Origin of the sequence: Streptomyces viridochromogenes DSM 40736 (assembly GCF_000158955.1) — a bacterium.
GTDB classification, from domain to species: domain Bacteria; phylum Actinomycetota; class Actinomycetes; order Streptomycetales; family Streptomycetaceae; genus Streptomyces; species Streptomyces venetus.
Genome location: NZ_GG657757.1, coordinates 3,147,537 through 3,261,776, shown reverse-complemented (window position 1 = coordinate 3,261,776; position 114,240 = coordinate 3,147,537). Strand labels below are relative to the sequence as shown.

General features: G+C 71.2%; 96 protein-coding genes, 2 tRNA genes and 4 pseudogenes (2 of these 102 running past the window's edge). 42 read left to right on the top strand and 60 right to left on the bottom strand.

Features of this window, described 5'->3' with window-relative positions:
- On the top strand, positions 1–458 hold the 3' portion of the coding sequence (locus SSQG_RS14245; protein ID WP_003990474.1) for a DUF3830 family protein. Its footprint begins 37 nt before the window's first position; the window shows 458 of its 495 coding nt (coding positions 38–495); its start codon lies beyond the left edge, outside the window; it ends in the stop codon at positions 456–458.
- Here SSQG_RS14245 and SSQG_RS14240 read toward each other — a convergent pair.
- Both SSQG_RS14240 and SSQG_RS14235 read right to left on the bottom strand, forming a co-directional pair.
- On the bottom strand, positions 445–1,848 hold the full coding sequence (locus SSQG_RS14240; RefSeq protein ID WP_003990473.1) for an amidase: 1,404 nt from the start codon (positions 1,846–1,848) through the stop codon (positions 445–447). The genes SSQG_RS14245 and SSQG_RS14240 overlap by 14 nt on opposite strands.
- 17 nt (positions 1,849–1,865) lie before the next feature.
- The gene (locus SSQG_RS14235) at positions 1,866–2,813 is read right to left on the bottom strand and encodes a D-2-hydroxyacid dehydrogenase (RefSeq protein WP_039932684.1); all 948 of its coding nucleotides are present in this window, start codon (positions 2,811–2,813) and stop codon (positions 1,866–1,868) included.
- Positions 2,814–3,011: 198 nt separating this feature from the next.
- On the opposite strand from SSQG_RS14235, the gene SSQG_RS14230 reads away from it, so the two are divergent.
- The 4 genes from SSQG_RS14230 (at position 3,012) to SSQG_RS14215 (ending at position 6,360) form a co-directional block, all read left to right on the top strand.
- Positions 3,012–3,827 (top strand): maleate cis-trans isomerase family protein, encoded by an 816-nt coding sequence (locus tag SSQG_RS14230; protein ID WP_039932682.1) that lies wholly within the window; start codon positions 3,012–3,014, stop codon positions 3,825–3,827.
- A complete protein-coding gene (locus tag SSQG_RS14225; RefSeq protein ID WP_003990470.1) occupies positions 3,824–4,555 on the top strand; it encodes a maleate cis-trans isomerase family protein in 732 nt (243 codons plus the stop codon). Before SSQG_RS14230 ends, SSQG_RS14225 begins: the two co-directional genes overlap by 4 nt.
- A gap of 352 nt (positions 4,556–4,907) precedes the next feature.
- Positions 4,908–5,177 (top strand): hypothetical protein, encoded by a 270-nt coding sequence (locus SSQG_RS14220; RefSeq protein WP_003990469.1) that lies wholly within the window; start codon positions 4,908–4,910, stop codon positions 5,175–5,177.
- Between the two features lie 85 nt (positions 5,178–5,262).
- The gene (locus SSQG_RS14215; protein ID WP_003990468.1) at positions 5,263–6,360 is read left to right on the top strand and encodes an LLM class flavin-dependent oxidoreductase; all 1,098 of its coding nucleotides are present in this window, start codon (positions 5,263–5,265) and stop codon (positions 6,358–6,360) included.
- Here the strand turns inward: SSQG_RS14215 and SSQG_RS14210 are convergent.
- Complete coding sequence (locus SSQG_RS14210) at positions 6,330–8,195, bottom strand: putative bifunctional diguanylate cyclase/phosphodiesterase (RefSeq protein WP_039932680.1); 1,866 nt, start codon at positions 8,193–8,195, stop codon at positions 6,330–6,332. The genes SSQG_RS14215 and SSQG_RS14210 overlap by 31 nt on opposite strands.
- Positions 8,196–8,503: 308 nt before the next feature.
- On the opposite strand from SSQG_RS14210, the gene SSQG_RS14205 reads away from it, so the two are divergent.
- Complete coding sequence (locus tag SSQG_RS14205) at positions 8,504–9,769, top strand: M6 family metalloprotease domain-containing protein (protein WP_003990466.1); 1,266 nt, start codon at positions 8,504–8,506, stop codon at positions 9,767–9,769.
- An 84-nt stretch (positions 9,770–9,853) separates the two neighbouring features.
- Here the strand turns inward: SSQG_RS14205 and SSQG_RS14200 are convergent.
- The 7 genes from SSQG_RS14200 to SSQG_RS14175 all read right to left on the bottom strand — a co-directional run bounded on the left by SSQG_RS14200 (position 9,854) and on the right by SSQG_RS14175 (position 16,294).
- Positions 9,854–9,927: transfer RNA gene (locus tag SSQG_RS14200), tRNA-Lys, on the bottom strand.
- Positions 9,918–10,505 (bottom strand): bifunctional DNA primase/polymerase, encoded by a 588-nt coding sequence (locus tag SSQG_RS38510; protein WP_063749161.1) that lies wholly within the window; start codon positions 10,503–10,505, stop codon positions 9,918–9,920. Before SSQG_RS38510 ends, SSQG_RS14200 begins: the two co-directional genes overlap by 10 nt.
- Positions 10,506–10,640: 135 nt before the next feature.
- Positions 10,641–11,009 (bottom strand): hypothetical protein, encoded by a 369-nt coding sequence (locus tag SSQG_RS14195; RefSeq protein WP_003990464.1) that lies wholly within the window; start codon positions 11,007–11,009, stop codon positions 10,641–10,643.
- A 342-nt stretch (positions 11,010–11,351) separates the two neighbouring features.
- A complete protein-coding gene (locus tag SSQG_RS14190) occupies positions 11,352–12,686 on the bottom strand; it encodes an AAA family ATPase (protein WP_003990463.1) in 1,335 nt (444 codons plus the stop codon).
- Positions 12,683–14,275, bottom strand: a complete 1,593-nt coding sequence (locus SSQG_RS14185) for a hypothetical protein (RefSeq protein ID WP_003990462.1) — start codon at positions 14,273–14,275, stop codon at positions 12,683–12,685. The genes SSQG_RS14190 and SSQG_RS14185 overlap by 4 nt, the downstream gene beginning before the upstream one ends.
- On the bottom strand, positions 14,266–15,387 hold the full coding sequence (locus SSQG_RS14180) for a hypothetical protein (protein WP_039932678.1): 1,122 nt from the start codon (positions 15,385–15,387) through the stop codon (positions 14,266–14,268). Before SSQG_RS14180 ends, SSQG_RS14185 begins: the two co-directional genes overlap by 10 nt.
- Positions 15,338–16,294 carry a phosphatase PAP2 family protein gene (locus SSQG_RS14175; protein WP_003990460.1) on the bottom strand — a complete coding sequence of 319 codons (957 nt, stop codon included), beginning with the start codon at positions 16,292–16,294 and terminating at the stop codon, positions 15,338–15,340. The genes SSQG_RS14180 and SSQG_RS14175 overlap by 50 nt, the downstream gene beginning before the upstream one ends.
- Positions 16,295–16,485: 191 nt before the next feature.
- On the opposite strand from SSQG_RS14175, the gene SSQG_RS14170 reads away from it, so the two are divergent.
- Positions 16,486–17,079: a histidine phosphatase family protein gene (locus tag SSQG_RS14170; RefSeq protein WP_003990459.1), complete on the top strand. Its 594-nt coding sequence runs from the start codon at positions 16,486–16,488 to the stop codon at positions 17,077–17,079.
- A 101-nt stretch (positions 17,080–17,180) separates the two neighbouring features.
- Here SSQG_RS14170 and SSQG_RS14165 read toward each other — a convergent pair.
- Positions 17,181–18,625 (bottom strand): annotated as a pseudogene (locus SSQG_RS14165) (hypothetical protein).
- Between the two features lie 296 nt (positions 18,626–18,921).
- Between SSQG_RS14165 and SSQG_RS14160 the strand changes: the two are divergent.
- Positions 18,922–19,323 carry a hypothetical protein gene (locus SSQG_RS14160; protein WP_208865645.1) on the top strand — a complete coding sequence of 134 codons (402 nt, stop codon included), beginning with the start codon at positions 18,922–18,924 and terminating at the stop codon, positions 19,321–19,323.
- A 106-nt stretch (positions 19,324–19,429) separates the two neighbouring features.
- Entirely contained in the window at positions 19,430–20,299 is an 870-nt protein-coding gene (locus tag SSQG_RS14155; RefSeq protein ID WP_003990456.1) for a spermidine synthase, read from the top strand.
- A 6-nt stretch (positions 20,300–20,305) separates the two neighbouring features.
- Here the strand turns inward: SSQG_RS14155 and SSQG_RS14150 are convergent, their stop codons facing one another.
- The gene (locus SSQG_RS14150) at positions 20,306–20,812 is read right to left on the bottom strand and encodes a hypothetical protein (protein WP_003990455.1); all 507 of its coding nucleotides are present in this window, start codon (positions 20,810–20,812) and stop codon (positions 20,306–20,308) included.
- A gap of 132 nt (positions 20,813–20,944) precedes the next feature.
- On the opposite strand from SSQG_RS14150, the pseudogene SSQG_RS14145 reads away from it, so the two are divergent.
- From SSQG_RS14145 to SSQG_RS14125, 5 genes and pseudogenes are all read left to right on the top strand, one after another.
- Positions 20,945–21,651, top strand: a pseudogene (locus SSQG_RS14145) (response regulator transcription factor).
- A complete protein-coding gene (locus SSQG_RS14140) occupies positions 21,648–23,036 on the top strand; it encodes a sensor histidine kinase (protein ID WP_003990453.1) in 1,389 nt (462 codons plus the stop codon). Before SSQG_RS14145 ends, SSQG_RS14140 begins: the two are co-directional and overlap by 4 nt.
- Before the next feature lie 177 nt (positions 23,037–23,213).
- A complete protein-coding gene (locus SSQG_RS14135; protein ID WP_003990452.1) occupies positions 23,214–24,527 on the top strand; it encodes an ABC transporter substrate-binding protein in 1,314 nt (437 codons plus the stop codon).
- On the top strand, positions 24,524–25,504 hold the full coding sequence (locus SSQG_RS14130; protein ID WP_003990451.1) for a carbohydrate ABC transporter permease: 981 nt from the start codon (positions 24,524–24,526) through the stop codon (positions 25,502–25,504). The genes SSQG_RS14135 and SSQG_RS14130 overlap by 4 nt, the downstream gene beginning before the upstream one ends.
- Entirely contained in the window at positions 25,501–26,385 is an 885-nt protein-coding gene (locus SSQG_RS14125) for a carbohydrate ABC transporter permease (protein ID WP_003990450.1), read from the top strand. The genes SSQG_RS14130 and SSQG_RS14125 overlap by 4 nt, the downstream gene beginning before the upstream one ends.
- Positions 26,386–26,498: 113 nt before the next feature.
- Here the strand turns inward: SSQG_RS14125 and SSQG_RS14120 are convergent, their stop codons facing one another.
- The 4 genes from SSQG_RS14120 to SSQG_RS14105 all read right to left on the bottom strand — a co-directional run bounded on the left by SSQG_RS14120 (position 26,499) and on the right by SSQG_RS14105 (position 31,296).
- On the bottom strand, positions 26,499–27,935 hold the full coding sequence (locus SSQG_RS14120; RefSeq protein WP_003990449.1) for a GH1 family beta-glucosidase: 1,437 nt from the start codon (positions 27,933–27,935) through the stop codon (positions 26,499–26,501).
- 98 nt (positions 27,936–28,033) lie between these two features.
- Complete coding sequence (locus SSQG_RS14115; protein ID WP_039935050.1) at positions 28,034–28,939, bottom strand: carbohydrate ABC transporter permease; 906 nt, start codon at positions 28,937–28,939, stop codon at positions 28,034–28,036.
- A 12-nt stretch (positions 28,940–28,951) separates the two neighbouring features.
- On the bottom strand, positions 28,952–29,965 hold the full coding sequence (locus SSQG_RS14110; RefSeq protein ID WP_003990447.1) for a carbohydrate ABC transporter permease: 1,014 nt from the start codon (positions 29,963–29,965) through the stop codon (positions 28,952–28,954).
- A 5-nt stretch (positions 29,966–29,970) separates the two neighbouring features.
- A complete protein-coding gene (locus SSQG_RS14105) occupies positions 29,971–31,296 on the bottom strand; it encodes an ABC transporter substrate-binding protein (RefSeq protein ID WP_003990446.1) in 1,326 nt (441 codons plus the stop codon).
- A 397-nt stretch (positions 31,297–31,693) separates the two neighbouring features.
- Between SSQG_RS14105 and SSQG_RS14100 the strand changes: the two genes are divergently transcribed.
- Complete coding sequence (locus tag SSQG_RS14100; protein ID WP_003990445.1) at positions 31,694–32,749, top strand: LacI family DNA-binding transcriptional regulator; 1,056 nt, start codon at positions 31,694–31,696, stop codon at positions 32,747–32,749.
- 90 nt (positions 32,750–32,839) lie between these two features.
- Here the strand turns inward: SSQG_RS14100 and SSQG_RS14095 are convergent, their stop codons facing one another.
- From SSQG_RS14095 to SSQG_RS14075, 5 genes are all read right to left on the bottom strand, one after another.
- Positions 32,840–34,030: an MFS transporter gene (locus tag SSQG_RS14095; protein ID WP_039932676.1), complete on the bottom strand. Its 1,191-nt coding sequence runs from the start codon at positions 34,028–34,030 to the stop codon at positions 32,840–32,842.
- A gap of 97 nt (positions 34,031–34,127) precedes the next feature.
- A tRNA-His gene (locus SSQG_RS14090) sits at positions 34,128–34,200 on the bottom strand.
- A gap of 115 nt (positions 34,201–34,315) precedes the next feature.
- Entirely contained in the window at positions 34,316–34,918 is a 603-nt protein-coding gene (gene orn / locus SSQG_RS14085; RefSeq protein WP_003990443.1) for an oligoribonuclease, read from the bottom strand.
- A 131-nt stretch (positions 34,919–35,049) separates the two neighbouring features.
- Positions 35,050–36,336, bottom strand: coding sequence for a helix-turn-helix domain-containing protein (locus SSQG_RS14080; protein ID WP_039932674.1), 1,287 nt, complete (start codon positions 36,334–36,336; stop codon positions 35,050–35,052).
- Between the two features lie 377 nt (positions 36,337–36,713).
- Complete coding sequence (locus SSQG_RS14075; protein ID WP_003990441.1) at positions 36,714–37,046, bottom strand: hypothetical protein; 333 nt, start codon at positions 37,044–37,046, stop codon at positions 36,714–36,716.
- A 360-nt stretch (positions 37,047–37,406) separates the two neighbouring features.
- Between SSQG_RS14075 and SSQG_RS14070 the strand changes: the two genes are divergently transcribed.
- Positions 37,407–37,934, top strand: coding sequence for a universal stress protein (locus SSQG_RS14070; protein ID WP_003990440.1), 528 nt, complete (start codon positions 37,407–37,409; stop codon positions 37,932–37,934).
- Positions 37,935–38,096: 162 nt separating this feature from the next.
- Here SSQG_RS14070 and glmS read toward each other — a convergent pair whose 3' ends face one another.
- A complete protein-coding gene (gene glmS, locus SSQG_RS14065; protein WP_003990439.1) occupies positions 38,097–39,914 on the bottom strand; it encodes a glutamine--fructose-6-phosphate transaminase (isomerizing) in 1,818 nt (605 codons plus the stop codon).
- Positions 39,915–39,927: 13 nt separating this feature from the next.
- Positions 39,928–40,185, bottom strand: coding sequence for a hypothetical protein (locus tag SSQG_RS14060; protein WP_003990438.1), 258 nt, complete (start codon positions 40,183–40,185; stop codon positions 39,928–39,930).
- A 186-nt stretch (positions 40,186–40,371) separates the two neighbouring features.
- Between SSQG_RS14060 and SSQG_RS14055 the strand changes: the two genes are divergently transcribed.
- Together SSQG_RS14055 and SSQG_RS14050 are read left to right on the top strand one after the other, a co-directional pair.
- Positions 40,372–41,937, top strand: coding sequence for a purple acid phosphatase family protein (locus SSQG_RS14055; protein ID WP_039932673.1), 1,566 nt, complete (start codon positions 40,372–40,374; stop codon positions 41,935–41,937).
- A 156-nt stretch (positions 41,938–42,093) separates the two neighbouring features.
- Entirely contained in the window at positions 42,094–43,683 is a 1,590-nt protein-coding gene (locus SSQG_RS14050; RefSeq protein WP_003990436.1) for a beta-N-acetylhexosaminidase, read from the top strand.
- 212 nt (positions 43,684–43,895) lie between these two features.
- On the opposite strand, the gene SSQG_RS14045 is transcribed toward SSQG_RS14050, so the two are convergent.
- From SSQG_RS14045 to SSQG_RS14020, 6 genes are all read right to left on the bottom strand, one after another.
- Positions 43,896–45,668 carry an IucA/IucC family protein gene (locus SSQG_RS14045; RefSeq protein WP_003990435.1) on the bottom strand — a complete coding sequence of 591 codons (1,773 nt, stop codon included), beginning with the start codon at positions 45,666–45,668 and terminating at the stop codon, positions 43,896–43,898.
- Positions 45,665–46,219: a GNAT family N-acetyltransferase gene (locus SSQG_RS14040; RefSeq protein WP_003990434.1), complete on the bottom strand. Its 555-nt coding sequence runs from the start codon at positions 46,217–46,219 to the stop codon at positions 45,665–45,667. The genes SSQG_RS14045 and SSQG_RS14040 overlap by 4 nt, the downstream gene beginning before the upstream one ends.
- Complete coding sequence (locus tag SSQG_RS14035; protein WP_039932671.1) at positions 46,216–47,493, bottom strand: lysine N(6)-hydroxylase/L-ornithine N(5)-oxygenase family protein; 1,278 nt, start codon at positions 47,491–47,493, stop codon at positions 46,216–46,218. The genes SSQG_RS14040 and SSQG_RS14035 overlap by 4 nt, the downstream gene beginning before the upstream one ends.
- Entirely contained in the window at positions 47,477–48,919 is a 1,443-nt protein-coding gene (gene desA, locus SSQG_RS14030) for a lysine decarboxylase DesA (RefSeq protein ID WP_003990432.1), read from the bottom strand. The genes SSQG_RS14035 and desA overlap by 17 nt, the downstream gene beginning before the upstream one ends.
- Positions 48,920–49,074: 155 nt before the next feature.
- A complete protein-coding gene (locus SSQG_RS14025) occupies positions 49,075–49,932 on the bottom strand; it encodes a siderophore-interacting protein (RefSeq protein WP_003990431.1) in 858 nt (285 codons plus the stop codon).
- Positions 49,933–50,062: 130 nt separating this feature from the next.
- The gene (locus SSQG_RS14020; protein ID WP_003990430.1) at positions 50,063–51,106 is read right to left on the bottom strand and encodes an ABC transporter substrate-binding protein; all 1,044 of its coding nucleotides are present in this window, start codon (positions 51,104–51,106) and stop codon (positions 50,063–50,065) included.
- Positions 51,107–51,505: 399 nt separating this feature from the next.
- Between SSQG_RS14020 and SSQG_RS14015 the strand changes: the two genes are divergently transcribed.
- Positions 51,506–52,027, top strand: coding sequence for a hypothetical protein (locus tag SSQG_RS14015; RefSeq protein ID WP_039932669.1), 522 nt, complete (start codon positions 51,506–51,508; stop codon positions 52,025–52,027).
- A 67-nt stretch (positions 52,028–52,094) separates the two neighbouring features.
- Here the strand turns inward: SSQG_RS14015 and SSQG_RS14010 are convergent, their stop codons facing one another.
- From SSQG_RS14010 to SSQG_RS13990, 5 genes are all read right to left on the bottom strand, one after another.
- Positions 52,095–52,664, bottom strand: a complete 570-nt coding sequence (locus SSQG_RS14010) for a Uma2 family endonuclease (protein ID WP_039932667.1) — start codon at positions 52,662–52,664, stop codon at positions 52,095–52,097.
- Between the two features lie 68 nt (positions 52,665–52,732).
- Positions 52,733–53,893: an acyl-CoA dehydrogenase family protein gene (locus SSQG_RS14005; protein ID WP_003990427.1), complete on the bottom strand. Its 1,161-nt coding sequence runs from the start codon at positions 53,891–53,893 to the stop codon at positions 52,733–52,735.
- A gap of 5 nt (positions 53,894–53,898) precedes the next feature.
- On the bottom strand, positions 53,899–54,849 hold the full coding sequence (locus SSQG_RS14000) for a hydroxymethylglutaryl-CoA lyase (RefSeq protein ID WP_003990426.1): 951 nt from the start codon (positions 54,847–54,849) through the stop codon (positions 53,899–53,901).
- The gene (locus SSQG_RS13995) at positions 54,846–56,762 is read right to left on the bottom strand and encodes an acetyl/propionyl/methylcrotonyl-CoA carboxylase subunit alpha (RefSeq protein WP_039932664.1); all 1,917 of its coding nucleotides are present in this window, start codon (positions 56,760–56,762) and stop codon (positions 54,846–54,848) included. Before SSQG_RS13995 ends, SSQG_RS14000 begins: the two co-directional genes overlap by 4 nt.
- 14 nt (positions 56,763–56,776) lie before the next feature.
- Complete coding sequence (locus tag SSQG_RS13990) at positions 56,777–58,393, bottom strand: carboxyl transferase domain-containing protein (protein WP_003990424.1); 1,617 nt, start codon at positions 58,391–58,393, stop codon at positions 56,777–56,779.
- 86 nt (positions 58,394–58,479) lie between these two features.
- Here SSQG_RS13990 and SSQG_RS13985 point away from each other — a divergent pair.
- The 3 genes and pseudogenes from SSQG_RS13985 (at position 58,480) to SSQG_RS13975 (ending at position 61,583) form a co-directional block, all read left to right on the top strand.
- Positions 58,480–59,075, top strand: a pseudogene (locus SSQG_RS13985) (TetR/AcrR family transcriptional regulator).
- 433 nt (positions 59,076–59,508) lie between these two features.
- Positions 59,509–60,666, top strand: coding sequence for an acyl-CoA dehydrogenase family protein (locus SSQG_RS13980; protein WP_003990422.1), 1,158 nt, complete (start codon positions 59,509–59,511; stop codon positions 60,664–60,666).
- A gap of 35 nt (positions 60,667–60,701) precedes the next feature.
- Positions 60,702–61,583: an acyl-CoA thioesterase gene (locus SSQG_RS13975; RefSeq protein WP_003990421.1), complete on the top strand. Its 882-nt coding sequence runs from the start codon at positions 60,702–60,704 to the stop codon at positions 61,581–61,583.
- Here the strand turns inward: SSQG_RS13975 and SSQG_RS13970 are convergent.
- Both SSQG_RS13970 and SSQG_RS13965 read right to left on the bottom strand, forming a co-directional pair.
- Positions 61,580–62,368, bottom strand: coding sequence for a phosphatase (locus tag SSQG_RS13970; protein WP_003990420.1), 789 nt, complete (start codon positions 62,366–62,368; stop codon positions 61,580–61,582). The two genes, SSQG_RS13975 and SSQG_RS13970, sit on opposite strands and share 4 nt — an antisense overlap.
- Before the next feature lie 93 nt (positions 62,369–62,461).
- Complete coding sequence (locus SSQG_RS13965) at positions 62,462–63,982, bottom strand: helix-turn-helix domain-containing protein (protein ID WP_208865644.1); 1,521 nt, start codon at positions 63,980–63,982, stop codon at positions 62,462–62,464.
- A 132-nt stretch (positions 63,983–64,114) separates the two neighbouring features.
- On the opposite strand from SSQG_RS13965, the gene SSQG_RS13960 reads away from it, so the two are divergent.
- From SSQG_RS13960 to ppk2, 5 genes are all read left to right on the top strand, one after another.
- Positions 64,115–65,596, top strand: a complete 1,482-nt coding sequence (locus tag SSQG_RS13960) for a sodium:solute symporter (protein WP_003990418.1) — start codon at positions 64,115–64,117, stop codon at positions 65,594–65,596.
- 56 nt (positions 65,597–65,652) lie between these two features.
- Complete coding sequence (gene speB / locus SSQG_RS13955; protein ID WP_003990417.1) at positions 65,653–66,636, top strand: agmatinase; 984 nt, start codon at positions 65,653–65,655, stop codon at positions 66,634–66,636.
- On the top strand, positions 66,633–68,318 hold the full coding sequence (locus SSQG_RS13950) for a thiamine pyrophosphate-binding protein (protein ID WP_003990416.1): 1,686 nt from the start codon (positions 66,633–66,635) through the stop codon (positions 68,316–68,318). Before speB ends, SSQG_RS13950 begins: the two co-directional genes overlap by 4 nt.
- A gap of 107 nt (positions 68,319–68,425) precedes the next feature.
- The gene (locus SSQG_RS13945; RefSeq protein ID WP_003990415.1) at positions 68,426–68,668 is read left to right on the top strand and encodes a DUF6411 family protein; all 243 of its coding nucleotides are present in this window, start codon (positions 68,426–68,428) and stop codon (positions 68,666–68,668) included.
- 35 nt (positions 68,669–68,703) lie between these two features.
- Positions 68,704–69,660: a polyphosphate kinase 2 gene (ppk2, locus tag SSQG_RS13940; protein WP_052310278.1), complete on the top strand. Its 957-nt coding sequence runs from the start codon at positions 68,704–68,706 to the stop codon at positions 69,658–69,660.
- A gap of 61 nt (positions 69,661–69,721) precedes the next feature.
- On the opposite strand, the gene SSQG_RS13935 is transcribed toward ppk2, so the two are convergent.
- The 3 genes from SSQG_RS13935 to SSQG_RS13925 all read right to left on the bottom strand — a co-directional run bounded on the left by SSQG_RS13935 (position 69,722) and on the right by SSQG_RS13925 (position 73,326).
- A complete protein-coding gene (locus SSQG_RS13935) occupies positions 69,722–70,126 on the bottom strand; it encodes an ATP-binding protein (RefSeq protein WP_039932660.1) in 405 nt (134 codons plus the stop codon).
- A gap of 101 nt (positions 70,127–70,227) precedes the next feature.
- Complete coding sequence (locus SSQG_RS13930; RefSeq protein WP_039932658.1) at positions 70,228–70,854, bottom strand: hypothetical protein; 627 nt, start codon at positions 70,852–70,854, stop codon at positions 70,228–70,230.
- A 243-nt stretch (positions 70,855–71,097) separates the two neighbouring features.
- Positions 71,098–73,326, bottom strand: coding sequence for a glycosyltransferase family 39 protein (locus SSQG_RS13925; RefSeq protein WP_003990411.1), 2,229 nt, complete (start codon positions 73,324–73,326; stop codon positions 71,098–71,100).
- Between the two features lie 145 nt (positions 73,327–73,471).
- Between SSQG_RS13925 and SSQG_RS13920 the strand changes: the two genes are divergently transcribed.
- The 4 genes from SSQG_RS13920 (at position 73,472) to SSQG_RS13905 (ending at position 80,281) form a co-directional block, all read left to right on the top strand.
- Positions 73,472–74,323, top strand: a complete 852-nt coding sequence (locus SSQG_RS13920; protein ID WP_003990410.1) for a serine hydrolase — start codon at positions 73,472–73,474, stop codon at positions 74,321–74,323.
- Positions 74,324–74,507: 184 nt separating this feature from the next.
- On the top strand, positions 74,508–78,239 hold the full coding sequence (locus SSQG_RS13915; RefSeq protein ID WP_003990409.1) for an ABC transporter ATP-binding protein: 3,732 nt from the start codon (positions 74,508–74,510) through the stop codon (positions 78,237–78,239).
- Positions 78,240–78,347: 108 nt separating this feature from the next.
- Positions 78,348–78,740, top strand: a complete 393-nt coding sequence (locus tag SSQG_RS13910) for a hypothetical protein (protein WP_003990408.1) — start codon at positions 78,348–78,350, stop codon at positions 78,738–78,740.
- Positions 78,741–78,838: 98 nt separating this feature from the next.
- A complete protein-coding gene (locus tag SSQG_RS13905) occupies positions 78,839–80,281 on the top strand; it encodes a S28 family serine protease (RefSeq protein ID WP_003990407.1) in 1,443 nt (480 codons plus the stop codon).
- Between the two features lie 30 nt (positions 80,282–80,311).
- Here the strand turns inward: SSQG_RS13905 and SSQG_RS13900 are convergent, their stop codons facing one another.
- From SSQG_RS13900 to SSQG_RS13880, 5 genes are all read right to left on the bottom strand, one after another.
- Positions 80,312–80,971: a hypothetical protein gene (locus SSQG_RS13900; RefSeq protein WP_052310277.1), complete on the bottom strand. Its 660-nt coding sequence runs from the start codon at positions 80,969–80,971 to the stop codon at positions 80,312–80,314.
- Positions 80,972–81,083: 112 nt separating this feature from the next.
- Positions 81,084–82,919: a glycoside hydrolase family 3 protein gene (locus SSQG_RS13895; RefSeq protein ID WP_003990405.1), complete on the bottom strand. Its 1,836-nt coding sequence runs from the start codon at positions 82,917–82,919 to the stop codon at positions 81,084–81,086.
- 668 nt (positions 82,920–83,587) lie between these two features.
- A complete protein-coding gene (locus SSQG_RS13890; RefSeq protein WP_086025159.1) occupies positions 83,588–84,385 on the bottom strand; it encodes a sugar phosphate isomerase/epimerase family protein in 798 nt (265 codons plus the stop codon).
- A 35-nt stretch (positions 84,386–84,420) separates the two neighbouring features.
- Positions 84,421–85,590 carry a dihydrodipicolinate synthase family protein gene (locus tag SSQG_RS13885; protein ID WP_003990403.1) on the bottom strand — a complete coding sequence of 390 codons (1,170 nt, stop codon included), beginning with the start codon at positions 85,588–85,590 and terminating at the stop codon, positions 84,421–84,423.
- On the bottom strand, positions 85,587–86,738 hold the full coding sequence (locus SSQG_RS13880; protein WP_003990402.1) for a Gfo/Idh/MocA family protein: 1,152 nt from the start codon (positions 86,736–86,738) through the stop codon (positions 85,587–85,589). The genes SSQG_RS13885 and SSQG_RS13880 overlap by 4 nt, the downstream gene beginning before the upstream one ends.
- Before the next feature lie 388 nt (positions 86,739–87,126).
- Between SSQG_RS13880 and SSQG_RS13875 the strand changes: the two genes are divergently transcribed.
- On the top strand, positions 87,127–88,176 hold the full coding sequence (locus SSQG_RS13875) for a LacI family DNA-binding transcriptional regulator (protein ID WP_003990401.1): 1,050 nt from the start codon (positions 87,127–87,129) through the stop codon (positions 88,174–88,176).
- 158 nt (positions 88,177–88,334) lie between these two features.
- Here SSQG_RS13875 and SSQG_RS13870 read toward each other — a convergent pair whose 3' ends face one another.
- Positions 88,335–88,907, bottom strand: a complete 573-nt coding sequence (locus SSQG_RS13870) for a dihydrofolate reductase family protein (protein WP_003990400.1) — start codon at positions 88,905–88,907, stop codon at positions 88,335–88,337.
- Positions 88,908–89,076: 169 nt separating this feature from the next.
- Here SSQG_RS13870 and SSQG_RS13865 point away from each other — a divergent pair, with 169 nt between their 5' ends.
- The 3 genes from SSQG_RS13865 (at position 89,077) to SSQG_RS13855 (ending at position 91,589) form a co-directional block, all read left to right on the top strand.
- Positions 89,077–90,009 carry a bifunctional helix-turn-helix transcriptional regulator/GNAT family N-acetyltransferase gene (locus SSQG_RS13865; RefSeq protein WP_003990399.1) on the top strand — a complete coding sequence of 311 codons (933 nt, stop codon included), beginning with the start codon at positions 89,077–89,079 and terminating at the stop codon, positions 90,007–90,009.
- 43 nt (positions 90,010–90,052) lie between these two features.
- On the top strand, positions 90,053–90,856 hold the full coding sequence (locus SSQG_RS13860; RefSeq protein WP_003990398.1) for a sugar phosphate isomerase/epimerase family protein: 804 nt from the start codon (positions 90,053–90,055) through the stop codon (positions 90,854–90,856).
- Between the two features lie 166 nt (positions 90,857–91,022).
- Positions 91,023–91,589 (top strand): GNAT family N-acetyltransferase, encoded by a 567-nt coding sequence (locus SSQG_RS13855; RefSeq protein ID WP_039935049.1) that lies wholly within the window; start codon positions 91,023–91,025, stop codon positions 91,587–91,589.
- Between the two features lie 7 nt (positions 91,590–91,596).
- Here SSQG_RS13855 and SSQG_RS13850 read toward each other — a convergent pair whose 3' ends face one another.
- The 7 genes from SSQG_RS13850 to SSQG_RS13820 all read right to left on the bottom strand — a co-directional run bounded on the left by SSQG_RS13850 (position 91,597) and on the right by SSQG_RS13820 (position 100,941).
- Positions 91,597–91,908: a hypothetical protein gene (locus tag SSQG_RS13850; RefSeq protein WP_039932656.1), complete on the bottom strand. Its 312-nt coding sequence runs from the start codon at positions 91,906–91,908 to the stop codon at positions 91,597–91,599.
- 117 nt (positions 91,909–92,025) lie between these two features.
- Entirely contained in the window at positions 92,026–94,212 is a 2,187-nt protein-coding gene (locus SSQG_RS13845; RefSeq protein WP_003990395.1) for a bifunctional polysaccharide deacetylase/glycosyltransferase family 2 protein, read from the bottom strand.
- A gap of 885 nt (positions 94,213–95,097) precedes the next feature.
- Complete coding sequence (rbsD, locus tag SSQG_RS13840) at positions 95,098–95,487, bottom strand: D-ribose pyranase (protein WP_003990393.1); 390 nt, start codon at positions 95,485–95,487, stop codon at positions 95,098–95,100.
- On the bottom strand, positions 95,484–96,386 hold the full coding sequence (locus tag SSQG_RS13835) for a ribokinase (RefSeq protein WP_003990392.1): 903 nt from the start codon (positions 96,384–96,386) through the stop codon (positions 95,484–95,486). The genes rbsD and SSQG_RS13835 overlap by 4 nt, the downstream gene beginning before the upstream one ends.
- Before the next feature lie 76 nt (positions 96,387–96,462).
- A complete protein-coding gene (locus tag SSQG_RS13830) occupies positions 96,463–98,415 on the bottom strand; it encodes a substrate-binding domain-containing protein (protein ID WP_003990391.1) in 1,953 nt (650 codons plus the stop codon).
- Positions 98,405–99,925, bottom strand: coding sequence for a sugar ABC transporter ATP-binding protein (locus tag SSQG_RS13825; RefSeq protein ID WP_039932653.1), 1,521 nt, complete (start codon positions 99,923–99,925; stop codon positions 98,405–98,407). Before SSQG_RS13825 ends, SSQG_RS13830 begins: the two co-directional genes overlap by 11 nt.
- Positions 99,922–100,941 carry a LacI family DNA-binding transcriptional regulator gene (locus tag SSQG_RS13820; protein WP_003990389.1) on the bottom strand — a complete coding sequence of 340 codons (1,020 nt, stop codon included), beginning with the start codon at positions 100,939–100,941 and terminating at the stop codon, positions 99,922–99,924. Before SSQG_RS13820 ends, SSQG_RS13825 begins: the two co-directional genes overlap by 4 nt.
- 246 nt (positions 100,942–101,187) lie before the next feature.
- On the opposite strand from SSQG_RS13820, the gene SSQG_RS13815 reads away from it, so the two are divergent.
- Both SSQG_RS13815 and SSQG_RS13810 read left to right on the top strand, forming a co-directional pair.
- Positions 101,188–101,556, top strand: coding sequence for a hypothetical protein (locus SSQG_RS13815; RefSeq protein WP_003990388.1), 369 nt, complete (start codon positions 101,188–101,190; stop codon positions 101,554–101,556).
- Positions 101,557–101,641: 85 nt separating this feature from the next.
- The gene (locus SSQG_RS13810; RefSeq protein WP_003990387.1) at positions 101,642–102,289 is read left to right on the top strand and encodes a dihydrofolate reductase family protein; all 648 of its coding nucleotides are present in this window, start codon (positions 101,642–101,644) and stop codon (positions 102,287–102,289) included.
- Between the two features lie 9 nt (positions 102,290–102,298).
- On the opposite strand, the gene SSQG_RS13805 is transcribed toward SSQG_RS13810, so the two are convergent.
- From SSQG_RS13805 to SSQG_RS13790, 4 genes are read right to left on the bottom strand one after another with little or no spacing between them, the layout of a single operon-like run.
- Positions 102,299–102,709 carry a cytidine deaminase family protein gene (locus SSQG_RS13805; protein ID WP_003990386.1) on the bottom strand — a complete coding sequence of 137 codons (411 nt, stop codon included), beginning with the start codon at positions 102,707–102,709 and terminating at the stop codon, positions 102,299–102,301.
- A complete protein-coding gene (locus SSQG_RS13800) occupies positions 102,706–103,695 on the bottom strand; it encodes a hypothetical protein (protein ID WP_208865643.1) in 990 nt (329 codons plus the stop codon). The genes SSQG_RS13805 and SSQG_RS13800 overlap by 4 nt, the downstream gene beginning before the upstream one ends.
- Positions 103,696–103,697: 2 nt before the next feature.
- Positions 103,698–103,901, bottom strand: coding sequence for a hypothetical protein (locus SSQG_RS40320; protein WP_003990384.1), 204 nt, complete (start codon positions 103,899–103,901; stop codon positions 103,698–103,700).
- Positions 103,902–103,932: 31 nt separating this feature from the next.
- The gene (locus tag SSQG_RS13790) at positions 103,933–104,379 is read right to left on the bottom strand and encodes a MarR family winged helix-turn-helix transcriptional regulator (RefSeq protein WP_052310447.1); all 447 of its coding nucleotides are present in this window, start codon (positions 104,377–104,379) and stop codon (positions 103,933–103,935) included.
- A 109-nt stretch (positions 104,380–104,488) separates the two neighbouring features.
- Here SSQG_RS13790 and SSQG_RS13785 point away from each other — a divergent pair, with 109 nt between their 5' ends.
- Positions 104,489–105,349 carry an alpha/beta fold hydrolase gene (locus SSQG_RS13785; RefSeq protein ID WP_003990382.1) on the top strand — a complete coding sequence of 287 codons (861 nt, stop codon included), beginning with the start codon at positions 104,489–104,491 and terminating at the stop codon, positions 105,347–105,349.
- Here SSQG_RS13785 and SSQG_RS13780 read toward each other — a convergent pair.
- On the bottom strand, positions 105,330–105,614 hold the full coding sequence (locus SSQG_RS13780) for a hypothetical protein (protein WP_003990381.1): 285 nt from the start codon (positions 105,612–105,614) through the stop codon (positions 105,330–105,332). The two genes, SSQG_RS13785 and SSQG_RS13780, sit on opposite strands and share 20 nt — an antisense overlap.
- A 327-nt stretch (positions 105,615–105,941) precedes the next feature.
- Here SSQG_RS13780 and SSQG_RS13775 point away from each other — a divergent pair, with 327 nt between their 5' ends.
- The 4 genes from SSQG_RS13775 (at position 105,942) to SSQG_RS13760 (ending at position 110,738) form a co-directional block, all read left to right on the top strand.
- Positions 105,942–106,760 carry a helix-turn-helix domain-containing protein gene (locus SSQG_RS13775; protein WP_003990380.1) on the top strand — a complete coding sequence of 273 codons (819 nt, stop codon included), beginning with the start codon at positions 105,942–105,944 and terminating at the stop codon, positions 106,758–106,760.
- Positions 106,747–106,953, top strand: coding sequence for a DUF397 domain-containing protein (locus SSQG_RS13770; RefSeq protein ID WP_003990379.1), 207 nt, complete (start codon positions 106,747–106,749; stop codon positions 106,951–106,953). The genes SSQG_RS13775 and SSQG_RS13770 overlap by 14 nt, the downstream gene beginning before the upstream one ends.
- A gap of 34 nt (positions 106,954–106,987) precedes the next feature.
- Entirely contained in the window at positions 106,988–109,270 is a 2,283-nt protein-coding gene (gene recD2, locus SSQG_RS13765) for an SF1B family DNA helicase RecD2 (RefSeq protein ID WP_039932651.1), read from the top strand.
- 178 nt (positions 109,271–109,448) lie between these two features.
- Complete coding sequence (locus SSQG_RS13760) at positions 109,449–110,738, top strand: citrate synthase (RefSeq protein WP_003990377.1); 1,290 nt, start codon at positions 109,449–109,451, stop codon at positions 110,736–110,738.
- A gap of 647 nt (positions 110,739–111,385) precedes the next feature.
- On the opposite strand, the pseudogene SSQG_RS13755 reads toward SSQG_RS13760, so the two are convergent.
- The 3 genes and pseudogenes from SSQG_RS13755 to SSQG_RS13745 form a co-directional block, all read right to left on the bottom strand.
- Positions 111,386–113,624: pseudogene (locus SSQG_RS13755) on the bottom strand (heavy metal translocating P-type ATPase).
- A gap of 196 nt (positions 113,625–113,820) precedes the next feature.
- Positions 113,821–114,060: a heavy-metal-associated domain-containing protein gene (locus SSQG_RS13750; RefSeq protein ID WP_003990374.1), complete on the bottom strand. Its 240-nt coding sequence runs from the start codon at positions 114,058–114,060 to the stop codon at positions 113,821–113,823.
- 81 nt (positions 114,061–114,141) lie between these two features.
- On the bottom strand, positions 114,142–114,240 hold the final stretch of the coding sequence (locus SSQG_RS13745) for a TetR/AcrR family transcriptional regulator (RefSeq protein WP_003990373.1). It continues 576 nt past the right edge of the window; only the last 99 of its 675 coding nucleotides appear in the window; its start codon lies beyond the right edge, outside the window — the gene reads right to left on this strand; it ends in the stop codon at positions 114,142–114,144.

Below are 114,240 nucleotides of genomic sequence, written 5' to 3'. Positions count from 1 at the left end.
GCGACGTGACCTGCACGGCAAGACTGCTGGACGACCGTGCCCCGATCACCTGCGCGACCGTCTGGGACGCCCTTCCGCTGTCCAGTGACGTCTACCACGCGAAGTACGCACGTAATGAGATCTACGCACTTTTCCCGCCCTTCGCCGAAAAAGAGCCGCCCTTGGAAAATCCGACCGTAACTCCCATTCCGGGCGATCTGTGTTATTTCGCCTTCGCGGGGACGGAGTTGGGGACGAAGTCCTACGGCTACGACCGCGAGGTCCACGCCGGGACCACGCTCGTCGACCTGGCCCTGTTCTACGAGCGCAACAACCTGCTGCTGAACGGCGATGTCGGCTGGATCCCCGGCATCGTCTGGGGCCAGGTCGTCGACGGCCTGGATGCCATGGCCGAGGCGTGCAACGACCTGTGGCGGTCGGGAGCGGCGGGGGAGACGCTCAGCTTCAAGCGGGCGTAGGCCCGGCGCCGGACGCCACTCCGGCCTCGTACAGCGCGTGCGCCGCCCGCAGCACCAGATCGTCCCGGTGCCGGGCGGCCACGAGCTGGAGACCGATCGGCAGACCGCCCCCGTCGAAGCCCACCGGCACGCTCGCCGCGGGCTGCTGGGTCATGTTGAAGGGGTAGGTGAACGGGGTCCAGCCGGTCCACCGCCGGTGACCGGATCCCTTCGGTACCTCGGCGCCCGCCTCGAACGCCGTGATCGGCATGGTCGGGGTGACGAGCAGGTCGTAGGTGTCGTGGAAGCGGCCCATCCGCCGGCCGTGGTCCATCCGCACGTCCACCGCGGCCAGATAGTCCAGCGCCGAGTAGCGGGCGCCCTGCTCGCAGATCTCCCGCAGGCCCGGGTCCAGCAACGCACGCTGCTGCGGACCCAGATGCTGGGTCACCCGCGCCGCCCCGCTGAACCACAGGGTGTGGAAGGCCTCCACCGGGTCGGTGAAGTCCGGGTCGGCCTCCGTGACGTACGCGCCGAGGTCCGCCAGCCGCTCCACCGCCCGCCGCACCGCCCTCGCGACCTCCGGACGCACCGCCACCTGCCCGCCCAGCGACGGCGAATACGCCACCCGCAGCCCGTGCACCCCGCCGGTCAGGCCGTCCGTGTACGCGCCGGGCGGCGGGGCGAGCGCCGACCAGTCACGCGAGTCCGGATGGCCGATCACATCCATCAGCAGCGCCGCGTCCGCCGCGTCCCGGGTCATCGGCCCGACGTGCGCCAGCGTGCCGAAGGCGCTCGCCGGGTAGAGCGGCACCCGGCCGTACGTCGGCTTCAGCGCGAAGATCCCGCAGAACGACGCCGGGATGCGCACGCTGCCGCCGCCGTCCGTGCCCAGCGACAGCGGGCCCGCGCCGAGCGCCACGGCCGCCGCGCTGCCGCCGCTGGAACCGCCCGCGGTGCGCGCCCGGTCGTACGGGTTGCGGGTCACGCCGCTGAGCGGCGAGTCCGTCACGCCCTTCCAGCCGTACTCGGGGGTCGTCGTCTTGCCGATGAAGACGGCCCCGTGCTCGCGCAGTCGGGCCACCGAGGGCGCGTCCTCGTCCCAGCGACCCGCCGGGTTCACCGCCTTCGAGCCACGCAGGGTGGGCGCGCCGCGCAACAGCAGGATGTCCTTCACCGTGACGGGCACGCCGTCCAGCAGCCCGCACGGCTCACCGCGCCGCCATCGCTCCTCCGACTCCCGGGCCCGGGCCAGCGCGTCCTCGGCGGTGAGCCGGACGAAGGCGTTCACCTCCGGCTGGATCGCCTCGGCCCGCTCCAGCGCCGCACGGGTCGCCTCCACGGGACTCCACTCGCCCTTGCGGTAGCCCTCGAGGAGCCGTACGGCGGTCAGGTCGGTGAGCTCGGTCATCCACCCTCCAAGGAACGTCAGTGTCCGGGTACGTACCCACGCTGCTTGTCGACCACGTTCTTCAGGGGCTCCCCGGCCGCCCACAGCTCGTACAGCTCCACGAACTGAGTACCCAGTTCGTCCCGCCAGCCGACGATGTCGCCGCTCATGTGCGGGGACACGATCAGACCCGGGACCTGCCACAACGGGCTGCCCGGGGGCAGGGGCTCGGACTCGAAGACGTCCAGGGCGGCGCCCGCGATCCACTGCTTGGCCAGGGCCTCGGCCAGCGCGTCCTCGACGACCAGCTGGCCGCGGCCGATGTTGACGAACCGGGCGGACGGCTGCATCAGGCCGAAGCGGCGGGCGTCGAACATGCCCCGCGTCTGCTCCGTGAGCGGCGCCGCCGCGATCACCCAGTCGGCCCGCGTCAGCAGCCGGTCCAGGTCCTCCGGGCCGTGCACGCCGGCGCGCGGGGTGCGGCCGACGAGCGCCGTCGTGATGCCGAGCGCCCCCAGGGTGCCCGCGATCGCCCGGCCGATAGGCCCCGAGCCGACCACGACCGCCCGGCCACCGGCGACCTTCTGCGACTCCCGGTGCCGCCAGGTCCGCTCCCGCTGCAACTCCAGTGTGCGCGGCAGGTCCTTGGCCATCGCCAGCACGAGCGCGGCCACGTACTCGGCGATCGGCTGGTCGAAGATGCCGCGCGCGTTCGTCACCACCGTGTCGGACGCGGCGAGTTCCGGACACATCAGATGATCCACACCGGCGCTCGCCGTGTGCACCCAGCGTGGCCGCGGGCCCTCGCCCGGCCACGCGTCGCGCACGGCGTGCGAGGTGAAGTCCCACACCAGCAGGACATCCGCGCGCGGGAGGCGCTCGGCGAGGCCCTTCGCGTCGGTGTGTTCGACATGGGCGCGGCCGGTGAGGCGGCCGAGGCGGGGCAGGGGTTCGGCGTCCAGGACGAGCAGGGTGGGGGTGGGCATGAGCAGCCGTTTCTCCAGCCGTACGGCGGGGCGGCCGGGCCTCGGGGGTGCCGGCCGGGGACGACGAGTTAACCAGGTGTTGACCAGGAGGTGATCCGGGCGGATTGACCACGCTCGCACCCGAACCTACCGTCGTCAACACGGGCGTTTCCACGAACCGTTACACACCAGTTGCCCAGAGTGAGGCCGGTGCCAAGCATGGACGTCTCATTTCTCGGCGGGCCCAGCCCGCAGCGAGGGGTCGGCGTTGTCGCGCCCTTCGACTTCGCACTCGACCGCGAGCTCTGGCGGTGGGTGCCGGACGAGATATCCCTGCACATGACACGAACGCCCTTCGTGCCGGTCGAGGTCAGTCTCGACCTGGCACGCCTGGTCAGTGAGCACGAGACGCTCGGCGAGGCGGTGTGCACGCTCAACGCGATCGCACCCGAGGTCGTCGCCTACGCCTGTACGTCCGGCAGTTTCGTCGGCGGGGTCATGGGCGAGCGCGCGATGTGCGACGCGATGAGCCGGGCCGGAGCCGTACCGGCGATCACCACCTCGGGCGCGCTGCTGGAGGCCCTGGTGGAGCTGGACGTCCGGCGTGTGGCGCTCGTCACGCCGTACACGGTGTCGGTGACACAGTCGCTGGAGGCGTACGTCGCCCAGGCGGGCGTCACGATCTCCGGCCGCGCCTTCATGGGCCTGACCCGGCACATCTGGAAAGTCCCCTACCGGGAGGTGGTGGACATGGCGCGCCAGGCCGTGCGCGACGACGCCGACGCCCTGTTCATCAGCTGCACCAACCTGCCCACCTACGACGTCATCCCGCAGCTGGAGGCGGAGCTGCGCATCCCGGTGATCTCGGCCAACCAAGTGACGATGTGGGCGGCGCTGCGCCGACTGGGTACCCGTGCGGTGGGACCGTATCAAGCGCTGATCAATCCGGAGGCGCGGTCCGGTCTCGTACCGCCGGGGGCGGACCCCGGCCCCGTGGTGCCGGAAGAAGAGCAGCAGCAGGAAGGCTGGACATGACAGCACTGGGATTTCTCTACCCGGGACACTCCGCCGAGGACGACTATCCGCGCATAGAGCAGTTGCTGGGCAGCGACATCCGGGTGGACCTGGTGCACACGGACATCGGTGAGGACGCGCACCGGGTGGACGCGCTGCTCGAGATGGGCTCCGCCGGGCGGCTGGCGGCGGGTGTCCAGGAACTGCGGCACGCCGGTGCGGAGGCCGTGGTGTGGGCCTGCACCAGCGGCAGCTTCGTCTACGGCTGGGACGGCGCGCAGGAGCAGGTCCGCGCCCTGGCCCAGACGGCCGGCATGCCGGCGTCCTCGACGTCGTTCGCTTTCGTGCACGCGGTACGGGAGCTGGGGGCGCGGCGGGTCGCGATCGGCGCGACGTACCCGGAGGACGTGGCCCAGCTCTTCGCGGAGTTCCTGCGCGCGGACGGCGTGGAGGCCGTGTCCGTCAACAGCTCCGGCATCATCACGGCCGCCGAGGTCGGCACGTGGGGCGAGACGGAACTCCTCGCGCTGGCCCAGAACTCCGACCACCCCGACGCCGAGGCCCTCCTCCTGCCCGACACGGCCCTGCACACGGCGGCCCACATCCCTGCCCTGGAGAAGGCGATCGGCAAGCCGATCCTCACCGCCAACCAGGTCACGGTCTGGGAGGGCCTGCGCCTGGCGGACCGCCGCGTGAACGCGCCGGAACTGGGCGCCCTGTTCACGAGGGAGCCGATCGTCCAGGTGTGAGGCCGGGGGCCCGGTCCTCGTCGCCCAGCCGCCCCGTCGGCTGCCGGGGGCGAGGGGGCCGGGCCCATGACCGCGATCCGGAGCGCTGGAGTGCTGGGGCGCCTTGCTCACTTTCCTCTCCTCTTGCCGCAGCGGTGGCGACGCGGTTCACACGGGCCGGAATCGGTCCCACCTCTTCAGTGGTGCAGATGCGGGCATAGGTGTGCGAAACGTCGGCCAGGAGCTGAGGAATGCTCAACTCCACTGACACGTCCGGCGCTTGAGTTGACCGAAAGCGCGTTCCCCCTCCGGCGGCCACCCCGTGCACACTGGCCACGTCCGCAGCCACTCGCGCCGTGAAGGACGATCCCCGATGGCCGAAACGGGCCCGTTCAGATCCCATGTAAGCGCTGTCCAGCTCGCCGGGCGCCTGCTGTGCTGGAGCCTGGCCGCCGCCATGGCCACCGCCGCCGTGCGCGCCGTCGCCCATCCGCACGCCCGCTGGTGGAGTGCGGTGTGGTCCCTGCCGTGGTGGCTCTTCTGCGCGGCCGGCCTCGCGTGGGGTGTCCTCCGGCTCCGCGAGAAGGCCGCCAGGCGCCCTCCCCGAGGTGGAGTGCGGAGCGACTGGGGGCAGGCCGCCTGACCGACCCCGCCCGGGAATAACCGGAGACAGTCCCCTGTTATGGCCGGGACGACAGCACACGGCCCACAGCAGGAGGCACCCCACCGTGGCGGCAGACGAGATACGCGGCGCAGCGCAGGGCAGCGCCCCCGTCCCCCTCTCCGTACTGGACCTGGTCACCGTAGGGGCCGGCCGCACCGCCTCCGACGCGCTGCGCACCAGCGTCGACCTGGCCCGCCTCGCCGAGGCCCGCGGCTTCCACCGCTACTGGGTCGCCGAGCACCACTCCATGCCCGGCGTGGCCTCCTCGTCCCCCGCCGTGATCCTGGCCCACCTCGCCGCCCACACCGACCGCATCCGCCTCGGCTCGGGCGGAGTGATGCTGCCCAACCACGCCCCGCTCGTGATCGCCGAGCAGTTCGGGACGCTGGAGGCCATGGCACCGGGCCGGGTCGACCTCGGCCTCGGCCGCGCGCCGGGCACGGACGGCGCCACGGCCGCCGCCCTGCGCCGCACCGACCGGCTGAACGAGGGCGCCGACGACTTTCCGCAGCAACTCGCCGAGCTGACCCGGTTCCTCGACGACGACTTCCCCGACGGGCACCCCTACCGCCGTATCCACGCCGTACCGGGCCCGGTCCAGGCGACCAGCCCCGGCGGCGTGCAGTCCCCGCACCGCCCGCCCCTCTGGCTGCTCGGCTCCTCCGGCTTCAGCGCCCGGCTGGCCGGTGTCCTGGGCCTGCCGTTCGCCTTCGCCCACCACTTCTCGGCGCAGAACACCGTCCCGGCCCTGGACCTGTACCGGGAGTCCTTCCAGCCGTCCGCCGTGCTCGACGAGCCGTACGCCCTCATCGGTGTCTCCGCGCTCGCCGCCGACGAGGAGAAGGAGGCCCGCCGCCAGGTGCTGGCCGCCGCCCTCAGCATGGTCCGGCTGCGCACCGGACGCCCCGGCCTCGTGCCCAGCCCGGAGGAGGCGGAGGCCTACGAGTTCAGCCCCGTGGAGCGCGACTTCGTCGACTCCTGGAACGCCAACGTCATCCACGGCACCCCGGACGAGGTCCGCTCCGGCCTGGACGACCTCGCGGGGCGCACCGGCGCCGACGAGCTGATGATCACAGCCAACGCGCACGGCGGCGACATACGCCTGCGCTCCTACGAACTGATCGCCGACGCCTACGGGTTGCCGACGCCCGCCTCGGTCTGAACGTCCGGCGCGCCCAGCAGCTCGGAGATACGGTCCGGCGGCACCGGACGGGAGTAGAGCCAGCCCTGTCCGGTGTCGCAGCCGATGCTCCGCAGCCGGGTCGCCTGGGCCGAGGTCTCCACGCATTCGGCCGTGACGGTCAGCCCGAGCCGGTGGGCGAGCTGGATCATCGCCTCGACCACCACCTCGTCGGCCGGGTTCGGGCGTGCGGCCGTGTCCCGGTCGTCGTACTGGAAGCCCCGCACGAAGGAGCCGTCCAGCTTCAGGACCGACACCGGCAGGCGGCTCAGGTACGCCAGGTTCGAGTAGCCCGTGCCGAAGTCGTCGATGGCGATGCGTACACCCATGTCGCTCAGTGCCTTCAGGGCCTGCAGCGGGCGGCCCGCCGAGCCCATCACCGCCGACTCGGTGAGCTCCAGCTGGAGCAGGCCCGGCGCCAGGCCGGTCTCCGCGAGCGTCTCGGCCACGTCCGCCACCAGGTCGGAGTCCCACACCTGCCGGACCGCCACGTTGACGCTGACGAAGATCGGCGGATCGTCCGGGTGGTCGATCTGCCAGCGGCGGGCCTGCCGGCAGGCCGTGCGCAGCACCCAGCGGCCCAGCGGAACGATGGAACCGTCCTCTTCGGCCAGCCCGATGAACCGATTCGGCGTCAGTACGCCGAACTGGGGATGGTTCCAGCGGATGAGCGCCTCCACCCCGTGCAGCCGGTCGTCCTCCATGCCGACCAGCGGCTGGTACTCGAGCTGGAACTCACCCCGGTCGATGGCGGGCCGGAGCGTGGAGGCGAGGGCCTGGCGGGTCATGCGGTGGGCGTTGCGCTCCGGGTCGAACAGCGTCCAGCGGGATTTGCCGTCGGCCTTCGCCCAGTAGAGGGTCGTGTCGGCGTCCTGCACCAGCGCGGTCGCAGTGGTGCCCGCCGCGTGCCGCTCCACCACGCCGATCGACGCCGAGACCGACAGCCGCTGGCCGGAGATGTCGAACGGGTCCTGGATCGCCTCCAGCACCGACTCGGCGAGCTCGGCCAGCTGTTCGGTGCCGGTGGAGTCCTCGACGAGCAGCGCGAACTCGTCCCCGCCGAGCCGGGCCACCAGCGGGGCGGTGGTGCGTGACTGACCGGACGCGTCCGCGCAGCGCGTGAGGCGCTCGGCGACGGCGGCCAGCAGCCGGTCGCCCACCCGGTGGCCGAGGGTGTCGTTGATGGCCTTGAAGCCGTCCAGGTCCAGATAGCACAGCCCGATCCGGCCGGTGCCGCTCTGCTCGTAGGACTCGGCCTCCAGCGCGGCCGAGAGCCGTTCGAAGAACAGCGTGCGGTTGGGCAGCCGGGTCACCGGATCGTGCATCTGCAAGTGCCGCAGCCGGGCCTGGAGTTCGCGGCGGCCGCTGATGTCGGCGACCGACAGCAGCACGCCCCGGTCCTCGGCGGGCAGCGGCGCGACCGTCACCTGCACCCACAGCGAGTGCCCGTCGGGGTGCTTGAGGCGGCGCGTGCAGCGCAGCCGGGACTGCCGGCCGCGCAGCACCTCGCCGTAGGCGTGCCAGGTGCGGGTGTCGGAGGTGAGGTCGACCAGGTCGGCGGCGACGGACCCGTCGAGCTCGTCGGGGGAGGTGCCGAGCAGCGTGGCGAGCGCGTCGTTGGCGCTGACGACCGTCCCCTCGCGGTCGACGACGGCCATGGCGAGCGGAGCGGCCGTGAAGACGGAGCGGTACGGCGGCCGCGACGGAGGCTCGGTACGGGGGGACGTGTCGATCTCACTCTCTGTGACGACCGGCCGGTCGAGGTCTGCCGCGGGCGCCGGCCCTTCGAAGGTTCCGCTCACCGCTCGCTCCCGCATGTATTCGATCTCTGTCCGTGCAGGAAAGGTCAGGAAAGTGTGCCGATCATAGAGGCTGGCCCCAGGGCCTTCCAGCCGGTGTCCAGTGTCCCCGGTCAACCCGCACTTCTGCCAGATCGTTTCTGCTCACCCCTGGACGGCTTCTTCAGGCCCCCGACCAGTTGTGACGTTCTGTGAGTGATTCCGGGGTGTCGGCTTCCGCAAACTTTCGGCTCCTTCACCCGACTGGTGCAGGCAAACAGGGCGCGGTACGACAAATCGCCACAGGCTGGGTGCGGTGTCCCGCGAACCGTACCCGGAGGTGTTCCGTGCCGCGTCAGTTCTCGCGCGCCCGACTGCGCAGCACCGCGGCCGTGTTCACCACCATGTCGGCCCTCGCCGCGACCTCCCTCGGCACCGGGCACTCGGCCGCCGACCCCGGCTCGGCCGAACCCTGCGCCCTGGCCCGCACCGACGCCCACCACTCGGAGGGCCTGGACACCTGGAACGCCGCCTATCCGCGCCCCGCCCGGGCTCTCGACGCGGTGCTGGTCTTCCTGTCCTTCCCGGACGCCCACCCGCTGACCACACCGCAGGAGCTGGCCGCCGACCACTTCCCGGCCACCACCCGCTTCTTCGAACGCGCCTCCTACGGCCGCTTCACCCTGCGGCCGCACCCGTTGCGGAACTGGGTCCAGATGCCGAAGCCGTCCACGGCGTACGACATACAGCGCGACTGGAGCGCCACGCACCGGGCCGCGTACCTGCGGGACGCGCTGACCGCGGCCGACCCGCAGGTCGACTTCTCGCGCTACGACGTCGTGTACTTCGTCGCCGACCCGGACGCACCCGGCGTGGACTCCGACGCGACCAAGGTGGTGAACCTCACCGCCCCGCTGCGGGCCGACGGGGCCGATCTGCACCGGGTTGTGACGGTGTTCGAGCGGCATCCGCCGGACCGGCTGGTCCTCGCCCACGAGACCGGACACGTCTTCGACCTGCCCGATCTCTACCACCGTCCGGTGGACGGCAAGGGGGACTGGGACACGCACGTCGGCGACTGGGACCTGATGGGCAGCCAGTTCGGACTGGCGCCGGATCTGTTCGGCTGGCACAAGTGGAAGCTGGGCTGGCTGGACCAGCGGCAGGTGCGGTGCGTGCAGGACGCCGGGCCCGCCCGGCTGACTCTGGAGCCGCTGGCGGCGGGGCCCGGGGTGGCCGTGGCGGGCGCCGCGGGGGCGCCGGCCTTCGGGCTGGGGCGGGGCACCAAGCTCGCGGTGGTGCGCACGGGCCGCGACAGCGTGCTCGCCTTCGAGGCGCGCGGGCCGGTGGGCAACGACGCGAACGCGTGCCGGCAGGGGGTGCTGGTGTACCGGGTGCGGGGTGAGGCCCAGTCCGGCGGCGGGCCCATCGAGGTGATCGACGCCCATCCCCGCACCGAGGCATGCTGGGAGACCTCGGTCTACCCGCCCCTCGCGGACGCGCCGATCAGTGCCGGGGAGAGCTTCACGGTGCCGGGGGACGGGGTGCGGGTGGAGGTGGAGGGGCGAACGGCCTCGGGGGCCTGGACGGTGAAGATCACGGTCGGGCGGTGAGGGGCCGCGGGTCCGGCGCCGAGAGGGTGCGAGCCGAGGGCATGCGAAAGGCCCCTCGCTCACGCGAGAGGCCTTTGCTGTCTGTGCGCCGCCAGGGACTCGAACCCCGGACCCGCTGATTAAGAGTCAGCTGCTCTAACCAACTGAGCTAGCGGCGCCTGCTGACATCGTAGACCTTAGCACCCTGGTCGGCGGGAGGAAAAATCGATATCCGCACCGCCGAACGGGCCGCCCGGACGGCTGCCCAGAGCAGCACCTCGGGGCCGGGGAGCCAGGGCTGACGGGTGTCGGGGGCGACGAGCCAGCGGGTGGGGGAGGCCGTCTTTGCCGGGGGCGGGACGGTCACCGCGTCGCCCGTGCCGTGGCACAGCAGGGGCGGCACCGTGATCGCACGGCCGGTCTCCCGGACGTCCCTGCCCTGGGTGCCCCACTCCTCCCACTCCAGCAGCGCCGGCAGTCGCTGGGCGGTGCCCGGGGCGGCGAACAGCAGCATCCGGCCCCGGAACTCCGCGACCGGGCCCGAGCCGGGGCCGTCGTCCCACAGCCGGTCGAGCATCCGCCGCCCGAACATCGCGGGCGCGCTGACCACGTCGAACACCGAGCCGCAGGGCAGTACGACCGGGGCGTCCGGCCGCTCCTCCCAGAGGGCGAGCGTGCTCCGGGGATACGTTCCTGCCGAAGCGAGCCAGGCGGCTCCGTCGGGGGTGACGTGTGAGGCGTTCCATGCGCTGCTCATGTGCCCATGTCTACCGGGGGTGAGCACGCGGTCCCCGAGGGTTGCGGGAAATCGGGACAGGAGGGGGTGCGAGGGAGTATCTTGCCCGCCTGGCATATGCCACGTAGATCCGTAAGGGGCCGCAGCGGCCAGGTCTCACACCGGGTCGACGGGCCCCGGGCCCTCGCCGCCGCCGCGCAACAGGTCCCGACCGAACTCGACCATCTTCTTGGCATAGTCCTCGGTCCACTCGGCCCGCTCGGCGATGTCCGCCGCCGTCAGCCGGTCGAACCGCCGTGGATCGGCCAGCTGCGCCGCCGCCACCGCCTGGTACTCCACCGCCCGGTCCGCCGCGGCCCGGAACGCCAGCGTCAGCTCCGTCGCGCGGGCCAGCAGCGCGCGGGGGTCGTCGATCGACTCGAGGTCGAAGAAGTGCTCGGGGTCGGAGGCCGCCTCCGCGGGCTCGAAGAGCAGGGGCGCGGGGCGTAGCCGCGGTTCGTTCCGACGCGGCGTGGGCTCCGCCATGTCTTCTCCTCCTCGTACGTCGCGCTGACCCTCCCGGTGGAGTGGGCCACCGTCCATTGTCTCGCGGGCGCGCAAGTGGGCATCGCGGTAGTGGTACGTCTCTCCCACCACCCGGCGTTCGCCCACGAGCGGGTTACGGACGCCACACCAGTCGATGTTCGGCCAGATGCGGAGCGTCCCCGGAGCCGGCCGTATCAGGGCCGCCACACCACCCGGTGCTCCGCCAGATGCGCCAGCACCGCGTGGTTCGCCTCCCAGCCGTCAGGGCTGTGTTCGTCGGCCGTCTCCGGCGGCGTGCCGGCCTGCGGCCGGCGGTGGGGTGGGTGTGTTTGATGGGTGGGGTCATGGCCGCCAGGGGACCCGGTGCTCCGCCAGATGCGCCAGCACCGCGTGGTTCGCCTCCCAGCCGTCTGGGAACTTCACCACCGTCCCCAGCTGTACCGGTTCCGTCGACGGATAGTCGTCCAGGAGGTCGCTCACGCCTGCCCGGCAGACCACGATGCAGGCGTGCCGGTGGCGGGAGGCCAGGACGCAGAGGCGGCCCGTCTCCAGGTGGAAGGCGGTGGCGTCGGGGCGGCCGGAGAGGGGGTGGAGGACGACCGTGACGTCGTACTCGCGGCCCTGGAGCCGGTTCGCCGTGTCCACGACCACGTCGGTCACGCCGAGCTCGGACAGCGCCGCCCGTACCGCCGCCGCCTGGTCCCGGTGAGCCGTGCCCACGGCGACCCGGTCGGCGGTCAGGGGCGACGGGTCCGGCGAGCGTTCCGACGTCGCCGCGCCGCCCCGGTCCAGCAGGCGTCTCACCACCGTCGCCACCGCCCGTACCGCCTCCGGGTCCGTGCGCGGGGTGTGCCGCGCGGGCAGCTCCAGCAGGCCCCAGCCCGACACGGCCGCCTCGTCGATCACCCGGTCGGGGCCCGAGCCGTCCGACGGCACGGCGAAGGACAGGCCGCGGTCGCCGGGGCCGGTGCCGCTGCGGAACGGCGTGTACGGGTAGAACGCGTCCGAGACCAGGGGCGCCGCGGACGCCGGGAGCCGCCAGGAGACCGGCAGGCGGTGCTGCGGCAGGTCCGGGTTGTGCGCGAGCAGCGTCGTGACCGCCGAGGCCGACGGGTCGTACGCGAGGCCCGCCCACTGCTCGCTGCCCACGATCGAGAACGGGTCCAGCTGCCCCGGGTCGCCCACGAACAGCGCCCGCTCGAACAGCCCGGCCACCGCGAGCAGCGCGTCCGAGCGCATCTGGTACGCCTCGTCGACGATCGCGTGCCGCCACGGCTCGTCGACCTTGACGTGTCCCCACTTCGCCGCGGTCGAGATCACCACGGCCAGCCCGGCGAGGTCGGCCGCCTTCGCCGACTTGCGGACGTTCCCCAGATCGTCGAGCGCCTTGTCGTACGGGTCGGCGTCACTGCTGTGCAGCCGTCCCACCGGCAGCTCGGGGTTCTTCTCGGCGAGCCGCAGGACGAGGTCGTCGACCTGGGCGTTGGTCTGCGCGACCACCATCAACGGGTGGCCGGCCTCGGCCAGTTCCAGGGCGGCGCGGACGACGAGCGTGGACTTGCCGGCGCCGGGCGGTGAGTCCACGACGACACCGCGCGCCGTGCCGTGCAGCGTGTCGTGGAGGATCGCGTCGGTGGCCCGTCCCGCGGCGGCGGACGGATCGAAGACGGTCGTCACAGCAGGTCCTCCTCGGTCACCGGGTCGGCCGTCTCCAAGGTCGCCTCACCGGGCGGCCCGCCGTGCGTCCACGGCGTCTCCTCCGGGTCGGGCAGCTTCGCGCCGCCCCGCTGCTCGTGCTCGAAGAGCGTGAAGCAGACGCGGTCGCCCTTCTCCGGCACCGACCCCGGCTCGGGCTCCTTGCCGCGTCCCATCTTGTCGAGGACCCGCAGCACCACGTACGCGCCGTCCTCCTCGTCCGCGACGAACTCCGCCGACTGCGGCTTCCCGCCCAGCGACCGGTACACCTTCGTCCGCTCCCCGAGATGCGGCCGGTCGTCCGTGCGGATGGTGACCAGAGGGCGCGGGCTGGGCCGCTTGCCCTCGCTGTACGCCATCACGACGTCGGTGACCTCGCCCGCGAACGCCTCCCCGGACAGCCGCCGTCCCGCCATCACCAGCGGGTCGTCGAGAGCCTCCTGCGCCTCCAGCCGGGCCTGCTCGCGCTCGCGTGTGGCGAGCTTGTTCGCGGCAGTGACCGCGTCGTCGCGGCGCGGCTGCGGGGGCTCGCCGGCCAGGACCCGGTCGCGGTGGCCGGTGAAAGACCAGCGGTCGCGGGTCCACCGCTCCTCGACGTGCGCCCCCTCGGGCAGCTCCCGCAGCAGGTCCAGACCCCGCCAGACCGCGTCCCAGGTGGGCCGGGTGCGGCTGAGCACCAGGTCGCGGATCTCCCGCTCGGCGGCGGTCAGCACACCGAACCGGTCGTCGGCCTGCAGACCGTCCTCCGCCGAGGCGAGGGCCGTGCGGGCACGGTCGTAGCGCTCGATGGCCGGGGCGAGCAACTTGTTGTCGAACGCCGGGTCGGTGGCGGGCCCGGCCGGGGGACAGGTCAGCTGGCCCCGCTCGTCCCGCTCCAGCTCCGCCCGCAGCGCCGCCTCGGCGCCGGAGGCACCCTCCGGCGGATCGATCCAGGCGAGCAGCGCCCCGAGGTGCTGGTCCTCCAGCGTGGACTGCCCCGTCGCCCAGTGCCGGCCGAGGACGTCGGTCATGGCCAGCAGCAGCGAGGAGCCGGGCACCCGGGCCCGCTCCCCGAAGTGCGTCAACCACCGTCCGAGCAACGGCACCCGCGGCGGCGCCGGGTACGGGGCCTCCGGGTCCTGCTCGGCCGTACGCCGGAAGCGCGTGGAGCGCCCGAGCAGCCGCACCAGGTCGATGCCCGCCCTGCTCGGCACGATCAGCTGCGGGGCGTCCGCGCACAGGTCGACCTCGACCTTGACCCGCTTGCCCGTCTCCGGGTCGGTCTCGGTGCGCTCGGCGGCCTCCACGACCTCGGCGTGCGCGTCGACGTACGGCAGCACCACATCGGCCAGTTCGGCCAGGAACGCGAACCTGAGGTCGCGGTCGCGGGGCTGCGGGACGGCCAGCAGCCGCGGCGCGTCCGGGTCGGTGCCGACCAGCGCGCCGAGCGGCGCCCCGGCCTCACCGGCCGTGATCAGCGGCACGAACACCAGCGGGCGGCCGGAGAGATGCCGGTGCCGGACGGTGGCGGCGGGCTGGGCGCGGCCCGTGCTGACCGCCTCGAGCCGGGCCAGGGTGGAGATCAGCGACACGCCGCCTCCAGTGCCTCAGCACGCAGGGCCGCCGCCCGCCGCAGGGCCGCCACGGCGGGATCGGAGGGGTCCCCCGTCTCGCCCCGGGCGGCGGCGAGGACGTCCTCCACGGTCGACAGCCCGCCCAGCTCCGCCCGCACCGGGCGGCCCAGCGAGGTCACCGCCCCCGCCTCACGGGACCTGGTGCGGCAGTGGAAGGCCAGCTCGCACGTGGACAGGCACTCCGGCGCGTACGCCGCCGGCACCGACTCCACGGCGGCCGTGAGCTCCTCGCCGGGCAGCTCGGGGGAGAAGCACGTGCCCTCGGGGAGCTCCTCCGCGATGTCCTCGATGCGGGTGAGACGCGCCAGCTGACGGGCCGTCACCGCACGCTGCTTACGGATGTCGACGGCGGACGCCGCCGGCAGATTGGAGAAGTCCCGGGGGCAGACGAGCAGGATCCGGTGCCGCACGCGCGGGGAGGACTCCAGCCGGGCCGCGACCTCCTCCAGCGCCAGCACGTACACCGCCGCCTGCCGGGCCGCCGCCCCGACCTTCGCCGGGTCCGCCGAACCGTCCAGCAGCGGGAAGGACTTGATCTCGACCACGGTCCAGCTGCCGTCCGGATGCACCACCACCGCGTCCGGTTCGAGGAACGCCGGGGAGCCCGCGACGTCCAGCGCGAGCATCGGGTGGTCCAGCAGCGTCCACGCCCCCGAGCGCTCGGTGGCCTCCCGCAGCTCCAGCTCCGTACGGGCCGTACGCCCCTGGGGTCCGCTCGCCGTCAGGTCGGGCACGCGCGCCTCGGCGGGCGGCTCGGCCGCCCGGTCCAGCTTCTCGTGCACCAGCCGCAGCAGCTCCGCACCGCCGTCGGCCTTCACCTTCGCCTCGAACGCGTTGCCCCGCGTGAGCGCGAACTGCGACTGCCCGAAGACCGAAGGCGAGCCCAGCGCGCTCGCCAGGTCCGCCTTGTTCACCCCGGCGCCGTCGAGGATCGCGCGCCGCGCACAACCGGGGTTGGCGGCGAGAGCCGCCAGTGCGCGCGCGTCCAGTGCCTTCGCGGGTACGTCCGGGCCGCGCAGCTCAGCGAGCCGCTGCCGGAGCGCCGTCCCCCGCGTCCTTGGGAGAGGCACCCCCGGCCTCGGCTCCCGCTCCGAGCCGCGACTCACGCTGCCGTGGAATTCGCTCACCCGCGGAAGTCTGGCATCCGGCACTGACAATCGAGGAACCCGCGGCGGAAGAGCCCGCCGTGACCGGCGTGACAGGCGGCACGAACCGCGCCCTGACCCGGTCCGCCGCGCGCGTCACGAACGGTGCCAGCAGCAGCCCGGCGCCCATGACGGCCGCGCCCGCGACCGCGTCGAGGAAGTAGTGGTTGGCGGTGCCCATCACCACGATCGTGGTGATCAGCGGGTAGGCGACACCGGCCGCCTTCGCCGCCCGCGTGCCGCCGTAGCGCCACAGCATCACGCCGCACCACAGGGACCAGCCCACGTGCAGACTCGGCATGGCCGCGTACTGGTTGGTCATGTCCCCCATGCCCCGCGGGGCGCTCGCCGCGCCGCCCCACCAGCCGTACGAGCTGTACTGCGCCATCGTGTCCACGAAGCCGTGACTCGCGTCGAGGAGCCGGGGCGGACAGGTCGGCATCAGCGTGAAACCGACCAGGCCGATGAGGGTGGACGTCATCAGCCAGGTGCGCGCGGCGCGATAACGCACCGCGCGTGAACGGAAGAGCCAGACGAGGATCACCGGCGTGACGAGGTAGTGCAGCGACGCGTACCAGAAGTCCGCCGGTATGCCTATCCAGGCCTCGCGCGTGAAGAGACGGTTGAGCGGGTGCTCGAAGTTGAGGTACAGCGCCTTCTCGATGCGCAGGAGCGCCAGACCGTTGTCGACCGCGCCGGAGACGTCGCCCCGGGCGAGGAGCCGGCCCGCCGTGTAGAACGCGTACACCAGCAGGATCAGCGGCAGCTCGGTCCACCAGCGCAGCCGGGGCGCAGGGGCCGCCTCGGTGCCCGGTGTCTCGGTGTGCGGCATCCGATCGCCCTCCCCCTTGGTCTTCACGCGGCTCCCGCCTGGCCGGTCGTGCCACCTTACGGCGTATGTGCGCGCCCTGGGGGCGCCCTCCGGCCCTCAAAGACGCAGAGATCGCCCCCCGGGTTGCCCACGACCAGCGTGCGCGATGATGGAGGCGTTCCGCTTGCGTTTTTCTCCCGGAAAGGTTCCCCATGGCTCCGCGCATCCTGCTGGCCCGCCACGGCCAGACGGAGTGGTCGCTGTCCGGCAAGCACACCGGCAGGACCGATGTACCCCTCCTGGAGGAGGGCAGGCGCGGAGCCAAGCTGCTGGGCGAGCGCCTGCACCGGGCGCCCTACGACGGCCTGCCCGGCGTCGAGGTGCGGACCAGCCCGCTGGCACGCGCGCGTGAGACCTGCGAACTGGCCGGCTTCGGTGACCGCGCGCGCACCTGGGACGCGTTGCTGGAGTGGGACTACGGGGCGTACGAGGGCATGACCCCGGCGGACATCCAGGCCGTCCGGCCCGGCTGGCTCATCTGGCGCGACGGTGTCCCCGAGGGCGAGACCCTCGCGGAGGTCACGGCCCGTGCGGACGAGGTGGTCTCCTGGGCCCGCTCCGAGGACCGTGACGTCCTGGTCTTCGCCCACGGGCACGTCCTGCGCTCCCTGGGGGCGCGGTGGCTCGGCCTGCCGATCGACTTCGCGGCGCGGATACGGCTGAACCCGACGTCGTTGTCGGTCCTGGGATGGGCCTACGGCGAGCCGGCGATCGAGAGCTGGAACGACTTGGGGCACTTGGCGTAGCTGCTGAGCCGCCTAGCTGCGGGCAGTCGTGCCGCTAAGGGCGGCACGGGTGGGCGCAGCGGCACCCCGCAGCGCCGGGCTGCGCAACGCCCCACCCGGGCTCACGTCACCCGTGGCACGGACGCATGCCTCTCCAAGAACGCCGACACCCCCGACGCCCGCCGATGCGGCGCCAGCACCCGCACCGTGGTCGCCAGCATCGTCTGGATCCGGGACGACTGCACCTCCTCCAGCAGATCCAGCACCCGCATCCCCGCCACGGCCGCCTCGTCCGGCCGCCCACCTCGCGCGAGATCGTCCGCCAGCTCCGCCGTGTACAGCGCGATGTTCCGAGTGAAGTGCGGATCCTGCAGCTCCGCCGCCCGCCGCGCGTGCCGTGCCGCACGCCGCCAGTCGCCGAGCGTGGACCAGCACTGCGCCTCCAGCCCCTCCAGTTCGGCCTCACCGTAGAAGGACATCCACTCGGGATCGGCGTCCGAGGGGCCCCGTTCGAAGAGGGCCTGGGCCCGGGCCAGAGCCTGTTCGCAGCCGACGCGGTCGGCGAGGCCCGCCCAGCCGCCCGCCTCGCGCAGCGCGAGCAGCGACATCAGCCGGGCCGACCCCACCGGCCGGGCGACGCGCTGGGCGGCCTGGGCGGCCCGGACCGCCTCGCGCGGCCGGCCCGCGTCGCGCGCGAGGAACGCCGTGTTGCAGAAGGCGTGCGCCTCCAGGCCCGATCGCCGTCATCGGCGTCGCCAGCGCTCGCGTAATGGGAGCGGGCGTCGTCGATCGCCAGAGTCGTGGGCCAGCCAGCCCACGTGTTGATGGCCAGTTCACCGGCGCCCGAGTAGAGCCGGTCCGCCGTGGTCTGCCGGGTCGTGCCGGCGTCCAGCAGGGCGTAGGCGGCGCGCAGCGGGGCCGCCGCCCGGCGGTAGAGGCCGTCGGCGCCGTGCCGGTCGTCGAGCAGCCGGATGCGGCGGACGGCTTCTTCCAGGGCGCCCGCGTCACTCGCCCCGGCGCGGCGCACGGGGCGTTGCGCCGCCGAGGCGTCGCGGGCGAGGCCGACGGGCCCCAGCGAGGCGGCGGCCACCGTGGCGCCCCCGCGGGTCATGAACGCGCGACGTAGCACGTCGCTCTCCTCGTAGGTGTCGTGCGGGTGGTGCGGGTCGTACGGGTTCTGCGTTTCATACGGCTCGCACGCCCCGCTGGTCTCACTCGTGGCGTTCGCCGGGTTCGCGGTGCGCGTCGCAGGCGTGTCCTCGGTGTCGCGCGCCCGGCGTCCGCGCACCGACGAGCGAGGCGCGAACCCCAGGTCGGTGAGCGTGCGGCCCGGGAACATGTGCCGGAACACCCGTTCGTAGGCGTAGTTGGGACAGCGGATCTCACCCGCCTCGACCCTGCCGATGTACCGCGCGTCACAGCTGACCTGCTCGCCGATCTCGAGACCGGCCCGGCGGATTGCCGCGGCGAACTCGGCCGGCGAGCGCTGTCCGCGCAGTTGCCGGAAGGCGAGGTTCGGCCGTGGTGGCCGGTGGGGCTGAGACGAGGTCACCGTTGACGACGCCATGGCCGGGTCCTCTCGTGCGAACCGTCGAACCATGCCGGGTTCGGGGCAGGTTGTACGTGTTGTCCGTATGGTCTGCCCTGTATCCGGCGGGCAAGAACGTACCTGCTGTGCCGGAGTCGCCACGCTGCGTTTGGCTACAAACCGGATATCTCATCCGTGATCTGCCATGAAGTGCCATCCTTTGTGGCTGACTTCTCCCGTAGCCCTTGACGCCCTGCCGCGTTGAACCCCGCGGACCGGGAGGCCCCCGACTCCCGACCGCTCGTCCAGACAGGGGTTCCGTGGTGGAGGCCGGGATGGAGACCAGCCGGATCAACGATCCTCATACGCCGCCGAGTACGCCGGCGGCCGGCTGCGACGTGGTCACGGTGCCGGCCCGGCAGGGGCTGGAGGCGGTCGACATCCTGCGGCGCGGGACCGGTGAGGCGGTCGGCCCCGTGCTGCATGACGACGGCGGTGACACACTCGGCTTCCTGGTGCCGCCGGGGACGGCCGCGGCGTGGGACGTGCCGGGGAGCACCTGCACGGAGACCGACGGCCGCGGACTGGTCCTGGACCTGGCCCCCGAACCCCCGGTGGCGGGCTCGGACTGGCTGCTGCCGCCCGGCGAGGCGGACCTCGCGACGGATCCCGCGGTGCTGCGCAAGGCCCTGGGGGAGGCCGCCCGGATGATCAAGGCGGCGGACAGCTGCCGCTGAAGCGACCGGACCGTACGCCGCCGCGACCGCAGCAGCGTCAGCCGCCGCGGCCGCCCGAGCATAGGAGCGTACGTCCTGCTTAGCCGCTCACCCCGATAATGACCCCATGGGAAAGTCCAGGAGCGGGCGGCGCAGGCAGGCCGGTGCGGAAGCCGTCGTCGAAAGCGTCGACGGCGGCCTGGCCGAGCTGATCCCCGACCGTGATCGGGCCCGGGCCTGGACCCTGCTGATCGACGGAGCCCCGCAGTCGCACGTCGACCTGGACGACCCGGCCTACCTGTCCTTCGAGTACCAGCGCCGCCTCGGGCACGTCATCGACCTCGTCGCCCCGCCGGGCCGGCCGGTGCACGCCGTGCACCTCGGAGGCGGCGCGCTCACCCTCGCGCGGTACGTCGCCGCCACCCGCCCCCGCTCCACCCAGCAGGTCGTCGAGCGGGACGCCCCCCTCGTGCAACTGGTCCGCCGGGAGCTGCCAATGGATGCCAACAGCCGGGTCAGGGTGCGGTCCGTCGATGCCCGCGAGGGGCTCGCCAAGGTGCCGGACGGCTGGGCCGACCTCGTCATCGCCGATGTCTTCAGCGGGGCCCGGACACCGGCGCACCTGACCTCGACCGAGTTCCTCGACGACGTACGCAGGGCGCTGAAGCCCGGCGGCGTCTACACCGCCAACCTCGCCGACGGGCCGCCGCTCGCCCACCTGCGCGGCCAGATCGCCACCGCCGCCGCCCGATTCGAGGAGCTCGCGCTGGTCGCCGACCCGACGGTGCTGCGCGGCAAGCGCTTCGGGAACGCCGTCCTGGTCGCCTCCGACCACCCGCTGCCCGTCGCCGAACTGACCCGCCGCGCCGCCTCCGACCCGCATCCCGGCCGGGTCGAGCACGGCAGGACGCTCACCGACTTCACCGGCGGGGCCGTACCCGTCACGGACACCGCGGCGGTGGCGTCCCCGGCGCCGCCCGCCTCGGTGTTCAGATGACGGCACTCAGTAGGTCCCGATCTCCACGCGCGGCGGGCCGTCGTGCCAGGTGCAGAAGACCGACACCCGGTCCGCGCCCGAGGCGAACTCCACGCGGATCCACGACTCCGTCTTCCACACCTGCATCGACCAGCCCGAAGCCGGGGTCGCCGAGACGAGGGAGGCGGCGGCCGGACCGAGGTCGAACACCGCCCGGCCCCCGTCGGTGTCGTAGCTCCTGACCTGACCGGTGGGGGAGGGGCTGGGCCTGTGCGGCTTCGTAGGGGCGGGACTCGGGTTGGGGGGCGTGGGCGGGGTCGCGCTCGGCTTCCGCGGCGCCGGACTCGCCCGCCGCGTCGGCGGCGCCAGCGCCTTCGACTCCTGCCGGGCCGCGTCGGCCGCCTTGACCGGCAGGGCGCGCGGCGGGTCGTAGGCCGTGCCCGCCATCACCGTGTGCACACCCCACCACGACAGCGTGACCGCCGCGCCCGTGGCGAGCAGCCAGGCCAGTACGTGAACGAGTCCTCTGCGCATCGCCGGCCATACTGCCCCACGCGTCCCATGACGTGTCCACCAACAGCAGTCTGACAAGGCTGGGTTGTCCACAGCCGAGGAGTTGTCCACAGCCCCGCACCCGCTTGTTCGAGATGGCGTACGGTGCGGCGCATGGCAAGTGTGCTCGTGGTCGAGGACGACCAGTTCGTACGCTCCGCGCTCATCCGGCACCTGACCGACGCCTCGCACACCGTGCGCAGCGTCGGGACGGCGCTGGAGGCGCTGCGCGAGGTCGCCCACTTCCGCTTCGACGTGGTGATCCTGGACCTCGGACTGCCCGACCTCGACGGGTCCGAGGCCCTGAAGATGCTGCGCGGGATCACGGACGTCCCGGTCATCGTCGCCACGGCCCGGGACGACGAGGGAGAGATCGTGCGGCTGCTGAACGCGGGCGCGGACGACTACCTGACCAAGCCGTTCTCGGTCGAGCACCTGTCGGCCCGCATGGCCGCCGTGCTGCGCCGCGCCCGCTCCGGCGCGCCGGAGGGGGAGCCGTCCCCGGTGATCCGGGTCGGCGGCCTGAGCGTCGACCCGCTGCGCCGGCAGGCCGAGCTGGACGGCGCGCGGCTCGACCTCACCCGCCGCGAGTTCGACCTGCTCGCCTTTCCTCGCCCGGCGGCCCGGGTGTCGTCGTCCCCCGCAAGGAGCTGCTCGCCGAGGTGTGGCAGCAGTCGTACGGCGACGACCAGACCATCGACGTCCATCTGTCCTGGCTGCGCAGGAAACTGGGCGAGACGGCCGCCAACCCGCGCTATCTGCACACCCTTCGGGGCGTCGGAGTGAAACTCGAACCGCCGGGGGCGGAGGCGCCGCGATGAGGTGGGCCCTGGTCAAGGTGTCGCTGGCGGTGACCACCATGGTGGTGCTCGCCTTCGCGGTGCCGCTCGGGCTCGTCATCCGCGAGCTGGCCCGGGACCGTGCCTTCTCCAGTGCCGAGCGGGAGGCCGCGGCCGTCGCCCCGGCCCTGTCCATCACCACCGACCGCGACCAGCTCGAACGGGTCGTCGCCTCCGCCGGTTCCGACTCCGGGATGGCCGTGCACATACCGGCGGGCGACGGCCAGGAGGCCCTCGAACTCGGGCGGCAGCGCGCCGCCGACGAGGACATCGCGGCCGTGCGGAAACTGGGCCGGGCCTCCACCACCGGCGTCGTGGGCGGCTCGACGCTGCTCCAGCCGGTCGCGCTCAGCACCGGCGAGATCGCGGTCGTCGAGGTGTACGTGCCGGAGTCCGAGGTCACCAACGGCGTGGGCACGGCCTGGGCGGTGCTCGCCGCGGTCGGTGTCGCGCTGGTCCTCGGCTCGGTCGCGGTCGCCGACCGGCTAGGTGTCCGGATGGTCCGGCCCGCCAAGCGCCTGGTGGAGGGGGCGCAGGAACTCGGGGAGGGCAAGCTCGGGGCGCGCGTGGCCGAGGAGGGCCCGACCGAACTGCGGCTCGCGGCGGTCGCGTTCAACTCGATGGCCGACCAGGTCGTCCAACTGCTGGCGAACGAGCGGGAGCTGGCGGCCGACCTGTCCCACCGGCTGCGCACGCCCCTGACCGTGCTGCGGCTCAACACCGCCTCGCTCGGCGAGGGACCGGCCGCCGACCAGACCCGGACCGCGGTCGAGCAGCTGGAGCGCGAGGTCGACACCATCATCCGTACGGCCCGGGAGGCCAAGCCGCAGACGGCCGCGGCCGGGCCGGGCGCCGGGTGCGACGCGGCCGAGGTGGTCCGGGAGCGGATGGCGTTCTGGTCGGCGCTCGCGGAGGACGAGGGCCGAAAGTGGCGGGTGGCCGGGGCCGACCGGCCGGTGCGCATACCCGTGGCCCGCGCCGACCTGGCCGCCGCGCTCGACGCGCTGCTCGGCAACGTCTTCCGGCACACCCCGGAGGGCACGGCCTTCGCGGTCGACGTGCACAACGGCGAGGACGCGGTGATCGTCCTCGTCTCGGACGCGGGCCCCGGCATACCCGACCCGGATGCGGCGATGGCACGGGGCCGCGGCTCCGGAAGCGACGGCTCGACCGGGCTGGGCCTGGACATCGTGCGCCGGCTCGCGGAGTCGACCGGCGGGGACGTCCGCATCGGCTCCTCGGTGCTCGGCGGGACCGAGGTGCGGATCTGGATCCAGCCGGCCGGCAGGCCGCCGGTGAGCAGAGGGCACCGGCAGTTGCGGCGACGGCGGACGGGCAGGCTGGCCGCCGCCTTCAAACCGCACTGATCCCGCCGTACCCGCGGGTCGGTCACGTTTCGACAAATGAAGTCGACGGCTCTTGACGCATGACCTGACACACGGCTGTTATTGCGCCACCGTGTTCGGTCAAGTTGATTTCTGGTCGATTGCGACCAGGTTTCACGCCACTCCCCCGTGGCCGAACCCTGCCCCCAGGAGCCGATCATGCACGACCTCTCCCCCTCCGGACTGTCCCTCCCCGCCCCCAGCCGCCGCGCCCTCCTGCGCGGCGTGGGCGGCGCGGCCCTCCTCGGCGCCGGCATACCCCTGCTGAGCGCCTGCGGCGGCAGCGGCACGGCCGCCGACCCAAAGACGGTCACGCTCGGCTCCAACTCCTCGGACGCGGTGCCGAAGAAGGCGTTCGCCGAGATCTACGCCGCCTTCACCAAGAAGTCCGGCATCAAGGTCGACGTGAACACCAAGGACCACAACACGTTCCAGGAGCAGATCAACTCCTACCTGCAGGGCACGCCCGACGACGTGTTCACCTGGTTCGCCGGCTACCGGATGCAGTTCTTCGCGGCGAAGAAGCTCGCCTCCCCGATCGACGACGTGTGGCAGAAGATCGGCGGGGACTTCCCCGACGCGATGAAGAAGCTCAGCAAGGGCGAGGACGGCAAGTACTACTTCGTGCCGCTGTACACGTACCCGTGGGCGGTCTTCTACCGCAAGAGCGTCTTCGCACAGCACGGCTACGAGGTCCCCACCACCTGGGACGACTTCGTCGCCCTGTGCAAGCGGATGCGCAAGGACGGGCTGGTCCCGATCGCCTTCGGCGACAAGGACGCCTGGCCCGCCATGGGCACCTTCGACCAGATCAACTTCCGCACCAACGGCTACGACTTCCACGTCGAGCTGATGGCGGGCAAGGCCTCCTGGACCGACGCCAAGGTGCGCAAGGTCTTCGACCACTGGACGGAGATCCTCCCGTACCACCAGGACGGCGCGGTGGGCCGCACCTGGCAGGACGCGGCGCAGACCCTGGTGGCGAAGAAGGCCGGCATGTACGTGCTGGGCACCTTCGTCGGCCAGCAGTTCACGAACAAGGCCGACCTGGACGATCTTGACTTCTTCGCCTTCCCGGAGATCGACCCGCAGTTCGGGCAGGACACCGTCGAGGCGCCCACCGACGGCTTCATGCTCTCCAAGGCCCCGAAGAACCGCGACGGTGCCGTCAAGCTCCTGGAGTACCTGGGCACCCCCGAGGCCGAGCAGATCTACCTCAAGGCCGACTCGAGCGTGGTGGCCGCCTCCACCAAGGCCGACACCTCCTCCTACACCGCGCTCCAGAAGAAGTCCTTCGAGATGATCTCCAGCGCCAAGAGCCTGACGCAGTTCATGGACCGCGACTCCCGCCCGGACTTCACCTCCACGGTGATGCAGCCCGCGCTGCAGAACTTCATCCGCAACCCCAAGAACGTCGACAGCATCCTCTCGTCGATCGAGCGCCAGAAGAAGACGATCTTCGCGTCCGCATGAGCACCGACACCACGAAGTCCCCGCAGACGGCGCCCCTCGTGCCGCCTGCGGGCACCGCATCCGTCAAGAAGCGCCCCGCGCACGGCCACGGCCGCCTGCTGACCCGCCGCGACCGGATCACGCTCGCCCTGATGGCGGGCGTGCCGACGATCCTGCACGTCGCCCTGGTGTGGCTGACCGCGCTGGCCTCCATCGCGCTGGCCTTCACCACCTGGGACGGCATCGGCTTCGACTCCATCACGTGGGTCGGCCTGCAGAACTTCCGGGAACTGTTCACCAGCAACCCGCAGTTCTGGCCCGCCGTCGAGCACAACGTCATCTGGTTCGTCGTGCTCATCCTGCTGCCCACGCCCTTCGGCCTGTTCCTGGCCGTGCAGTTGGACAAGCGGATCCGCTTCAGCCGCGTCTACCAGACCGCGTTCTTCCTGCCGGTCGTGGTGTCGCTCGCGGTCACCGGCTTCGTCTGGCAGCTCGTCTACAACCCCGACACGGGGCTGATCAACAGCCTCATCGGAGCCAACAAGCCCGGCCACTACATCGACTGGATCGGCAACCCGGACCTCAACCTGTGGGCCGTCCTGGTCGCCGCCTCCTGGCGGCACGCCGGCTACATGATGATCCTCTACCTGGCCGGGCTGAAGAGCGTCGACCCGTCCCTGCGCGAGGCCTGCGCGCTGGACGGCGCGAGCGAGTGGCAGACGTTCAAGAACGTCATCTTCCCGACCCTGCGCCCGACCAACACCGTCGTCCTGGTCGTCACGATCATCGAGGCGCTGCGCGCCTTCGACCTGGTCTTCGTCTTCAACAAGGGCGCCCAGGGGACCGAACTGCTGTCGATCCTGGTGACCAACAACATCATCGGTGAGTCCAGCCGCATCGGATACGGCTCGGCCATCGCGGTCGTCCTGCTGGTGATCTCGCTCGCCGTGATCATCCCGTACCTGATCGCGACCTTCCGGAAGGAGCGGCGCGCATGAGCCACGCCCTGGCGAGCAGGCGGCGCACCCCCGTCCGCCCCGCCCGGATCCTGCTGCACACCTTCCTCGTCGTCACGGCCCTGGCCTGGCTCGCCCCGCTGCTGTGGGCCCTGCTCGCGGCCATGCGCCCGTACTCCGAGACCAGCACCAAGGGCTACGTCTCCTGGCCCGACACACTGAGCCTCGACAACTTCACGAACGCCTTCCAGCAGTCCAACATGCTGCACTACCTCGGCAACACGCTGATCATCGCCGTGCCTGCCGTGCTGCTGACGCTGCTGCTGTCGTCGATGGTCGCCTTCTACGTCAGCCGCTTCGACTTCCGGCTCAACCTCGCACTGCTGCTGGTCTTCACGGCCGGCAACCTGCTGCCCCAGCAGGTCATCATCACCCCGCTGTACCGGCTGTACCTGCTCATCGACCTGCCCGGCGTCACCATGAGCGGCAAGCTCTACGACTCCGCCCTCGGCCTGGTCCTGATCCACGTGGCGTTCCAGTCCGGCTTCTGCGCCTTCGTGCTCAGCAACTACATGCGCTCGCTGCCGCACGAGCTGACCGAGGCCGCCCTGGTCGACGGCGCCTCCGTGTGGCGCCTCTACTGGCAGATCGTGCTGCCGCTGTGCAAGCCCGCGATGGCCGCCCTCGCCACCCTCCTGTCCATCTGGATCTACAACGACTTCTTCTGGGCCATCGTCCTGATCTCCACCGGTGAGAACATGCCGATCACCTCGGCGCTGAACAACCTCTCCGGCCAGTACTTCACCGACCCCAACCTGGTCGCCGCCGGCGCCCTGCTCACCGCGATCCCGACCCTGATCGTGTACTTCGTGCTCCAGCGGCAGTTCGTCAGCGGCCTGACACTGGGCGCCAACAAGGGCTGAGCCCGGACTTCGAGACCCTCGCCTCGGGTCACCCACCGGGGGCGCGGCACTCCCCTAAGCGTGCCGCGCCCCCGTCCCCCGCCCCCGAGGTGGCTGAACCGCCCCCGACGTGGCTAGACCGCCCCCACCTCCGGCAGCGTCCCCGTCCGCGCCGCCCGTCCGTACCAGCGGGCGCTCGTCTTCGGGGTGCGTTCGAGTGATGCGTAGTCCACGTACACCGCGCCGAAGCGCTTGCCGTAGCCGTACGCCCACTCGAAGTTGTCCAGCAGGGACCACAGGAAGTAGCCGCGGACGTCCGCGCCGTCGGCGATCGCGCGGCGGACCGCCGACAGGTGGCCGTGGAGGTAGGCGACCCGCTCCGGGTCGTGCACCCGGCCGTCGGAGTCGATCTTGTCGTCGTAGGCCGCGCCGTTCTCCGTGATGTACAGCGGCAGGCCCGGGGCCTCGCGCGTGTAGCGCATGATCAGCTCGTGCAGGCCCGTCGGGTCGACCGTCCAGCCCATCTCCGTGCGGTCACCGGGGGACTGGTGGAACGCCACGTCGTCCACGCCCGGCCACGGCGAGTGCTCGCTCGCGCCGTGACCGTCGGCGCGCGGACCCTTCGTGTTCGGGTCCGCCGCCGACACCAGGGAGGGCGTGTAGTAGTTGAGGCCGAGTGCGTCCAACGGCTGGTTGATCAGCGCCAGATCGCCGTCCAGGACGTAGTCCCAGTCCGTGACCCCGGCCGTCGCCTCGTACAGCGACTCCGGGTAGGCGCCGTGCAGGATCGGGCCGTGGAAGACCCCGCTGGCCAGGTCGTCGATCTTCCGGGCCGCGGCCAGATCCGCCGGATCCTGCGATAGCGGCCGCACCGCAGCCGAGTTGAGGGCGACCGCCACCTGGTTGCGGGCCGGCATCACCGACCGCAGCGCGGACGCGCCCAGCCCGTGCGCCAGGTTCAGATGGTGCGCGGCCCGCAGCGAGGCGGCCGGGTCCGTACGGCCGGGGGCGTGCACACCGGAGGCGTAGCCGAGGAACGCGCTGCACCACGGCTCGTTGAGCGTCATCCACTGCTCCACCCGGTCGCCGAGCGCCTCACCGACGATCCGCGCGTACTCGGCGAAGCGGTGCGCCGTGTCCCGCTCCGGCCAGCCGCCCGCGTCCTCCAGCTCCTGCGGAAGGTCCCAGTGGTAGAGCGTGACGGCCGGCTTGATGCCCTTCGACAGCAGCTCGTCGACCAGCCGGCGGTAGAAGTCCAGGCCCTTCTGGATCGCCGGGCCGCGCCCCGTCGGCTGCACCCGGGACCAGGAGACGGAGAAGCGGTAGGCGTCCAGGCCCAGCTCCGCCATCAGCGCCACGTCCTCGCGGTACCGGTGGTAGTGGTCGACAGCGATGTCACCGGTGTCACCGCCCTCGGTCTTGCCCGGCGTACGGCTGAAGGTGTCCCAGATCGACGGCGTACGGCCGTCCTCCCGCACCGCACCCTCGATCTGGTACGCGGAGGTCGCCGCGCCCCAGAGGAAGGCGGGAGGGAAGGTCACCGGAGTGGCCGGGTTCTCGGAGTCAGGCATGGAAGCGCTCCCAATGGAGGTCGAGGAGACCGACGGTGGAGGGGGAGGGGAGGATGAGGGGCCGGAGCAGCGCTGACCCGGCCCCCGGGAACAGGGGGTCAGCCCTTCACGGCACCCTGCATGATGCCGCCCACGATCTGCTTGCCGAAGATCGCGAACACCAGCAGCAGCGGCAGCGTGCCCAGCAGCGCGCCCGCCATGATCAGGGACTGGTCGGGCGTGTAGCCGCGGCCCAGACCCGCGACCGCGACCTGTACGGTCGGGTTGCCCATCTGGGTCAGCACCAGGAACGGCCACATGAAGTCGTTCCAGGTCTGCACGAACGTCAGCATCCCGAGCACGGCCATCGCCGGCCGCGCCGCCGGGAACACCACGTGCCACACCACCCGCCAGCTGCTCGCCCCGTCGACCCGGGCGGCCTCGATGATCTCGTCCGGCAGCGCCTGGATCAGGTACTGCCGCATGAAGAACACACCGAACGCGCTCACCAGCGACGGGAAGATCACCGCCTGCAACTGGTCCGTCCAGTCGAGCTTGGCGACCATCATGTACAGCGGGATCACACTCAGCTGCGGCGGCACCATCATCGTGCCGATCACGACCAGCATCAGCGCGCCACGGCCCCTGAACCGCAGCTTGGCGAAGGCGAAACCGGCGATCGTCGACAGGAAGACGATGGTCAGCGCCGAAGTGCCCGCCACGATCGTGGTGTTGAAGAACGCCTCACCGAGGTTGGCCTCGTTCCAGGCGATCTCCAGTTTGTCGAACAGACCCGAGCCGAACCAGAACGGCGGCGGCGTCTGCGCGAGCCGCTGGTTGTCACGCGAGGCGGCGATCGCCGTCCACACCAGCGGGAACAGCGACACGATCGTGAACACGATGAGGATCGCGTACGCGATCGGACCGCCGTGCAGCGTCCCGCCGGCCCGCGCGGACTTCGGCAGCCGGGGGCGTGTGGAGCCCTCGACGGGCTTGGTGTCCGGGGGCGTCACAGTCGTCGTCACGGCCACAACTCCTTAACTACTGGCGCGCAGCCGGCGCGAGATGACGTAGTTGACGATGCCGACGACGATCAGGATCAGGAACATCGTCCAGGCGATCGCCGAGGCCCGGCCCAGGTGCTGGGCCACCCAGCCCTGCTCGTACAGATACAGACCGAGCGTCTGGAACTGGTGCTCCGCCCCGCCGGACGCGCCCTTGTTGACGTCGAACAGCAGCGGCTCACCGAAGACCTGCGAGGCTCCGATCGTCGAGACGACGGTGGTGAACAGGATCGTCGGGCGCAGCGCCGGCAGCGTCACATGGACGAACTGCTGCCAGCGGTTGGCCCCGTCCAGCGCCGCCGACTCGTACAGGTCCTGCGGGATCGCTTGCATTGCGGCGAGGTAGATCAGCGCGTTGTAGCCCGTCCAGCGCCAGATGATGATCGTCGAGACGGCTATCTGCGAGGGCCACTTGTCGTTCTGCCAGTCGACCGGGTTGACGCCGACCATGTCGAGCACCCAGTTGATCATGCCGTAGTCGCGGCCGAAGAGCAGCACGAACACCAGCGAGGCCGCGGCGATCGACGTCGCGTACGGCGCGAGCATCGCGACCCGGAAGAAGGTTGAGGCCCGCAGCTTGTAGTTGAGGATGTGGGCGATGCCCATCGCCATCAGCAGCTGCGGAACGGTGGAGATGATGCCGATGGTCAGGGTGTTCTTCGCCGCGTTCCAGAAGAACTCGTCGTCGAAGATCCTGGTGTAGTTGCGCAGCCCGACCCAGTTCATGTCGGTCGGCGCGGTCAGCTCCACCTGGTGCAGCGAGGCCCAGCCCGTGTAGATCAGCGGGAACAGGCCGAACGCGACGAACAGCAGGAAGAACGGGGAGACGAAGGCGTACGGGCTCCAGCGGATGTCCCGCTGCCAGCGCCGGGACAGCCGGTCCCGGCGCCGCCGCTCCTGCTCCGCCCCCGCGGTGTCCCCGGGCGGGCGGCCCGGGGCCGCGCCCCCCTCCACGGGGGGCGCGGCGGTGTCGTGACGGGTGGCCATACGGGTCACTGGTCCAGCTTGTTGTCGATGGACTTGATCGCCGACTCCCAGGCATCCTTGGCCGACTTGCCCTTCGTCGCCAGGATCACGCCGTTGTCCGACAGACCCTGCATGATGATCTGGTCCTTCGGGCCGATCACCTGGACCGGGGCGGACTTGGCGGCCGCCGCGAAGATCGGGCCGATCTTCTGGTCACCGGTCATCTCGTTCGTCGCGCCGGTCACTTCGGGCATGGTGTAGGCGGACGGGGCGCTCGGGAAGCTGGCCTGCACCTTGAACAGCTTCGCCTGCTGCTCCGGCGCGGTCAGCCAGGTCACGAACTTCTGGGCCTCCTTCACGTGCTTGCCGCTCTTCGGCACGGTGAGGAAGGTGCCGCCCCAGTTGCCGCCCTTGGGCGCCTCGGCCACGGCCCACTTGCCGGCCGCGTCCGGCTTGGCGTAGCCCTTGATCGTGCCCAGCATCCACGGCGGGCAGGCGATGGTGGCGAACTTGTTGTTGGCGATCGAGGAGTTCCAGGACGGCTGGAACTGGGTCTCCGACTGGACGAGGCCCTTCTTGGCGGCCTCCGCGGTCAGGTCGAAGGCGGTCTTGACGGCCGGGTTGGTCTTGTAGATGACCTTGCCGGAGGAGTCGTAGAACTTCTCCTTCTCGCTGCCCAGGATCGCGTTGATCAGGCCGCCGGGGGAGTCCATGAAGAAGGTGCCCTCGGGCGCCTTCGACTTGTAGCGCTCACCGACGTCGACGAGCTTGGCCCAGTCGCCGGCCCACAGCTTGCCGACCTCGGCCGGGTCGCTGGGCAGACCGGCCTGCTTGAAGAGGTCCGTGCGGTAACAGATCGCCATCGGGCCGACGTCGGTGCCGAGGCCGATCGTCCTGCCGTCCTTGGTCGTGGCCTGCTGCCACTTCCAGTCCAGCCACTTGTTCTTGTCCACGCCCGGGGCCTTGGACATGTCCTCGAGCTTGTCGGCCTGGGTGGCCGTGACCTCGGAGATGTTGGCGACTTCGACGGCCTGGACGTCGAGCAGGCCGCTGTTGGTGGTGAGGTGGTTCAGCAGCGCCGGGTAGTAGTTCTCGTTCCGCTGGACGACGTTCTGCTCGATCTTGATCTTCGGGTTGAGCTTCTCGTACTCGGCGTAGAGACCGGCCTCCTTGAAGCCCATGGTGCCGAAGAGCCCCACGGAGATCGTCGTCTTGCCGCCGCTGTCGCCCGACGAGGAGTCGGAGCCGTCGTCCTTGCCGTCGTCGGCACAGCCGGCCAGCAGCCCGGCGCCCAGCGACGCGACGGCCGCGACGACCATCGCCTTGCGGGCGGTTCGGATGCGTGCTCGCATGTCGTCCTCCTGTTGCCCTGACGTGCCGACCCCCCGGCCAACTGCATGTTGGACCCGTTTTTCACTCGCTTCGGCGCGGGCGGGGAACGTGCGGGTTGTGTATGTGTCAGGTAGTGTGGGAGCGCTCCCATCAGTGATGTGTTGAAGGTTCGCGGGTCGGGGCGGGGGTGTCAAGGGACCGGACAGGGAGATATGCGTTCAGTTATCGGGCTGTTAACTGGCCCCGGACCGGGACCGGTTGCCGCCCGGGGTGGCGGTATCCAGCCAGTCGATCAAGCTCGTCCGGTGGAAGCGGAAGGCCTGGGGCGGCAGCCCTCGGCAGCGGTCACTTCCATCGGCGGGCCTGTTAAATTCCAGGCCAGCCGCAGAGTGCGGGTCTGGACGGGAAGGCGGAGCCATGGCAAGCCACGGAGCGCGGGGCCGAAGCGGTGGCCGGCCCACCCTCGAAGAGGTGGCGGCGCGCGCGGGTGTCGGGCGCGGCACGGTCTCCCGGGTGATCAACGGTTCGCCGAGGGTCAGTGACGCGACCCGGGCGGCGGTGGAGGCCGCCGTCGCGGAGCTCGGCTACGTCCCCAACACGGCGGCCCGCGCCCTGGCCGCCAACCGCACGGACGCGATCGCGCTGGTGGTCCCCGAGCCGGAGACCAGGTTCTTCGCCGAGCCGTACTTCTCGGACATGCTCAGGGGCGTCGGCGCGGAGATCTCCGACACGGAGATGCAGCTGCTGCTGACCTTCGCGGGCAGTGACCGGGAGCGGCAGCGGCTCGCCCAGTACCTGGCCGCCCACCGGGTGGACGGTGTGCTGCTGGTCTCGGTCCACGCGGACGACCCGCTGCCCGACCTGCTGGCGCAACTGGAGATCCCGGCGGTGATCAGCGGTCCGCGGTCATCGGCGGAGACGCTGCCGTCGGTCGACTCGGACAACTACGGCGGTGCCCGCCAGGCCGTCGAGCACCTGCTGTCCCGCGGCCGCCGCCGGGTGGCCCACATCACCGGCCGCCTCGACGTCTACGGCGCCCAGCGTCGCGTCGACGGCTACCGCGACGCCCTGAGCGACGCGGGCCACGGGGTGGACGAGGCGCTGATCGAGGCGGGTGACTTCTCGGAGGAGGGCGGCCACCGCGCCATGCGGGCGCTGCTGGAGCGCCACCCCGATCTGGACGCGGTCTTCGCCGGCTCCGACGTCACCGCGGCCGGTGCCCGCCAGGCGCTGCGCGAGGCGGGGCGCCGCATCCCCGACGACGTCGCGCTCGTCGGCTACGACGACTCCGCCATCGCCCGCCACATGGACCCGCCCCTCACCAGCGTCCGCCAGCCCATCGAGGAGATGGGCCGCCGGATGATAGACCTCCTCCTCACCGAGGTCGCCGACCGCCGCCCCCTGGCCTCCCGGGGCCTGGACCGACGCCAGATGGTCCTGGCGACGGAACTGGTGGTGCGGTCGTCGTCGTGACGGCCCGTCACCCGGACCGGCCGACGCTCGTGGAACGGACCACCGGCGCCGCCCCGGGCTCACTCAGACGGCGCCACCGAACGGGTACGGTCACGTCCTCGCCGGTACCGGCCGGCGCAGCAGGTAGGCGGCCGCGACCGACACCAGCACGGCCATGCAGGCGATGAACACCAGCCCAGCACCCTCCAGGCCGATCGGGCGGGTCAGGAGGCCCACGCCGATCACGGGGAGGGAGATGCCCGCGTAGGCCACCACGAACAGCGTCGAGATGACCTCCGCGTGCTGGCGCTGTGGAGAGGCCCCGGCCACCTCGGAGAGCGCGCCGCGGAACGCCAGCCCTTGTCCGACCCCGCCGACGACCGCGCTCAGGACCACCAGTGCCATGAGGTCCCACCGCAGCGCGCCCGCGAGCAGCACCAGCCCGGCGAGGAGCCCGGCGCAGCCGAGGGGGAGTGAGCGCCGTGCGCCGACCGGGCCGACCGCCAGTTGCCCGGCGGTGGAGGAGAAGAAGGCCAGCGCGACGACCAGACCGCTCACCGCGTGGTTGTGCACGTTCAGGGACCGGGCGAGGAAGTCCGGGCTGACCGAGGTGAACAGCCCGAGCAGTGCGAAGCCGACGAACGAGGCGATCGCCGCGGGCGCGAACACCGCCCGCACCTGCGGGGGCAGCGCGGGGCGCTGCGGCCGTACGGTGCGCAGCGGCTGCCGCTCCCGCACGGTCTCCGGGAGGCGCAGCACGACGAGGGCCGCCCCGGCCACCAGGATCAGGTGCGTGACGAACGGCAGGTACAGCGGCCAGTCGGCGTACTGCGCGAGCACTCCGGACAGCAGTGGACCGCACCCCAGTCCGCCCATGTTGGCGGCCGTCGCCACGAACGTGGCGCGGGAGGCGCCGCCCTCCGGCGCCAGTTCCATCACATAGGCCGTGGCGGCACCGGTGAACAGCCCGGCGGACAGCCCCGACAGCAGCCGTCCCGCGAACAGCCAGCCCAGCCCGGTGGCGCACAGGAAGCACACCGCGCTCGCCGCCGCGAAGCCCAGTCCGCACAGCAGCACCGGCCGTCGGCCCACGGCGTCCGAGGCGTTGCCCACCAGCAGCAGCACCGCGATGACCGCGAAGGCGTACAGGGCGTACACCACGGTCACCGTCAGGTCGGAGAACCCGAACTTGGCCTGGTAGAGGGGATAGAGGGGAGTCGGCAGCGTGGTGCCGGCCATGCACACGGCGAACACGGCCCCGCCGAGCACGCACGCCAGCCACCCGCGATGTCCACCGTCCATGGCGCCGACCGTAACCCTGGCCGTCGCCACGGCCAGGACCGGCGCGCAAAAAGCTTCAGCCGGTGGCTTCTGTCGAAGCCACCGGCTGATTGCTCAGGGTGAGTGACGGGACTCGAACCCGCGGCATCCTGGACCACAACCAGGTGCTCTACCAGCTGAGCTACACCCACCATGACCGGATTGGAGATCAGTGACTTCCCCGACCGGCCGAGAAAAAGTGTACAGGGTCCGAAGGGGTGCTCGCGCCCGCCTTTCCCGGCGCCCCCCGACGGGCCCCTGTCACGCCTAATGAGCAGGCAGAACGTGCTTCGCGGCGATCGTCTTCGCGGTGTCCGAGTCGGGCCCGGGCTGCGGGACGAAGAGGGCCTCGCGGTAGTAGCGCAGCTCGGCGATGGACTCGCGGATGTCGGCGAGCGCGCGGTGGTTGCCGTTCTTCTGCGGGCTGTTGAAGTACGCCCTCGGGTACCAGCGGCGGGCCAGCTCCTTGATCGACGACACGTCGACGATCCGGTAGTGCAGGTAGTCCTCCAGTGTCGGCATGTCGCGCAGCAGGAAGCCACGGTCTGTGCCGACGGAGTTGCCGCACAGCGGGGCCTTGCCCGGCTCCTTGACGAACTCCCTCACGTACGTCAGGACCTGCTCCTCGGCGTCCCGCAGAGTCGTTCCGTCCGGCAGCTCGGCGAGCAGCCCGGACGCGGTGTGCATCTGACGCACCACCTCCGGCATCGTCTCCAGCGCCCGGTCCGGCGGCCGGATGACGATGTCCACGCCCTCGCCGAGCACGTTCAGCTCGGAATCGGTCACGAGGGCGGCCACCTCGATGAGCGCGTCGTCCGACAGCGAGAGGCCGGTCATCTCGCAGTCGATCCACACCATGCGATCGTTCATGTGTCTAACCCTACGGCGAGCCGCTCCTGGCTGAGCCGACCGTGCGGTGACCTTGTGGCCATTGGACCGGCTGCCCTGATGAACGGAGCCGGGCCCGCGGAGGCTCATCCTCCGCGGGCCCGGTCACCGGATCACGTCGCGCTGCGCTGCCCCGGCAGGCTCGCCCGGGGCGATATGTACGCCTCCCGACCGTTGTCGGACGCGGCCGACGCCGACAGCGCCGGGGGCGACCCGATCGCTCCGGCCGCCGCCGTTCGGCGGGACTGGATCGGGACGGGGTGCTCCGGGTGGAGGGAGCCGGGGGTCTGGCCCGGCTGACCGGGGTGGCCCGGGTGGCCGCCCGGCACTCCGGATCCGGGTCCGCCCTGGGCGGCCTCGGTGTCCTGGGGCCGCTCGCCCTGCGGGCGCCGGGCGCGGTACGCCGCCCGGTACGCGGCCGGGGACGAGCCCAGCTGGCGGCGGAAGTGCCCGCGCAGGGCGACCGGCGACCGGAAGCCGCAGCGCCCCGCCACCTCGTCCACCGAGTAGTCCGACGTCTCCAGCAGGCGCTGTGCCTGGAGCACACGCTGCGTGATCAGCCACTGCAGCGGGGCGCTCCCGGTGAGCGAGCGGAAGCGGCGGTCGAACGTACGACGGCTCATGTACGCGCGTGCCGCCAGCGTCTCCACGTCGAACTGTTCGTGGAGGTGCTCCAGCGCCCAGGCGACGACCTCGGCCAGCGGGTCGGCGCCGATCTCCTCCGGTAAAGACCTGTCGAGGTAGCGCTCCTGGCCGCCGCTTCGGCGCGGGGGCACGACGAGCCGCCGGGCCAGGGCGCCGGCCGCCTCGTTGCCGTGGTCGGTGCGCACGATGTGCAGGCACAGGTCGATGCCCGCGGCCGTGCCGGCCGACGTCAGCACGTCGCCGTCGTCGACGAACAGCTCCCGCGGGTCGACGTGCACCGACGGGTAGCGCTTCGCCAGCGTCGGCGCGTACATCCAGTGTGTCGTCGCGGGGCGGCCGTCCAGCAGGCCGGCCGCCGCGAGGACGAAGGCGCCGGTGCACAGTCCGACGATGCGGGCGCCCTCCTCGTGGGCCCGGCGTAGCGCGTCGAGTGCCTCCTCCGGCGGCGGAGATGTGATCGAACGCCAGGCCGGTACGACGACCGTGCCGGCGCGAGAGATCGCTTCCAGGCCATGCGGGGCGGTGAGTTCGAGGCCCCCTGTGGTCCGCAGCGGGCCGTCCTCACCGCCGCACACCAGCAGTCGGTAGCGCGGCACGCCGGCGTCCTGGCGGTCGATCCCGAACACCGACAGTGGTATGGAACTCTCGAAGATGGGGCCGCCGCTGAACAGCAGCACCGCGACGATCTCCTTGCGGCGTCGCCCGGAAAGCTTCCGGGCCACGGCTTCCGGCGCGGCAGTGGAGTCGTGGCTCATACTGCTAAGCCCCCCTCGGTGGTCGCGGCTCCTCGGTTGTGTCGCTCCTGCACGTTTCCCCTCGGTCCTGCACGAGTCCCCCGCCGTAGACAGTCAAGATCGAATCTACTGTGTCCCGTCGCGCCGAGTTGGCCGGTTCGGCACTCGGCAGATTGTCGACTTGGCAACTTGGCGTGAAGCATTCGATCACGAAGCGTTGCACTCGTGGGGCGTGCAGGGAAGTGCGCCTTGTCGCGGTGGCCAATCCACGTAGGGTGCGCAGGACCCCTGAGGCCCTTTCCGTGCAGGTCGAACGGGGGTTGGGGGGTGGTGGGGCACGGGGATGCACGGGTGCGAGAAGTTGGCTTGAAACCGACGTGCACGTGCATGGAAACCGGTCAGCTGACCGGTGTATCTCCTCCAGTGTGCCGTCCGCCACGATGCGACCCCGTTCCGGTGCGGTGGCGCCTGCCCCGGTGGGGTGCCCGGTCCTCGGCCGCCATCCGGGCCGCGCCGCGTTCGGACTGGCGCAGCAGCACCCGGCAGGCGCCCGTGACGGCCGCGAGTCCGAGGGCGGTGCCGGCGGCACCGGCCAGCGAGGTGCCGTAGCCGAGGAGCACGACCGGGACGAGCAGACAGCTGAAGGCCGCCCAGCGGACCACGTCCGTCGCGGTGTCTCGCGGCGGCGGGGTCACGCGGTCCGCCTCGGAGGCGGGGCGAGGTCCGGACATGCGTGCTCCCTGTGGCGTGGCTCACGGAGTTCAACGCTCGGCCGCGGGGCAGGTCACTGTGTGATCGGATCACCCCCTGATCACCCCCTGATCGCCCCCGGATCGCCCCCTGATCACCCGGGATCACTCCCAGGGGTAAGTGAATCCTGTGCAAACCGCCTGTACAGCGCAGCAACCATTGCGTTACGGGCGTCGCCTCGTGCATGCTCCCTGGAACCCGCACGCACGGCGGGCGAGGTCTGGGCTAAGGAGGCGTGCCGCCGTACCCTTGGGGGTATGGGGTTGGGAAGACCATTCCCGGACACAGCTCCGCCGCACACTGTTGTCCCACCCATAAAGGATCACGACGCCGAGACAGCCATGGCCGGTCACGAATTCTTCGAACCCGCGGACCGCAAGCGGCCCGTCGCCGATCCCACGGCGGCCGAGCCCCTGGCGGCGGAAGAGCCACGCCATTCCTGCGATCCCGCCTTCAAGCACGGCGTGGTCGTCGGTTTCGACGGCTCCACGTCCAGTGAGCGCGCCCTGGCGTACGCGATCGGCATGGCCCATCGCTCCAGGTCGGGCCTGATCATCGTTCATGTCGCCAACCGGCTGCCGACCACGGTGTGGGCCGGCTGTGAGCCGCCCGTCTTCGTGGACGTGCCGGACCACCGGACCGAGGTGCTCGGTCTTGAGCTGGCCTGTGCGGAGTATCTCGCCGAGGTCCCCTGGATCCTGGTCGAGCGTGGTGGGGACATCTGCCACGAACTCGAAGAGGTCGGCCGGGAGTACGAGGCCGACGCGATCGTCGTGGGGTCGACCCACGGCATCGTCGGGAGGATCTTCGGCTCGGTCGCCGGGCGGCTCGCCAAGCGGGCGCAGCGGCCTGTGATGGTCATTCCCTGACGCTGTGACAGTGGTTGACGCCGCGTCAATCGCCCAGATCGCCAAGTGAGAACGGACCCCCTGTGCGTGGTGGCAGCACGTGGGGGTCCGTTCTCTTTGGGGGCCTGTGCGGGGGCGTGGGGGTTGTTCGCGCAGTTCCCCACGCCCTCAAAGGAGGGTTGGTTACTCCACCGTCACCGACTTGGCCAGGTTGCGGGGCTTGTCGATGTCCCTGCCCAGGGCCAGGGCCGTGTGGTACGCGAGGAGTTGGAGGGGGATGCCCATCAGGATGGGGTCCAGTTCGTCCTCGTTCTTCGGGACGACGATCGTCTCGTCGGCCTTCTCCTGGTGCTGGTGGGCGACCGCGAGGATCTTGCCGCTGCGGGCCTTGATCTCCTCCAGGGCGGCGCGGTTCTTCTCCAGCAGGTCGTCGTCGGGGACGATCGCGACCGTGGGGAGGGCCGGCTCGATCAGGGCCAGCGGGCCGTGCTTGAGCTCGGAGGCGGGGTAGGCCTCGGCGTGGATGTACGAGACCTCCTTGAGCTTCAGGGAGGCCTCTCGGGCCACCGGGTAGCCCCGCACACGGCCGATGAAGAGCATCGAGCGGGCCTCGGCGAACTGCAGGGCCAGCTTCTTGACGTCCTCCTCGTGCTCCATGATCTCGGCGATCTGGGCGGGCAGCTTGCGCAGGCCCTCGATGATGCGCTTGCCGTCGCGGACCGACAGGTCGCGGGTGCGGCCGAGGTGCAGGGCGAGGAGCGCGAAGGCGACCGTGGTGTTGGTGAAGCACTTCGTGGAGACCACGCAGACCTCGGGCCCGGCGTGCACGTAGATGCCGCCGTCCGCCTCGCGGGCGATCGCCGAGCCGACGACGTTCACCACGCCCAGGACGCGGGCGCCCTTGCGCTTGAGCTCCTGCACGGCGGCCAGGACGTCGTAGGTCTCACCGGACTGGGAGACCGCGACGTAGAGGGTGTCGGGGTCGACGACCGCGTTGCGGTAGCGGAACTCCGAGGCGGGCTCGGCGTCGGCGGGGATGCGGGCCAGCTCCTCGATCATCTGGGCGCCGATCATGCCCGCGTGGTACGAGGTGCCGCAGCCGAGGATCTTCACCCGGCGGATCCGGCGGGCCTCACGCGCGTCGAGGTTCAGACCGCCCAGGTGCACGGTGGAGAAGCGGTCGTCGATGCGGCCGCGCAGCACGCGGTCCACGGCGTCGGCCTGCTCGTGGATCTCCTTGTGCATGTAGGTGTCGTGGCCGCCCATGTCGTACGAGGCGGCCTCCCACTCGACGGTGGTGGGCTCGGCGGTGGTGCGGGTGCCCTCCGTCGTGTACGTGCGGAAGTCGTCGGCCTTCAGGGTGGCCATCTCGCCGTCGTCGAGGGTGACGATCTGGCGGGTGTGGGTGACCAGAGCGGCTATGTCCGAGGCGACGAACATCTCCTTCTCGCCGATGCCGAGGACGACCGGGGAGCCGTTGCGGGCGACGACGATCCGGTCGGGGAAGTCGGCGTGCATGACGGCGATGCCGTAGGTGCCCTCGATGACCCGGAGGGTCTCGCGGACCTTGTCCTCCAGCTTGGTCGCCTGCGAGCGGGCGATGAGGTGGGTGAGGACCTCGGTGTCGGTCTCGGAGAGGAACTCGACGCCGTCCGCCTCCAGCTTGCGGCGCAGGTCGGCGGCGTTGTCGATGATGCCGTTGTGGACGACGGCGACCTTGCCCTCGGCGTCCAGGTGCGGGTGCGCGTTCACGTCCGAGGGGGCGCCGTGGGTGGCCCAGCGGGTGTGGGCGATGCCGGTCGTGCCCTTGAACCGGGCCGGGACCTTGGCCTCCAGGTCACGGACGCGGCCCTTGGCCTTGACCATCTTCAGGCCGGACGCCTTCGGGGTCGAGACGACGATGCCCGCGGAGTCGTAGCCGCGGTACTCCAGGCGCTGGAGGCCCTCCAGTAGGAGGGGGGCGACGTCACGCTTCCCGATGTAACCGACGATTCCGCACATGTACAGGTATTCCTCAGCCGTAGACGATGCGCCGCAGCTGCCGGAGCGAGAGCTCCGGCGGCGCCACCGCGCGATATTTCAGATCCGCCTCGATCCGCTCGAAGATCGCCGCGTTCACCAGGCCCTGGGCCTGGAGCTCGCGGTGGCGGCGACGGACGTACTCCTCGGTCGTCTCGTCGAACCAGGCGAGCACGTCCTGGATCACCCGCAGCGCCTCGCCCCGGTTGAGAGGCGTGGAGCGCGTCAGGTGATCAACGAGTTCGTCGTGCACTCGCTAGATCCTGAGGCACCGGCGATAGTTTCGCAAGAATCCTGCCCGGTTTCGGGCAGATGGCTGTTGGGATTCCTTGGGGGAACGTTGAAACTGTCATGAGCGCTTGTTCGTGAAGCGTCCACCGCGCGTCCCGTGTCCCGTTGCCCGAGGCGTCGATTTTAGGACGCCATGGACATTCCTCGTATGGGCGTACCCGAGCGGCTCGCCGAGCGCATGAGCATGGCCGAGCAGCACGAGTACCTGCGCGCCAGATTCTCCCGGCGCACGATGATCAGAGGCGGTGCCGTCACGCTCGGCGCCGTCGCGGGTGGCGCCTTCGTACCCGGCGCCACCGCCCGGGCGGCCGTTCCCACGGCGCGCACCGCTCCCGCGACCGAGGCCGCCGACGGCGCCTTCGTCGCTCCCTTCGGCCGCCACCTCGCCTACGGCGCCGACCCGCGCACGGAGATGACGGTCTCCTGGCAGGTCCCGGTCGCCGTCAAGAAGCCGTTCATCCGGATCGGCGCCCACCCCACGGACCTCTCCCGGAAGATCGACGCCGAGGTCCGCACCCTCTTCACCCCGGCCGGTGCCGGCGCGAGCGGCGACCACACCCAGTACTACCTCCATGCCCAGCTGACCCACCTGCGACCGGGCCGGACCTACTACTACGGCGTCGGCCACCAGGGCTTCGACCCCGCGAAGCCGCACCTGCTGGGCACCCTCGGCACCTTCACCACCGCCCCCGCGCACAAGGCGCCGTTCACCTTCACGGCCTTCGGCGACCAGGGCGTCAGCTACCACGGCCTCGCCAACAACAGCCTGCTGCTCGGCCAGAACCCGGCCTTCCACCTGCACGCCGGCGACATCGCCTACGGCGACCCGACCGGCCAGGGCAAGACCTCCGACACCGGCTTCGACTCGCGCACCTGGGACCAGTTCCTGGCCCAGACCGAGACGGTCGCCAAGTCCGTCCCGTGGATGGTGTCGTACGGCAACCACGACATGGAGGCCTGGTACTCGCCGGGCGGCTACGGCGGCGAGGAGGCCCGCTTCACGCTCCCCGGCAACGGGCCGGACAAGAAGCACCTGCCGGGCGTCTACTCCTTCGTCCACGGCAACACCGCGGTCATCTCGCTCGACCCCAACGACGTGTCCTTCGAGATCCCGGCCAACCTCGGCATCTCGGGCGGCACCCAGACCAAGTGGTTCGAGGCGCAGCTGAAGAAGTACCGGGCCGGGCGGGACATCGACTTCGTCGTCGTGTTCTTCCACCACTGCGCCTACTGCACCTCCACGTCGCACGCCTCGGAGGGGGGTGTGCGCCAGGAGTGGGTGCCGCTGTTCGAGAAGTACCAGGTGGACCTCGTGATCAACGGCCACAACCACCAGTACGAGCGCACCGACGTCATCAAGGGCGACAAGGTCGCCAAGAAGCTGCCGATCGGCGGCACGGCGTACCCCGAGACCGAGGGCGTGGTGTACGTGACGGCGGGCGCGGCCGGCCGCAGCCTGTACGCGTTCAGCGCGCCCGACTCCTACGAGGGGCACGAGCACGAGGTCGACTCCGTGGCCTCCTTCGTCAACCTCAAGGACGGCAAGCGGAACGAGACCGTCGCGTGGTCGCGCGTGCGCTACCTGAACTACTCGTTCCTGCGCGTGGACGTCACCCCGGCCCCGCGAGGCCGTTACGCCACGCTGAAGGTGCAGGGCATCGCGGAGACCGGCGAGCGGATCGACCACTTCACGGTGGCGCGCCGCGCCAAGTAGGCCCGGGCGGTCCGGGCCGGGCTTCCGCGTCCGGCCCGGGCCGCAAACGGATCTCCGCCACGGGGTGGATCGATTCCCCCGACTCACGAGAGAGTGGTCCAGACCTCTTGGAGCTCTACGGCTCATGGAAGGGACACTCCTGTGAGAGACGGCCGTGTGAGACAGCACCACAGAACGCTCCGCCTTCTCGGTTCCCTGCTGCTCGTGACGATGGGCGTCTCCGTGACGGGGGCCGCCCCCGCGGCGCAGGCATCGCCCACCCCGCTCGACCGTGTGATCCCCGCGCCCGCTTCGGCCGCGCCGGGAGGATCCCCCTACCAGATCACCCGCGGCACCCACATACGCGTCGACGACTCCCGCGAGACCCGCCGCATCGGCGAGTACCTCGCGCGGATCCTGCGCCCCTCCACGGGCTACCGCCTGCCCGTCACCGCCCAGGGGAGCGGCGGGATCCGACTGCGCCTCGCCGCGGGCCCGTTCGGCGCCGAGGGCTACCGCCTCGACAGCGGCCGCAAGGGCGTCACCATCACGGCGGCGGAGCCCGCCGGCCTCTTCCACGGCGTACAGACCCTGCGCCAGCTGCTCCCGGCCGCCGTCGAGGAGGACTCCGTCCGGCCCGGCCCCTGGCTCGTCGCCGGCGGCACCGTCACCGACACCCCGCGCTACGGCTGGCGCGGCGCCATGCTCGACGTCTCGCGGCACTTCTTCACCGTCGACCAGGTCAAGCGCTACGTCGACCAACTCGCCCTGTACAAGATCAACAAGCTGCATCTGCACCTCAGCGACGACCAGGGCTGGCGCATCGCCGTCGACTCCTGGCCGCGCCTCGCGACCCACGGCGGTTCGACGGAGGTCGGCGGTGGTCCCGGCGGCTTCTACACCAAGGCCGACTACAAGGAGATCGTGCGCTACGCCGCCTCCCGCTACCTGGAGGTCGTCCCCGAGATAGACATGCCGGGCCACACCAACGCGGCCCTCGCCTCCTACGCCGACCTGAACTGCGACGGCGTGGCGCCCCCGCTCTACACCGGCACCGAGGTCGGCTTCAGCTCACTGTGCGTCGGCAAGGAGGTCACGTACGACTTCGTGGAGGACGTGATCCGGGAGCTCGCCGCGCTCACGCCGGGCCGGTATCTCCACATCGGGGGTGACGAGGCGCACTCCACCAGCCACGCCGACTACGTGAGGTTCATGGACCGGGTGCAGCCGATCGTCGCCAAGTACGGCAAGACGGTGGTCGGTTGGCACCAGCTGACCGGGGCGACCCCCTCGCGGGGGGCGTTGGCGCAGTACTGGGGTCTGGACGGTACGAGTGCGGAGGAGAAGGCGCAGGTCGTGAAGGCCGCGCAGAACGGGACGGGGCTGATCCTGTCGCCGGCGGACCGGGTGTACCTCGACATGAAGTACACCAAGGAGACGCCGCTGGGGTTGTCCTGGGCGGGGTACGTCGAGGTGCGGCGGTCGTACGACTGGGATCCCGGGGCGTATCTGCCGGGGGTGCCGGGCGGGGCCGTGAAGGGGGTGGAGGCGCCGATGTGGTCGGAGACCCTTGAGGACTCCGGGGACATCGAGTTCATGGCGTTTCCGCGGTTGCCGGGGGTTGCCGAGCTGGGGTGGTCTTCGGCGGTTTCGCATGACTGGGAGCGGTACAAGGGGCGGCTTGCTGCGCAGGGTGAGCGGTGGGGTGCCCTGGGGGTTGAGTGGTATCGGTCGCCGCAGGTGCCGTGGGGTTCTGGCGGGCGGTGACTTGTCTGCGGGGCGGTGGGGGCTTGTCGCGCAGTTCCCCGCGCCCCTAAAAGATTGCGCAGTTCCCCGCGCCCCTAAGGGTGCGCAGTTCCCCGCGCCCCTAAGGGTGCGCAGTTCCCCGCGCCCCTAAGGGTGCGCAGTTCCCCGCGCCCCTGAAATGACGAGCACCCCGGAGGACCGTACTCCGGGGTGCTCGTCTGTATGTGGGTTGGTCAGAAGGCGGCTATCGGGTTCCTCAGGTTGCCTGCCAGTTGGAGGGCGCCGGACGGGTCCGACAGGTCCACCATCTGTTCGTTGTTGCGGAGTTGGAGGCGGTTCAGGCAGGAGAGGGCGAACTCGGGGGCGAACATGTCGTACTGCTTGAACTTGTCGGCGAGTTCCGGCGTCGACTCCTGGTAGGCGCGGGTCACCTCCGCGACCGTGCGCCAGAAGTCGTCCTCCTCCAGGATCCCCTCGGAGGCGAGGTTCGCCGCGAGGAAGCGGAAGAAGCAGTCGAAGACGTCCGTGAAGATCGACAGGAGTTTCTTGTCCTCCGGGACCTCCACGCGCAGCCGCTCCACCGTCGGCGGCAGCACCGCGTCCGGGTCCATGACGGCGATCTCCTCGGCGATGTCCTTGTAGATCGCGCGCTGCACGACCCCGTCCTTCAGCACCAGGATGACGTTCTCGCCGTGCGGCATGAAGACCAGGTCGTAGGCGTAGAAGCTGTGGAGGAGGGGCGTGAAGTACGCCTGGAGGTAGCGGCGCAGCCACTCCTTCGGGGAGAGCCCCGACCGCTCGATCAGCGCGCCCGCGACGGAGGCGCCCTCGTGGTCGACGTGGACCAGGGAGGCCATGGTGGCCAGGGACTCGCCGTCCTTCAGGGACGGCACCGGGCTCTCCCGCCACAGTGCGGCGAGCATCTTGCGGTACGGCGAGTAGCGGTCCGTCGCCTGCTCGTACTCCAGGTGCCGGTAGCCGACGGCGGCCCGCTCGCGGATGATCGACAGGCCCGTCGAGCTCAGCACCGGGTCGCCCTCGATGAGCTGGGCCAGCCAGTCGTTGATCGCCGGGGTGGCCTCCATGTAGGCGGCCGACAGTCCGCGCATGAAGCCCATGTTGATGACGGACAGGGCCGTCTTCACGTAGTGCTTCTCGGGGCTGGAGGTGTTGAAGAAGGTCCGGATGGACTGCTGGGCCAGGTACTCGTCGTCGCCCTCGCCCAGGCACACCAGGTTCTTGCGGGCGACCTCCGCGGCGAAGGTGACGGTCAGCTTGTTCCACCACTGCCAGGGGTGGACGGGGATGAGGAGGTAGTCGGCTGGGTCGAGGTCCTGGTCGCGCAGGACGCCGTGGAAGCGCTCGACGGTCTCGGCGCCCAGCTCCTCGCGCAGGAACGACTCGTACTCGATGCCGATACCGGCCGTGAACGCGGCACGTGAGCGATGCGCCGCGAGCCAGATGAGCCGGACCGGGCTCGCCGTCTCGGGGGCGTACGACAGGTACTCGTGGATGCCGAAGCCGAGCCGCCCGTTGTTGGCCACGAAGCAGGGGTGGCCCTCGGTCATGCCGGTCTCGATGGCCTGGAAGTCGCCGCGTGCGAGCTCCGCCGCCGTCCTCTTCGGTTTGGTGAGCTTGTAGCAGGTGCCCGAGAGGGTGGAGGAGATCTCCTCCAGGTAGACGGGCAGGATGTCGTCGCTCAGGCCGAGGGACTTCTGGAGCTCGATGAAGAAGTCCAGGGCCGCGAGGGGGGCCTCGGCGCCGTCCCGGTGGCGGGTGATCGAGTCGGCGTCGATCTGCCAGTGGTCGAGCGCGCGGCGCACGGCGGTGAAGGCGTACCGGGTCTGGCCGTCGTCGCTGCGGACGACGTACGCGCCGTCACCGGTGGCCTCCGGCGTGATGAGCCGCTCGTGCGCGAACTCGGCGAGGGCCTTGCGGATCAGGAGGCGGTTGGCCCGCGCCCAGCGGTCGGGGGACAGGTGCGCTACGGCGTCGGACAGGGTCATACGGTTACTCCTCGGGCGGCCGGGCTGTGCCTGTTGAAGAAGCGCTCGCGCGTGCAGAAGCTCAGCAGTGCGCGCTTCTCCGGCTTGTCGATCTCACGTGCGGGCACGAATCCCACGGCCTCGTTCAGCGCGTGCACGGCCTTGTTGCTCACGTCGGGCTCGACGACGACCCGCCGGGTGTGCGGATCGGCGAACAGCTCCTCCATCACGGTCGTGATGACGGCCCGGGTGAAGCCGTGGATCGGCCGGTCGGTCGGCGCGACCAGGAAGTGCATGCCGACATCGCCGGGCTCCGGCTCGTACAGCCCGACCAGCTCGACGTACCGGGGGTCGTACGTCTCCATCAGGAAGGCCGGCTCGCCGTCGTGCAGACCGATGAAGGCGTGGTGGTGCTCGTGGGCCGCGATCCGCATGTACTCGCGCTCGACGTCCTGGAGTTTCGCGTCCTGCATCATCCAGTAGGCCGCCTTGGGGTGGGTGACCCAGCCGTGCAGCAGTTCGGCGTCCCTGAGCGGGTCCAGGGCGCGGACGGTGAGGGTAGCGATGCTCATACGGAGAACTCCTGGAACGCGATCGTCTTCTCGACCGGGTAGTACTCGGTGCCGAGCAGTTCGCGGATGATGTACGCGTTCCGGTAGGGGCCCATGCCCAGGTCCGGGCTGGTGATGCTGTGGGTGTGGACGCCGGCGTTCTGGAGGAAGATCCCGCGGCCGGTGACGTCGACGGCGTAGTTGCGGGCGACGTCGAAGTTGCCCCGGGAGTCGTAGACCAGGCGGTCCCGCACGGGCTTCAGGAACTCCGGCTCCGCGTACTTGTAGCCCGTGGCCAGGACCAGGCCCTCGGAGGTCAGCTCGAAGTCCTTCTCCTGCTCCTCCTGGCGGAAGCCCAGCGTGTACGTGCCGTTCTCGTACTCCGCGCTGTGCAGCGAGGAGTTGGTGAGCAGGCGCGTGGGCACCGGACCGCCGAGGTTCTTCTGGTAGAGCAGGTCGAAGATCTCGTTGATCAGGTCGCCGTCGATGCCCTTGAACAGGCCCTTCTGCTCGGCCGTGAGGCGGTAGCGGGTGGCCTCCGGCAGCTCGCGGAAGTAGTCGACGTACTCCGGGGACGTCATCTCCAGCGTGAGCTTGGTGTACTCCAGCGGGAAGAAGCGCGGGGAGCGGGTGACCCAGTTCAGGCGGTAGCCGTGGACGTCGATCTCGCTGAGCAGGTCGTAGTAGATCTCGGCGGCGGACTGCCCGGACCCGACCAGCGTGATCGAGTCCTTCTTCTGCAGCTCCGCCTTGGCGCTCAGGTACCGGCTGTTGTGGACGAAGTCGCCGCCCAGGCCCTGGCAGGCCTCGGGGACGTAGGGCGGGGTGCCGGTGCCGAGGACGAGGTGGCGGGCGCGGAACACGTCATTGGCCTCGGTGTGCACGACGTAGAGGCCGTCCTCGTAGCGAACTTCCTTCACCGTCGTGCCGAAGCGGATGGTGCTCAGTTTGCCGGCGGCCCAGCGGCAGTAGTCGTCGTACTCGACGCGCAGCGGGTAGAAGTTCTCCCGGATGTAGAACGAGTACAGCCGGCCCTTCTCCTTCAGGTAGTTCAGGAAGGAGTACGGGGACGTCGGGTCGGCGAGCGTGACCAGGTCCGACATGAACGGGGTCTGGAGGTGGGCGCCGTCGAGGAACATCCCCGCGTGCCACTCGAAGTCCGGCTTCGACTCCAGGAAGACGCCGTCGAGCTGAGCGATGGGCTCGGTCAGGCAGGCAAGGCCGAGGTTGAAGGGGCCGAGCCCGATGCCCACGAAGTCATGGGTTCTGGTCGGGTTTTCAGGACGCGCGGTCAAGGGACTCTCCCAGGTACTGCTCGGCGTGGCCGGCGATCAGGTCGAGGACGGCGGCGATGTCGGACGCCTGCGTCTCGGGGTTGAGCAGGGTGAACTTCAGGTAGTGACGGCCGGCGACCTTGGTGCCCGCGACGATGGCGTCACCGGAGGCGAACAGGGCCTTGCGGGCGTAGAGGTTGGCGCGGTCGATCTCGGCGGGGTCGGTGACGTTCGCCGGGATGTGGCGGAAGACCAGCGTGGACAGGCTCGGCTCCACGACCACGTCGAAGCGCGGGTCGGCGGCCAGCAGCCTCCAGCCCTCCCGGGCCAGCTCGCACACCTCGTCGAAGAGCTGCCCGATGCCGTCGGCGCCCATGGTCCGCAGCGTCATCCACAGTTTGAGGGCGTCGAAGCGGCGGGTGGTCTGCAGGGACTTGTCCACCTGATTGGGGATACGTTCCTGCACCATGCGGCGCGGGTTCAGGTACTCGGCGTGGTAGGTGGCGTGGCGGAGCGTCGCCGCGTCCCGTACGAGGACGGCAGAGGAACTGACCGGCTGGAAGAAGGACTTGTGGTAGTCGACGGTGACCGAGTCGGCGCGCTCGATGCCGTCGATGCGGTCCCGGTGCTTCAGGGAGGCGAGCAGTCCGCAGCCGTAGGCGGCGTCGACGTGCATCCAGGTGCCGAACTGCTCGCAGAGTTCGGCGATCTCGGGCAGCGGGTCGATGGAGCCGAAGTCGGTGGTGCCGGCGGTGGCGACGACGGCCATGGGGACGAGGCCGTCCTTCGCGCAGCGCTCCAGCTCGCGGGCGAGGGCGACGGTCCGCATGCGCTTGTCGTGGTCGACGGGGACGCAGACCACGGCGTCCTGGCCGAGCCCGAGGAGCTTCGCGGACTTCTTCACGCTGAAGTGGCTGACCTCGGAGGCGAAGATGCGCAGTTTGGCGAGGCTGTCGCTCTTGGCCTCTTCCCTCGCCAGCAGGAGTGCCTGGAGGTTGGACTGGGTGCCGCCGGAGGTGAACACGCCGTCGGCGGCCGGGCCGAGGCCGATGCGCTCGGTCGTCCAGTCGATCAGTTTCCGCTCGATGAGCGTGCCGCCGGCCGACTGGTCCCAGGTGTCCAGGGAGGAGTTCACGGCGGACAGGACGGCCTCGCCGAGCACGGCAGGGATGACGACCGGGCAGTTGAGGTGGGCCAGGTAGCGGGGGTGGTGGAAGTAGACGGCGTCCCGGAGGTAGACCTCCTCCAGTTCGTCGAGCACCGCCGTGGTGTCGTGCAGCGGCTGGTCGAGGTCGATCTCGTCGATGCGGGGAGCGAGGGCGTCGACGCTGACGCCGGTGAACGGCCTGTCGGTGGCGGCGAGTTTGGCGGCCACCCGCTCGACTCCTTCGGTCACGGAACGGCGGTACTGCTCCGCGGTGGTGTCGTTGAGCAGGTGCGAGCGCATGTGGGGGTCCTCCGGTGGGGACAGTCCGGTGCGGGACAGGGCGGCTGAACCGCCGGTTCAACTTAGGTAAGCCTAACCTAAGTTGTTTGGCGGGAAACCGTGCCCTGCCGTGACCGTGATCACTCAGGTTTCGTCTTCCGTCGCCGGCGGGCCGGCTAGCCCTCGGTCCGCAGCTGCTCCTCGCTCACGCCGTGGCGCCAGTAGCCGACGAACGTGACCCGGCGGCGGTCGATCCCGCGCTCCTGCACGAAGTGCCGTCGCAGCCGCTTCACACAGCCGGACTCGCCCGCGATCCATACGTACGGGTTCTCGCTGTGCGGGAGTCGGGCGTCGCGGAGGATGTCGAGGGCCAGCGGGGAGCCCTCGGCGCTCCTCTTCTCCTCCCGTACCAGCCAGGTGATCTCGGCGTCCGCCTCGGTCACGAGGTCCTGGACGTCCCCGGCGTGCGGCACCTCCAGCCAGACCCGGGCGCGGGTGCCGGCCGGGAGCGACTCGACGATGGCCGAGGCGGCCGGTACGGCGGTCTCGTCGCCCCAGACGACCACGAGGTCGGTGTCCTCCGGCGGCCGGAAGCGGATCGCCCGGTTGTCGGCGACGGCCGGGCCGAGCAGCAGGACCCGGTCCCCGGCGGTGGCCGCGGCGGCCCAGCGGGAGGCGGGGCCGGCCTGGACCGGGGCGCCCGGCTCGATGCCGTGCAGGGCGAAGTCGATGTCGATCTCGTCCGGTTCGCGGCGCAGTGCGCGCAGGGTGTACGACCGCATCACGGCCCGTACGTCGTCCGGGAGTTCACGCCACCCCTGCCACCATCCGTCCCCGAGCTCGAGCGGCACGACCGGCTCGGGCTGCCCGGGGTGGGGCAGGAACAGCGACAGCGACTGGTCGCACCCGTCGGAGTGGAAGGCGTGCAGATCGGGCCCACCGAAGGTGACCCGGACCAGAGACGGACCGAGCCGCCTCGTCCGCACGACCTGGAGCGAGAAGAAACGGAACGGGGCGGCTACGGCGGTGGTCATGAGGGCTCCTGAATTGGAGTCAGGGACAAGAGGGGGTGGGTGGCCGACCAAGGGGCGCGGGGAACTGCGCGATCAGCCATGCACGGCCCGTGGCCGCCAATCGCTGCTCAAGCACCCCCTTCAGAGGGCGTCAGGCGACCTTCTTGGCGCTCTCGATGGCCTTCGCCAGGTTCTCCACCAACGGCACACACTTGTCGTACGACAGAATCGGCTCGGCCGACCGCGAGATGACCTGCCCGGCCTTCACCGCGGGCAGCTTCTTCCACGTCGCCTCGGTGATGTTCGCCGGCTGGATCGCCGAGGACCGGTCGTCCATCATGATGATGTCCGCCGCGTACTTGTCGACGTTCTCCCAGCTCAGGCTCTCGAACCAGCCGCCGCCCTGGGCCTTGGCCTTCTCCGGCGGCTCGACGAAGTTCACGCCGAGGGCCTTGAAGTACTCCAGGTCGACGGAGAGGTCGGTACCGGAGACGTAGAAGAGCTCCTGGCTCGCGGAACCGGCCATCACCTTGATGTCGGGGTGCGCCTTGGCGGCCTTGCGCAGCCGCTCGGACGCCTCCTCGAACCGCTTCTTCGCGTCGATGGCCTTCGCGGCCTTCATGTCGCCGCCGAGGGACTCGGCCAGCTCCCACATCCGCTGCAGCGGGGCGGTGAGCTGACGGTCGTACACGGAGATGCCGACGCTCGGGGCCAGCTTGGCGATCTTGTCCTTGGAGTCCTCGGGGACGTACCAGAGGGTGCCGGCGTCGTCGAACATCGTGCTGATCAGCACGTCCGGGGCGAGGGCGGCGTACTTCTCGATGCTGAACTGGTCCCAGGCGTTGCCGAGGATGGTCACCTTGCTGATGTCCATGTCGCCGGCCTGGACGTCGGGCTTGCCGTCCTGTGTCTTGGTCGGGCCGAAGACGCCCTTGACGGAGACGCCGTAGTCGTGGAGGGCGGCGGCGACGCCGGTGAAGGCGACGATGTTCGCGGGGACCTTGTCGAGCTGCACGGTCTTGCCGCGGTCGTCCTTGAAGGACCACGGGCCGGACTTGGCGGCCGCCTTCGACTCCGAGCCGCCGTCCTTGGAGTCTTCGCCGCCACACGCGGTCATGAGGGCGCCGAGTCCGAGGGCACCACCGGCGGCGAGGATGCCGCGGCGGGAGAAGCGGGCGGTTCTGGCGTTCGACATGGCTGGGTCTGCTTTCATGCGTACGGAGACACTGCGGGCACGGCCGAGAGCCGCTTGGCTGGAATCAAGCTTAGGTTAGCCTAACCTCAAGATGTGTCCAGGGGGCCCTGGTAGCTGTGCCCGGGGGGTGCGGCGGGGATGCGTGACGAGGCGGTGATCCGGGTCACCGAGGCGCGTGCGGCTGTGCGGTGACGGTGAGTTCGACGTGAAGATTTGGTGTGGCGAGCGCTGTGGTCGGCTGATACGTTCCGGGTGACCACCGAACCGAACACCGGTTCTCCATGCGCGCTTTCACGGGGGAATGCTGCGCCATGTCCTGCGCCGCCCTGCGCGTCACCTTTGCTGCCTCGCGGGCAAGGACGCCGACTTCCTGGAGCGCTCCCCGGAAGGGACACCATCATGAGGAAGCTTCTGTCCACCACCGTCGCGGGCGGCGCCGCCGCTCTCGCGCTCGTCGCCCTGGCCGCGGCGCCGGCCTCGGCCGGCACCGCCGACTCGCAGTTCGATGTGGTCTTCCCGGGTCAGAAGCCGCAGACCACGTACTACGTCCAGAACACCGGGACCGTGTCGGGCAGCATGACCGGCAAGTCGGTCATGAGCTGGCAGATCATCGACGACCAGGTCGTCGACAACTCCAAGCGGTTCACCAGCTTCAAGATAACGACGCGCATCGAGGAGCGGCTGACCAAGACCAGCGAGGACCACGTCGTCACGTCGAAGACGTGCGACCTGACCAAGCTCGTCAACGACAACTACTCGTGGTTCCAGGTGGAGCCCGCGAACACCTGCGTCGCGCCGTCCGCCGTGTACGACGGTGAGGTGTACTGGTCGACGGACGCGACGATCGTCTACGACATCGAAGGTGACGGCAAGGGCGCCATCACCAAGGAAACCCTCGGTTCGCCCCTGATCCACGGCTGACATCCGCGCCCCGCCGGGTCCTGAGCACCGGTGCTCAGGACCCGGTCCGCCTCTCTTCCACGGGCCGTCAGGGCTGGCTGTAGCGGCGGAATTCCGAGGTCTCCACGGACCAGGGGCCGAACGGTACGCAATCCCCGAAGATGTACGGTTCCTTGCGGCTGTAGCGGTTCTTGCACGGGTCTGAGTGGACCTCGATGGTGCCGGTGCGGGGGTCGACGATCAGGTAGTGCGGGATGCCCATGGCGGGGTATTCGCTGAGCTTCTCGCCGTAGTCGTTGCCGGGGTTGGACGGTGAGACGATCTCGATGACCGCGAGGACCTGCGTGGCGTCGACGGCGAGGCCTTCCTCGTCGAGTACGGACTCGGGGATGACGACCGCGTCGGGGCGGCGCATGCGGCCGATCGCCGGGTGTTCGATCTCGGGGCCGTTCGCGCAGATGTAGCCGGGGTGGGTGCTGAGGAGCTGCTCGTCCAGCTGTTTGCAGATGCGGCGGATCGTGCCCTCGTGACGCTTCGAGGGGCACATCATGGCCAGTATCGGACCCGACGGGCCGATCTCCACGCTCCAGGCACCTTCAAGGTGCTCGGCATAGGCTCCGAGCTCTTTGGCGAGTGCGCGCATCCTCGCGTAGTCCATGGTCCAAGGGTACGCAGGGGAAGGCGTGGGGGCCTGCGTCATCGCTGGTGCGGGCCCCCGTCGGGGGATCAGCTCACCAGGCCCAGTTCGCGGGCGATCAGCATGCGCTGGACCTCGCTGGTGCCCTCGCCGATCTCGAGGATCTTGGAGTCGCGCCACATGCGGGCGACCGGGTACTCGTTCATGAAGCCGTAGCCGCCGTGGATCTGGGTGGCCTCGCGGGCGTTGTCGACGGCGACGGTGGAGGAGTGGAGCTTGGCGAGGGCCGCCTCCTTCTTGAAGGGGGCGCCTGACACCAGGCGGACCGCGGCGTCGCGCCAGGCCAGGCGGGCCGTGTGGGCCTTCATCTCCATGTCGGCGATCTTGAACTGGATGGCCTGGTTGGCGGCGATGGGCTTGCCGAAGGCGTGGCGTTCCTTGGAGTACTTGACCGATTCGTCGACGCAGCCCTGTGCGAGGCCCGTCGCCAGCGCCGCGATCGCGATGCGGCCCTCGTCGAGGATGCGGAGGAACTGGGCGTAGCCGCGGCCCTCCTCACCGAGGAGGTTCGCCGCCGGGACCCGGACGTCGGTGAAGGACAGTTCGCGGGTGTCCGAGGCGTTCCAGCCGACCTTCGAGTACGGGGCCGCGACCGTGAAGCCGGGGGTGGTGGAGGGGACGATGATCGAGGAGATCAACGGCTTGCCGTCCGCCGAGCGGCCCGTCACCGCCGTGACCGTGACCAGGCCCGTGATGTCCGTGCCCGAGTTGGTGATGAAGCACTTCGTGCCGTTGATCACCCACTCGTTCGTCGACTCGTCCAGCCGGGCCGTCGTACGGGTCGCGCCCGCGTCGCTGCCGCCGTCCGGCTCCGTCAGGCCGAAAGCGCCCAGGAGTTCGCCGGAGCAGAGGCGGGGGAGCCATTCGCGTTTTTGCGCCTCCGTGCCGTAGCGGTAGACGGGCATCGCGCCGAGGGAGACGCCGGCTTCCAGTGTGATGGCGACCGAGGAGTCGACCCGTGCCAGTTCCTCCAGGGCCACGCCCAGCGCCAGGTAGTCGCCGCCCATGCCGCCGTACTCCTCGGGGAACGGCAGCCCGAACAGGCCCATGCGGCCCATCTCCCGGACGATCTCGTACGGGAACTCGTGCCGCTCGTAGAAGTCGCCGATCTTCGGCGCCACCACCTCGTGCGCGAACTCCTCGACCGTGCGGCGGAGTTCCTCCAGTTCGGGGGAGAGACGGTAGTCCATGGTGATCACTGCTCCTCGGTGCCCTCGTGGGACAGAGCTCGGACGGTGCGGGACGGGCTGGGTCGGCCCAGGTGGGCGGCCATCCACGTGCTCGTGGCGACGAGGCGGCCGAGGTCGATTCCGGTGTCGATGCCGAGGCCCCGCAGCATCCACACGAGGTCTTCGGTGGCCAGGTTGCCGGTCGCCGACTTCGCGTACGGGCAGCCGCCCAGGCCGCCCGCGGAGGCGTCGACGGTGGTGACGCCCTGCTGAAGCGCCGCGAGGGTGTTGGAGAGGGCCTGGCCGTAGGTGTCGTGGAAGTGGACGCCGAGGGCGGACGGCGCAACTCCCGCCTCGTCCAGGGCCGCGAGGAGCGCGACCACGTGGCCCGGAGTCGCCACGCCGATCGTGTCGCCCAGGCTCAGCTCGTCACAGCCCATGTCCAGCAGGGCCCGGCAGACCCGGACCACCTGGGGGATCGGGACCTCGCCCTCCCACGGGTCGCCGAAGCACATGGAGAGGTAGCCGCGGACATGGACGTCCGCCGCCTTCGCGCGGGTCACGACCGGCTCGAACATCGCCAGGGCCTCGTCCACCGTGCGGTTGAGGTTGGCCTTGGCGAAGGACTCCGTGGCACTGGCGAAGACGGCGACCCGGCGGGCACCGAGCGCCAGGGCGCGGTCCAGGCCGCGTTCGTTCGGGACCAGGACCGGGAGCGCGACGGGGAGGTCGTCGACCATGGGGAACAGCTGCTCCGCGTCCGCCAGTTGGGGGACCCACTTGGGGTGGACGAAGCTCGTCGCCTCGATCGTCGTCAGGCCCGCTTCGGCCAGGCGGCGGATGAAGTGCGCCTTGACCTCCGTGGGGACCGTCGCCTTCTCGTTCTGCAGGCCGTCGCGTGCGCCCACCTCGTGGATGCGGACGCGGGTGGGGAGGTCCGTGGTCGGGACCACCATGGGAAGCCCGGTCGTCGTCATGCCTCCACCTCCTCGTCGGGCGCGATGACCGCCAGGACCTGGTCCATGGCGACCGTCGAGCCCGGTGTCACGTCCAGTTCGGTGACCTTGCCGGCGTGCGGGGCGGAGATGACGTGCTCCATCTTCATCGCCTCCACCACCAGCAGGCTCTGACCGGCGGTCACCTCGTCGCCGACCGCGACCTTGACGACCGTGACCGTGCCGGGCATGGGTGCCGTGAGCGAGTCGGCGCCCGCGTGGGCCGCGCGGGTCAGGGACGCGGCCACCGGGTCGTGGTCGCGCACGTGCCAGGCGTCGCCGTCGCGGCCGAGCCAGTCGGCGGCGCGGTGGAAGGTGTGGCGGACGCCGTCCAGGGTCACCGAGACCCGGTCGCCGGAGACCGTGGCGGTGCCGCGCGGGGTGTGATCCAGCGGGTCCCGCACCCTCAGGTGGAAGGCGGCGGGCTTCCGCTCACCGCCGAGTCGCCAGCCGCTCGGCACCGAGAAGGGGTCCGTCCAGCCGCCCGGCTCGGGCCTCAGCCCTTCCAGGCGTACGGCGGCCGCCGCCTCGTACACCTCCTCCGGTACGTCCGTCGGGACCAGTCCCTCCACCTCGCGCTCGACCAGGCCGGTGTCCATGTCGCCGGAGACCACCGCCGGGTGGGCGAGCAGCCGGCGCAGGAACCCGGCGTTCGTCTGCACCCCGAGCGTGACCGTCTCCGCCAGGGCCGCGCGGAGCTTGCGCAGGGCCGTCGCACGGTCGGGGCCGTAGGCGATGACCTTGGAGAGCATCGGGTCGTAGAGGCTGCCGACCTCCGTGCCCTCGGTGAGGCCCGAGTCGGTGCGGATGCCGTCTCCCTGCGGCTCGCGGAGCTTCAGGACCGTGCCCCCGGAGGGCAGGAAGCCGCGGGCCGGGTCCTCGGCGCAGATACGGGCCTCCACGGCGTGACCCGTCAGCCGTACGTCCTCCTGCGTGAAGCCGAGAGGCTCGCCCGCCGCGACCCGCAGCTGCCACTCGACCAGGTCCAGGCCGGTGATCAGCTCCGTCACCGGGTGTTCCACCTGGAGGCGGGTGTTCATCTCCATGAAGTAGTACGAGGACGGGTCCCCGCCGGGGACGATGAACTCCACCGTGCCCGCGCCCCGGTAGCCGCAGGAACGGGCCGCCTGGACCGCCGCCTCGCCCATCGCGGAGCGGGTCTTCTCATCGAGGAGCACGCTGGGCGCCTCCTCGATGATCTTCTGGTGGCGGCGCTGGAGGGAGCACTCGCGCTCCCCGAGGTGGACCACGTTCCCGTGGCCGTCGGCCAGGACCTGGATCTCGATGTGGCGGGGGCGGTCGATCCAGCGCTCCACGAGCAGCGTGTCGTCGCCGAAGGAGGCGCGGGCCTCGCGGCGGGCCGAGGCGATCTCCTCCTCCAGCCGGGTCAGGTCCCGCACCAGGCGCATGCCCTTGCCACCGCCGCCCGCGCTGGGCTTCAGCAGCACGGGAGCGCCCAGTTCGCGGGCCGCCTCGGCCAGGTCGGGGTCGCGTCCGCCGGGGACCACGGGCACTCCGGCCTCCCGCACCGTCTCCTTGGCGCGGATCTTGTCCCCCATGAGGGCGATCGCCTCAGCCGGGGGGCCGATGAAGACCAGGCCCGCCTCGGCGCAGGCGCGCGCGAAGGCCGCGTTCTCGGCGAGGAAGCCGTAGCCGGGGTGGACGGCCTGGGCGCCGGTGCGCGCCGCCGCCTCCAGCAGGCGCTCCACCGAGAGGTAGCTCTCGGAGGCCGGGGGCGGTCCGATCCGGACCGCTGTGTCCGCCTCGCGGACATGCCGGGCGTCGGCGTCCGCGTCGGAGAAGACGGCCACCGAGCGCACGCCCATCGACCGCAGCGTACGGATCACCCGTACGGCGATCTCGCCGCGGTTGGCCACCAGCACTGTCTCGAACATCGTCGTCCGTCCCCTCACATCCGGAAGACGCCGAACTGGGGGTCACCCAGGGGCGCGTTGGCGCACGCGGTCAGGGCCAGTCCCAGGACCTGCCGGGTGTCCGCCGGGTCGATCACACCGTCGTCCCAGAGGCGGGCCGTCGCGTAATAGGCGTTGCCCTGGTGCTCGTACTGGGCGCGGATCGGCGCCTTGAAGGCGTCCTCCTCCTCCGCGGACCAGGCTTCGCCACGGCCCTCCAGCTGGTCCCGCTTGACGGTCGCGAGGACCGAGGCGGCCTGCTCGCCGCCCATCACCGAGATCTTGGCGTTCGGCCACATCCACAGGAAGCGGGGGGAGTACGCCCTGCCGCACATGGAGTAGTTGCCCGCGCCGTAGGAGCCGCCCACCACGACCGTCAGCTTCGGTACGCGGGTGCAGGCGACCGCCGTGACCATCTTGGCGCCGTGCTTGGCGATGCCGCCCGCCTCGTAGTCCCGGCCGACCATGAACCCGGAGATGTTCTGGAGGAAGACCAGGGGGATGCCGCGCTGGTCGCACAGTTCGATGAAGTGGGCGCCCTTCTGGGCGGACTCGGAGAACAGGATGCCGTTGTTGGCGACGATGCCCACCGGGTGGCCGTGGATCCGGGCGAAGCCGGTGACGAGGGTCTGGCCGAACTCGGACTTGAACTCGGCGAAGCGGGAGCCGTCGACGACCCGGGCGATGATCTCCCGCACGTCGTACGGCGTGCGGGAGTCGACCGGGACCGCGCCGTAGAGGCCGTGGGGGTCGACCTTGGGTTCCGTCGCCTCCGTGACCTCCCAGGGGAGCGGTCCCCGGGTGGGGAGGATGGAGACGATCGTGCGGACGATGCGCAGCGCGTGCGCGTCGTTCTCCGCGAGGTGGTCGGTGACGCCCGAGATCCGCGAGTGGACCTCGCCGCCGCCCAGCTCCTCCGCCGTGACGACCTCGCCGGTGGCCGCCTTCACCAGGGGTGGGCCGCCCAGGAAGATCGTGCCCTGGTTGCGGACGATCACCGCCTCGTCGCTCATCGCCGGGACGTACGCCCCGCCGGCCGTGCAGGAACCGAGGACCGCGGCGATCTGGGGGATGCCGGCGCCGGACATACGGGCCTGGTTGTAGAAGATCCGGCCGAAGTGGTCGCGGTCGGGGAAGACCTCGTCCTGCATGGGGAGGAAGGCGCCGCCGGAGTCGACCAGGTAGACGCAGGGGAGGCGGTTGTCGAGGGCGACCTCCTGGGCGCGGAGGTGCTTCTTGACCGTCATCGGGTAGTACGTGCCGCCCTTGACCGTGGCGTCGTTGGCGATGATCACGGTCTCGCGGCCGCTGACCCGGCCGATGCCGGCGATGACGCCGGCGGCCGGGGCCTGTCCCTCGTACATCCCGTCGGCCGCGAGCGGGGCCAGCTCCAGGAAGGGCGAGCCCGGGTCGAGGAGGGTGTCGACGCGGTCGCGGGGGAGCAGCTTGCCGCGCGCGGTGTGGCGGGCGCGGGCCTTCTCGCCGCCGCCCCGGGCGGCCGCGGCCAGCTTGGTGCGCAGCTCCTCGACGAGGGCGTGGTGCGCCTCCTCGTTGGCCCGAAAGGCCTCCGACGCGGGGTCTGCCGCGCTCGTGAGCTCCGGTGCCTCGTGCATCCTGCGGGTCCCCTCACTTGTTAATGAGCGTTAACGCATTTCCTTCAGGTTAACGACCGCTAACCTCCCTGTCTAGAATTGATTTCATGGCCACCAGAACCGACGCACCCACCCGCCGTGAACAGATCCTCAAGGAGGCCGCGCGGCTCTTCGCCGAGCGGGGCTTCCACGGGGTCGGGGTCGACGAGATAGGCGCCGCGGTGGGGATCAGCGGACCCGGGTTGTACCGGCACTTCGCGGGCAAGGACGCGATGCTCGCGGAGCTGCTGGTGGGGATCAGCGGGCAGTTGCTGACCGGGGCGAAGCGGAGGTTGGCGGAGGCGGACGGGCAGGTGGGCGCTGAGGCGGTCCTCGACTCGCTGATCGAGGGGCATATCGACTTCGCGCTCGACGACCGGCCTCTGATCACCCTGCACGACCGGGAGCTGGATCGCCTCCGGGACAGTGACCGGAAGATGGTGCGGCAGCTTCAGCGGCAGTACGTGGAGCTGTGGGTGGGGGTGGTGCGGGAGGTGTACCCGGCGCTCGGGGAGCCGGCGGCGCGGTCTGCCGTGCACTCCGTGTTCGGGTTGCTGAACTCGACGCCGCATCTGGGGAGGGGTGGGTGTTGCCCGGGCGGGGGGCTACGGCGGAGTTGCTGCACCGGATGGCGCGGGGGGCGTTCGCGGCGGCGGGGGTCTGACGGCCTTTGCCTTTGCCCACCCACCCGCCCGACACAGTCGGCCAGGCGGGCCCGGGCACGTCGGGGGCTCCGCCCCCTGCACCCCGGCGGGGGGTTCCGCCCCCTGCGCCCCGCGCCCCGGAGGGGGCTTCGGGGCCCCTTGCATTCCGCGTCCCCGGCGGGGGCTTTGCCCCCTGCGCCCCGCGGTGCCGGGGGCCTTTGCCCCGGCACCCCCGCGTCCCGGCGGGGGCTTCGCCCCCCCCGCACCCCGCGCCCCCGCGGTGGCTTCGCCCCGCGCCCCGGCGTGCGCCCCTCCCTCAGTCTTCCCTGCGCCCACCCCCGTCCCCCAGCGTGACGAGCGTTACCCCACCCCCACCCTGGACGGTCGTTGATACTCGCCGGTATCTTGATATGAGCAAGCGCTTAGACAGCAGAGGTCCGTGGAGGTGGCGGCGTGCGCCGTACGGTGTTCAACGAGGATCACGAGGCGTTCCGGGAGACCATCCGCGCCTTCATCGAGGCCGAGGTCGTACCCGTGTACGACGAGTGGTTCGCAGCGGGTCAGGCCCCCCGGGACTTCTACTACAAGCTCGGTGAGCTGGGCATCTTCGGTATCAACGTCCCCGAGGAGTTCGGTGGCGCGGGACTGGAGAGCCACAAGTTCGAGGCCGTGCTGTACGAGGAGACCGCCCGCGCCGGCGTCCAGTTCGGCGGCTCCGGCGTGCACGTGCTGCTCGCCCTGCCCTACATCAAGATGCTCGCCACCGACGAGCAGAAGAAGCGCTACCTGCCGAAGTTCGTCAGCGGCGAGGAGATGTGGGCCATCGCGATGACGGAGCCGGGCACCGGTTCCGACCTCGCGGGCATGAAGAGCACCGCCAAGCTGAGTGAGGACGGGACGCACTACGTCCTCAACGGCGCCAAGACCTTCATCACCGGCGGCGTGCACGCCGACCGCGTGATCGTCTGCGCCCGGACCGCCGCCCCGACCGCCGAGGACCGCCGCCACGGCATCTCCCTCTTCGCCGTCGACACCAAGTCCGAGGGCTACTCCGTCGGCCGCAAGCTCGACAAGCTCGGCCTGAAGACCTCCGACACCGCCGAGCTCGCGTTCGTCGACGTGAAGGTCCCCGTCGAGGACCTCCTCGGCGAGGAGAACAAGGGCTTCTACTACCTCGGCCACAACCTGGCCTCCGAGCGCTGGGGCATCGCCTTCGGCGCCTACGCCCAGGCCAAGGCCGCCGTCCGGTTCGCCAAGCAGTACGTGCAGGAGCGCACCGTCTTCGGCAAGCCGGTCTCCCACTTCCAGAACACCAAGTTCGAGCTGGCCGCCTGCCAGGCCGAGGTGGACGCCGCCGAGGCCGTCGCCGACCGCGCGACCGAGGCCCTGGACGCCGGTGAGCTGACCCCCGCCGAGGCCGCGAGCGCCAAGCTGTTCTGCACCGAGGTCGCGCACCGCGTCATCGACCGCTGCCTCCAGCTGCACGGCGGCTACGGCTACATGAACGAGTACCCGATCGCCCGCCTGTACGCGGACAACCGCGTCAACCGCATCTACGGCGGCACCAGCGAGATCATGAAGTCGATCATCGCGAAGGACATGGGGCTGTAATCCGACCGCAGTCAGTGGCCGGTACAACAGTTGCCATGAGCAATGCACTCCAGGACCTCCTCGATCTGCTCGACCTCGAGCAGATCGAGGAGGACATATTCCGCGGCCGGTCCCGGTCCGCCGTCGTGCCACGGGTCTTCGGCGGGCAGGTCGCGGCGCAGGCGCTCGTCGCCGCCGGGCGGACGGTCCCCGCGGACCGGCACGCACACTCCCTCCACGCGTACTTCCTGCGCCCCGGTGATCCCGGCGCGCCCATCGTCTACACCGTGGACCGGATCCGCGACGGCCGCTCCTTCACCACCCGCCGGGTGGTCGCCGTCCAGCACGGCAAACCGATCTTCCACCTCTCGGCGTCGTTCCAGGCGTACGAGGACGGGCTGGACCACCAGGCGCCGATGCCCGCCTCGCCCGATCCCGCCACGCTGCCCACCGGGGAGGAGCGGCTGCGCGGGTACGGCCATCTCGACCCCGTGGTCGTGGAGAGGTTCATCGAGGCACGGGCCGCCGTCGACCTGCGGTACGTCGACGAGCCGCCGTACGGGAAGTTCGGCGAGCCGCGCGAGCCGCACAGCCAGGTGTGGTTCCGCACGAACGGGAAGCTGGCCGACGACCCGCTGCTGCACGTCGTCCTCGCCACCTACGTCTCCGACATGACACTGCTCGACTCCGTGCTGCTCGCGCACGGACGCGGCGGCTGGGCCGTCGGGGACGTCGTCGGGGCCTCCCTGGACCACGCCATGTGGTTCCACCGGCCGTTCCGCGCCGACGAGTGGCTGCTCTACGACCAGGAGTCCCCGTCCGCGTACGGCGGCCGGGGACTGGGACAGGCCCGGATCTACACGCAGGACGGGCAGCTGGCCATCTCGGTCATCCAGGAGGGCGTGGTCCGCGTCCCGCGCGACGCGGACGCCCTCTAGCTCAGGCCCGCCTCCGCCAGCAGGTACGCCGTCATCGGGTCGTAGTGGCGCGGGCTGATGACGTGGTCGTCGAGGGGCACCGTCACCTGCACGGTGCCCTCGGCCTCGGCGACGAAGAGAGCCGGGTCGTTGCAGTCGGCGTAGCCGACGGAGTCCACGCCGTGCTGTCCCGCGTACCCCGCCCAGCCGTGGTCGGCGACGACCAGGTCGGGCAGCGGGCGGCCCGCGCGCTCCAGGGCGGTCAGGATGGCCTTCATCGGTTCGCCCGAGTGGGTGTGCCACAAGGTGGCGCCGTGCTCCAGCACCGCCACGTCCGCGAACTGCATCACATAGCCCTCGTCCGTCGTCAGGCCGTCCGGGATGACGACGATCTCGCAGCCCGCCGCGCGCAGCGCGGACGCGGTCGCGCGGTGGACGTCGAGCAGGCCGCCGGGGTGGCCGGTGGCGAAGAGGACCCGCTGCCCGCCGTCGGCGGCCTTGCGCAGCCGCCCGGCGAGCCGGTCCAGGGCCGCGACCGTCAGCTCGGGGTCGATGGTGTCCTGGCCGTACCGGTGCTCGGGGTCGTCGTTCACGCCGACCCGTTCCGCCATCACCGCGAGGACGTCCTGCTCGTCGCTCCAGCGGTCGCCGAGTTCCAGTCCCAGCCAGTAGTGGCGGTCGCCGTTCGCCAGCTTGCGGTAGTGGGAGAGGTTGTTCTCGCGGGGGGTGGCGACGTCGCCCGCGATGCGCGTCCTGACGAGGTGGTCGACGAGTTCGGCGCGGCTGGGTGTCCCGGGTATCGGCATGCCACCCATTGTGAGGCAGCCCCCTGTGGGAGTCCCTGGCGTATCGGACCCTGGGATGTGCGTCACGTACTCAGAAGGATGCCGCTCACATACTCAGATGTGCCGCAGCGCGAACCAGAGTTCCATGCGGACGTCCGGGTCCTCCAGGTCCGTCTCCAGCAGCGTCGCGCACCGGGTGATGCGCTGCCGCACCGTGTTGCGGTGCACGGACAGGGCGACGGCCGTGCGGTCCCAACTGCCGTGCAGGGACAGCCAGGTGCGCAGGGTCTCGGTGAGCGCGGGGTGTGCCGTGACGGGGGAGAGGAGCGCGCGGGCGTGGGCCGCCGCCTCGCCGGGCGGGACCAGGTCGGCCAGGGCGGGGCGCGGGCCGTGCCGCAGCAGCGGGGTCCGGGTCGCGCGGGCCCGGGCCAGGGCGCGGGCCGCCTGGGTGTCGGCGGCGGGCCAGTCCTCCGGGGCCGCGGCTGCGCTGACGCCCAGGGTCCAGCCGGGCAGCGGGGCCGGTGCCCGCTCGGCCGGGACCAGGACCCGTACGACGTCGCCCGCCGGGTCGACCAGGGCGGAGCCGAGCGCGGCGCCCAGCGCGGAGGCCGCGACGGCGTCCGCGGGGCCCTGCCCGTCGGGCCGGGCGTGCACCACGACCCACCGCCGGCCGCCGAGCAGCGGCGCGACCTCCTCGGGCGGAGCCCCGAGCAGCAGCCGCACGAGCGCGGAGGAACGGGCGGTGCCGGTGCCGCTCTGCTGCTCGCCGGTGAGGAGGGAGAGCAGCACGGCCGCGACGGAGGCGACGGTGTGGTCCCCCGGCGCGCGCTCCGGGGTGGCGACCCCGAGCACGAAGCCGTGCCCGGCGCCGAGGGCGTAGGCGGCGAGATGGGTGCCGGCGACGGTGTCGGTGGCGGAGGTCGGGTGGGGAGGCCCCGCGGGCCCGTCGCCCGTCGGCCGCACCACCCCGGCCAGCCCCGCCAGTGCCGAGCTCGCCTCCTCCCCGGGGTTCCGGCCCGCACCCGCGATCTCCGCCCCCTCCGGCCCGTACAGCACCGCCCGGCCGCCGAGGCGCTGGGCGAGCTGCCGGAGGACCGACGGGACCGGGTCGGGGCGGGAGGCGGCGGCGGTGAGGCTCCGCTGGGCCTCCGTGACGCGGCGGAGTTCCGCCAGGCGGGCTTGGGCCATCAGCTGCCAGACCGCGCGGGCCACGCCCGAGAAGGTGGTCTGCGGCGGCACCTCGAGCAGCGGCAGACCGTGGGTCTCGCAGGCCGCGACCAGTGCCCTCGGCACCGTGTCGTGCACCGGCGCCACACCGAAGCCGAGGGCCGCACCGCCCGCGGCGACGATCCTGGCCACGTAGTCGTCGAAGTAGTCCCCCAAGCTCTCGGCTTCGCTCGAGCAGGGGGGACCCCCATCCGACCCCGCCGCGTCCGGGATGTGCACGCCCGCCGTGAGCAGCAGCTCCCCGCCCAGCAGATACGGATACGGATCCGCCATCTCCGAGGTGTGCACCCAGTGGACGACGGCGGCGGGGTCGTCCGGGCCGGCGATCCGGCGCAGGGCCAGGTCCTCGCGGGCCAGCAGGGCGGAGAGCCGTACAGGGGGCGTGGGCGGGACAGCGGGGTCCGGCATGATGTGCGTTCCCTCCACCCGGCACCGGCTCGAATGGATGAAACGTACACTTCGCAGTCGCTTTCCGGCCACCTAGTGTCAGTGCTCGTCAACCTCGTCTCCCGCCACTCAGCGTGTGCGAAGGAGGTCCTCATGGCCGTCGACTATCTCGTGATCGTCGCCTATCTGGCCGGAATGCTGGCCATGGGCTGGTGGGGCATGCGCCGCGCCCGCTCCAAGAGCGAGTTCCTCGTGGCCGGCCGCCGCCTCGGCCCGGCCATGTACTCCGGCACCATGGCGGCGATCGTCCTCGGCGGCGCCTCCACCATCGGCGGTGTGGGGCTGGGCTACCAGTACGGCCTGTCCGGTGCCTGGATGGTCTTCACCATCGGCCTCGGCCTGCTCGCCCTGTCCGTCTTCTTCTCCGCCCGCATCGCCCGGCTGAAGGTCTACACCGTCTCCGAGATGCTCGACCTGCGCTACGGCGGCCGGGCCGGAGTCATCTCCGGTCTCGTCATGTGGGCGTACACCCTGATGCTCGCGGTGACCTCGACCATCGCGTACGCCACGATCTTCGACGTCCTGTTCGACATGAACCGCACGCTCGCGATCGTCCTCGGCGGCTCGATCGTCGTCGCGTACTCCACCCTCGGCGGGATGTGGTCGATCACCCTGACGGACATGGTGCAGTTCGTCGTGAAGACCATCGGCGTGCTGCTCCTGCTGCTGCCGATCGCCGTCGTGAAGGCGGGCGGGTTCAGCGAGATGAAGGCCCAGCTGCCCACCGAGTACTTCGACCCGCTGGGCATCGGCGGCGAGACGATCTTCACCTACGTGCTGATCTACACCTTCGGCATGCTCATCGGGCAGGACATCTGGCAGCGCGTGTTCACCGCCCGCAGCGACACCACCGCCAAGTGGGGCGGGACCGTCGCCGGCACCTACTGCCTCGCGTACGCCCTCGCCGGTGCCGTCATCGGCACGGCGGCCAAGGTGCTGTACCCGAAGCTCGGCAGCCCGGACGACGCCTTCGCGACCATCGTGAAGGAGGAACTGCCCGTCGGTGTGCGCGGCTTGGTGCTGGCCGCCGCCCTCGCCGCCGTGATGTCGACGTCCTCCGGCGCGCTGATCGCCTGTGCCACCGTCGCCAACAACGACATCTGGTCCCGGCTGCGGGGGATCGTCAAGGCGCCGGCCGAAGGCCAGGAGGAGCACGACGAGGTGAAGGGCAACCGTCTCTTCATCCTGATCATGGGCCTCGCGGTCATCTGCACGGCCATCGCGATCGACAACGTCGTGGAGGCACTGACCGTCGCCTACAACCTCCTCGTCGGCGGACTGCTCGTGCCGATCCTCGGCGGGCTGCTGTGGAAGCGGGGCACGGTCTACGGCGCCCTCGCCTCCGTCGTGGTCGGCGGGCTCGCGGTCATCGTCCTGATGGCGACGTACGGCATCCTCGCCAACGAGCCCGTCTACTACGGGCTGCTGGCCTCGCTCGCCGCCTATCTGGTCGTCTCCCTGGCCACCCCCGCCACCGACGCCGCCGTCCTCGCCGCCTGGCGCGAGCGGCTCGCGGGACGGGCACCCGGACCCGAGTCCGAACTCGCGTCCGAACCGGCCGCGGCTCCCCGGTAAGGTCATAAGGCAAGCAGTACATACGCGATGAAGCGTAGGAAAGAAGGCATTTCTTCATGAGCAGCAACGAGACTCCCCGCGGGCCCGTCGACTCCTCCCGCGTCCCTCGGTACGCCGGACCCGCGACCTTCGCCCGGCTTCCCCGGCTCGACGAGGTCGGCGGACGGGCCGATGTCGCCGTGGTCGGCGTGCCGTTCGACTCGGGTGTCTCGTACCGGCCGGGCGCCCGCTTCGGCGGCAACGCGATCCGCGAGGCGTCCCGGCTGCTGCGCCCGTACAACCCGGCGCAGGACGCCTCCCCGTTCGCCCTCGCCCAGGTCGCGGACGGCGGCGACATCGCCGTCAACCCGTTCAACATCAACGAGGCCGTCGAGACCGTCGAGGCCGCCGCGGACGACCTGCTCGGCACCGGCGCCCGGCTGATGACCCTCGGCGGCGACCACACCATCGCGCTGCCCCTGCTGCGGTCGGTGGCGAAGAAGCACGGCCCGGTGGCCCTGCTCCACTTCGACGCCCACCTCGACACCTGGGACACCTACTTCGGCGCCGAGTACACGCACGGCACCCCGTTCCGCCGCGCGGTGGAGGAGGGCATCCTCGACACCTCCGCCCTGTCCCACGTCGGCACCCGCGGCCCGCTCTACGGCAAGCAGGACCTCACCGACGACGAGAAGATGGGCTTCGGCATCGTCACCTCGGCCGACGTCTACCGGCGCGGCGCCGACGAGGTCGCCGACCAGCTCCGCCAGCGCATCGGCGACCGCCCGCTGTACATCTCCATCGACATCGACTGCCTCGACCCGGCCCACGCGCCCGGCACCGGCACGCCCGAGGCCGGTGGCATGACCTCGCGCGAGCTGCTGGAGATCCTGCGCGGCCTGGCATCCTGCAACCTGGTGTCGGCCGACGTCGTCGAGGTGGCCCCCGCGTACGACCACGCGGAGATCACGTCGGTGGCGGCCTCCCACACCGCGTACGAACTGACCACGATCATGTCGCGCCAGATCGCCGCGGCCCGGAAGGACTCGGAAGCGAAGTGACTCACGACCACGACCTGGTACTCCGCCCGACGCCCGCCCAGACGGAGGCCGCCCTCAACCCTCCACCCGGCCGGAGCGGCGGGGACCTGGTCGTGGAGACGCTGGCCGGGCTGGGCGCCACGACCGTCTTCGGTCTGCCCGGCCAGCACGCGCTCGGCATGTTCGACGCCCTGCGCCGCTCGGCCCTGAGGTACGTCGGCCTGCGGGTGGAGAACAACGCCGGGTTCGCGGCGGACGCCTACGGCCGGATCACCGGCGAGGCCGCGCCCCTGCTGCTGTCGACCGGGCCGGGCGCCCTGACCTCCCTGGCCGCTCTCCAGGAGGCGGCGGCCGCCTCCGCGCCCGTGCTGGCGATCAGCAGCCAGATCCCGACGGCGGGGCTCGGCGGCGGCCGGCACGGCTACCTCCACGAACTGCCCGACCAGGCGGCCTCGTTCCGGGGCGTGGTGAAGTCGGTCCACACCGTCCGCACCCAGTCGCAGATCCCCTCCGCGATCGAGGCGGCCTGGAAGTCGGCACTGACCGCCCCGCACGGCCCGGTGTGGGTCGAGATCCCGCAGGACGTGCTGCTCGCGCCGACGGCGATCCCGGTCGTGACCGGCGGCGACGCCTTCCCCGAGGAGCTGCCGCCGCGCCCCGAACTGACCGCCCTGGCCGCCCACTTGCTGTCTCATGCCGAACGCCCGGCGATCATCGCGGGCGGCGGAGTGGTACGGGCGGACGCCTCGGGCAAGCTGAGGCAGCTGGCGGAGCTGCTCGCGGCCCCGGTCGTCACGACCCCCGGCGGCAAGGGCGCCTTCCCCTGGAAGCACCCGCTGTCGCTCCAGTCCTGGATCGAGGACCGGCACACCACGGACTTCCTGGAGGACGCGGACGTCCTCCTGGTGGTCGGCTCGGGACTCGGTGAACTCTCCTCGAACTACCACACGTTCAAGCCGCGCGGCCGGGTCGTCCAGATCGAGGCGGACCTCGGCAAACTGGAGTCCAACCACCCGGCGCTGGGCATCCACGCCGACGCCCGGCTCGCGTTGCAGGCGCTGCTGGAGACGGTGTCCGAACGACAGGACCCGGCGGCTCCGGAGCGCGTCCTGGAGGTGCTCGCCAAGGTCACCGAGCGCATCGCCGCCCAGGAACTCACCCTGGAGCAGGACGTCCTGGCGTCCGTGCGCGGGGCGCTGCCCGCCGACTCCCCGTCCTTCTGGGACATGACGATCCTCGCCTACTGGGCCTGGTCGGCCTTCGACGCCAAGGGCCCCAACCACATGCACTCCGCGCAGGGCGCGGGCGGCCTCGGCTACGCCTTCCCGGCGGCCCTCGGCGCCGCGGCGGCCGATCCGACCCGGCCGGTCCTCGCCGTCTCCGGGGACGGCGGCGCCCTGTACTCGATCGCCGAGCTGGCGACTGCCCGCCAGTACGACCTGAACGTCACCTGGCTGATCGTCGACGACGGCGGCTACGGCATCCTGCGCGAGTACATGAACGACGCGTTCGGCGAGGCGACCGCGACGGAACTGACCCGGCCGGACTACGTGGCACTGGCGGAGTCCTTCGGCGTCCCCGGGGTCCGGACGACCCCGGAGACGCTGGAGCGGGACCTCGCGAAGGCGCTGGAGACACCCGGGCCCTCCGTGGTCCTGCTCCCCGCCGTGCTGCGGATGTTCGCGCCGACGCACCTGGGCTGAGCGGCGGCCGGTCCGGCCGAGCCGGCCGGGCCGGGTTCCTCGCGCCTCACATGGGCGCGGCAGGACTGGGCACCTGTGCTTCAGTCCACCAGCGAAGGGAGCCGATCATGGTAGTCGTCGCGGTCATCGCCGTGTGTGTGGTCCTGGCCGTCCTGGCCTTCCTCGTCCCCCGCCTGTCCCGCCACCCCGAACGCGGCACGCAACGTACGCTCGGTGCCGGGGCGCGGGCCGGGGGCAAGGCGCCCGGAATACTGGGCCGGCTCTTCAGCAAGCCCTTCCACACCAGTTCCCGCGCGGTGAGCCGCAGCGGTTCGGCAGGTCGCCGCACCCGCGGCCGCATGCCCTTCTGAGCGACGGTGCGGGCAGAACGACCGGGAGCCTGGAGATGAACGCCGAAGACGCCGACAGACTGCTGGACGGGCTGACCGTGGACGCCAGCCGGCGGGAGCGCCCGATCGTGCTGGACGGGGACGGGCGGCCCATCCGGACCTGGCGGGAGAACCATCCGTACGACCACAAGGTGGGCCGCAAGGAGTACGAGCGGGCCAAGCGCGTCCTGCAGATCGAGCTGCTCAAGCTCCAGCGGTGGGTCAAGGACACCGGGGCCCGCGTGGTCGTCGTGTGCGAGGGACGGGACGCGGCGGGCAAGGGCGGCACGATCCAGCGGCTGACCGAGCGGCTCAACCCGCGTGGCGCACGCGTGGTCGCCCTGGACAAGCCCACCGAACGCGAGGCGGGCCAGTGGTACTTCCAGCGGTACATCGCGCACCTGCCGACGGCCGGGGAGATCGTCCTGTTCGACCGCTCCTGGTACAACCGGGCCGGCGTGGAGCGCGTGATGGGATTCTGCTCCAAGGACGAGTACGAGCTGTTCCTGGACCAGTGCCCGACCTTCGAGAGGATGCTGGTCGACGACGGCATCCTGCTGGTGAAGTTCTGGTTCTCCGTGTCCCGCTCCGAGCAGCGCACGCGCTTCGCGATCCGGCAGGTCGACCCGGTGCGCCAGTGGAAGCTCTCACCCACGGACCTGGCCTCGCTGGACCTCTGGGACGACTACACCGAGGCGAAGGTCGACATGTTCCGCGCCACGGACACCGCACACGCCCCCTGGACGGTCGTCAAGAGCAACGACAAGCGGCGCGCCCGGCTGGAGACCATGCGCAGTCTGCTGTCCCGCATCGACTACGCCAGCAAGGACCCCGAGGCGGTCGGCGTCCCCGACCCCCTCATCGTCGGCGCCGCCGACACTCTCCTGGAGCCCGGTGAGGAGGACACCACACTGTCACCCACTCCGCTGTCCCCCGGCGCCGACGGGCCCGGCAAGCATCCCGGGACCGACTGACACTCATTCATTCACCGGCATCTTCTTCATTCACCGGCACCTTCTTCATTCACCGGCATTTTCATTCACCGGCATCGGCGGGGCGGAAACACGCCGTCACCGTCTTGCCGTGCCGCTGGCACCGCATCCCCCACTCGTCGGCGAGTTTCTGCACGATGGCCACGCCACGGCCGCCGACGTCCCCCGGTTCCGCTTCACGTCCGCGCGGCAGCGTCGGGTCCTCGTCGTGGACGCTCACATGGAGGCAGTCACCGTCCCACGTGAGGACCAGGTGCGCGTCGCTGTGCGCGTGGACGTGGGCATTGGTGATCAGCTCGGACACGGCCAGCACGACGGCGTCCACCGTGTCCGGCTCGGTCTCGGCCCAGGGCAGGGTCTCGAGACGCTTGCGTGTCCACTGCCGCCCGGCCCGGACACTCTCGGACATGGGGAACGAGTGCGCCCACCCCATCGCCTTCACCGCCACTGCCCCGACCTCCCGTTTCTTCGACCACACAGCAGCTCGTACGTGATCCGGGTACCCGGCGCCCGCAGCGACAGACCTGAGGGCGCCGGTTCCGGACACGGCTAGAGGCCGTCGCGGACCATCGCGGCGACGATGTGGACGTGGCGGTCGGCCGCCGTGGTCGACCACTCGTTGTCGTAGTTCAGGCCGTAGGGCCAGAAGTGGCCGCCGCCGGTGGAGATCTTCGCCCCGGAGCCGTCGTACTGTTTGACGAGCGCGGTGGCCTGCGCGCCGGTCCAGGTGCCGCTGCCGCCGAGCCGGGACCAGCCCGCGCTGGTGCCCACGCCGATGGTGTGGGCGATCTCGTGCAGGGCCGTCCGCTCGTTCATGTAGCCGCGGTTGCTGCCGAAGCGGATGGTGCCGTTGATGTTGCCGTCGGCGGTGGGCACACCTGGCTCGTATCGGACGGTGATGGTCTTGCCCAGGTCGCTGAGGTTGTTGTAGCGGGCCACCGCCGCGTTCATGGCCCTGGTGATGAGGTCGTAGGCCGTGCGCTGGTCCTCGGTCGGGTTGCTCGCGCGGACGAGGGACCAGGAGATGGTGGCCGCCGTGGCGTGGTCGCGGGCCGGGGCGGGGGCGGCCGTGGCCTGGGGGGTGGCCATGCCCTGGGGGGTGGCGGCCTGGGCGACGCCGGGGCCGATCAGGAGCGCGGCCGTCAGGGTGGCTATGACTGCCTTGCGTGGACTCATGGTGGGTTCTCCTGTGGGGGGGGGGTGGTCGTGACGTGTGGGGGGCGAAACTTCGCACGATGTTCGGGATCCCGGACAGACGGACCCAACTGCCTTTGCTGAAGCGGTAGTTGGTGCGCTGCCGACCGCAAGTATCCCGACGGGAAAGAAGGCGTCAAGAGTTCTCGCAGAACACCGCGCACGGAAACGGCCCCCGACCGAGGGGTGGTCAGGGGCCGTTCCGGCGTGTGCGGTGGTGGGGGATCAGCTGATGTCGGACGGGTCCAGGCGGTAGATCGTCGACTGGTTCGACTGGTTCGACTGGTTCGACTGCGACGAGGAGCTGGAGCTGGTGCTCTTGCCGTAGTCGCTCTCCTTCACCGCCGTGCCGTGCTTCTGCACCCACGCCGTGACCTCGGAGCTGACGGTGCTGCCGCCGCCGGGGCCGCCGCCCATGCCGCCACCGCCGACCTGGATGTAGTGCAGTTCGCCCTTCTTCACGAGTTCCTTGAGCTTGGCGAGGGTCATCGCCTTGTCGCTGCCGGACCAGCCCCACATCGAGATGACGGGCTCCCCGCTGCTCACGATGAGCTGGGCGGCGCTCTGCGAACTGGACACGGCCAGGAGCCACTCGGCGCCGTCCTGGTGTTTCTTGAGGTAGGCGATCAGTTCACTGCTCGCGCCGCCCACGCCGCCGGGGCCACCGCCCAGGCCGCCGCCCATGCCGCCACCCGTACGGCCGGGCTGCGAGCTCGCTTCGCCCGACCGGCCACCGCTCGTGCCGTTCGGGGGCGCACCGCCGGGCACCTGCCCGCTCTGCCCGTCCTGCCCGCCCTGTCCGCTCTGGCCGCCGGGTGGCGTCCCGCCCCCCGGGAAGCCCGCGCCGGCCTGGGCGTTCCCGCCCTGCTGAGCCCCGCCGGGACCGCCCGAGCCACCGCCCGGGAACCCCCGGCCGCCTCCGTCCCGGCCCCCGGGCCCGCCGAAGCCGCTGCCCGTGGTCGGCCCGGCGGTCGGGTTCGTACCGCCCATGCCACCGCCACCGCCCGACCCGGACGGCACCGACCAGGCGTACGCGGCCGGTCCCGCCACCGCCGCGACCACAGCCGCCGCGACGGACACCGCGAGCAACCGCAGCCGCAGCCCCGAGACACCGGACCGGAAGACGAACAGCCCCACGAGGGCCAGCGCCATGACGACCAGGATCGAAGGCCACAGCCAGGTGTTCCAGCCGGAGGCCCGCCGCAGCAGCACCGCGGCCCACACGGCCGTGACGCCCAGCCCGAGGGGCAGCACCCACACCCACCGCCGGTCCGCCCGGAAGGCGCGCAGCAGCAGGACCCCGCCGCCTCCGCACAGCGCCGCGACGCCCGGGGCGAGCGCGGTCGTGTAGTACGGGTGCATCGTGCCCTCGGCCAGCGCGAACGTCAGGTAGTGCAGGACCGTCCAGCCGCCCCACAGCACGAGCGCGGCCCGGGTCAGGTCGGTTCGCGGGGCGCGGCCGCACCGGACCAGGCCACCGACGAGCGCGACACCAGCGAAGGGGATCAGCCAGGAGATCTGGCCGCCGAGGATGTCGTTGAACATCCGGCCCAGACCGGCGGTGCCGGAGAAACCGCCGCCTCCGCCGCCCCCGCCTCCGCCGTTGCCCTCGCCGCCGAGGATCCGGCCGAGGCCGTTGTAGCCCGTGATCAGGTTCCAGGCGGTGCCGTCCGTCGAACCGCCGATGTACGGCCGCGAGGAGGCCGGGACCAGCGACACGGCGGCCGCCCACCAGAAGCTGGACACGACCAGCACCACACCCGCGAGGAGCAGGTTGACGACCCGCTTCACGAACGCCGGTTTCGCGGCGTACAGGTACACCGCGACAACCGCCGGCAGCGCGATGTACCCCTGGAGCATCTTGGTGTTGAAGGCGAGCCCGAAGCAGGCCGCCGAGCCGAGCAGTGGCAGCAGCCGCCCGTCGCGCGCCGCCCGCAGGGCGAGGGCCGCGCCCGCCACCATCAGGAACACCAGCAGCGTGTCGGGGTTGTTGTCCCGGTTGATGGCGACCGTGATCGGGGTGAGGGCCAGGACGAGGGCGGCGACGGCCGCCGCCGCGTGCCCGAACACCCGCTTCACGCAGGCGTGCAGGATCCAGATCGTGGCCAGTGCCGCCACGACCATCGGCGCCATCATCTGCCAGGTGCCGTACCCGAACAGGCGGCACGACAGGCCCATGACCATCAGCGCGAGCGGCGGCTTGTCGACGGTGAGGAAGTTCCCGGCGTCCAACGAGCCGAAGAACCACGCCTTCCAGCTCTGCGTGCCGCTCAGCACGGCCGCGCTGTAGAAGCTGTTGAGGCTGGAGCCGGAGAGGTTCCAGGAGTAGAGCACCGCGGCCAGGGCGAGGATCGCGAGCAGCGCGGGCAGCGACCAGCGCGGAACGGCGTCGGCCCGGGGCGTAACCGGAGGGGGCTCGGCGGTGCGGAGCTGGGGTTCGGTGGCAGATGTCACCCGAGCATGGTGGACAGCCCTGTTGGGTGGCCGCTGTGCCGAAGCTGGCCCGCGCCTGTGAAACCGCACAGCGCCCGGTAACGACTCGCACAAGCCTTCGTCAACGCCTACAACCTTTGCCCCTCGTCCGTGAGTCAAGGGGTGCATGAATCCTGGGATATCCCGCCGCGCGAGAGTGCTGGCGGTGGCCGTGGGCACGGGCGTACTCGTGCCGCTCGTCGCCTCCGCCACGCCCGCCGCCGCCGCGCCGCCGGCCGTGACCTGCACGTCGGCCAAGGCCGGCCTCGCCACCAAGCTGCAGAAGGACATCACCGCCGCCCTCGCCACCCGCAAGGGCACCGTCGCCGTCGGCCTCCACGACCGCAGCACCAACACGACCTGCACCCTGCGCGCGAGTTCCGCCTACGACTCGGCCAGTGTCGTCAAGGTCACCGTCCTCGCCGCACTGCTGTGGGACGCGAAGAAGTCGAACCGGTATCTCACCGACCGCGAGACCACCCTCGCCAAGGCCATGATCACCAAGTCGGACAACGCCGCGACCTCCACCCTGTGGAAGCAGCTCGGCATGACGAAGATCAAGGGCTTCCTCGCCGCCGCCGGCATGACCCAGACCAAGCCCGGCGCCAACGGCTACTGGGGCCTGACCCAGATCACCGTCACCGACGAGCAGAAGCTGCTGAAGATCCTCACCGCCAAGAACGCCGTCCTGAGCGACAACGCCCGCGCCTACGTCCTCAAGCTGATGGGCCAGGTCGTCTCGTCCCAGCGCTGGGGCACGCCGTACGGAGTGCCCTCCGGCGTGACCGTGGCCGTCAAGAACGGCTGGCTGCAACGCTCCACGAACGGCTGGCGCGTGCACAGCGTCGGCGCGTTCAAGGGCGGTGGCCACGACTACGTGATGACCGTGCTCACCCACGGCAACAGCACCATGAACTACGGCATCGCCACCATCCAGGCCGTGGCCAAGGTCATCCACAGGGACCTGGCCGCGAGCTGACGCTTCCCCGCGCGGCTACTTGCGGGTAAGGGCAACGCCCTTCTCCAGGGGCGCGGGGAACTGCGCGGTCAGCCCCCTCACTGCCGCACCCGACGACGAACAGAAATTGTTACGGCGGGATGAAATCCGGTTGCCACCGTGTTGGTGCCTTTCGGCAGGAGAAGGACGATCGGAGGGCACCGGCGTGGGTTCAAAACGGGGATGGGCGGGCCGACTGTGGGGATACGCATGGCGTCACCCCAAGGACGTCGTCCTCGCCCTCGGCTCCTCCCTCGCCGGCATGGCCGTCATGGCCCTCGTCCCCTTGATCACCAAGGTGATCATCGACGACGTCATCAGTGACCACACCAGGGACATGACCACCTGGGCCGGCCTGCTCATCGCCGCCGCCCTGGTCGTCTACGTCCTCACCTACGTCCGCCGCTACTACGGCGGACGCCTCGCCCTCGACGTCCAGCACGACCTGCGGACGGAGATGTACGGCACGATCACCCGCCTCGACGGCCGCCGCCAGGACGAGCTGTCCACCGGCCAGGTCGTCGGCCGGGCCACCAGCGACCTCCAGCTGATCCAGGGCCTGCTCTTCATGCTCCCGATGACCATCGGGAACGTCCTGCTCTTCCTGATCTCCCTGGTGATCATGGCGTCGCTGTCATGGCCGCTCACCCTCGTCGCCGTGGCCGTCGCCCCCGCCCTGGCCTGGATCGCGAAGCGCAGCCGCACCCGGCTGCACCCCTCGACCTGGTACGCCCAGGCCCAGGCCGCCGCCGTCGCCGGGGTGGTCGACGGCTCCGTCAGCGGTGTCCGTGTGGTGAAGGGCTTCGGGCAGGAGGAGCAGGAGACCGGGAAGCTCCGGGACGTCAGCCGCAGGCTCTTCGCGGGACGGCTGCGCACCATCCGGCTGAACTCGGTCTACACCCCGGCCCTCCAGGCCGTCCCCGCCCTCGGCCAGGTCGCGATGCTGGCGCTCGGCGGCTGGCTGGCGGTGCGCGGGCACATCACGCTCGGCACGTTCGTGGCGTTCTCGACCTACCTCGCGCAGCTCGTCGGCCCGGTCCGCATGCTGGCCGTGGTCCTCACCGTCGGCCAGCAGGCCCGCGCGGGCACCGAGCGTGTCCTGGAGCTGATCGACACCGAGCCCTCGCTCCAGGACGGCCACAAGGAGCTCCCCGCCGACGCTCCCGCGACCGTCGAGTTCGACGACGTCGCCTTCGGCTACGACGGTGCCCACGGCAAGACCAGCCCGGTCCTCGACGGGCTCTCCTTCGAGATCCGCCCCGGCGAGACCCTCGCCGTCGTCGGCTCCTCCGGCTCCGGCAAGTCCACGGTCTCCCTGCTCCTGCCGCGCTTCTACGACGTCACCCGGGGTGCCGTGCTCGTCGGCGGCCACGACGTGCGGGAACTGTCCCTGGAGTCGCTGCGGGCGGCGATCGGCCTGGTCCCGGAGGACTCCTTCCTCTTCTCCGACACGGTCCGCAACAACATCGCCTACGGCCGGCCGGACGCCACCCAGGAGGAGATCGAGAAGGCCGCCCGCGCCGCCCAGGCGGACCGTTTCATCACAGCGCTGCCCGACGGCTACGACACCACCGTCGGCGAGCACGGACTCACCCTCTCCGGCGGCCAGCGCCAGCGTGTCGCCCTCGCCCGCGCGATCCTCACCGACCCGCGTCTGCTGGTCCTGGACGACGCCACCTCCGCCGTGGACGCCCGGGTCGAGCACGAGATCCACGAGGCCCTGAAGGGCGTCATGCGGGGCCGCACCACTCTGCTGATCGCCCACCGCCGCTCCACCCTGAACCTCGCCGACCGCATCGCCGTGCTGGACGGCGGCCGGCTCGCCGACATCGGCACCCACGACGAGCTCCAGCGGCGTTCCGCCCTGTACCGGCGGCTGCTCACCGACCCCGACGAGCTGGGCGCGGTCTCCCCGGGCCACATCCAGCCGGCCTGCCCCCAGGAGGACGTTTCCGTACGGGAGGAGCTGGACGCCGAGTTCGACGCCGAGCGCGGGGTCACCCCGCGGCTGTGGACCGGCGACCGCGAGCGCAAGGACCTGGCCCTCGCCGAGAGCCCCGCCACCCCCGAGCTGCTCGCCCAGGTCGAGGCGCTGCCCCCGGCCACCGACGTGCCCGACGTGGACGAGAGGCGCGCCGTCCAGCCGGAGGAGTCCTACGGCCTGCGCCGGCTGCTGAGCGGCTTCGGGCTGCCGCTGCTGGTCAGCCTCCTCCTGGTCGCCGTCGACGCCGGCATGGGCCTGCTGCTGCCGATCATGATCCGGCACGGCATCGACTCCGGCGTGACGAAGATCGCGCTCGGCGCCGTGTGGGCGGCGTCCCTGCTCGCGCTGCTGACGGTGGTCGTGCAGTGGGCGGCCCAGATCGGCGAGACCCGGATGACCGGACGCACCGGCGAACGGGTGCTCTACTCCCTGCGGCTGAAGATCTTCGCCCAGCTCCAGCGCCTCGGGCTCGACTACTACGAGCGCGAGCTGACCGGCCGGATCATGACCCGGATGACGACCGACGTCGACGCGCTGTCGACGTTCCTCCAGACGGGCCTGGTCACGGCCTTCGTCTCGGTCGTCACCTTCTTCGGCATCATGGTCGCCCTGCTGGTGCTCGACGTGCAGCTCGCGCTGGTCGTCTTCGCGACGCTGCCGCCGCTGATCGTCGCCACGTTCTTCTTCCGCCGGGCGAGCGTGAAGGCGTACGAGCTGGCCCGTGAACGCGTGTCGGTGGTCAACGCCGACCTCCAGGAGTCGGTGTCGGGGCTGCGGATCGTGCAGGCCTTCCGGCGCGAGCGGGACGGCGGGCGGCGGTTCGCCGGGCGCAGCGAGAGCTACCGGCAGGCCCGCATCCGGGGCCAGTGGCTGATCTCCGTGTACTTCCCCTTCGTGCAGTTCCTGTCGTCGGTGGCCGCGGCGGCCGTGCTGATCGTGGGCGGCGCGCGGGTCGACGACGGGACGCTGGCGATCGGCTCGCTGGTGGCGTACCTGCTCTACATCGACCTGTTCTTCGCCCCCGTGCAGCAGCTGTCCCAGGTCTTCGACGGATACCAGCAGGCGACGGTGTCCCTGGGCCGCATCCAGGAGCTGCTGCGGGAGCCGACGTCGACGAAGTCCGCCGAGGAACCCCTCGACGTGCCGTCCCTGCGCGGGGACATCGCCTTCGAGGACGTGCACTTCGCCTACGGTGACGACGAAGAGGCGCTCGGCGGGGTCGACCTGCGCATCCCGGCCGGGCAGACCGTCGCGTTCGTCGGCGAGACCGGCGCCGGCAAGTCGACCCTCGTCAAGCTCGTGGCCCGCTTCTACGACCCCACCACCGGCCGGGTCACGGTCGACGGCACCGATCTGCGGGCCCTGGACCTCACCTCGTACCGGCACCGTCTGGGGGTCGTCCCGCAGGAGGCGTACCTCTTCCAGGGCACCGTCCGCGACGCCATCGCCTACGGCCGCCCGGACGCCACCGACGCCCAGGTCGAGGCGGCGGCAAGGGCGGTCGGCGCCCACGAGATGATCGCCACGCTGGAGGGCGGCTACCTCCACGAGGTCGCCGAGCGCGGCCGCAACCTCTCCGCAGGGCAGCGGCAGCTGATCGCCCTGGCCCGTGCCGAGCTGGTCGACCCGGACGTGCTGCTGCTCGACGAGGCGACGGCCGCGCTGGACCTGGCCACCGAGGCCCAGGTCAACCAGGCCACCGACCGCCTCGCGGGCCGCCGTACGACCCTCGTCGTCGCCCACCGCCTCACCACCGCCGCCCGTGCCGACCGGGTCGTCGTGATGGACCACGGCAAGGTCGTCGAGGACGGCACGCACGACGAGCTGCTCGCGCGCGGCGGGCGCTACGCCGAGCTGTGGCGGACGTTCATCGGCACCGCCGAGCCGGAGGAGCCGGTCGGCGCCACCCGCTGACGGGGCGCGCGGTGCGATCGTGACGGCCGTGCAACCGTTCGACATACGCCGTGCGTCCGTACAGCAGTACGCCGAAGGACGCGGACGACGCGGTACGGGAGGACGACAGTGGACAGTGGAGCGATACGCCGGCGGCTCGCGCTCGGCCTGGCCGTGCTGACCGCCTCCGGCTTGCTGGCGGTCGCCGCACCCGGCGAGGCGCAGGCCGCCACCGCCGCGCCCTGCCCCGGCCGCAAGGTCCGCACCCTGCCGTTCTCCACCGGCACCGTGCTCGTCTACAAGCGCGGCGGCTACGTCTGCGCCGTGACCGTGACCAAGAAGCCCGGCGTGAAGCGCAAGATGTCGGTGAGCGTGCAGGCGCGCGGCAACCGCCCGGTCGTCGACCAGGGCAAGTACGCCTATCTGGCGGGTCCGGTGACGGTGCACGCCGGGCGCCGCTGCGTATGGCTGAAGGGCACGGTGGGCCGGGGGTCGTACAGCTCCGGCTGGATCCTCTGCTGAAGCCGTCCCCGCGCACAGGGTTTTCCCTATGTCCCCTGGTGCTCCGGTGAGTTGGTCCGCTAGCTTCCGGCGCACATCTGTCTCACAGGGGAGTGCGCATGCGCAAGGCGCTCAGATGGCTGCTGGCGCTCACGGTGCTCATAGGCACACTGGGCACGGCGACAGCGGCCACCGCCGCCGAGCCGGGGGCCACCGGCACCGACAGCACCACTGACATCAAGGAGAGACTGCTCTCCATACCGGGCATGAGTCTGGTCGAGGAGAAGCCGTACACCGGTTACCGCTTCTTCGTCCTGAACTACACGCAGCCCGTCGACCACCGCAATCCGGCCAAGGGCACGTTCCAGCAGCGCATCACCGTGCTGCACAAGGACGTCTCCCGCCCGACGGTGTTCTTCACCAGCGGCTACAACGTCTCCACGACGCCCCGCCGCAGCGAGCCGACCCAGATCGTGGACGGCAACCAGGTCTCCCTGGAGTACCGCTTCTTCACCCCGTCCCGGCCCGCCCCTGCCGACTGGACCAAGCTGGACATCTGGCAGGCCGCCAGCGACCAGCACCGCGTCTTCAAGGCCCTGAAGAGCGTCTACGGCGAGAACTGGATCTCCACGGGCGGTTCGAAGGGCGGCATGACCGCCACCTACTACGAGCGCTTCTACCCGCGCGACATGGACGGCGTCGTCGCCTACGTCGCCCCCAACGACGTGGTGAACAAGGAGGACTCGGCCTACGACCGCTTCTTCGCCCGCGTCGGCACGAAGGAGTGCCGCGACCGGCTGAACGCCGTGCAGCGCGAGGCGCTGGTGCGGCGCGAGCCGCTGGAGAAGAAGTACGCGGCCTACGCCGAGGAGAACGGCCTCACCTTCAAGACCATCGGCAGCCTGGACAAGGCCTACGAGGCGACCGTCCTCGACTACGTGTGGGGCTACTGGCAGTACAGCCTGCTGAAGGACTGCGACCAGATCCCGGCCGACGCGAAGAACGCCACCGACGACGACATCTGGAACTCCGTCGACACGATCTCCGGCTTCTCCGCCTACGCCGACCAGGGCCTTACGACCTACACGCCGTACTACTACCAGGCCGGCACGCAGCTCGGCGCGCCGACCATCCACTTCCCGCACATCGAGAAGAGTTACGTCCGCTACGGCTACCAGCCGCCCCGGAACTTCGTCCCGCGCGACATCCCGATGAAGTTCCAGCCGTCGGCCATGCGGGACGTCGACACCTGGGTCCGGCACAACGCCCGGCAGATGCTCTTCGTCTACGGCCAGAACGACCCGTGGGGCGCCGAGCCGTTCCGCGTCGGCAAGGGCGCGAAGGACTCCTACGTCATGACCGCCCCCGGCATGAACCACGGGGCCAACGTCGCGGGCCTCGTGCCCGAGCAGAAGGCCCTCGCCACCGCCCGCATCCTCGACTGGGCCGGCGTCGCGTCCAGCGCGGTGCGGTCCGACCCGCAGGCGGCGAAGCCGCTCGCGACGTTCGACGCCAAGCTGGACAAGCGGGACGTCCAGCGGGAGATGACGCTGCGTCCGTAGAACCGAACGTGTACCGCGCCCGGCCGTCGCTCACAGCGGCCGGGCGCACCCCACGGGCCGGTCACCGCCGAGCCGGACGTACAGGGCCGTCGAGGCCGGGCAGTCGGCACGCCGGTCCACCGCCCGGGTCACCTCGTACTCCGGCTCGTGTTCGCCCTCCCCGTCGCACGCCGTCTCACGGACCTGCCCGTCGCCGGAACCGTAGACGCAGTCGCCGACGACGGTACGGGGGCCGCCTCCGCCGCCCGGGTCCCCGGGGTGCGGGGGCTGGAGGTTGCGCATACAGGCGTAGCCCCGCGGCACCGCCCCGTCGCCGTCCTCGTCGGACGCGGGCCGCTGCTCGCTGATGTGCAGCACGAAGTCCGTGGTCGCCGGGCAGCGCGGCCCGTCCCGCGCCGCGCCGTCGTGCCGGGCCACGACCCGGGCCGCGGCCCGTTCACCGGCGCAGGGCACCTCGGTGAAGCTCGTCGTGCCGAACGAACTGCATTCGCCGACCGCGAGGAACACCGCCCCGTAGCCGGAGGGCCGGGTCGGCGTCGGTGAGACGGTGGCGGTCGTCGTGCCCGGTGCGGGCTCGCCCAGCCGGCCGTCCTCCGCGACGCCCGCCGAGGGACTCTGGCACCCGGTCAGCAACGCGCCGAGCAGTGCCAGCAGTCCCCACATGACCCCCGCCGTACTTCTCGTGCGCATCGCCGTCCCTCTGAGTGCCCTGGCCCAGCGTGGCCCGCGGCGGCGGGCGCACGCAGGCACATGGGACGGTTTGCGCACGTTGGGGGTGGTGCGCCCGGTCCGTGGCGTACGTCTAGTACGACAGCCCGTGGCCGATCCGGTACAGCACCTGCGCGGGATCATCCGCCCGCTGCACCGGCACCGGCAGCTTCCCGCGCGGTTTCACCCGCCCCGCGATCACCCGTGCGGCGGCCTCCAGTTCGACGTCGGTCCAGGAGTAGGTGGCCAGACAGGCAGGGACGGAGGTCAGCTGTGCCACGTCGTAGGGATTGCGGACGGCGACCGCCACCACCGGCCGCCCGGTCGCCACGAGCTGCTCCACCAGCGTCTTCTGGCCGCTGCCCGCGGTGACGTTGTACGTGGCGGCCACCACCGCGTCCGCGTCCCGTGCCGCCGCGACCGCCCGGGCGATCGTCGCCGCCGAGGGTGCCGTGCCGGTGGACAGGGCGGTGGCGGTGAAGCCCAGTTCGGTCAGTGCGGCGGCGAGCACACCGGTCGGCGGCCCGGTGGTCCCCGACGGCGAGGCCGGATCCGCCCCGACCACCAGCACCTTGGGATACCGGCGCCGGGACAGCGGCAGCAGCCGCCCCTCGTTGACGAGCAGGGTGGTGGTCCGTTCGGCGATCCGGTCGGCCGCCTTCAGATGGGCGCGGGTGCCGACGGTCCGGTCGACGCCGCCCTGACCGACGTACGGCGCGCGGAACAAGCCGAGCCTGGTCTTCAGCCGCAGGATCCGCAGGATCGATTCATCGAGCCGGGCCTCGGTCAGCTCCCCGTCCCGTACGGCCGTGCGGACCGCGTTCCAGGCGAGGTCCAGGTCGGGCGGGTTGAGGAGCTGGTCCACGCCCGCCTTGAGCGCCAGCACCGGCACCCGTGCGTCCCCGTACTTGGTCCGTACGCCCTCCATACCGAGCGAGTCGGTGACCACGACACCGTCGTAGCCGAGCCGTTCGCGCAGGATGCCGGTGAGGATGGGGCGGGAGAGGGTGGCCGGGTCGCCGGAGTCGTCGAGGGCCGGGACCATCAGGTGCGCGGTCATGATCGAGTCGATGCCCGCGGCGATCGCCGCCCGGAACGGCGGGGCGTCGAGCCTCTCCCACAGCTCCCGGCTGTGCGTGATGGTGGGGAACCCGGTGTGGCTGTCGACGTTGGTGTCCCCGTGCCCGGGGAAGTGCTTGGCGGTCGCGGCGACCCCGGACCCCTGGTACCCGGCGACCTCGGCGGCCACCAGCGCGGCCACGGCCCGCGGGTCGGCACCGAAGGACCGTACGCCGATGACCGGATTGGCCGGGTTGACGTTCACGTCGGCCACGGGGGAGTAGTCCTGCCGGATGCCCATCGCGCGCAACTCGGCGCCCGCGATCCGGCCGAGGGTGCGCGCGTCGGACCTCGACCCGCCCGCGCCGACGGCCATGGCCCCCGGGAACAGCGTCGCCGGCCTGCCCACCCGCGCCACGATCCCGTGCTCCTGGTCGGTGGAGATGAGCACGGGCAGCCCGCGCGGCAGCTCCAGGGAGGCCTTCTGGATGCCGTCGGACAGCTCGGCGATCTGGTGCGGCTCGCGGGTGTTGTGCGCCCAGGCGAAGTAGATGATGCCGCCGACCCGGTACTTCGCGACGAGCTCGGCGGCCGTACGGACCCCGATCTCCTTCAGGTTGGCGTCGATGTCGGCCTGGTCGGGGCTGGTGGCGGAGTGGCCGTAGACCCGCATCACGAAGAGCTGGCCGACCTTCTCCTCCAGCGTCATACGCGAGACGAGGGCGCGCAGCCTCTTGTCGTCCGGGGCGTCGGCGGCGTACGCGGGCCCGGCTGCCACGAGGGCGGTGGTGACGCCGGCCGTGGCGGCGAGGACGGTACGTCTGGAGGGCTGTGCGGTGCTTCCCGTGCTTCCCGTGCCGGTGTCGTGCACGTGCGCTCCTTCCGGAGGTGATCCGCTCGGATCCGCTGAAGGAAACTTCCAGAAGGTCACCAATAACCGGGAAGTTTCTGCCAGTCAAGGGAACGCTCAAGGGAACGCACACTAACCGCACCAGGGGCCGCCACCGGCGCGATAGGAGGGGGCGCGCCGATGGCGGCGGGTGCCGCCGGCCGCGGTACGGCGGAGAGGGTGGTCAGCGATCGCAGCCAGCAGCGAGGGCCGACACCGTACCGAGGTGACTCTCCGGCGGCCTGCGTTTGGACGGCCGGGGTCCGCCCCGGGTTCCCGGCTCGCGGCGGAATTCCGCAAGTCGGTACGGGGGATGCCCCAGGGTCCGACGGGGCCTGTGAGCCGACGGCTTCGGCGGTGGCCGGACGTCAGCCGCCCCCGCCCGCCGCAGCGCGTACAGCCGCCGCACCGGCACGAGGAGCGCGCGGCGCCTTCTCCGCCCCGGCCGGCCGCGACACGGGCGGCGAGCGCCGGATCCATGGCTCGCCGCCCGGTTCCTCCCGCCGTCCGGCGGCGCGACGTCCCAGTCGTGCGCGACGGCCCGGCCGACGGCTTCCCCGGGCGACCCGGCCCGTGCGAGGTGACCTGACCCGGCGCCGCCCCGCTCCCATGGAGACGGGGCAGGGCAGCGAGCGTGGCTCAGGGATGGATCACGCGGCGTGCTCGACGAACCTCGCCGCCGTCTCCGCCAGCACCTCCCGCCCGTCCCGTGCCCACAAGCCGTCGTTGAACAGCTCGACCTCGATGGCACCGGTGTAGCCGGCCGCCTCCACGTACGCCTTCCACTCCCGCATGTCGATCGAGCCGTCGCCGATCTGGCCGCGGCCGGTCAGTACGCCCTCCGGGAGGGGGGTCGTCCAGTCGGCGAGCTGGAAGGTGTGGATGCGCCCGGACGCGCCCGCGCGGGCGATCTGTGCGGGGGCGGTGTCGTCCCACCAGATGTGGTACGTGTCGACGGTGACGCCGACCTGGTGGGCCGGGAAGCGTTCGGCCAGGTCCAGGGCCTGGGCCAGGGTCGACACCACGCAGCGGTCGGAGGCGTACATCGGGTGCAGCGGCTCGATGGCCAGGCGTACGCCGTGCCGCTCGGCGTAGGGGCCGAGCTCCGCCAGGGCGTCCGCGATGCGCTCCCGGGCGCCGTGCAGGTCCTTGGAGCCGGCCGGGAGACCCCCCGAGACCAGGACCAGGGTGTCCGTGCCCAGCGTCGCCGCCTCGTCGATCGCCCGCCGGTTGTCGGCCAGTGCCCCGGCACGCTCTCGCGGGTCGATCGCCGTGAAGAAGCCGCCCCGGCACAACGTTGTCACGGTGAGCCCCGCGTCCCGCACCAGCTTCGCCGTGGCCTCCAGGCCGTACGACTGGACGGGCTCGCGCCACAGGCCGACGTTGCGGATGCCCGACTGACCGCAGGCGTCGACCAGTTCCGGCATCGACAGCTGCTTCACCGTCATCTGGTTGATGGAGAAGCGCTCCAGCTCCGCAGGGTTCACTGGTCCACTCCGTACACGCTCAGCAGGCTCCTCATGCGCTCCTGCGCCAGCTTGGGGTCCGGGAACAGGCCGAGTCCGTCGGCGAGTTCGTACGCCTTCGCGAGGTGCGGCAGCGAGCGGGACGACTGCTGGCCGCCGACCATCGTGAAGTGGGACTGGTGCCCGGCCAGCCAGGCCAGGAAGACCACGCCGGTCTTGTAGAAGCGGGTGGGGGTCTGGAAGAGGTGCCGGGACAGCTCGACCGTCGGGTCCAGCAGCTCCCGGAAGCCCTTCACGTCACCCGTGTCGAGCACTCGCACCGCCTGCGCCGCCAGCGGGCCCAGCGGGTCGAAGATGCCCAGCAGGGCGTGGCTGAAGCCCTGTTCGTCGCCCGCGATCAGCTCGGGGTAGTTGAAGTCGTCGCCCGTGTAGCAGCGGACGCCCCGCGGTAGCCGGCGGCGGATGTCGATCTCGCGCCGCGCGTCCAGCAGGGAGACCTTGATGCCGTCGACCTTGTCCGGATGCGCGGCGATGACGTCCAGGAACGTCCGCGTGGCGGCGTCGAGGTCGGTGGCGCCCCAGTAGCCCTCCAGCGCGGGGTCGAACATCGGGCCCAGCCAGTGCAGCACGACCGGCTCGGACGCCTGGCGGAGCAGGTGCCCGTAGACCTCCAGATAGTCCTCCGGCCCCTTGGCGACCGCCGCCAGGGCCCGCGAGGCCATCAGGATCGCCCGCGCGCCCGACTCCTCGACGACGGCGAGCTGCTCCTCGTACGCGGCGCGGATCTCCGCCAGGCTGTACGGGTGGCCGGTCTCGGTCGCGGACAGCTGGTCCGTGCCCACGCCGCAGGCGATCAGACCGCCGACCGCCTTGGCCTCGGCCGCGCTGCGGCGGATCAGCTCGGCCGCGCCCGCCCAGTCCAGGCCCATCCCGCGCTGGGCGGTGTCCATCGCCTCGGCGACACCCAGCCCGTGCGACCACAGGTGGCGGCGGAAGGCGAGGGTGGCGTCCCAGTCGACCGCGGCGGGCGAGTCGGGGGAGACGTCCGCGTACGGGTCGGCGACGACGTGCGCCGCCGAGAAGACCGTGCGGGAGGTGAAGGGCGTGCCGGGCGTCACCACGAGCGGGGCGGTGCGGGGCTCGTAGGCCCGCAGCGTCCCGTCGCTCCCCGGGAGGCGGATGGTCACAGCTGGATCTCCGGGACGTCGAGACGGCGGCCCTCGGCCGAGGACTTGAGGCCCAGCTCGGCGAGCTGGACGCCGCGGGCCCCGGCCAGCAGGTCCCAGTGGTAGGGGGCGTCGGCGTAGACGTGCCTGAGGAACAGCTCCCACTGGGCCTTGAAGCCGTTGTCGAACTCGGCGTTGTCCGGGACCTCCTGCCACTGGTCGCGGAAGACCTCCGTGGCGGGGATGTCCGGGTTCCAGACCGGCTTGGGGGTGGCCGAGCGGTGCTGGACGCGGCAGTTGCGCAGGCCCGCGACCGCGGAGCCCTCCGTGCCGTCGACCTGGAACTCCACCAGCTCGTCGCGGTTGACGCGGACGGCCCAGGAGGAGTTGATCTGCGCGATGGCGCCGCCGTCGAGCTCGAAGACGCCGTACGCGGCGTCGTCGGCGGTGGCGTCGTAGGGCTTGCCGTTCTCGTCCCAGCGCTGCGGGATGTGGGTGGTGGCGATGGCCTGGACCGACTTCACGCGGCCGAACAGCTCGTGCAGGACGTACTCCCAGTGCGGGAACATGTCGACGACGATGCCGCCGCCGTCCTCGGCACGGTAGTTCCAGGACGGGCGCTGGGCGTCCTGCCAGTCGCCCTCGAAGACCCAGTAGCCGAACTCGCCGCGCACGGACAGGATCCGGCCGAAGAAGCCGCCGTCGATGAGGCGCTTCAGCTTCAGCAGGCCGGGCAGGAACAGCTTGTCCTGGACGACGCCGTGCTTGATGCCGGCCTCGTCCGCCAGCCGGGCGAGGCCCAGGGCGCCGTCGAGGCCGGTCGCGGTGGGCTTCTCGGTGTAGATGTGCTTGCCGGCGGCGATGGCCTTCTTCAGGGCCTCCTCACGAGCGGAGGTGACCTGGGCGTCGAAGTAGATGTCCACGGTCTCGTCGGCGAGGACGGCGTCCAGGTCGGTCGAGACGTGCTCCAGCCCGTGCTGCTCGGCCAGCGCCTTCAGCGCGTGCTCACGGCGGCCGACCAGGATCGGCTCGGGCCACAGCACGGTGCCGTCGCCGAGGTCGAGGCCGCCCTGCTCACGGAGGGCGAGGATGGAGCGGACCAGGTGCTGGCGGTAGCCCATGCGCCCGGTCACGCCGTTCATGGCGATACGCACCGTCTTGCGTGTCACGTCGTTCCCTTCGTACGCGGTCGTCGCGCCGCGTACGCCCACTGGTGAGCGTTGCAGCAAGCGCTTTCTATACAGAGAGAAGCTAGCCTCTGAACCATGGTCCGGACAAGACCGTGACCAGGACGAGTTGTTCGAGGGGGCGAACAACAGGGGGTCGGGGGCTTAAGGTCTGCTCGGAACCATGGCCATGACTCGAACGGGTCAGGGCCATGGGTCTGTCGGTACCAGGGCCATGGGGCCATAGGGAAGAGGGCCTTGGGTCCATCGGCTCCATCGGATCCATCGGGTCCACGGACCATTCGGGTCCGTCGGATCCACAGGAACCGAGGCCGCAGGTCTGGATGTGTACGAGGGCGGACGACGAGATGCGCGACCGGAGGACGACGAGATGACGGTGACCCTGGCGGACGTGGCGGCCCGCGCGCAGGTCTCGCCCGCGACGGTGTCGCGCGTGCTGAACGGGAACTACCCCGTGGCCGCGTCCACCCGGGAGCGGGTACTGAAGGCCGTGGACGAGCTGGACTACGTGCTCAACGGGCCCGCGAGCGCCCTGGCCGCCGCCACCTCCGACCTGGTCGGAATCCTGGTGAACGACATCGCCGACCCGTTCTTCGGGATCATGGCGAGCGCGATCCAGTCCGAGATCGGCGGACCGGGCGGCCGCGCGGGCGGCGAGCGGCTCGCGGTGGTCTGCAACACCGGCGCGTCCCCCGAGCGCGAGCTGACGTACCTCACCCTGTTGCAGCGGCAGCGGGCGGCGGCCGTGGTGCTGACCGGCGGGGCGATCGAGGACGCGGCGCACAAGGCGGCCATGGACACGAAGGTGCGCAAGCTGACGGACGCCGGGACGCGGGTGGTGCTGTGCGGGCGCCCGCCGGCGCCGGAGACCGGGGCGATCGCGCTGACCTTCGACAACCGCGGGGGCGGGCAGGAACTCACCGAGCACCTGATCGGGCTCGGTCACCGGCGGCTCGGCTACATCGCGGGACCGGAGGAGCGGACGACCACGCGGCACCGTCTTGAGGGCCACCGGGCCGCGCTGGCCGCGCACGGCATCGAGGAGGACCCTCGGTGGACGGTGCACGGGCGGTACGACCGCCGGTCCGGCTACGAGGCGACGCTGGAGCTGCTGCGGCGCGACCCGTCGCTCACGGCGGTCGTCGCGGCGAACGACTCCGTCGCGCTGGGGGCGTGCGCGGCGCTGCGGGACTCGGGGCTGCGGATTCCCGAGGACGTGTCGGTGGCCGGGTTCGACGATCTGCCGTTCAGCATCGACGCGGTGCCTTCGCTCACGACGGTGCGGTTGCCGTTGGCGGAGGCCGGGGCGCGGGCAGGGCGGATCGCCATGGGGCGGGAGGAGGCCCCTCCGGGGGGTATCGCCTCGGTGCGGGGGGAGTTGATGGTGCGGGGGTCCTCCGGGGTGCCGCGGGTTTCCTAGGTCCTGGGGGTTGCCGCCCTGGCCGTGCTGGGGGCTGCCGCCCCCAGGCCCCCGCTTCGGCCTGAACGGCCTCGTCCTCAAGCGCCGGACGGGCTGAGTTGTGGCTGAGCGGCGTCTTTGGCGTGCGCGCCGGACGGGACTATGGCTGAGCGGCGTCGTCAGTGGACGACGTCGAAGACGTTCTTCTGCAGGCCGTTGGCGTAGGCCTCGTGCTCGACGAGTCTCAGCTTCTGGGTGTCCTTGTCCGTGGTGCTGAAGAGGCGCTTGCCCGCACCGAGCAGGAGCGGGAAGACGAGCAGGTGGTAGCGGTCGATCAGGCCGGCGTCTGACAGCCCCTGGTTCAGGGAGGCGCTGCCGTGGACGATGATCGGGCCGCCCTCGGTCTCCTTCAGTGCGGCGACGTCGTCGAGCGAGCGCAGAATCGTCGTCTCGCCCCAGTTCGACACCAGGTCGTCCTCGGTGAGGGTGGTGGAGACGACGTACTTCGGCATCACCTTGTAGTCGGCGAAGTCCTCCATGTCGGGCCACACCGGACTGAACGCCTCGTAGCTGGTCCGGCCCAGCAGCATCGCGGTGGCTTCCTTCTGCTCCCGGCCCTTGATCTCGAAGGCCTCGGGGAGGAACTCCACGTCCTTGAAGGTCCACCCGGCGTTCCGGTAGCCGGGCTCGCCGCCCGGGGCCTCCACGACGCCGTCGAGCGAGACGAATGCGGTGCTGATCAGGGTGCGCATCTGGGGTTCCTCGGTTCTCGTGTCCGGTTCTCGGCGGGTTCTGCATCCTTCTGACTGCGGATCACGCGAAAACTCATCGGCCGTCGCACAAGTATCTGGTCCTGGATGTCCTGGACGGCTAGGCTCGACCCACAATCACTGACTGAGTCAGACATCGGGGGTCGAGGCCATGACCGTCCAGGACATCCGCTCCTTCAACCGCTTCTACACGAACGTCATCGGCGCTCTCGACTACGGCCGCCACATGTACGCCCCGTACACCCTCACCGAGTCCCGCGTGCTCTACGAGCTCGCCCACGCCCCGCGCACCGACGCCGCCGACCTGCGGGCCCAGCTGCACCTCGACGCCGGATACCTGAGCCGCATCCTGAACAAGTTCGAGGAGGACGGACTGGTCGAGCGCGGTCCGTCCGAGAAGGATCCGCGCCGCCGCCGGATCACGCTCACCGCGCCCGGCCGGGAGGCCGCCGCGCTGCTCGACGAACGTGCGCGGGAGACGGTCGGGGCGATGCTGGACACCGTGCGGGCCGAGGACCGGCCCCGGCTGGGGGAGGCGCTGCTGACCGTCCGGACGCTCCTCGGCGACGGCCGGGCCCCTCGCCCCGAGGACGTGATCCTGCGCGAGCCCGTCCCCGGCGACCTCGGCTGGATCGTGGAGCGCAACGCCGCGCTGTACGCCGCCGAGTACGGCTTCAGCCTCGACTACGAGGGCCTGGTCGCCCGGATCGTCGCCGACTACGCCGAGGGCCACGACCCGCGACTGGAGCGGACCTGGATCGCCGAGCTCGACGGCCGGCGGGTGGGGTGCGTCATGTGTGTGCGGGACGACGCGCCGGGCGCCGCCCGGCTCCGGCTGCTGCTCGTCGAGCCGGACGCGCGCGGCCTGGGAATCGGAGACCGCCTGGTGGGGACGCTCGTCGACTTCGCGCGCGAGGTCGGCTACCGGGAGATCGTCCTGTGGACCAACGACATCCTGGCCGCCGCCCGCCGTATCTACCAGCGCCACGGCTTCGAGCTGGTCGCGGAGAAGCCGCACCGCTCCTTCGGCCAGGACCTGAACGGCCAGGACTGGCGACTGGATCTTCACGCAACACCCGAGTGACGAAGGGGAGTCGTCGGCGAAGCGCTGGGTAGAGTCCGTCCATATGAAGCTGGCGTTCTCCACCCTCGGTGTCCCCGGCCTGCCCCTGCCCGACGTCCTGCGGCTCGCGACCACGCACGGCTACCACGGCGTGGAACTGCGCGCTCACCCGGAGGAACCGGTCCACCCCGGCCTCGGCCCCGCCGAACGGGCGGACGTCGCGGCCGAGTTCAAGGGCTCGGGCGTAGAGATCCTGGGCCTCGCGGGATACGCGCGGGTCGCCGCGCCGGGCGACGACGAACCCGTCCTGGCCGAGATCCGTTCCCTCATCGACCTGGCCCGTGACCTCGGCGCCCCGTACATCCGCGTCTTCCCCGGCGGCGACCTCGACGTCCAGACCCCCGAGGAGGCCGACGCGACGGCCGCCCGGCGGCTCGGCACCGCCGCCGAGTACGCGAACGACCTGGGTGTCCGCATCCTCCTGGAGACCCACGACTCCCACCGCACCGCCGCCGACGCGATGCGCGTCCTCGGGCTCGTCGGCCACCGCCAGGTCGGCGCGCTGTGGGACGTGATGCACACCTGGCTGGGCGGCGAGCAGCCCTCGGAGTCCTACGCGGCGCTCTCTCCGCACCTGGGCTACGTCCAGGTCAAGGACATCGCCTCCGCCGAGGACACCACCCCGCTGCCGCTCGGCGCGGGCGTCCTGCCCCTGGCCGAGTGCGTGGAGGTCCTCTCCCGGCACGGCTGGGACGGCTGGCTGTGCTGGGAGTACGAGAAGCGGTGGTACGAGTCGGCGGCGGAACTGCCCGAACTGCTGGGGCCGGGGCGGGAGCATCTGAGCCGGTTGCTCACCGAGTCGGCGTGACGGGGAGCGGGGCGGCGGCCCGGTGCGTGCCGACGCCCCCTCCCGGTGCGGTCAGATCACGCGGAAGAGGTCCGCGGCGGCGTGCACGTCGGTGAAGTCCTCGACGGTGCGGAGGCTGCCCGGAAGTCGATTGCCGCCCGGGCCCCCCATGGGTAGCGTCCCCGGCGTGCCCCCGACTCTGCGCACCCCGCGCCTGCTCCTGGACGCCTACACCCCGGCGGACGAGGAGGACTTCGTCGCGCTCTTCCAGGACCCGAGGGTGTCCCGGTGGATGGGGACCGGGACGGCTTCCGAGGCGGAGGACCGGGCCCTGTTCGGGCGGATCTTCAGCAAGGTGTACGCGCGGGAGCTGTTCGAGGTGTGGGCGGTCCGGCGCGGCGGGCTCCTGGTCGGGCACGCGGAGATCAAGCGGACCGACACGGTGGACGGTCACGAGATCGTCTACGCGCTGGCGCCCGAGGCCTGGGGCGGCGGGCTCGGTACGGAGCTGGCGGAGGCGCTCGTGGCCTACGGCTTCAAGGCGCTCGCGCTCACCGAGGTGCACGCCACCGTGGACGCGCGGAACACCGCGTCGCTGCGCCTGCTGGGCAGGACCGGGTTCGAGCACGTCCGGGACGTCGTGGAGGACGACGGCGGTGTCACGCGTGTGCTGACCCGCCGCGTCCAGGGATCAGGGGGAAAACGGCCGGGCGACCAGAACGCCCGGCGTCCGGCGCCCTGGCCTGCCCGGTGAGCTGAGGTCAGGGGCCCAACACGGGACCGAGAACGCCTCGCGCCCCGTCCGGCTGCGTCGTCACCGCGTCCTGCTGCACCGTCACCGCGTCCTCGCACCGGGTCTCGACCGTCGTGGCGCTCTGCGGCCCGAGCAGCAGAGACCAGACGATGTCATCGAGGCCCTGCCGCTCCGTGCGGCTCGTCTGGCACGAAGAAGCCTTGCCGTCGTGCAGGTCCGCACCCGGGGCGGTCTGGGCGGCGACGGGCGCGGCGGAGGTCAGGACCGCTCCGAGGATGATGAGGGCCGCACCGGCCGAGTGCGCGACGGATCGGTGCATAGAGTGCAATCGTGGAGTTTTCATGATCACAGCGTGAGTGGAAAACCGCCCAGGAGGAAGGCCGACGGGCCCTTGAGCAGGCAACTCAACCCGTTCGTACGATCGACCGCGGCTCGCTCACGTCCGGCGTGTGGAGGGCTGGGGCGGCAGCACCACGTCCCCGCTGCGCTTGAGCCGCTGCCAGGGCAGCCGGTAGCCGTTGATCGCGGTCAGGCACGCCTGGACGAGGACCAGGTACATCACCTGGCGGTAGACGATCTGCTGGAAGGGGAGCGCCCACAGGGGCCGCAGGCTCTCGCCGTCGAGGTGGAAGGCGTACGCGGCGCAGAGGGCCTGCACCGCCAGCACCCCGCTCCACGCCAGCACGGTGGTGAGCGGGTTGCCGAACACCAGGCCGTAGACGGCCAGTATGTCGATCAGCGGGGCGAGCAGGGGCGTGAGGATCTGGAACACGGCCAGCAGGGGCAGGCCGACGCGGCCGAAGCGGCCCGCCGGGCCACGTTCGAGCAGCGCGTGACGGTGCTTCCACGCGGCCTGGATCGTGCCGTAGCTCCACCGGTAGCGCTGGCGCCACAGTTCCCGCAGCGAGGCCGGTGCCTCGGTCCAGGCGAGGGCGTCCGGCGCGTAGCTGATCTCCCACCCGGCCCGGTGCAGGGCCATGGTGATGTCGGTGTCCTCGGCGAGGGTGTCCGCGCTCATCATCCCGGCGTCCCGCAGCGCCTCGACGCGGAACGCCCCCACGGCACCGGGGATGGTGGGCAGGCAGTGCAGCAGGTCGTACATGCGGCGGTCGAGGTTGAAGCCCATGACGTACTCGATGTGCTGCCACCGGCCGAGCAGACCCCGGCGGTTGCCGACCTTGGCGTTGCCCGCGACGGCACCGACCCGGGGGTCGGCGAACGGCTGCACGAGGCGGCCGACCGTGGAGGGGGCGAAGACGGTGTCGGCGTCCAGCATGACGACGAGGTCGTGGGAGGCGCGCAGGACGCCGGTGTTGAGGGCGGAGGGTTTGCCGCCGTTGGGCCGGCGGACGACGGTGACGTTCTCCAGGGCCAGTGACTCCGCGAGGTCGGCGGTGTCGTCCTGGGATCCGTCGTCCACCACGATGATCTCGACGGGATGGTCGCTCGCGGCGAGGGAGCGGAGCGTCTTGGGGATGCACAGCCTCTCGTTGTAGGCCGGTACGACGACGCTGACGGGCCGGGTGACGGTCCGGCGGGGGCCGGTCTCGCGGCGCCGGTGGCGGCGGGCGTGCCGGCGGGCCAGGACGATCAGGACCACGCACCGTGCGAGGACGAGCGACCCCACCACCAGCAGCAGCACGCTGACGACCGACACCGCCGCCCCCGACACGGCGACGGCGGTCACGAAGACGCGGCCCTGCCACAGACGCGCCGTGCCGACGGGGCTGGTGAGACGGTCGGAGCCGACGACATCGGCGACGGTGGCGAAGCGATAGCCCTGGGCCTTGAGCCGGGGGATCAGGATCTCGAGGGCTTCGACGGTCTGCGACCGGTCTCCGCCCGCGTCGTGCAGCAGGACGACCGCGCCCCTGCCCGGCGGGTGCGGAGTGGCCGCGTCGGCGATCGCCCGGGCGCCGGGCTTCCGCCAGTCGTTGGTGTCCTGGTCGATGAACGCCGTGACGTAGCCCTTGTCGCCGAGGCGCCGGGCCACGGACCACGACGCGTCGTCGAGGGCGGTGGTGGTCGAGGAGTAGGGCATCCGCATCAGCGACGTGTTGACGCCCGCGGCTCCCGCCAGGGCGAGTTGGGTCAGCGCCAGTTCGCGGTCGATGTCGCTCGCGGACCGCTCGGCCAGGTCCGGATGGGAGAAGGTGTGCACGCCGATCTCGTGGCCGGAGCGGATCAGGCTGCGCAGGATGCCCGGGTGCCGGGCGGTCTGCTGCCCGGTGACGAAGAAGGTGCCGGGCGTCCGGTAGCGGTCGAGTACGGCCCGGACGCGGGGCGTCCAGGTCGGGTCGGGGCCGTCGTCGAAGGTCAGGACCACGGTCTTGTCCGGGGTGCGGAAGCTCCGCAGGTGATCGCCGGTGGTGTCGACGATCGGGCCGCCGTCGACGACCCTGCGGGGGACGTCGGTGGCCGGTCGTCCGCCGCGCCCTTCCTGGTCCCCGGCGAAGCCCCGGGTGGTGTACCCCTCGACGAGGAGGACCGAGGCGACGAAGGCCAGCAGGACGAGTGGGACGAGGAGGCGGAAGCGGTGCCGCGCCGACAGGGGTGCTCGCGTCCGCCGCGGACCGGGCGGCCTCGGCGAGCGGTCGGTTGACCGGGGAGGGCGGCGCCGCATCAGGGAGCCTCGACCACCGAAGGGGCGGAGGACGGGGGCGTGGTCGCGGCACCGGAACCCGAGGGGCCGCTCGCCGGCCCTGAGGGCTGGGGGGCGGGTGGCGGCGTCTGCGCCGGGGGTTCAGGCGCCGGCGGGGTGGACGGGGCGCTGGTGGGCGGAGGCGAGGCAGGAGGTGTGCCTGTGCCGGGTGCGGGAGCGGCAGGGGCGTCGGAGGCCGGGGGCTGCGCCGGTGAGGGCGGGGCCTGGGACGCCGGTGCCCCTGGTTCCGGCGGGCCGGGGGAGGCCGGTGCACCCGCCGGTGGGTTTCCCGGCACCAGGGAGGAGACGAGGGGCGGACCGATCAGGGAGCTGGGACCGCCCGCCGAAGGATGACCGGGCTCCGAGCCGTTCGACGCCGGTGGCGGGCCAGGTGCCTGGGGCGTCCCGCCCGGGATGCGGGGGCCCGGTGCGGCGGGCCCGGCCATGTCGCCGGGCAGGAGCGCCCCCGGCGCGAAGGGTGTCGCTCCCATCAGACTCAGCCCCAGGACCGCCATGTACGTGGCTGCGCAGGCGGCCAGCCCGTAGCCGATGCGCCGCAGGTTCCGAGCACGGCGACCGGTGGAGTCGACGAACACGGGGAGGCTCGGATCCTTCGGAGTTTCCTGCCCTGTATGTCCGTTCTTGGCCTGATAAAGCACCATGAAACTCAGCGTACGCCGCCGCAGGACGGGGCTCCGCAAGAATTTCTTACGCCACCGTGCAACCCTTTCCGTCCCCTGAGGGTCGTAGTGGGTGTCAGGACTTCTGGGAGGGGATCTGGGGGGATCGCGGGGAGTTCTTGACGGGAGGGGAAAAGCCGAGGGGGCCCGGTCGACGGACCGGGCCCCCTCGAAACCGTTCAGGGGATCAGAAGAAGACCCCGCACCTGAGCAGCACGTTCGCGTACGGCCGTGCCTCGCCCGTGCGGACCACCAGCCGGGCCCCGGCCGACAGCTCCTTGAGCCGCTCGTGCGGGACGAGGTCCACCCCGGGGAAATGCGCCTTCAGCAGCTCCGACGCCTCCGGATTGGCCTCCTGCACCTCGGCCGCCGCCGTCGCCCCCTCGACCACCAGCTCGGCCAGCAGCCCGTCCAGCACCTCGGCGAACGCCGGCACCCCGGCCCGGAAGGCCAGGTCCACCACCCGGGGCCCGTCGGGGATGGGCATGCCCGCGTCGCACACCAGCACCCTGTCCCCGTGGCCGAGTTCGGCCAGCGCACCGGCGAGATGACGGTTCAGTATTCCGGTCCTCTTCATGCCTCGGCGACCTCCGCCGCCGTAGGGAAGGACGCCTGCGCGCCCTCCTTCGTCACGGTCACCGCCCCGACCCGCGACGCGTACGCGGCCGCCTCCGCCAGGGACTCGCCCGCCCCCAGCCGGAAGGCCAGCGCGGCGGTGAACGCGTCGCCCGCGCCGGTCGTGTCCACGGCGTCCACCTTCACCGACGGAACCCGGGAGACCCCCTCCGCGGAGGCCACCAGCGCGCCCTCCCCGCCCAGGGTCACCACCACGGACCGAGGGCCCTTCGCGAGCAGTATGCGCGCCCAGTCCTCGGGGCTGTCCCCCACGGCCGACGCGCCGAGGATCACCTTCGCCTCGTGCTCGTTGACGATCAGCGGGTCGCAGGCCGCCAGCACCTCCCCGGGCAGGGGCCGCGGCGGCGAGGGGTTCAGGACGAAGCGGCTGTCCGGCGCCAGGGTCCGCACGACCTCCACCACCGTCTCCAGCGGGATCTCCAGCTGCGCCGAGACCACCCGGGAGCTCTGGAACAGGCACGCGGCCGCGCTCACGTCCTCCGGGGCCAGCCGGCCGTTCGCACCCGGCGAGACCACGATGCTGTTGTCCCCGGACGGGTCGACCGTGATCAGCGCGACCCCGGTCGGCGCACCGCCCACCAGGACACCCACCGTGTCCACGCCGGACTCCCGCTGCGAGTCCAGCAGCAGCCTGCCGTGCGCGTCGTCGCCGACCCGCGCCAGCAGTGCCGTACGGGCCCCGAGCCGGGCGGCCGCGACCGCCTGGTTGGCGCCCTTGCCGCCCGGGTGGACGGCCAGGTCGGAGCCGAGCACGGTCTCGCCGGCACCGGGCCGGCGCTCGACACCGATCACCAGGTCGGCGTTGGCCGACCCCACGACCAGGAGGTCGTAGTCGTACATGAGTTGTCTCCCCACGTGAGTGACATGGCCGGGCGGTCCCACCGGCTGTGTGTGACCGCCCGGCCGTTCCCCGATGTCAGCCGCTGAAGCCGGCCACGTTCTCCTTGGTGACCACCTTCACCGGCACCTTCACGGTCTCCTCGACCTTCTTGCCCTGCAGCGCCCGCAGCGCGTTGTCCACGGCGATCTTCCCGAGCTGGGACGGCTGCTGCGCCACCGACGCGTACAGCGTGCCGCCCTCGACCGCCTTCAGTCCGTCAGGCGTGCCGTCGAAGCCGACCACCGGGACCGACTTCCCCGCCTTGGAACCCAGGGCCTTGATCGCGCCGAGCGCCATCTCGTCGTTGGCGGCGATGACACCCCGCACGTCCGGGTGGGCCTGGAGCAGGTTCGACATCACGTCGAGGCCCTTGGTGCGGTCGAAGTCCGCGGGCTGCTGGGCCACGACCTTGATGCCCGGGTAGGCCTTGAGGCCGTTCGCGAAGCCCTGCGCGCGCTCCCGGGCCGCGGAGGTGCCCGCCTGGCCCTGGAGGATCACGATCTCGCCCTTGCCGCCGAGCTTCTCGGCGATCGACTTCGCGGCGAGCTCGCCGCCGGCGACGTTGTCGGAGGCGACCAGCGTGTCCAGCTTGGCGTTGTTGACGACACGGTCCACGGCGACGACCGGGATGTCCGCCTTGCCGGCGGCCTTCACCGAGTTGCTCGCGGCGTCCGAGTCGACCGGGTTGACGATGATCGCGCCGAGGCCGGAGGTGGTGAAGTTCTGCAGCTGGTTGGCCTGCTGGGAGGCGTCGTTCTGGGCGTCCGTGACGGTCAGGTCCACGCCCAGCTTCTTCGCCTCGGCCTGGGCGCCCGCCCGGATCTGCACGAAGAAGGGGTTGTTGAGGGTGGACAGCGACAGGCCCATCTTCGGGCTGCTCGTGGCGGAGGAACCGTTGTGCAGGAACGACGTGGCGCCCACGATCGCGACGGTGACGACGGCCGCGAGCCCGTAGGTCGCCGCCTGCCTGCCCTTGCCCCCCTGAGAAGCCCCGGCGGCCCCCGGGGTCGCCCCCGCCTTGCGCCGCAGCGTGTCGAACAGCACCGCCAGCGCGATGACGACACCGATGACGACCTGCTGCCAGAACGCCGACACGTTCAGCAGGTTCAGCCCGTTGCGCAGCACGGCCAGGATCAGCGCGCCGATCAGGGTGCCGGACGCCTTGCCGGTACCGCCGGCCAGGGACGCCCCGCCGATGACGACCGCGGCGATCGCGTCCAGCTCGTAGCCGTCGGCGGCCTGGGGCTGCGCGGAGGAGAGGCGGGCGGCGAGCACGACACCCGCGACGGCGGCGAAGACGCCGGAGAAGGCGTAGATGGCGAGCTTCTGCCGCTTGACGCGCAGGCCGGACAGCCGTGCGGCCTCCTCGTTGCCGCCGATCGCGTACATCGAGCGGCCGATGTAGGTCCGGCCGAGCACGAACGCGGCGATGAGCCCCATCACGATCATCACGAGCACCGGCACCGGCAGCCAGCCGCCGAGCGTGTCCCCGAGGTGCGAGACCGAGCCGGGCAGGGCGATCGGCGAGCCCTCCGAGATCACCAGGGACAGACCGCGCGCGACGGACAGCATGGCCAGCGTCGCGATGAACGGCGGCAGCTTGCCGTAGGAGATCAGGATGCCGTTGATCAGGCCGCACGCGACGCCGGTCGCTATCGCCAGCAGGACCGCGGCGAACACCGGGACACCCGCCGACGTGGCGCTCCACGCGAGCACGGTGGCCGACAGCGCGGCGACCGAGCCGACCGACAGGTCGATGCCCGCCGAGACGATCACGAAGGTGACGCCGAAGGCGAGGACGGCGGTGACGGCCGCCTGCACGCCGACGTTGAGGAGGTTGTCGGTCGTCAGGAAGTCGCCGGACAGCACCGACATCGCGACGACGAGGACGATGAGCGCGGTGAGCGCTCCGTTGTCGAGCAGCAGGCGGCGCAGGCCCCCTGAGGCGGCTCCCGCGCCCGTCGTGCTCTTGAGCGTGTCAGTGGCCACGGGAGGCCTCCTTGTCAGTGCTGGGGTTGCTTACGGCGAGCGCCATCACGGCGTCCTGGGTCGCCTCGTCGGCGGAGAGTTCGCCCGCGATCCGCCCCTGGGCCATCACCAGCACCCGGTCGCTCATGCCGAGCACCTCGGGCAGATCGCTGGAGATCATCAGGACGGCGGCGCCGGCCGCGGTGAGTTCGTTGATGAGCTGGTAGATCTCGACCTTGGCGCCGACGTCGATCCCGCGCGTCGGCTCGTCGAGGATCAGCACCTTGGTGTCGGCGAGCAGCCACTTGCCGATGACGACCTTCTGCTGGTTGCCGCCGGACAGGGTGCGCACATGCTGGCCGAGGCCCGCCATCCGCACGCCCAGCTGCCGCGCGATCCGCTCGGCGGCCTCGCGCCGGCCCTTGAGGTCGACGAGCCCCGCGCGGGTGGCCGAGCGCAGCGTCACCAGCCCGAGGTTCTCCTCGACCGACGCGTCCAGCACCAGGCCCTGGCCCTTGCGGTCCTCGGGGATGAGGCCGATGCCCGCGGTCATCGCCGCGTTGACGTCGTGCTTGGCGACCGGGGCGCCGGAGACCTTCACGGCCCCCTTGTCGTAGGGGTCCGCCCCGAACACGGCCCGTACGACCTCGGTACGGCCCGCGCCGACCAGCCCCGCGATGCCGACGACCTCACCGGCGTGCACCTCGAAGCCGACGTCGTGGAAGACACCGTCCCGGGTCAGCCCTTCGACGGTGAGCAACGCGGCGCCCCGGTCGGCCCGTTCGCGCGGGTACTGCTGCTCGATCGACCGCCCCACCATGAGCCGTACGAGCTCGTCCTCGGAGGTGGAGGCCGGGACCTGTCCGACGCTCCTGCCGTCCCGGATGACCGTCACCCGGTCGCCCAGGGCGGCGATCTCATCCAGGTGATGGGTGATGAACACGATCCCGACGCCGTCCTCGCGCAGCGTGCGCACGATCGCGAAGAGCTTCTCGATCTCCTCGGAGGTCAGCACGGCGGTCGGCTCGTCCATGATCAGCACGCGCGCGTCGAGGCTGAGCGCCTTGGCGATCTCGACCATCTGCAGACGCGCGATGCCGAGTTCCCGGACCCGCGCGCGGGGCGACACGTTCACACCGACCCGCTTCAGCAGGACCTCGGCGTCGGCCTCCATCCGCTTGCGGTCGATCATGCCGAAGCGGCGCGGCTGCCGCCCGAGGAAGATGTTCTCGGCGACCGTCAGATCGGGCACCAGGTTGAACTCCTGGTAGATGGTGGCGATCCCGAGCCGCTCGGAGTCCTGCGCACCCTGGATGCGCGTCTCCTCGCCGCCCACCAGGATCCGCCCGGCATCGGGCGTGTAGGCGCCGGAGAGCATCTTGATCAGCGTGCTCTTGCCGGCACCGTTCTCACCGAGCAGGACGTGCACCTCGCCCCGGCGCAGGTCGAAGTCGACGCCGTCCAGCGCGACCACGCCCGGGAAGGTCTTCCGTATGCCCTCGATGCGCAGCAACTCGTCCGCGTTGCTCACGTCGTGCTCCTTTGCACTTGGGTGGGGTTCTCGCCGCACGAGCGGCGTACGACGAGCCGGGCGGGGAGGGTGACGGACTCGCCGGGCCGCCCTTCGATCCGGTCGACCAGCGCGCGCACGGCGGCCCGCCCCAGCTCGCCCGTCGGCTGGGCGATCGCGGTGACCGGCGGATCGGTGTGCACGAACCACGGGATGTCGTCGAACGCGGCCAGCGCGATGTCGTCCGGCACGCGCAGGCCACGCGCGCGTACGGCGTCCAGCGCGCCGAGCGCCATCAGGTTGTCGGCGGCGAACACGGCCTCGGGCGGCTCGGCCAGGTCGAGGAACCCCTCGGTGACCCGTCGCCCGCTCTCGGCCTGGAAGTCGCCCTGCCCTATGTAGACGTCGGGCAGTTCGAGTCCGAACGCGGCGAGCGCGTCCCGGAAGGCGTCCACACGCTCCCGGCCGGTCGTGGTCGCCGCCGGCCCGGCGATGATCGCGACCCGCCGGTGCCCGAGCCCGTGCAGGTGCGCCACGAGGTCCCGCACGGCGGCCCGCCCGTCCGACCGCACCACGGGCACGTCCACACCCGGGATCCACCGGTCCACGAACACCATGGGCGTCCCGGCCCGCGCGGCGTCCAGCATCAGCGGCGAGCCGCCGTCCGTGGGGGAGACGAGCAGCCCGTCGATCCGCCGGTCCAGCAGGTTCCGTACGTGGTGGTCCTGGAGGTCGGGCCGCTCGTCGGCGTTGCCGATGATCACGCTGTAGCCGAGCGCGCGGGCCTCCTCCTCGACGGAGCGGGCCAGTTCGGTGAAGTACGGGTTCAGCACGTCGCTGATGACCAGGCCGAGGGTGTGGGTCTGGTCGGTGCGCAGGGAGCGGGCGACGGCGTTCGGGCGGTAGCCCAGGGCCTCGACGGCGGCCAGCACGCGTGCGCGTGCCTCGGCGCTGACCGACGGGTGGTCGTTCAGGACGCGCGAGACCGTGGCGACGGAGACGCCCGCCTCGGCAGCGACGTCCTTGATGCTCGCCATCGCCGCTCCACCTCCTTGTGGAAACGGAGCCCGTCCCGGACTCCGTCTTGCGGAACCGGAGCCCGTCCCGGACTCCGTGGAATCGATTACATCGACGGGTGGATGGAATCGATTACACGGCGGTAAATCAAGACCCCGGCGGCACCTCGAAACCGGATCGTGATGTCGCGGGGGGCTCCCCGGCGGTCCACGGTGGAAGGAGGAGGTCCGTTTCGGCGGGCGGTTTCCCGGGCGAGTGGAGGAGCCATGACGGCGGCGACCCGTGACGACGTACCCGTCGCACTCGGAGGCGACGGCGTAGAGGTGCGCAACATGCCGATCGGCGATGGTATGTCGGTCAGCTACATCAGCCTGCCCCAGGGCACGGACATGGGCCCGGCCCTCAAGGGCCTGCCCGACGACGCGTGCCCGTGCCCGCACTGGGGCTGTCTGCTGAAGGGCCGGATCAGGATGCGGACGCCCTCCGGCGAGGAGGAGTACGAGGCGGGGCAGGCCTACTACTGGGCGCCCGGTCATGTCCCGGTGGCCCTGGAGGACAGCGAGTTCGTGGAGTTCTCGCAGACCGGGGACTTCCGGCAGGTGCTCGACCACGTCGTGGCGGCCCAGGCCCGCTGAGCCGTCGGCGACGGGATGCCCGGGACGCCGATGAGTTCTGCCGCCCGGAGCGGTCCTACCCCTCATCGACCACAGGAGGAACCCCGTGCCCCAGCTACTGCGCGTGCAGAACTTCAACGTCTCGAGTGACGGATTCGGTGCCGGTGAGGGCCAGAGCCTGGAGCGGCCGTTCGGCCACGCCGACCCCGCGACGATGTTCGCGTGGGCCGGGGCCACGGCGAGCTGGCCCAACCGCACCGACCCGGGCGGGAGCCGCGGCCTCGACGACTACCTGGTGCGCGACTTCCACCACAACATCGGCGCCGAGATCATGGGCCGCAACAAGTTCAGCCCCCAGCGCGGCCCCTGGCAGGACCACGAGTGGCAGGGCTGGTGGGGCGACGAGCCCCCGTTCCACACGCCGGTGTTCGTCATGACCCACCACGAGCGTCCGTCGTTCACCCTCTCCGACACCACGTTCCACTTCGTCGGCGGCACCCCGGCCGAGGTCCTGGCACTGGCACGGGAGGCCGCGCAGGGCAAGGACGTACGGCTCGGCGGCGGTGCCACCGTCATCCGGCAGTTCCTCGACGCCGACCTGGTCGACACACTGCACGTGGCGGTCTCGCCGGGGGTGAAGCTCGGGTCCGGTTCACGGCTCTGGGAGTCGCCCGAGGACCTGCTCGACCGCTTCCATCGCGATGTGGTGCCCAGCCCGAGCGGGGTGACGCACCACCTGTTCTGGAGGAAGTGAGGCTGCCGGTCATTCGGTCGCGGCGTGGTCCCCCCAGACGTAACTCACGGGCAGCAGTTCCGTGATGGGCACCGTACGGGGACGGCCGTCCGTGCCGACGATGACCTTGACGTCCGGGAAGTAGTCCAGGAGGACCTGCCGGCAGCGGCCGCACGGCGGGACGACCCCGCGGCCCCGGTCGCCCACGGCGACGATCGTGTCCAGTTCGTACACGCCCTGGGCGGCCACCGCGCCGATGAGGGCCAGCTCGGCGCAGGGCCCTCCCGTGAAGTGGTAGACGTTCACCGCGGTGACGATCCGCCCGTCCCGGGCACGGGCCGCGGCCGCCACGGTGTGGTGGTCGCCCCGGCAGCGGGTCTCGGCGACGTGCGTGGCGGCCTGGATGAGTTCGTGGTCGACGGGGTGGTGCTGCGCGGTCATCGGCTCCGCTCCGCTCCTGTCGGGGTGTCAGCCGTGGTCGGTCCGGCCGGCTGTTGTTCTCTGAGGTCCCCGTGAAGGCGGGCGACCACCGCGCACACCAGCGGCATGACCACCGGGGGCAGCAGAAGCAGGGCCACGGCGGTCGGCAGGATCTTCACCAGCACGCCCGTGATCCACACGTTGTCGTCGCTGAGCCACAGCATGCCGAGCCCGGCGTAGTGCGCCAGGGGAGCCGCCGCGTACCGGGCGAGCCAGAAGACGAGCACCGCGCCCACCGTGACCAGCGTGCCCACGCCGAACGTGCGCTGGCGTGCCCGGCGGGTCAGCACCCAGGAGCGGTGCAACGCCACGAACGGGGAACGTCGCTCCAGCACCGACTCGGCGGTGGCCCCCGAGAGGCGGAAGTACAGCAGCGGGCCGAGGCACCCGACGGCGATCGGCAGCACCCATCCCACCAGCGTGTACTGCGGGGACGCGGTCCCGCCCACTGGCGTGGGCTCGACACCGGGCACCATGTGGCCCTCGACGAGGCTCCACCACACCAGGGCCGCGAGCTCCACGGCGCCCACGGCGAGCCCGGTCAGCGCGTTGACCGCGAGGGCGGCGGGAAGACGCGGGCGGGTGCGCCGCCACAACTCGCGGGTGGTCAGCGGTCCGTCGTCGCGCCCGGCGTGGGAGTCGGCGACGGCGTACGCGGTGTGCAGGACGGAGACGACGAGGAGGGCCAGGACGAACAGCAGCAGCATCACCACGGCACCGACCCGCACCAACGGGTCCAGGCCGCCGTCGGCGTAGGCCACGTAGGAGTCCTCGTTGGCGATGTTGCGGTCCGCATACTCCCGGACAGCCTCGAAGGCGTCCCAGGTCGCCGCGAATCCCCCGCCCACGATCGCGCAGCCGAGCACGGCCGTCAGCGCGGACACGACGAGCGTGAAGCCGCCCAGCGCCCGGCGGTGGCGCCGCAGGACGGCCAGCGCCTCCGACATGATCACCGGCTGCGCGGGTCGTCCCGCTCGACCACCCGAAAGCGCTCGGCGACGACGAGACGCGGCACGGCCTCCCCGGCGTGCTCGTAGATCTCCAGCAGACCCGTGAGCGCGGTCTTGCGGCCGTTCAGGATCGCCGCGACGCCACGATCGCGCTCCGGACCGGGAAAGGCGAGTTCGAGAGCCGGAAGGTCGTCATGTTCCACCGGGAGAGGGTACGAAGACCGCTCGCGTTGATCAATGGCCGTCCGCCCGCTCGCCCTCCTGGGTCGCGGCTTCCTGCATTCCCGTCAGAAAGCCTTTGATCGCGGCCAGTTCGCGTTCGTCGTACTCGCGCAACAGACCCACTGCCCGGTCGATCAACGGGCCGAAGTGCTGCAGGCCGAGGGCGATCGCGCGCTCGTCCACCTCGATGGTGACCTTGCGACGGTCCCGCTCGCTCCGCACCCGCCGCACGTGCCCGGCCCGCTCCAGCCGGTCGACCAACGCCGTGGTCCCCGCCGAGTTCAGCCCGAGCGCGGCACCGAGTTGCCCGGCGCTGGTGTCCTTCCCCGCGCGGGCGGCGTCCATCAGGACGATCAGCGCCCGCACGTCGGTGGGGTGCATGCCGTTGCGCTGGGCGAACCGGGCGCTGTGCCGGCCCAGGTCGACGACCACCGCGCGCAGCAGATGGACGATCTCCATCTCGGGCCCCTGCCCGGCCTCTTCGTACTCCTGGTCGGACACGGGGCGCCTCCCCTAGCATCTCGCTCAACAAGTATCTTGCTGGCCGAGATAATAGAGGTCCTGGTTCATGAGCGCTCGCGACACGTACGACATGGACGGCTTCCTGGCCGCCTACGACAGGGTCATGGCCAAGTGGCCGACAACGCGGGAGACCGCGACCGTGCCCACGCCCTTCGGCGCGACGCACGTCAACATCTGCGGCCCGGCCGACGGACCCCCGCTCCTCCTGCTGCCGGGCGGCGGAAGCCCCACCTCCGCGTCCTGGTACCGGCAGGCCGCCGAACTGTCCCACGCCCACCGGCTGTACGCCGTCGACCTGATCGGCGCCCCGGGCCGCAGCACCCCGGCCCCCGGCCGCCACCCCCGCACCACGGCCGACCTCGTGACCTGGCTGGACGCCCTCCTCAAGGGCCTCGGCCTCGCGGAGACCGACCTGGGCGGGCACTCGTACGGCGCCTGGATCGCGCTCCAGTACGCCCTGCGCGCCCCCCACCGGGTACGCCGCCTGGTCCTGCTCGACCCGACCCAGTGCTTCGCCAAGCTGAAGACGACCTACGGGCTGCACGCCGTGCGGATGCTGATGCGGCCCACGCCCCGCAAGGTGAGGACCTTCCTGGAGTGGGAGACCGGGGGCGCACCCCTCGACCCCGACTGGCTCGCCCTCCAGGAGGCCGCCGCCGGTTTCCCCGCCGTGCGGCCGGTGGTGGGACCGCGCCCCAAGCAGGGTGCGCTGCGCGCCCTGGACCTGCCGGTCCTCGTCCTCCTCGCCGAACGCAGCCGGACCCACGACCCCGCCAGGGTGGCCGCCCGCGCCGGGACACTGCTGCCCCACGTCACCACGGCCACCCTGCCGAACGTCTCCCACCACGCCCTGCCGCACGCGGCCCCGGACGGAACGAGCCGCCGCATCAGTGACTTCCTGCTCTGAGCCGCGCCCCTCTGCTCTCCGCGACCCGCGTGACATCCCGCAACGACTCGGTGAGCCGCAGAGCCAGGTAACGCAGCTCGGCGCTCGTCACCCGGCGTTCCGCGAGGAGTTCGGCGGCATGGCCGAGCAGGTCGCCCGCCATGCCGAGCTGCAGGTCCTCGATGTCGTCCGCGAGACGCGAGACGTAGCCCGTCCCGTCGCCCACGAGGTAACAGGGCTTGCCCTCCGGGCCGGCCCACGGCAGGAGGCGCCCTCCGTCGGTCATGCCCACGCCTCCGTCGGCACGTACGGGCGGACCAGCCTGTTGTCCTCGCCGCGCAGGGGGCGCTCCTCGGGACGGCGGGCCGCAGCCGGGCACGTGTGTGGGCACGGTGGTGGGGCCGGCGATCGCCGTCGGCGTCCCCGGGGAGGGAACAGGATGCGGAGGATCGGCTCAAGGAGCCGGGCGATGCGGTCTGTCACTTCTGCCTGCCGTTCTCACCTGCGGTGACTGCGTTCTGTGCTGAATCACTCACAGAGTGGGGTCGGCGCTGGCTACGCTGCCAGGGGCTGGAGCTTGACATCGCGCCTGTCAGGAAGAGGAGTTGGCCGCATGGACGAACGCCGCGCGCTTCGAACACCCCGCCAGAAGTACGGGGAGGAGCTTCGCCTCCGGCGGACGGCCGCCCGCCTCACCCAGGAGGAACTGGGCGAACAGGTCGTGTGCTCGCCGACGTTGATCAGCCACTTCGAGGCCGGGCGGCGGCTTCCCAAGCCGGACGACGCACAGCGCATCGACCGGGCCCTGGGGACGGACGGGTTCTTCGCGCGCTGGCTGGAGGATCTGGAGTCGAAGTACGCGGATCACTTCGCGGCAGTGGCTGAGCTGGAGCAACTGGCGGTGTTGATCCAGCAGTTCGCACTCTCGCTGGTACCCGGGGTGCTTCAGACCGACGACTACGCTCGCGCCCTCTTCAGCGCGTACCGCCCGAACTACACGACCGAGGAACTTGACGAGCTCGTTGTCATCCGAACAGAGCGCCGTCGGATCCTCGACGCCAAGCCTGTGGTCTGGACCCTGCTCGACGAGGCGGTTCTTCGGCGTTGCGTCGGCGGGCCGCAGGTCATGGCAGAGCAGTTGCACCGGGTTGCGGACATGGCCGAATCGGGACGGCTGCGCATGCACGTTGTTCCCTACGGGGTCGGGGCGCACGCGCTCATGCAGAGTCTGCTCACGCTCATGGCCTTCGAGGACTCGGCTCCGGTGGCCTACGTCGAGGGCTTCCAGACCGGGAACCTGATGGACGATCCCGCCCTGGTCAGTGCCTGCCAGACCGCTTACTCTCTGGCCCTGAGCGACGCGTTGTCGCAGCAGGAGTCACTGGCCCTCGTCAGAGCGGCAGCGGAGGAACACGCGCATGGCCACCACTGAAAGCGGCATCGCCGGCTGGCACAAGTCCAGCTACAGCGGCGGCGACCAAGCGGAGTGCGTCGAAGTAGCCCACGGCCACACGGCCGTCCCCGTCCGCGACAGCAAAACCCCCGGCGGTCCGACCCTGGCGTTCTCCACAAGTGGCTGGGCCGTGTTCGTGACCGCGGTCAAGGAAGGCCACATCAAGGGCTGACCGGAGTGTCCTACCCCACCGGTACCGTCGGATCATGCCCAACCACATGGCGAACCCCTCCGCCGAAGAGCCGCGGCGGCTCGCCGTGCTCGAAGGCGTTCTCGAGCGGATCACGTACGCCAACGAGGAGAACGGCTACACGGTCGCCCGGGTGGACACCGGCAGAGGCGGGGGCGACCTGCTCACGGTCGTCGGGGCGCTGCTCGGCGCGCAGGTGGGGGAGTCCCTGCGCATGGAGGGCCGCTGGGGGTCCCACCCCCAGTACGGCAAGCAGTTCCACGTGGAGAACTACACGACCGTCCTCCCGGCCACCGTCCAGGGCATCCGCCGCTACCTCGGCTCCGGCCTGGTCAAGGGCATCGGCCCGGTCTTCGCCGACCGCGTCACCCAGCACTTCGGCCTGGACACGCTGCGGATCATCGAGGAGGAGCCCAAGCGGCTCATCGAGGTCCCCGGCCTCGGTCCCAAGCGGACGAAGAAGATCGCCGACGCCTGGGAGGAACAGAAGGCCATCAAGGAGGTCATGCTCTTCCTCCAGACGGTCGAGGTGTCCACGTCCATCGCGGTGCGCATCTACAAGAAGTACGGCGACGCCTCCATCTCCGTCGTGAAGAACCAGCCCTACCGGCTCGCCGCCGACGTCTGGGGCATCGGCTTCCTCACCGCCGACAAGATCGCCCAGAGCGTGGGCATCCCGCACGACAGTCCCGAGCGGGTCAAGGCCGGCCTGCAGTACGCGCTGTCGCAGTCCACCGACCAGGGCCACTGCTTCCTCCCCGAGGAGCAGCTGATCAAGGACGCGGTGAAACTCCTCCAGGTCGACACCGGCCTGGTCATCGAGTGCCTCGCCGAGCTGGCCGAGCCCCCGGAGGACGGCGAGGACCCCGGGGTGGTGCGGGAGAAGGTCCCGGGACCGGACGGCGGGGAGCCCGTCACCGCGATCTACCTCGTCCCCTTCCACCGCGCCGAACTCTCCCTCTCCGCCCAGCTGCTGCGCCTCCTGCGCACCGGGGAGGACCGGATGCCGGGCTTCGGGACGGTGGCCTGGGACAAGGCCCTCGGCTGGCTCAGAACGCGCACGGGCGCCGACCTCGCGCCCGAGCAACAGGCCGCCGTCCAGCTCGCGCTGACCGAGAAGGTCGCCGTCCTCACGGGCGGCCCCGGCTGCGGCAAGTCCTTCACCGTCCGCTCGATCGTGGAGCTGGCCCGCGCCAAGAAGGCCAAGGTCGTGCTCGCCGCCCCGACCGGCCGGGCCGCCAAGCGGCTCTCCGAGCTCACCGGCGCCGAGGCCTCCACCGTGCACCGCCTGCTGGAGCTGAAGCCCGGCGGCGACGCGGCCTACGACCGGGACCACCCGCTCGACGCCGACCTGGTGGTGGTCGACGAGGCCTCCATGCTGGACCTGCTCCTCGCCAACAAGCTGGTCAAGGCGGTGCCCCCGGGCGCTCACCTGCTCTTCGTCGGTGACGTGGACCAGCTGCCGAGCGTGGGCGCGGGCGAGGTCCTCCGCGACCTCCTGGCCGACGGCAGCCCCGTTCCCGCCGTGCGTCTCACCCGGGTCTTCCGCCAGGCCCAGCAGTCGGGCGTGGTGACCAACGCGCACCGGATCAACGCCGGTCAGCACCCGGTCACCGACGGCATGAAGGACTTCTTCCTGTTCGTCGAGGACGACACCGAGGAGGCCGGCCGGCTCACCGTGGACGTGGCCGCCCGTCGTATCCCGGCAAGGTTCGGCCTCGACCCGCGCCGGGACGTGCAGGTCCTCGCCCCCATGCACCGGGGCCCGGCGGGCGCGGGCACCCTCAACGGCCTGTTGCAACAGGCCGTCACCCCGGGCCGGCCCGACCTGCCCGAGAAGAGATTCGGCGGACGGGTTTTCCGGGTCGGCGACAAGGTCACCCAGATTCGCAACAATTACGAGAAGGGCAAGAACGGTGTCTTCAACGGCACCGTCGGCGTGGTCACCTCGCTCGACCCGGTCGACCAGCGCCTGACGGTGCTGACGGACGAGGACGAGGAGGTCCCCTACGAGTTCGACGAGCTCGACGAGCTGGCTCACGCGTACGCCGTGACCATCCACCGCTCCCAGGGCAGCGAGTACCCGGCGGTCGTCATCCCGGTCACCACGGGCGCCTGGATGATGCTCCAGCGGAACCTGCTGTACACGGCCGTCACCCGGGCCAAACAGCTGGTCGTCCTCGTCGGTTCGCGCAAGGCGATCGGCCAGGCGGTGCGGACGGTGTCGGCGGGCCGTCGGTGCACGGCACTCGACTTCCGGCTCACCTCGCAGAAAAATGATCGATCAAATGAGTCGTGAAGGTCACAAGGCACTTCCAGATGGGGAACACAGGGGGCAGGATGAGCAAGTTGACGGCACTCAGTGCCGCCGATAGGCCCGATGGTCGACCCCGAGTGCACTCTCCTGAGCCGAGTGGGGGATGGTAGAGACAGTCAGGGCACCTCGAAGATGAGGCACAACGTCGGTGAGGGAAGACGTGAGCGACAACTCTGTAGTACTGCGGTACGACGGCAACGAGTACACCTACCCAGTGATCGACAGCACCGTCGGTGACAAGGGCTTCGACATCGGCAAGCTCCGCGCCCAGACCGGTCTGGTGACGCTGGACAGCGGTTACGGCAACACCGCCGCTTACAAATCCGGCGTCACCTATCTGGACGGCGAAGCGGGCATCCTGCGCTACCGCGGCTACCCGATCGAGCAGCTGGCCGAGCGCTCCACCTTCCTGGAGGTCGCCTACCTGCTGATCAACGGCGAGCTGCCGAGCGTCGACGAGCTCTCGACGTTCAAGAACGACATCACGCAGCACACCCTGCTGCACGAGGACGTCAAGAACTTCTACAAGGGGTTCCCGCGCGACGCCCACCCGATGGCCATGCTGTCCTCGGTCGTCTCGGCGCTGTCCACCTTCTACCAGGACAGCCACAACCCGTTCGACGAGCGTCAGCGCAACCTCTCCACGATCCGTCTGCTCGCCAAGCTCCCGACGATCGCGGCGTACGCGTACAAGAAGTCGATCGGTCACCCGTTCGTCTACCCGCGCAACGACCTCGGCTACGTCGAGAACTTCCTCCGGATGACCTTCTCGGTCCCCGCGCAGGAGTACGAGCTGGACCCGACCGTGGTCTCCGCCCTCGACAAGCTGCTGATCCTGCACGCGGACCACGAGCAGAACTGTTCGACCTCCACGGTCCGCCTGGTCGGCTCCTCGCAGGCGAACATGTTCGCCTCGATCTCGGCCGGCATCAACGCGCTCTGGGGCCCGCTGCACGGCGGCGCCAACCAGTCCGTGCTGGAGATGCTGGAGGGCATCCGCGACGCAGGCGGCGACGTCGACTCCTTCATCCGCAAGGTGAAGAACAAGGAGGACGGCGTCCGCCTGATGGGCTTCGGCCACCGGGTCTACAAGAACTTCGACCCGCGCGCCAAGATCATCAAGGCTGCCGCGCACGACGTGCTGTCCGCCCTCGGCAAGTCCGACGAGCTGCTGGACATCGCGCTCAAGCTGGAGGAGCACGCGCTCTCCGACGACTACTTCGTCTCGCGCAGCCTCTACCCGAACGTCGACTTCTACACCGGCCTGATCTACCGGGCCATGGGCTTCCCGACCGAGATGTTCACGGTCCTGTTCGCCCTCGGCCGGCTGCCGGGCTGGATCGCCCAGTGGCACGAGATGATCAAGGAGCCGGGTTCCCGCATCGGCCGCCCGCGCCAGATCTACACGGGCGTGGTCGAGCGCGACTTCGTTCCCGTCGAGGAGCGCTGAGGCGCCGTACCGCTCGAGCCCTCGTATCCGGTTTCCGGGTGCGGGGGCTCTCGCGTACCTGGCTGTACAGAAGCCGCGGAGAAAAAGAAGGCGCCCCGAGCGTCGGTCCCCCCACGGGCCGACGGCCAGGGCGCCTTCCCAGTCCCGGTACGGATTCCCCCCACGGGATCCGGCCGGGCGTCTGTGAGACAGCGCCTGAATCGCTGTGAGCACAACGAGCAAAACTCGCTGTACTTCGGTGGTGTGCGGTCTGCCGGGACAGCGCACAACCGGGAGGGCCGCTCAAAGCTTCCCGGTGCACGTGTCCCGGCAACGCTCCCCCAAGCTCTCAACTTCGTTCGAGCAGGAGGTACCCCCACCCGGAGGAGTCCCCCAAGACACCTCCAGATACCAGGTAGCGCCCCCCAAGACGTTGCCTGGCATCGTCAACTTAGACCTTCGAACCCCTTCGATGGTTACGTTCACATCACTGTGATCTGCGTCTCTTGCTTATGTCCGCTAGATGTACAAGAGCCCGGATATGCCGCCCGGGGCTCAAGCGTAAGGATGATGCGCGCGCCTTGTGAAGAGCTTATGTGAGCCGGGCCCGGGACTCCAGAGGGGCTCATATCAGGTTCGCCGTGAACTTAGGCCGAATTCAGGGGACTTCACCGGAATGTCCGCAGTCGCAGACTGTTCGTGACGACGAAGACCGAGGAGAACGCCATCGCGGCCCCGGCGATCATGGGGTTCAGCAGGCCCGCGGCGGCCAGCGGCAGCGCGGCCACGTTGTAGCCGAAGGCCCACACGAGGTTGCCCTTGATCGTGCCCAGCGTCCGCCGGGACAGCCGGATCGCGTCGGCGGCCACCCGCAGGTCACCGCGGACCAGCGTCAGATCGCCCGCCTCGATCGCCGCGTCCGTGCCGGTGCCCATGGCCAGGCCCAGGTCGGCGGTGGCGAGCGCGGCGGCGTCGTTGACGCCGTCGCCCACCATGGCGACGACCCGCCCCTCGGCCTGCAACTTCCGTACGGCGTCGACCTTGTCCTCGGGCAGCACCTCCGCCACCACGCGGTCGATTCCCACGGCCTTCGCCACCGCCTCGGCCACCGACCTGTTGTCCCCGGTCAGCAGGACCGGTGTGAGCCCCAGCGCGCGCAGCTCGCGCACCGCCTCGGCGCTGGTCTCCCTGACCGCGTCGGCCACGGACAGGACGGCCCGCGCGGTCCCGTCCCAGCCGGCCAGGACGGCCGTACGTCCTGCCCGCTCGGCCTCGTCCCGCGCCCGGGTCAGCTCCGGCGGCACCTCGTCGAAGAGCCGCCCCACGGCGACCTCACGGCCCTCCACGCGACCGCGGACGCCCCGTCCGGGGACGTTCTCGAAGCCCTCGACCTCCGGGAGCTGTCCGGCCCTCTCCTCGGCGCCCCAGCGCGATCGCGCGCGCCACGGGGTGCTCGGAGGCGCGTTCGACGGCGCCCGCGAGTCGCAGCACCTGCTTCTCGTCGGCGCCCTCGGCGACGTACACCTCCTGGAGGGTCATCCGGCCGGTGGTGACGGTGCCCGTCTTGTCGAGGACGACCGTGTCGATCCGGCGCGTGGACTCCAGCACCTCCGGGCCCTTGATGAGGATGCCGAGCTGGGCGCCGCGGCCCGTGCCGACCATCAGCGCCGTCGGTGTGGCCAGCCCCAGTGCGCAGGGGCAGGCGATGATCAGGACCGCGACGCCCGCGGTGAACGCGGTGACGTCGTCGCCGGTCAGCCCGAGCCACGCCCCGGCCGTGGCGACGGCGATCAGCAGGACCACCGGCACGAAGATCCCGGCGACCCGGTCGGCCAGCCGCTGCACCTCGGCCTTGCCGTTCTGCGCGTCCTCCACCAGCTTCGCCATCCGCGCGAGCTGCGTGTCGGAGCCGACCCGGGTCGCCTCGACTACCAGCCGGCCGCCCGCGTTGACCGTCGCGCCGGTGACCGAGTCCCCGGCGGCCACGTCCACCGGCACCGACTCGCCGGTCAGCATCGAGGCGTCCACCGCCGAGACCCCCTCGACGACCGTGCCGTCGGTGGCGATCTTCTCCCCGGGCCGTACGACGAACCGGTCGCCCACGGCCAGCCGCTGTGCCGGGATCCGCACCTCGCGGCCGTCGCGGAGCACGGCCACGTCCTTGGCGCCCAGTTCCATCAGCGCCTTGAGGGCCGCGCCGGCACGGCGCTTGGAACGGGCCTCCAGGTAGCGGCCCAGCAGGATGAACGCGGTGACGCCGGAGGCGACTTCCAGGTAGATCGAGGAGGCGCCGTCGCCGCGTGTGACCGTGAGTTCGAAGGGGTGCCGCATGCCCGGCATGCCGGCGTCGCCGAGGAACAAGGCCCAGAGGGACCAGCCGAACGCGGCCAGCGTGCCGAGGGAGACCAGCGTGTCCATGGTGGCGGCGCCGTGCCGCGCGTTGGTCCAGGCCGCCCGGTGGAACGGCAGCCCGCCCCAGACGACGACGGGTGCGGCGAGCGTGAGCGAGAGCCACTGCCAGTTGTCGAACTGGAGGGCGGGGACCATCGCCAGCAGGACGACGGGTACGGCGAGGGCGGCCGAGACGACGAGGCGCCGGCGGAGCGCCGACAGCTCCGGGTCGTCGTCGGCGGCGGGCTCCTCCTCGCGCGCGGGCGCGGGCTCCTGCGCGGTGTACCCGGTCTTCACCACGGTCGCGATCAGGTCGGCGACCTCGGTGCCGGCGGGGTAGGCGACCCTGGCCTTCTCCGTCGCGTAGTTCACCGTCGCGGTGACGCCGTCCATGCGGTTGAGCTTCTTCTCGACGCGGGCCGCGCAGGACGCGCAGGTCATCCCGCCGATGAGCAGCTCGACCTCGGCGAGCACGGGCTCGCCGTCCGTCGGCGCGGTGGCGGAGGTGCTGGTCATGTCCGAACTCCAGTCCGTGCTCCGGGAGGTGGGCGCGCCCGGGAAGCGGAACGGGCCGTACGGGCCGAGGTGGCGGCGTACGGCCCGTACGTCGGTACGAGTGCCGGGTCTGGCGGGTCTCAGGCCCGGGCTGCGGGGGTTTCCGGTCGGCTCAGGCCTCGCCGGTCAGCCGGTTGGGACCTCGCCGGTCAGCCGTTCAGGCCTTGCCCGCCAGCTCGAAGCCGGCCTCGTCGACGGCGGCGCGGACGGCCTCGTCGTCGAGCGGGGTCGCGGAGACGACGGTGACCTCGCCGGCCGAGGCGACGGCCGTCACCGAACTGACGCCCGGGATCTGGGAGATCTCGCCGGAGACGGCGCCCTCGCAGTGTCCGCAGCTCATTCCGCTCACCTTGTAGACGGCGGTGACGGATCCCGTGGTGTCGGTCTGGGCGGTCATGTCGTTACTCCTCGGGGAGACATGTGGGGCGGTGGGGACCCATGAGGGCCCCGCACCTCCCTACTGTACCCCCAGGGGGTATTACCTCACGACGTCCTGGGCCAGTGGTCTCAGGTATCGCAGGAGAACGTCCTTCAGCTCCTGGACGTAGGCCTCCCGCTCGGCTCCCTCGTGGATCAT

Excerpts from the sequence above, each read along its gene's own strand:
- SSQG_RS14240 (WP_003990473.1), bottom strand. The coding sequence starts at position 1,848 with ATGACCGAGCTCACCGACCTGACCGCCGTACGGCTCCTCGAGGGCTAC.
- SSQG_RS14235 (WP_039932684.1), bottom strand. The coding sequence starts at position 2,813 with ATGCCCACCCCCACCCTGCTCGTCCTGGACGCCGAACCCCTGCCCCGC.
- SSQG_RS14230 (WP_039932682.1), top strand. The coding sequence starts at position 3,012 with ATGGACGTCTCATTTCTCGGCGGGCCCAGCCCGCAGCGAGGGGTCGGC.
- SSQG_RS14225 (WP_003990470.1), top strand. The coding sequence starts at position 3,824 with ATGACAGCACTGGGATTTCTCTACCCGGGACACTCCGCCGAGGACGAC.
- SSQG_RS14220 (WP_003990469.1), top strand. The coding sequence starts at position 4,908 with ATGGCCGAAACGGGCCCGTTCAGATCCCATGTAAGCGCTGTCCAGCTC.
- SSQG_RS14210 (WP_039932680.1), bottom strand. The coding sequence starts at position 8,195 with ATGCGGGAGCGAGCGGTGAGCGGAACCTTCGAAGGGCCGGCGCCCGCG.
- SSQG_RS38510 (WP_063749161.1), bottom strand. The coding sequence starts at position 10,505 with ATGAGCAGCGCATGGAACGCCTCACACGTCACCCCCGACGGAGCCGCC.
- SSQG_RS14195 (WP_003990464.1), bottom strand. The coding sequence starts at position 11,009 with ATGGCGGAGCCCACGCCGCGTCGGAACGAACCGCGGCTACGCCCCGCG.
- SSQG_RS14175 (WP_003990460.1), bottom strand. The coding sequence starts at position 16,294 with ATGCCGCACACCGAGACACCGGGCACCGAGGCGGCCCCTGCGCCCCGG.
- SSQG_RS14170 (WP_003990459.1), top strand. The coding sequence starts at position 16,486 with ATGGCTCCGCGCATCCTGCTGGCCCGCCACGGCCAGACGGAGTGGTCG.
- SSQG_RS14160 (WP_208865645.1), top strand. The coding sequence starts at position 18,922 with ATGGAGACCAGCCGGATCAACGATCCTCATACGCCGCCGAGTACGCCG.
- SSQG_RS14155 (WP_003990456.1), top strand. The coding sequence starts at position 19,430 with ATGGGAAAGTCCAGGAGCGGGCGGCGCAGGCAGGCCGGTGCGGAAGCC.
- SSQG_RS14150 (WP_003990455.1), bottom strand. The coding sequence starts at position 20,812 with ATGCGCAGAGGACTCGTTCACGTACTGGCCTGGCTGCTCGCCACGGGC.
- SSQG_RS14140 (WP_003990453.1), top strand. The coding sequence starts at position 21,648 with ATGAGGTGGGCCCTGGTCAAGGTGTCGCTGGCGGTGACCACCATGGTG.
- SSQG_RS14135 (WP_003990452.1), top strand. The coding sequence starts at position 23,214 with ATGCACGACCTCTCCCCCTCCGGACTGTCCCTCCCCGCCCCCAGCCGC.
- SSQG_RS14130 (WP_003990451.1), top strand. The coding sequence starts at position 24,524 with ATGAGCACCGACACCACGAAGTCCCCGCAGACGGCGCCCCTCGTGCCG.
- SSQG_RS14125 (WP_003990450.1), top strand. The coding sequence starts at position 25,501 with ATGAGCCACGCCCTGGCGAGCAGGCGGCGCACCCCCGTCCGCCCCGCC.
- SSQG_RS14120 (WP_003990449.1), bottom strand. The coding sequence starts at position 27,935 with ATGCCTGACTCCGAGAACCCGGCCACTCCGGTGACCTTCCCTCCCGCC.
- SSQG_RS14110 (WP_003990447.1), bottom strand. The coding sequence starts at position 29,965 with ATGGCCACCCGTCACGACACCGCCGCGCCCCCCGTGGAGGGGGGCGCG.
- SSQG_RS14105 (WP_003990446.1), bottom strand. The coding sequence starts at position 31,296 with ATGCGAGCACGCATCCGAACCGCCCGCAAGGCGATGGTCGTCGCGGCC.
- SSQG_RS14100 (WP_003990445.1), top strand. The coding sequence starts at position 31,694 with ATGGCAAGCCACGGAGCGCGGGGCCGAAGCGGTGGCCGGCCCACCCTC.
- SSQG_RS14095 (WP_039932676.1), bottom strand. The coding sequence starts at position 34,030 with ATGGACGGTGGACATCGCGGGTGGCTGGCGTGCGTGCTCGGCGGGGCC.
- orn (WP_003990443.1), bottom strand. The coding sequence starts at position 34,918 with ATGAACGATCGCATGGTGTGGATCGACTGCGAGATGACCGGCCTCTCG.
- SSQG_RS14080 (WP_039932674.1), bottom strand. The coding sequence starts at position 36,336 with ATGAGCCACGACTCCACTGCCGCGCCGGAAGCCGTGGCCCGGAAGCTT.
- SSQG_RS14075 (WP_003990441.1), bottom strand. The coding sequence starts at position 37,046 with ATGTCCGGACCTCGCCCCGCCTCCGAGGCGGACCGCGTGACCCCGCCG.
- SSQG_RS14070 (WP_003990440.1), top strand. The coding sequence starts at position 37,407 with ATGGCCGGTCACGAATTCTTCGAACCCGCGGACCGCAAGCGGCCCGTC.
- glmS (WP_003990439.1), bottom strand. The coding sequence starts at position 39,914 with ATGTGCGGAATCGTCGGTTACATCGGGAAGCGTGACGTCGCCCCCCTC.
- SSQG_RS14055 (WP_039932673.1), top strand. The coding sequence starts at position 40,372 with ATGGGCGTACCCGAGCGGCTCGCCGAGCGCATGAGCATGGCCGAGCAG.
- SSQG_RS14045 (WP_003990435.1), bottom strand. The coding sequence starts at position 45,668 with ATGACCCTGTCCGACGCCGTAGCGCACCTGTCCCCCGACCGCTGGGCG.
- SSQG_RS14040 (WP_003990434.1), bottom strand. The coding sequence starts at position 46,219 with ATGAGCATCGCTACCCTCACCGTCCGCGCCCTGGACCCGCTCAGGGAC.
- desA (WP_003990432.1), bottom strand. The coding sequence starts at position 48,919 with ATGCGCTCGCACCTGCTCAACGACACCACCGCGGAGCAGTACCGCCGT.
- SSQG_RS14025 (WP_003990431.1), bottom strand. The coding sequence starts at position 49,932 with ATGACCACCGCCGTAGCCGCCCCGTTCCGTTTCTTCTCGCTCCAGGTC.
- SSQG_RS14020 (WP_003990430.1), bottom strand. The coding sequence starts at position 51,106 with ATGTCGAACGCCAGAACCGCCCGCTTCTCCCGCCGCGGCATCCTCGCC.
- SSQG_RS14015 (WP_039932669.1), top strand. The coding sequence starts at position 51,506 with ATGAGGAAGCTTCTGTCCACCACCGTCGCGGGCGGCGCCGCCGCTCTC.
- SSQG_RS14010 (WP_039932667.1), bottom strand. The coding sequence starts at position 52,664 with ATGGACTACGCGAGGATGCGCGCACTCGCCAAAGAGCTCGGAGCCTAT.
- SSQG_RS14005 (WP_003990427.1), bottom strand. The coding sequence starts at position 53,893 with ATGGACTACCGTCTCTCCCCCGAACTGGAGGAACTCCGCCGCACGGTC.
- SSQG_RS14000 (WP_003990426.1), bottom strand. The coding sequence starts at position 54,849 with ATGACGACGACCGGGCTTCCCATGGTGGTCCCGACCACGGACCTCCCC.
- SSQG_RS13995 (WP_039932664.1), bottom strand. The coding sequence starts at position 56,762 with ATGTTCGAGACAGTGCTGGTGGCCAACCGCGGCGAGATCGCCGTACGG.
- SSQG_RS13990 (WP_003990424.1), bottom strand. The coding sequence starts at position 58,393 with ATGCACGAGGCACCGGAGCTCACGAGCGCGGCAGACCCCGCGTCGGAG.
- SSQG_RS13975 (WP_003990421.1), top strand. The coding sequence starts at position 60,702 with ATGAGCAATGCACTCCAGGACCTCCTCGATCTGCTCGACCTCGAGCAG.
- SSQG_RS13970 (WP_003990420.1), bottom strand. The coding sequence starts at position 62,368 with ATGCCGATACCCGGGACACCCAGCCGCGCCGAACTCGTCGACCACCTC.
- SSQG_RS13965 (WP_208865644.1), bottom strand. The coding sequence starts at position 63,982 with ATGCCGGACCCCGCTGTCCCGCCCACGCCCCCTGTACGGCTCTCCGCC.
- SSQG_RS13960 (WP_003990418.1), top strand. The coding sequence starts at position 64,115 with ATGGCCGTCGACTATCTCGTGATCGTCGCCTATCTGGCCGGAATGCTG.
- speB (WP_003990417.1), top strand. The coding sequence starts at position 65,653 with ATGAGCAGCAACGAGACTCCCCGCGGGCCCGTCGACTCCTCCCGCGTC.
- SSQG_RS13945 (WP_003990415.1), top strand. The coding sequence starts at position 68,426 with ATGGTAGTCGTCGCGGTCATCGCCGTGTGTGTGGTCCTGGCCGTCCTG.
- ppk2 (WP_052310278.1), top strand. The coding sequence starts at position 68,704 with ATGAACGCCGAAGACGCCGACAGACTGCTGGACGGGCTGACCGTGGAC.
- SSQG_RS13930 (WP_039932658.1), bottom strand. The coding sequence starts at position 70,854 with ATGAGTCCACGCAAGGCAGTCATAGCCACCCTGACGGCCGCGCTCCTG.
- SSQG_RS13920 (WP_003990410.1), top strand. The coding sequence starts at position 73,472 with ATGAATCCTGGGATATCCCGCCGCGCGAGAGTGCTGGCGGTGGCCGTG.
- SSQG_RS13905 (WP_003990407.1), top strand. The coding sequence starts at position 78,839 with ATGCGCAAGGCGCTCAGATGGCTGCTGGCGCTCACGGTGCTCATAGGC.
- SSQG_RS13900 (WP_052310277.1), bottom strand. The coding sequence starts at position 80,971 with ATGCGCACGAGAAGTACGGCGGGGGTCATGTGGGGACTGCTGGCACTG.
- SSQG_RS13890 (WP_086025159.1), bottom strand. The coding sequence starts at position 84,385 with ATGACGGTGAAGCAGCTGTCGATGCCGGAACTGGTCGACGCCTGCGGT.
- SSQG_RS13875 (WP_003990401.1), top strand. The coding sequence starts at position 87,127 with ATGACGGTGACCCTGGCGGACGTGGCGGCCCGCGCGCAGGTCTCGCCC.
- SSQG_RS13870 (WP_003990400.1), bottom strand. The coding sequence starts at position 88,907 with ATGCGCACCCTGATCAGCACCGCATTCGTCTCGCTCGACGGCGTCGTG.
- SSQG_RS13865 (WP_003990399.1), top strand. The coding sequence starts at position 89,077 with ATGACCGTCCAGGACATCCGCTCCTTCAACCGCTTCTACACGAACGTC.
- SSQG_RS13860 (WP_003990398.1), top strand. The coding sequence starts at position 90,053 with ATGAAGCTGGCGTTCTCCACCCTCGGTGTCCCCGGCCTGCCCCTGCCC.
- SSQG_RS13850 (WP_039932656.1), bottom strand. The coding sequence starts at position 91,908 with ATGCACCGATCCGTCGCGCACTCGGCCGGTGCGGCCCTCATCATCCTC.
- SSQG_RS13845 (WP_003990395.1), bottom strand. The coding sequence starts at position 94,212 with ATGCGGCGCCGCCCTCCCCGGTCAACCGACCGCTCGCCGAGGCCGCCC.
- rbsD (WP_003990393.1), bottom strand. The coding sequence starts at position 95,487 with ATGAAGAGGACCGGAATACTGAACCGTCATCTCGCCGGTGCGCTGGCC.
- SSQG_RS13835 (WP_003990392.1), bottom strand. The coding sequence starts at position 96,386 with ATGTACGACTACGACCTCCTGGTCGTGGGGTCGGCCAACGCCGACCTG.
- SSQG_RS13820 (WP_003990389.1), bottom strand. The coding sequence starts at position 100,941 with ATGGCGAGCATCAAGGACGTCGCTGCCGAGGCGGGCGTCTCCGTCGCC.
- SSQG_RS13815 (WP_003990388.1), top strand. The coding sequence starts at position 101,188 with ATGACGGCGGCGACCCGTGACGACGTACCCGTCGCACTCGGAGGCGAC.
- SSQG_RS13805 (WP_003990386.1), bottom strand. The coding sequence starts at position 102,709 with ATGACCGCGCAGCACCACCCCGTCGACCACGAACTCATCCAGGCCGCC.
- SSQG_RS13800 (WP_208865643.1), bottom strand. The coding sequence starts at position 103,695 with ATGTCGGAGGCGCTGGCCGTCCTGCGGCGCCACCGCCGGGCGCTGGGC.
- SSQG_RS13790 (WP_052310447.1), bottom strand. The coding sequence starts at position 104,379 with ATGGAGATCGTCCATCTGCTGCGCGCGGTGGTCGTCGACCTGGGCCGG.
- SSQG_RS13785 (WP_003990382.1), top strand. The coding sequence starts at position 104,489 with ATGAGCGCTCGCGACACGTACGACATGGACGGCTTCCTGGCCGCCTAC.
- SSQG_RS13780 (WP_003990381.1), bottom strand. The coding sequence starts at position 105,614 with ATGACCGACGGAGGGCGCCTCCTGCCGTGGGCCGGCCCGGAGGGCAAG.
- SSQG_RS13775 (WP_003990380.1), top strand. The coding sequence starts at position 105,942 with ATGGACGAACGCCGCGCGCTTCGAACACCCCGCCAGAAGTACGGGGAG.
- SSQG_RS13770 (WP_003990379.1), top strand. The coding sequence starts at position 106,747 with ATGGCCACCACTGAAAGCGGCATCGCCGGCTGGCACAAGTCCAGCTAC.
- recD2 (WP_039932651.1), top strand. The coding sequence starts at position 106,988 with ATGCCCAACCACATGGCGAACCCCTCCGCCGAAGAGCCGCGGCGGCTC.
- SSQG_RS13750 (WP_003990374.1), bottom strand. The coding sequence starts at position 114,060 with ATGACCGCCCAGACCGACACCACGGGATCCGTCACCGCCGTCTACAAG.